The sequence below is a fragment of the Bradyrhizobium sp. 604_D8_N2_3 genome, from assembly GCF_051810765.1.
GTDB classification, from domain to species: Bacteria; Pseudomonadota; Alphaproteobacteria; order Rhizobiales; family Xanthobacteraceae; genus Bradyrhizobium; species Bradyrhizobium barranii.
Genome location: NZ_JBPWPM010000001.1, coordinates 7,220,322 through 7,334,878, shown reverse-complemented (window position 1 = coordinate 7,334,878; position 114,557 = coordinate 7,220,322). Strand labels below are relative to the sequence as shown.

The 114,557-nt window shown below is 65.5% G+C and carries 97 protein-coding genes and 1 other RNA gene (2 of these 98 cut by a window edge); 60 read left to right on the top strand and 38 right to left on the bottom strand.

Features of this window, described 5'->3' with window-relative positions; genetic code table 11:
- The 5 genes from AB7245_RS35155 to AB7245_RS35135 all read left to right on the top strand — a co-directional run.
- Positions 1-155, top strand: the 3' portion of a protein-coding gene (locus AB7245_RS35155; RefSeq protein WP_085399265.1) for an HlyD family secretion protein. It extends 1,156 nt beyond the left edge of the window; the window shows 155 of its 1,311 coding nt (coding positions 1,157-1,311); its start codon lies beyond the left edge, outside the window; it ends in the stop codon at positions 153-155.
- A 29-nt stretch (positions 156-184) separates the two neighbouring features.
- Entirely contained in the window at positions 185-1,768 is a 1,584-nt protein-coding gene (locus AB7245_RS35150) for a DHA2 family efflux MFS transporter permease subunit (protein WP_085399266.1), read from the top strand.
- 496 nt (positions 1,769-2,264) lie between these two features.
- Positions 2,265-4,064, top strand: a complete 1,800-nt coding sequence (locus AB7245_RS35145; RefSeq protein ID WP_085399267.1) for an ABC transporter ATP-binding protein — start codon at positions 2,265-2,267, stop codon at positions 4,062-4,064.
- A gap of 57 nt (positions 4,065-4,121) precedes the next feature.
- Positions 4,122-5,528: an MATE family efflux transporter gene (locus AB7245_RS35140; protein ID WP_085399268.1), complete on the top strand. Its 1,407-nt coding sequence runs from the start codon at positions 4,122-4,124 to the stop codon at positions 5,526-5,528.
- Between the two features lie 90 nt (positions 5,529-5,618).
- Positions 5,619-6,899 (top strand): O-antigen ligase family protein, encoded by a 1,281-nt coding sequence (locus tag AB7245_RS35135; protein ID WP_085399269.1) that lies wholly within the window; start codon positions 5,619-5,621, stop codon positions 6,897-6,899.
- Here AB7245_RS35135 and AB7245_RS35130 read toward each other — a convergent pair.
- Positions 6,896-7,639 (bottom strand): sulfite exporter TauE/SafE family protein, encoded by a 744-nt coding sequence (locus AB7245_RS35130; protein ID WP_071910378.1) that lies wholly within the window; start codon positions 7,637-7,639, stop codon positions 6,896-6,898. The two genes, AB7245_RS35135 and AB7245_RS35130, sit on opposite strands and share 4 nt — an antisense overlap.
- A gap of 231 nt (positions 7,640-7,870) precedes the next feature.
- Between AB7245_RS35130 and AB7245_RS35125 the strand changes: the two genes are divergently transcribed.
- Complete coding sequence (locus AB7245_RS35125; protein WP_085399270.1) at positions 7,871-8,131, top strand: hypothetical protein; 261 nt, start codon at positions 7,871-7,873, stop codon at positions 8,129-8,131.
- Positions 8,132-8,138: 7 nt separating this feature from the next.
- Here AB7245_RS35125 and AB7245_RS35120 read toward each other — a convergent pair whose 3' ends face one another.
- Positions 8,139-9,509 carry a PLP-dependent aminotransferase family protein gene (locus AB7245_RS35120; RefSeq protein WP_167767958.1) on the bottom strand — a complete coding sequence of 457 codons (1,371 nt, stop codon included), beginning with the start codon at positions 9,507-9,509 and terminating at the stop codon, positions 8,139-8,141.
- Between the two features lie 49 nt (positions 9,510-9,558).
- Here AB7245_RS35120 and AB7245_RS35115 point away from each other — a divergent pair, with 49 nt between their 5' ends.
- Positions 9,559-10,017, top strand: coding sequence for a DUF983 domain-containing protein (locus AB7245_RS35115; protein ID WP_071910384.1), 459 nt, complete (start codon positions 9,559-9,561; stop codon positions 10,015-10,017).
- 72 nt (positions 10,018-10,089) lie between these two features.
- Entirely contained in the window at positions 10,090-10,803 is a 714-nt protein-coding gene (locus AB7245_RS35110; protein ID WP_085399286.1) for an alpha/beta fold hydrolase, read from the top strand.
- 167 nt (positions 10,804-10,970) lie between these two features.
- Here the strand turns inward: AB7245_RS35110 and rnpB are convergent.
- Positions 10,971-11,450: RNase P RNA component class A (gene rnpB / locus AB7245_RS35105), an RNA gene on the bottom strand.
- Positions 11,451-11,599: 149 nt separating this feature from the next.
- On the opposite strand from rnpB, the gene AB7245_RS35100 reads away from it, so the two are divergent.
- The 3 genes from AB7245_RS35100 to AB7245_RS35090 all read left to right on the top strand — a co-directional run bounded on the left by AB7245_RS35100 (position 11,600) and on the right by AB7245_RS35090 (position 13,633).
- Positions 11,600-11,950 (top strand): YciI family protein, encoded by a 351-nt coding sequence (locus tag AB7245_RS35100; RefSeq protein WP_063981532.1) that lies wholly within the window; start codon positions 11,600-11,602, stop codon positions 11,948-11,950.
- A gap of 100 nt (positions 11,951-12,050) precedes the next feature.
- A complete protein-coding gene (locus AB7245_RS35095; RefSeq protein WP_063981533.1) occupies positions 12,051-12,401 on the top strand; it encodes a YciI family protein in 351 nt (116 codons plus the stop codon).
- Entirely contained in the window at positions 12,398-13,633 is a 1,236-nt protein-coding gene (locus AB7245_RS35090) for an RNA polymerase sigma factor (protein ID WP_135214110.1), read from the top strand. The genes AB7245_RS35095 and AB7245_RS35090 overlap by 4 nt, the downstream gene beginning before the upstream one ends.
- Before the next feature lie 119 nt (positions 13,634-13,752).
- On the opposite strand, the gene AB7245_RS35085 is transcribed toward AB7245_RS35090, so the two are convergent.
- Entirely contained in the window at positions 13,753-14,616 is an 864-nt protein-coding gene (locus AB7245_RS35085) for an N-acetylmuramoyl-L-alanine amidase (protein WP_193560871.1), read from the bottom strand.
- A 430-nt stretch (positions 14,617-15,046) separates the two neighbouring features.
- Here AB7245_RS35085 and rsmH point away from each other — a divergent pair, with 430 nt between their 5' ends.
- The 20 genes from rsmH (at position 15,047) to ligA (ending at position 41,210) form a co-directional block, all read left to right on the top strand.
- A complete protein-coding gene (gene rsmH / locus AB7245_RS35080) occupies positions 15,047-16,036 on the top strand; it encodes a 16S rRNA (cytosine(1402)-N(4))-methyltransferase RsmH (RefSeq protein WP_085399272.1) in 990 nt (329 codons plus the stop codon).
- Between the two features lie 3 nt (positions 16,037-16,039).
- On the top strand, positions 16,040-16,432 hold the full coding sequence (ftsL, locus tag AB7245_RS35075) for a cell division protein FtsL (protein ID WP_014492951.1): 393 nt from the start codon (positions 16,040-16,042) through the stop codon (positions 16,430-16,432).
- A complete protein-coding gene (locus AB7245_RS35070) occupies positions 16,429-18,183 on the top strand; it encodes a peptidoglycan D,D-transpeptidase FtsI family protein (RefSeq protein WP_071910386.1) in 1,755 nt (584 codons plus the stop codon). The genes ftsL and AB7245_RS35070 overlap by 4 nt, the downstream gene beginning before the upstream one ends.
- An 84-nt stretch (positions 18,184-18,267) precedes the next feature.
- On the top strand, positions 18,268-19,740 hold the full coding sequence (locus AB7245_RS35065) for a UDP-N-acetylmuramoyl-L-alanyl-D-glutamate--2,6-diaminopimelate ligase (RefSeq protein ID WP_085399273.1): 1,473 nt from the start codon (positions 18,268-18,270) through the stop codon (positions 19,738-19,740).
- Entirely contained in the window at positions 19,737-21,116 is a 1,380-nt protein-coding gene (locus AB7245_RS35060) for a UDP-N-acetylmuramoyl-tripeptide--D-alanyl-D-alanine ligase (protein ID WP_085399274.1), read from the top strand. The genes AB7245_RS35065 and AB7245_RS35060 overlap by 4 nt, the downstream gene beginning before the upstream one ends.
- Positions 21,117-21,276: 160 nt before the next feature.
- Positions 21,277-22,380 (top strand): phospho-N-acetylmuramoyl-pentapeptide-transferase, encoded by a 1,104-nt coding sequence (gene mraY / locus AB7245_RS35055; RefSeq protein ID WP_014492955.1) that lies wholly within the window; start codon positions 21,277-21,279, stop codon positions 22,378-22,380.
- A gap of 7 nt (positions 22,381-22,387) precedes the next feature.
- Entirely contained in the window at positions 22,388-23,788 is a 1,401-nt protein-coding gene (murD, locus tag AB7245_RS35050) for a UDP-N-acetylmuramoyl-L-alanine--D-glutamate ligase (protein ID WP_085399275.1), read from the top strand.
- A 236-nt stretch (positions 23,789-24,024) separates the two neighbouring features.
- Complete coding sequence (gene ftsW / locus AB7245_RS35045) at positions 24,025-25,176, top strand: putative lipid II flippase FtsW (protein ID WP_063981538.1); 1,152 nt, start codon at positions 24,025-24,027, stop codon at positions 25,174-25,176.
- A 177-nt stretch (positions 25,177-25,353) separates the two neighbouring features.
- The gene (murG, locus tag AB7245_RS35040) at positions 25,354-26,454 is read left to right on the top strand and encodes an undecaprenyldiphospho-muramoylpentapeptide beta-N-acetylglucosaminyltransferase (RefSeq protein WP_085399277.1); all 1,101 of its coding nucleotides are present in this window, start codon (positions 25,354-25,356) and stop codon (positions 26,452-26,454) included.
- A 120-nt stretch (positions 26,455-26,574) separates the two neighbouring features.
- On the top strand, positions 26,575-27,978 hold the full coding sequence (murC, locus tag AB7245_RS35035; RefSeq protein ID WP_085399289.1) for a UDP-N-acetylmuramate--L-alanine ligase: 1,404 nt from the start codon (positions 26,575-26,577) through the stop codon (positions 27,976-27,978).
- Entirely contained in the window at positions 27,975-28,229 is a 255-nt protein-coding gene (locus tag AB7245_RS35030) for a hypothetical protein (RefSeq protein ID WP_135214113.1), read from the top strand. The genes murC and AB7245_RS35030 overlap by 4 nt, the downstream gene beginning before the upstream one ends.
- The gene (gene murB, locus AB7245_RS35025; protein WP_085399278.1) at positions 28,226-29,146 is read left to right on the top strand and encodes a UDP-N-acetylmuramate dehydrogenase; all 921 of its coding nucleotides are present in this window, start codon (positions 28,226-28,228) and stop codon (positions 29,144-29,146) included. Before AB7245_RS35030 ends, murB begins: the two co-directional genes overlap by 4 nt.
- Positions 29,147-29,168: 22 nt before the next feature.
- Positions 29,169-30,155, top strand: a complete 987-nt coding sequence (locus AB7245_RS35020; RefSeq protein WP_085399279.1) for a D-alanine--D-alanine ligase family protein — start codon at positions 29,169-29,171, stop codon at positions 30,153-30,155.
- A 350-nt stretch (positions 30,156-30,505) separates the two neighbouring features.
- Positions 30,506-31,534 (top strand): cell division protein FtsQ/DivIB, encoded by a 1,029-nt coding sequence (locus tag AB7245_RS35015; RefSeq protein WP_085399280.1) that lies wholly within the window; start codon positions 30,506-30,508, stop codon positions 31,532-31,534.
- Positions 31,531-32,853, top strand: a complete 1,323-nt coding sequence (gene ftsA, locus AB7245_RS35010) for a cell division protein FtsA (protein ID WP_071910400.1) — start codon at positions 31,531-31,533, stop codon at positions 32,851-32,853. The genes AB7245_RS35015 and ftsA overlap by 4 nt, the downstream gene beginning before the upstream one ends.
- Positions 32,854-32,940: 87 nt before the next feature.
- Positions 32,941-34,734: a cell division protein FtsZ gene (gene ftsZ, locus AB7245_RS35005; RefSeq protein WP_085399281.1), complete on the top strand. Its 1,794-nt coding sequence runs from the start codon at positions 32,941-32,943 to the stop codon at positions 34,732-34,734.
- A gap of 364 nt (positions 34,735-35,098) precedes the next feature.
- The gene (gene lpxC / locus AB7245_RS35000) at positions 35,099-36,061 is read left to right on the top strand and encodes a UDP-3-O-acyl-N-acetylglucosamine deacetylase (RefSeq protein WP_085399282.1); all 963 of its coding nucleotides are present in this window, start codon (positions 35,099-35,101) and stop codon (positions 36,059-36,061) included.
- Between the two features lie 259 nt (positions 36,062-36,320).
- Positions 36,321-37,208, top strand: coding sequence for an outer membrane protein assembly factor BamD (locus tag AB7245_RS34995; RefSeq protein ID WP_085399283.1), 888 nt, complete (start codon positions 36,321-36,323; stop codon positions 37,206-37,208).
- 23 nt (positions 37,209-37,231) lie between these two features.
- On the top strand, positions 37,232-38,902 hold the full coding sequence (gene recN, locus AB7245_RS34990) for a DNA repair protein RecN (protein WP_085399284.1): 1,671 nt from the start codon (positions 37,232-37,234) through the stop codon (positions 38,900-38,902).
- Between the two features lie 154 nt (positions 38,903-39,056).
- On the top strand, positions 39,057-41,210 hold the full coding sequence (gene ligA / locus AB7245_RS34985) for an NAD-dependent DNA ligase LigA (protein WP_085399285.1): 2,154 nt from the start codon (positions 39,057-39,059) through the stop codon (positions 41,208-41,210).
- A gap of 227 nt (positions 41,211-41,437) precedes the next feature.
- Here ligA and AB7245_RS34980 read toward each other — a convergent pair whose 3' ends face one another.
- On the bottom strand, positions 41,438-42,718 hold the full coding sequence (locus AB7245_RS34980; protein ID WP_085399521.1) for a multidrug effflux MFS transporter: 1,281 nt from the start codon (positions 42,716-42,718) through the stop codon (positions 41,438-41,440).
- A gap of 321 nt (positions 42,719-43,039) precedes the next feature.
- The gene (locus AB7245_RS34975) at positions 43,040-44,866 is read right to left on the bottom strand and encodes an aminopeptidase P family protein (protein WP_085399520.1); all 1,827 of its coding nucleotides are present in this window, start codon (positions 44,864-44,866) and stop codon (positions 43,040-43,042) included.
- 185 nt (positions 44,867-45,051) lie between these two features.
- Here AB7245_RS34975 and AB7245_RS34970 point away from each other — a divergent pair, with 185 nt between their 5' ends.
- Positions 45,052-45,231 carry a hypothetical protein gene (locus AB7245_RS34970; protein WP_028147633.1) on the top strand — a complete coding sequence of 60 codons (180 nt, stop codon included), beginning with the start codon at positions 45,052-45,054 and terminating at the stop codon, positions 45,229-45,231.
- Between the two features lie 73 nt (positions 45,232-45,304).
- Here the strand turns inward: AB7245_RS34970 and AB7245_RS34965 are convergent, their stop codons facing one another.
- Positions 45,305-46,192: a 50S ribosomal protein L11 methyltransferase gene (locus AB7245_RS34965; protein ID WP_085399519.1), complete on the bottom strand. Its 888-nt coding sequence runs from the start codon at positions 46,190-46,192 to the stop codon at positions 45,305-45,307.
- A gap of 163 nt (positions 46,193-46,355) precedes the next feature.
- On the opposite strand from AB7245_RS34965, the gene AB7245_RS34960 reads away from it, so the two are divergent.
- Positions 46,356-46,511 (top strand): Flp family type IVb pilin, encoded by a 156-nt coding sequence (locus AB7245_RS34960; RefSeq protein WP_094183922.1) that lies wholly within the window; start codon positions 46,356-46,358, stop codon positions 46,509-46,511.
- A gap of 288 nt (positions 46,512-46,799) precedes the next feature.
- Here the strand turns inward: AB7245_RS34960 and AB7245_RS34955 are convergent, their stop codons facing one another.
- Positions 46,800-48,410, bottom strand: a complete 1,611-nt coding sequence (locus AB7245_RS34955) for a phytoene desaturase family protein (RefSeq protein WP_085399518.1) — start codon at positions 48,408-48,410, stop codon at positions 46,800-46,802.
- Between the two features lie 178 nt (positions 48,411-48,588).
- On the opposite strand from AB7245_RS34955, the gene AB7245_RS34950 reads away from it, so the two are divergent.
- On the top strand, positions 48,589-50,868 hold the full coding sequence (locus AB7245_RS34950; RefSeq protein ID WP_085399517.1) for a spermidine synthase: 2,280 nt from the start codon (positions 48,589-48,591) through the stop codon (positions 50,866-50,868).
- Between the two features lie 134 nt (positions 50,869-51,002).
- Here AB7245_RS34950 and AB7245_RS34945 read toward each other — a convergent pair whose 3' ends face one another.
- The gene (locus AB7245_RS34945) at positions 51,003-51,986 is read right to left on the bottom strand and encodes a glycerophosphodiester phosphodiesterase (protein ID WP_085399529.1); all 984 of its coding nucleotides are present in this window, start codon (positions 51,984-51,986) and stop codon (positions 51,003-51,005) included.
- Positions 51,987-52,118: 132 nt separating this feature from the next.
- On the opposite strand from AB7245_RS34945, the gene AB7245_RS34940 reads away from it, so the two are divergent.
- Positions 52,119-53,381, top strand: a complete 1,263-nt coding sequence (locus tag AB7245_RS34940; RefSeq protein ID WP_085399516.1) for a hypothetical protein — start codon at positions 52,119-52,121, stop codon at positions 53,379-53,381.
- A gap of 2 nt (positions 53,382-53,383) precedes the next feature.
- Here the strand turns inward: AB7245_RS34940 and AB7245_RS34935 are convergent, their stop codons facing one another.
- The gene (locus AB7245_RS34935; RefSeq protein WP_085399528.1) at positions 53,384-54,163 is read right to left on the bottom strand and encodes a L,D-transpeptidase; all 780 of its coding nucleotides are present in this window, start codon (positions 54,161-54,163) and stop codon (positions 53,384-53,386) included.
- Between the two features lie 327 nt (positions 54,164-54,490).
- Here AB7245_RS34935 and AB7245_RS34930 point away from each other — a divergent pair, with 327 nt between their 5' ends.
- Positions 54,491-54,814, top strand: a complete 324-nt coding sequence (locus tag AB7245_RS34930) for a hypothetical protein (RefSeq protein WP_085399515.1) — start codon at positions 54,491-54,493, stop codon at positions 54,812-54,814.
- A gap of 108 nt (positions 54,815-54,922) precedes the next feature.
- Here the strand turns inward: AB7245_RS34930 and AB7245_RS34925 are convergent, their stop codons facing one another.
- Together AB7245_RS34925 and AB7245_RS34920 are read right to left on the bottom strand one after the other, a co-directional pair.
- Entirely contained in the window at positions 54,923-55,684 is a 762-nt protein-coding gene (locus AB7245_RS34925) for an ABC transporter permease (protein WP_028147642.1), read from the bottom strand.
- Positions 55,681-56,604, bottom strand: coding sequence for an ABC transporter ATP-binding protein (locus AB7245_RS34920; RefSeq protein WP_028147643.1), 924 nt, complete (start codon positions 56,602-56,604; stop codon positions 55,681-55,683). The genes AB7245_RS34925 and AB7245_RS34920 overlap by 4 nt, the downstream gene beginning before the upstream one ends.
- A gap of 288 nt (positions 56,605-56,892) precedes the next feature.
- Between AB7245_RS34920 and AB7245_RS34915 the strand changes: the two genes are divergently transcribed.
- Positions 56,893-57,621, top strand: a complete 729-nt coding sequence (locus AB7245_RS34915) for a hypothetical protein (RefSeq protein WP_085399514.1) — start codon at positions 56,893-56,895, stop codon at positions 57,619-57,621.
- Between the two features lie 35 nt (positions 57,622-57,656).
- Here AB7245_RS34915 and AB7245_RS34910 read toward each other — a convergent pair whose 3' ends face one another.
- Positions 57,657-58,835 carry a cytochrome P450 gene (locus tag AB7245_RS34910; RefSeq protein WP_085399513.1) on the bottom strand — a complete coding sequence of 393 codons (1,179 nt, stop codon included), beginning with the start codon at positions 58,833-58,835 and terminating at the stop codon, positions 57,657-57,659.
- Between the two features lie 16 nt (positions 58,836-58,851).
- Positions 58,852-60,060, bottom strand: coding sequence for an ABC transporter substrate-binding protein (locus AB7245_RS34905; protein ID WP_085399512.1), 1,209 nt, complete (start codon positions 60,058-60,060; stop codon positions 58,852-58,854).
- A 104-nt stretch (positions 60,061-60,164) separates the two neighbouring features.
- Here AB7245_RS34905 and AB7245_RS34900 point away from each other — a divergent pair, with 104 nt between their 5' ends.
- Positions 60,165-60,644: a MarR family winged helix-turn-helix transcriptional regulator gene (locus AB7245_RS34900; protein ID WP_085399511.1), complete on the top strand. Its 480-nt coding sequence runs from the start codon at positions 60,165-60,167 to the stop codon at positions 60,642-60,644.
- Positions 60,645-60,653: 9 nt separating this feature from the next.
- Here AB7245_RS34900 and AB7245_RS34895 read toward each other — a convergent pair whose 3' ends face one another.
- On the bottom strand, positions 60,654-61,325 hold the full coding sequence (locus AB7245_RS34895; protein WP_085399510.1) for a TetR/AcrR family transcriptional regulator: 672 nt from the start codon (positions 61,323-61,325) through the stop codon (positions 60,654-60,656).
- Positions 61,326-61,503: 178 nt separating this feature from the next.
- On the opposite strand from AB7245_RS34895, the gene AB7245_RS34890 reads away from it, so the two are divergent.
- The 3 genes from AB7245_RS34890 to AB7245_RS34880 all read left to right on the top strand — a co-directional run bounded on the left by AB7245_RS34890 (position 61,504) and on the right by AB7245_RS34880 (position 64,217).
- On the top strand, positions 61,504-62,367 hold the full coding sequence (locus AB7245_RS34890) for a DUF3313 domain-containing protein (RefSeq protein WP_439035776.1): 864 nt from the start codon (positions 61,504-61,506) through the stop codon (positions 62,365-62,367).
- Positions 62,368-62,429: 62 nt separating this feature from the next.
- Positions 62,430-62,684, top strand: coding sequence for a hypothetical protein (locus AB7245_RS34885; RefSeq protein ID WP_085399508.1), 255 nt, complete (start codon positions 62,430-62,432; stop codon positions 62,682-62,684).
- A 585-nt stretch (positions 62,685-63,269) separates the two neighbouring features.
- Positions 63,270-64,217 (top strand): LysM peptidoglycan-binding domain-containing protein, encoded by a 948-nt coding sequence (locus tag AB7245_RS34880; RefSeq protein ID WP_085399507.1) that lies wholly within the window; start codon positions 63,270-63,272, stop codon positions 64,215-64,217.
- Between the two features lie 55 nt (positions 64,218-64,272).
- Here the strand turns inward: AB7245_RS34880 and AB7245_RS34875 are convergent, their stop codons facing one another.
- Entirely contained in the window at positions 64,273-65,346 is a 1,074-nt protein-coding gene (locus tag AB7245_RS34875; RefSeq protein ID WP_085399506.1) for a tartrate dehydrogenase, read from the bottom strand.
- Positions 65,347-65,367: 21 nt separating this feature from the next.
- Positions 65,368-66,666 (bottom strand): MFS transporter, encoded by a 1,299-nt coding sequence (locus AB7245_RS34870; RefSeq protein ID WP_085399526.1) that lies wholly within the window; start codon positions 66,664-66,666, stop codon positions 65,368-65,370.
- A gap of 156 nt (positions 66,667-66,822) precedes the next feature.
- On the opposite strand from AB7245_RS34870, the gene AB7245_RS34865 reads away from it, so the two are divergent.
- Both AB7245_RS34865 and AB7245_RS34860 read left to right on the top strand, forming a co-directional pair.
- Positions 66,823-67,740 (top strand): LysR family transcriptional regulator, encoded by a 918-nt coding sequence (locus AB7245_RS34865; protein WP_085399505.1) that lies wholly within the window; start codon positions 66,823-66,825, stop codon positions 67,738-67,740.
- A 38-nt stretch (positions 67,741-67,778) separates the two neighbouring features.
- Positions 67,779-68,603, top strand: coding sequence for an aspartate dehydrogenase (locus AB7245_RS34860; RefSeq protein WP_085399504.1), 825 nt, complete (start codon positions 67,779-67,781; stop codon positions 68,601-68,603).
- Positions 68,604-68,606: 3 nt separating this feature from the next.
- Here AB7245_RS34860 and AB7245_RS34855 read toward each other — a convergent pair whose 3' ends face one another.
- Complete coding sequence (locus AB7245_RS34855) at positions 68,607-69,911, bottom strand: PQQ-dependent sugar dehydrogenase (protein ID WP_085399503.1); 1,305 nt, start codon at positions 69,909-69,911, stop codon at positions 68,607-68,609.
- A 478-nt stretch (positions 69,912-70,389) separates the two neighbouring features.
- Here AB7245_RS34855 and AB7245_RS34850 point away from each other — a divergent pair, with 478 nt between their 5' ends.
- From AB7245_RS34850 to AB7245_RS34840, 3 genes are all read left to right on the top strand, one after another.
- The gene (locus AB7245_RS34850; protein WP_244623074.1) at positions 70,390-70,824 is read left to right on the top strand and encodes a hypothetical protein; all 435 of its coding nucleotides are present in this window, start codon (positions 70,390-70,392) and stop codon (positions 70,822-70,824) included.
- Positions 70,825-71,147: 323 nt separating this feature from the next.
- Complete coding sequence (locus tag AB7245_RS34845; RefSeq protein ID WP_028147657.1) at positions 71,148-71,354, top strand: hypothetical protein; 207 nt, start codon at positions 71,148-71,150, stop codon at positions 71,352-71,354.
- A gap of 293 nt (positions 71,355-71,647) precedes the next feature.
- A complete protein-coding gene (locus tag AB7245_RS34840; protein ID WP_135214115.1) occupies positions 71,648-71,854 on the top strand; it encodes a DUF2934 domain-containing protein in 207 nt (68 codons plus the stop codon).
- A 524-nt stretch (positions 71,855-72,378) separates the two neighbouring features.
- Here AB7245_RS34840 and AB7245_RS34835 read toward each other — a convergent pair.
- From AB7245_RS34835 to AB7245_RS34800, 8 genes are all read right to left on the bottom strand, one after another.
- On the bottom strand, positions 72,379-72,756 hold the full coding sequence (locus AB7245_RS34835; RefSeq protein ID WP_085399501.1) for a hypothetical protein: 378 nt from the start codon (positions 72,754-72,756) through the stop codon (positions 72,379-72,381).
- A gap of 234 nt (positions 72,757-72,990) precedes the next feature.
- Positions 72,991-73,617, bottom strand: a complete 627-nt coding sequence (locus AB7245_RS34830; protein WP_063981571.1) for a methyltransferase family protein — start codon at positions 73,615-73,617, stop codon at positions 72,991-72,993.
- Positions 73,618-73,645: 28 nt separating this feature from the next.
- A complete protein-coding gene (locus tag AB7245_RS34825) occupies positions 73,646-74,677 on the bottom strand; it encodes an NAD-dependent epimerase/dehydratase family protein (protein WP_085399500.1) in 1,032 nt (343 codons plus the stop codon).
- Between the two features lie 29 nt (positions 74,678-74,706).
- Entirely contained in the window at positions 74,707-75,243 is a 537-nt protein-coding gene (locus tag AB7245_RS34820) for an Mpo1 family 2-hydroxy fatty acid dioxygenase (protein ID WP_085399499.1), read from the bottom strand.
- A gap of 151 nt (positions 75,244-75,394) precedes the next feature.
- Positions 75,395-76,063 carry an OmpA family protein gene (locus tag AB7245_RS34815; RefSeq protein WP_085399498.1) on the bottom strand — a complete coding sequence of 223 codons (669 nt, stop codon included), beginning with the start codon at positions 76,061-76,063 and terminating at the stop codon, positions 75,395-75,397.
- Positions 76,063-76,479: a hypothetical protein gene (locus AB7245_RS34810; protein WP_085399497.1), complete on the bottom strand. Its 417-nt coding sequence runs from the start codon at positions 76,477-76,479 to the stop codon at positions 76,063-76,065. The genes AB7245_RS34815 and AB7245_RS34810 overlap by 1 nt, the downstream gene beginning before the upstream one ends.
- A gap of 88 nt (positions 76,480-76,567) precedes the next feature.
- Positions 76,568-76,855, bottom strand: coding sequence for a type II toxin-antitoxin system HicB family antitoxin (locus AB7245_RS34805; RefSeq protein ID WP_085399496.1), 288 nt, complete (start codon positions 76,853-76,855; stop codon positions 76,568-76,570).
- A gap of 8 nt (positions 76,856-76,863) precedes the next feature.
- Positions 76,864-79,476, bottom strand: a complete 2,613-nt coding sequence (locus AB7245_RS34800) for an ATP-dependent helicase (RefSeq protein ID WP_085399495.1) — start codon at positions 79,474-79,476, stop codon at positions 76,864-76,866.
- 237 nt (positions 79,477-79,713) lie between these two features.
- Between AB7245_RS34800 and AB7245_RS34795 the strand changes: the two genes are divergently transcribed.
- Positions 79,714-79,887, top strand: coding sequence for a DUF1328 domain-containing protein (locus tag AB7245_RS34795; protein ID WP_008556598.1), 174 nt, complete (start codon positions 79,714-79,716; stop codon positions 79,885-79,887).
- A 61-nt stretch (positions 79,888-79,948) separates the two neighbouring features.
- Here the strand turns inward: AB7245_RS34795 and AB7245_RS34790 are convergent, their stop codons facing one another.
- A complete protein-coding gene (locus AB7245_RS34790) occupies positions 79,949-80,443 on the bottom strand; it encodes a thioesterase family protein (protein WP_028147665.1) in 495 nt (164 codons plus the stop codon).
- An 84-nt stretch (positions 80,444-80,527) separates the two neighbouring features.
- Here AB7245_RS34790 and AB7245_RS34785 point away from each other — a divergent pair, with 84 nt between their 5' ends.
- The 3 genes from AB7245_RS34785 to AB7245_RS34775 all read left to right on the top strand — a co-directional run bounded on the left by AB7245_RS34785 (position 80,528) and on the right by AB7245_RS34775 (position 83,866).
- Complete coding sequence (locus AB7245_RS34785) at positions 80,528-81,952, top strand: FAD-binding oxidoreductase (protein ID WP_085399524.1); 1,425 nt, start codon at positions 80,528-80,530, stop codon at positions 81,950-81,952.
- 104 nt (positions 81,953-82,056) lie between these two features.
- A complete protein-coding gene (locus AB7245_RS34780) occupies positions 82,057-83,388 on the top strand; it encodes a Spy/CpxP family protein refolding chaperone (RefSeq protein ID WP_085399494.1) in 1,332 nt (443 codons plus the stop codon).
- 118 nt (positions 83,389-83,506) lie between these two features.
- Positions 83,507-83,866, top strand: coding sequence for a hypothetical protein (locus AB7245_RS34775; protein ID WP_085399523.1), 360 nt, complete (start codon positions 83,507-83,509; stop codon positions 83,864-83,866).
- 128 nt (positions 83,867-83,994) lie between these two features.
- Here the strand turns inward: AB7245_RS34775 and AB7245_RS34770 are convergent, their stop codons facing one another.
- From AB7245_RS34770 to AB7245_RS34755, 4 genes are all read right to left on the bottom strand, one after another.
- Positions 83,995-85,086, bottom strand: a complete 1,092-nt coding sequence (locus tag AB7245_RS34770) for an ABC transporter ATP-binding protein (RefSeq protein ID WP_063981580.1) — start codon at positions 85,084-85,086, stop codon at positions 83,995-83,997.
- A gap of 51 nt (positions 85,087-85,137) precedes the next feature.
- On the bottom strand, positions 85,138-85,989 hold the full coding sequence (locus tag AB7245_RS34765; RefSeq protein WP_085399493.1) for a carbohydrate ABC transporter permease: 852 nt from the start codon (positions 85,987-85,989) through the stop codon (positions 85,138-85,140).
- Between the two features lie 3 nt (positions 85,990-85,992).
- Positions 85,993-86,922: a carbohydrate ABC transporter permease gene (locus tag AB7245_RS34760; RefSeq protein WP_063981581.1), complete on the bottom strand. Its 930-nt coding sequence runs from the start codon at positions 86,920-86,922 to the stop codon at positions 85,993-85,995.
- A 149-nt stretch (positions 86,923-87,071) separates the two neighbouring features.
- Entirely contained in the window at positions 87,072-88,385 is a 1,314-nt protein-coding gene (locus AB7245_RS34755; RefSeq protein WP_063981582.1) for an ABC transporter substrate-binding protein, read from the bottom strand.
- A 120-nt stretch (positions 88,386-88,505) separates the two neighbouring features.
- Here AB7245_RS34755 and AB7245_RS34750 point away from each other — a divergent pair, with 120 nt between their 5' ends.
- Positions 88,506-88,679 carry a hypothetical protein gene (locus AB7245_RS34750; protein ID WP_161495774.1) on the top strand — a complete coding sequence of 58 codons (174 nt, stop codon included), beginning with the start codon at positions 88,506-88,508 and terminating at the stop codon, positions 88,677-88,679.
- Between the two features lie 234 nt (positions 88,680-88,913).
- Here AB7245_RS34750 and AB7245_RS34745 read toward each other — a convergent pair whose 3' ends face one another.
- Entirely contained in the window at positions 88,914-90,581 is a 1,668-nt protein-coding gene (locus AB7245_RS34745) for a SulP family inorganic anion transporter (protein WP_085399492.1), read from the bottom strand.
- 323 nt (positions 90,582-90,904) lie between these two features.
- A complete protein-coding gene (locus AB7245_RS34740) occupies positions 90,905-92,395 on the bottom strand; it encodes a caspase family protein (protein WP_085399491.1) in 1,491 nt (496 codons plus the stop codon).
- A gap of 427 nt (positions 92,396-92,822) precedes the next feature.
- On the opposite strand from AB7245_RS34740, the gene AB7245_RS34735 reads away from it, so the two are divergent.
- Genes AB7245_RS34735 through AB7245_RS34725 form a run of 3 tightly spaced genes read left to right on the top strand, consistent with a single transcriptional unit; the run spans position 92,823 to position 96,720 of the window.
- Positions 92,823-93,854, top strand: coding sequence for a TRAP transporter substrate-binding protein (locus tag AB7245_RS34735; protein ID WP_439035486.1), 1,032 nt, complete (start codon positions 92,823-92,825; stop codon positions 93,852-93,854).
- Between the two features lies 1 nt (position 93,855).
- Entirely contained in the window at positions 93,856-95,730 is a 1,875-nt protein-coding gene (locus AB7245_RS34730) for a TRAP transporter large permease (RefSeq protein ID WP_439035485.1), read from the top strand.
- A 12-nt stretch (positions 95,731-95,742) separates the two neighbouring features.
- Positions 95,743-96,720, top strand: a complete 978-nt coding sequence (locus tag AB7245_RS34725) for a hydroxyacid dehydrogenase (protein ID WP_085399490.1) — start codon at positions 95,743-95,745, stop codon at positions 96,718-96,720.
- Between the two features lie 214 nt (positions 96,721-96,934).
- Here the strand turns inward: AB7245_RS34725 and AB7245_RS34720 are convergent, their stop codons facing one another.
- Positions 96,935-98,101, bottom strand: coding sequence for an ABC transporter substrate-binding protein (locus tag AB7245_RS34720; protein WP_085399751.1), 1,167 nt, complete (start codon positions 98,099-98,101; stop codon positions 96,935-96,937).
- 324 nt (positions 98,102-98,425) lie between these two features.
- On the opposite strand from AB7245_RS34720, the gene AB7245_RS34715 reads away from it, so the two are divergent.
- From AB7245_RS34715 to AB7245_RS34700, 4 genes are all read left to right on the top strand, one after another.
- Positions 98,426-100,816 (top strand): bifunctional diguanylate cyclase/phosphodiesterase, encoded by a 2,391-nt coding sequence (locus AB7245_RS34715; protein WP_085399750.1) that lies wholly within the window; start codon positions 98,426-98,428, stop codon positions 100,814-100,816.
- 93 nt (positions 100,817-100,909) lie between these two features.
- Positions 100,910-102,211, top strand: a complete 1,302-nt coding sequence (locus AB7245_RS34710; RefSeq protein WP_085399749.1) for an MFS transporter — start codon at positions 100,910-100,912, stop codon at positions 102,209-102,211.
- Positions 102,212-102,366: 155 nt separating this feature from the next.
- Entirely contained in the window at positions 102,367-104,952 is a 2,586-nt protein-coding gene (locus AB7245_RS34705) for an EAL domain-containing protein (protein WP_085399753.1), read from the top strand.
- A 286-nt stretch (positions 104,953-105,238) separates the two neighbouring features.
- Complete coding sequence (locus tag AB7245_RS34700; RefSeq protein WP_085399748.1) at positions 105,239-105,796, top strand: hypothetical protein; 558 nt, start codon at positions 105,239-105,241, stop codon at positions 105,794-105,796.
- Between the two features lie 93 nt (positions 105,797-105,889).
- Here the strand turns inward: AB7245_RS34700 and AB7245_RS34695 are convergent, their stop codons facing one another.
- The 4 genes from AB7245_RS34695 to AB7245_RS34680 form a co-directional block, all read right to left on the bottom strand.
- Positions 105,890-106,807, bottom strand: coding sequence for an MBL fold metallo-hydrolase (locus tag AB7245_RS34695; RefSeq protein ID WP_439035484.1), 918 nt, complete (start codon positions 106,805-106,807; stop codon positions 105,890-105,892).
- Positions 106,808-106,899: 92 nt separating this feature from the next.
- Complete coding sequence (locus AB7245_RS34690; RefSeq protein ID WP_135214118.1) at positions 106,900-108,105, bottom strand: NAD(P)/FAD-dependent oxidoreductase; 1,206 nt, start codon at positions 108,103-108,105, stop codon at positions 106,900-106,902.
- Between the two features lie 129 nt (positions 108,106-108,234).
- Complete coding sequence (locus AB7245_RS34685) at positions 108,235-108,525, bottom strand: hypothetical protein (protein WP_071910478.1); 291 nt, start codon at positions 108,523-108,525, stop codon at positions 108,235-108,237.
- A 311-nt stretch (positions 108,526-108,836) separates the two neighbouring features.
- The gene (locus AB7245_RS34680) at positions 108,837-109,448 is read right to left on the bottom strand and encodes a TetR/AcrR family transcriptional regulator (protein ID WP_085399746.1); all 612 of its coding nucleotides are present in this window, start codon (positions 109,446-109,448) and stop codon (positions 108,837-108,839) included.
- Positions 109,449-109,578: 130 nt separating this feature from the next.
- Here AB7245_RS34680 and AB7245_RS34675 point away from each other — a divergent pair, with 130 nt between their 5' ends.
- The gene (locus AB7245_RS34675) at positions 109,579-110,808 is read left to right on the top strand and encodes a cytochrome P450 (protein WP_085399745.1); all 1,230 of its coding nucleotides are present in this window, start codon (positions 109,579-109,581) and stop codon (positions 110,806-110,808) included.
- A gap of 132 nt (positions 110,809-110,940) precedes the next feature.
- Positions 110,941-114,557, top strand: partial view of an AsmA family protein gene (locus AB7245_RS34670; RefSeq protein ID WP_135214119.1) — the 5' portion only. The gene runs 28 nt beyond the window's last position; 3,617 of the gene's 3,645 nt are visible here — the first part of the coding sequence; the start codon lies at positions 110,941-110,943; its stop codon lies beyond the right edge, outside the window.

Genomic DNA, 114,557 nt, shown 5'->3' with positions numbered 1-114,557 from the left:
TGCCGGTCCGCATCCGCGTGCCGAAGTCGGTGGCGAAGCAGAACCTGCTCCGCGCCGGCATGTCGGTCTATGCGACCGTCGATACCAACAAGGGCGCCGCCGACGCCGACAGCGAGATCGATCTCGACGATCCCACCGCGATCCACCCGCAGTAGCCACAAATCGAGCGCTGCGAGGTCAGACCATGGCCAACGCCACCACCGCCTCACCCGCCATGATGGCGAACCCCGACTCGGAGCGCATCGCGCCGAAGCGGCTGTTCGCCTTCATCATCATGGTGTTCGGGATGTTCATGTCGATCCTGGACATCCAGATCGTCTCGGCGTCCCTCAGTGAAATCCAGGCAGGCCTGTCGGCAAGCTCCAGCGAGGTCGCCTGGGTCCAGACCGCCTATCTGATCGCCGAGGTGATCGCGATCCCGCTGTCGGGCTTTTTGTCGCGCGCTTTCGGCACGCGGCTGCTGTTCGCGATCTCGGCCGCGGGCTTCACCGCCTCGAGCCTGCTCTGCGGCTTCGCCACCACGATCGAGGAGATGATCCTCTGGCGTGCCCTTCAGGGCTTTTTGGGCGCCGGCATGATCCCGACCGTGTTCGCCTCGGCCTATACTGTATTCCCGCGCTCCAAATTCCACATCGTCGGTCCCATCATCGGGCTTGTTGCGACCCTGGCTCCCACGATCGGCCCGACGGTCGGCGGCTACATCACCGATCTGATGTCGTGGAACTGGCTGTTCTTCATCAACGTCGTGCCCGGCATCGGCATTACGCTGGGCGTGCTGGCGCTGGTCGATTTCGACGAGCCGCATTTCGAGCTGCTCGACCGCTTCGACTGGTGGGGCCTGCTCTTCATGGCCGGCTTCCTCGGCACGCTGGAATATGTGCTGGAGGAAGGTCCGCAACATGAGTGGATGCAGGACACGTCCGTCGCGATCTGCGCCTGGATCTGCGCGGTCTCGGCGATCGCCTTCTTCTGGCGCGTGTTCACCGCGGCCGAGCCGATCGTCAATTTGCGCACCTTCTCCAACCGCAATTTCGCGGTCGGCTGCGTCCTGCAGTTCTGCATCGGTATCGGGCTCTACGGCCTGACCTACATCTATCCGCGCTACCTCGCCGAAGTGCGCGGCTACAGCGCGCTGATGATCGGCGAGACCATGTTCGTCTCGGGCATCACCATGTTCCTGGTCGCGCCGCTGGTTGGCCGTCTCATGGTGAAGGTCGACATGCGCTACATGATCGCGTTCGGCCTCATCGTGTTCGCGATCGGCTCCTACCAGATGACCTGGATCACGCGCGACTACGATTTCTACGAGCTGCTGGTGCCGCAGATCCTGCGCGGCATCGGCATGATGTTCGCGATGGTGCCGACCAACAACATCGCGCTCGGAACGCTGGCGCCCGACAGGGTGAAGAACGCCTCCGGCCTGTTCAACCTGATGCGCAATCTCGGCGGCGCGGTCGGCCTTGCCGTCATCAACACCGTGCTCAACAACCGCACCGATTTGCACATCACCCGCCTTCAGGAGCGGGTGACCTGGGGCAATGCGACCGCGACCGAAACCCTGACCATGTTCATGCAGAAATTCCAGGGGCTCGGCGATTCCACGCTGATGGCGATGAAGCAGCTCAGCCAGATCGTGCACCGCCAGGCCGTGGTGATGAGCTTTGGCGACGCCTTCTTCGCGCTGACGCTGTTCTATCTCGGCCTCAGCCTGCTGGTCACGCTGCTGAGCAAACCGGCCTCGATGACCGGTGGCGGCGACGCGCATTAGGCAAGCGGCTTACGAGGTGTCATCGCCCGCGGAGGCGGGCGATCCAGTACTCCGCAGCGGAAGTTGTGTGAGCTAACTATCGCCGCGGAGTACTGGATGCCCCGGTCAAGCCGGGGCATGACAGCGGAGATTGAGGCGGCGGCGATGCCGGACCAAGGCGCCACGCACCAAATTGCAACACTCGTCCATGAATTCGCGGGGGCCCCGTTGCAAACCGGAAACGATACATCTATAAAGCGCACCTCATTCAATCGAGCCAGGGAGAGATTTGCATGATTTCGTCGCACTCGCAGATCGTACGCCCGCGTTCGATGTTCTGGTTCGGTATGTCGGCGGCCTGTTAGAGGCCTCTTCCGCCAGATTCGATCGGGTCACGAGTCCCGATCTCTCCACTTCCCAAGTCAAAATCAGTTGTGAGTGACGCCGGTCAGCCCTCCGTGGCGGACTTGCGTCCGTCGATGGAGCCGGCCTGCGCCGAAAGCGGCCGGATAATGTCATGACCTCTCTGTCAAAAAGGCCCGCGGCCATACGCGTGGTGCTGCCCTTCGTATTCCGGCACTGGCTGAAGCAGCCCGGACGCGGCCTGATCGTGGCCGGCGGCCTGCTGGGCGCAACCATCGCCGACCTGTTCATGCCGGTATTCTCCGGACATCTGGTCGATGCGCTGACGCGCGGCTCGTCCGATCCCGACGCGCGCCGCGCGGCGCTGGTTGCGTTCGGCGCCATCGTGGCGCTCGGAGCGGCGTCCGTGGTGCTGAGGTTGATCGGTCTCCAGGCGATCGTCCCGTTCACGCTCAAGATCATGTCGGATGTCGCCCAGGAGGCCTTCACGCGCGTGCAGCGCTTCTCGACCGACTGGCACGCCAACTCCTTTGCCGGCTCCACGGTGCGCAAGGTCACCCGCGGCATGTGGGCGCTCGACCTGCTCAACGACACCATCCTGATGGCGTTGGCGCCGTCTCTGCTGGTGTTGATCGGCTCCATGGTCCTGATCGGCCTGCACTGGACGTCGCTCGGCGCGGTGATCGCGGTGGGCGCGCTTTTCTACGTCGCCATCACCGTGCTGTTCTCGACGCGCTACATCGCGCCGGCCGCGCGCGTCTCCAACGCCTGGGACACCAAGGTCGGCGGTACGCTGGCGGACGCGCTGACCTGCAACGCCGTAGTGAAATCCTTCGGCGCCGAAGCGCGCGAGGATACGCGGCTCGCCCGCGTCATCAACCGCTGGCGCGTGCGCGTGCGGCGGACCTGGTTTCGCTACAACTACACGGCCATGGCGCAGCTCTCGCTGCTGCTATGCCTGCGTGCGTCCGTGATCGGCGGCGCGGTGCTGCTGTGGATGTCCGGGCACGCGTCGCCCGGTGACGTCACCTATGTGCTGACGAGCTACTACGTCATCCACGCCTATCTGCGCGACGTCGGCATGCACATCAACAACCTCCAGCGCTCGGTCAACGACATGGACGAATTGGTGGCGATCCATGGCGAGCCGATCGGGATTGCCGATGCGGCCAGTGCGCGACCGATCGCGATCGAGGCCGGCGAGATCGTATTCGACGACGTCACGTTCCACTATGGCGGCCATCGCGCGCCACTGTATGACGGACTGTCGGTCACGATCCGCGCCGGCGAGCGCGTCGGCCTGGTCGGCCGCTCCGGCTCCGGCAAGACGACCTTCGTCAAGCTGGTGCAGCGGCTGTACGACGTCTCCGGTGGTCGCGTGCTGATCGACGGGCAGGACATCGCGCTCGCTACGCAGCAATCGCTGCGCAGCCAGATCGCGATCGTGCAGCAGGAGCCGATCCTGTTCCACCGCACGCTTGCGGAGAACATCGCCTATGGCCGGCCCGGTGCCAGCCTGGAGGCGATCGAGCACGCGGCGCGGCTGGCGAACGCGCACGACTTCATCCTGCGCCTGCCGAAGGGCTACGGCACGTTGGTTGGCGAGCGTGGCGTGAAGCTGTCGGGCGGCGAGCGGCAGCGCGTGGCGCTGGCGCGCGCCTTCCTGGCGGATGCGCCGGTGCTGATCCTGGACGAGGCGACCTCGAGCCTCGATTCGGAATCGGAGGCGCTGATCCAGCAGGCGATGGAGCGGCTGATGAAGGGCCGGACCTCGATCGTGATCGCGCACCGGCTGTCGACGGTGCGCAGCCTCGATCGGATCCTGGTGTTCGACCGCGGCGAGATCGTCGAGCAAGGCACCCATGCCATGCTCGCGAGCAAGCCCGGCGGCATCTATCGCGGTCTGTTCGAGCGCCAGGTGGTGGAGCTCGGGCGCATCGCGGCGGCGGAATGAGAGGCGCGCGGCAGCGGGACGAAAGTCCCGCGGTCACGCCGTTAAGGATGGAATGAGATGAAGGACCTGACGCGCGGCTCCATCGTGAGCCACATCCTGAGCATGGCGCCTCCGATCGTGGTCGGCATGATCACGATCATGATCTGTCAGCTCGTCGATCTGTATTTCGTCTCGGGTCTGGGCGAGGCGGCGATCGCCGGCGTCGCGGCGGCCGGTAATGCGGGCTTTCTGGTCAACGCGCTGATGCAGGTGCTCGGCGTCGGCACGGTTGCGCTGATGGCGCACGCCGTGGGGCGGAAGGACCGCGACGACGCCAATCTGGTCTTCAACCAGTCGGTCGTCCTGTCGGTGCTGTTCGGGATCCTGACATTGGTCGCGGGCCTCGCGCTGTCGCGCCCCTACATGCGCGCGGTTGCAGCCGACGAAGCTACGGTCGAAGCCGGTACCGTTTATCTGCTCTGGTTTATGCCGGCGCTGGCGCTGCAATTCGCCACGCAAGTGATGGCTTCCGCATTGCGGGCGACCGGCATCGTGCGGCCGAGCATGCTGGTGCAGGCGCTGGCCGTGGTCATCAACATCGCGCTGGCGCCGGTCCTGATCACGGGCTGGGGCACCGGACATGCGCTCGGTGTCGCCGGTGCCGGCCTTGCCAGCTCGATCGCCGTCTTCGTCGGCGTGCTGATGCTGTTCGGCTATTTCCTCAAGCTGGAGCGCTACGTCGCGTTTCACCCCGAGCAGTGGCGGCCGCAGCTGCGGCAGTGGAAGAGAATCCTCAATGTCGGCCTGCCCGCAGGCGGGGAATTTGCGATGATCTTCATCATCATGGCCGTGGGCTATTACGTGCTGAGCATTTTTGGCCCGGCGGCGCAGGCGGGGTTTGGCATCGGGACGCGTCTCCTCGGGCTGATCCAGATGCCGGCGCTCGCCATCGCCCTCGCTGCAGGGCCCATCGCCGGCCAGAATTTCGGCGCCGGCAATGGAGCACGTGTGCGGGAGACCTTTGTCAAGGCGTCGCTTATCGCGACCGCCGTGATGATTGTCTTCATGATACTCGCGCAGTTCGCGCCCGGTCTGTTGCTTGCCGGCTTCTCCAGGGATCAGGAGACGATGGCGGTTGCGTCGCTGTTTCTGCGCCTCGTCTCGCTCAACATGGTGGCGCAGGGGCTGATCTTTACTTGCTCCAGCATGTTTCAGGGGCTTGGCAACACCAAGCCGGTGTTGTGGACCTCGGCGACGCGGGTTCTCACCTATTCCCTGCCGTCGATCTGGCTCTCGACGTGGCCGGGCTTCCGGATGGAGCATGTCTGGTATTTGTCGATCGCGACGACCACGCTACAGGCCGCCCTGAGCGTGTGGCTGTTGCTCCGGGAGTTCAGAAAGCGCCTTGCGCTGCCGGCACAGGAGAAGGTCGCGAAGCCGGCAAATCCCGAGCCGGTTGTGCCTCCAATGCGCGAGCCCGCGTAGCAGATTGAACGGACGCGCGCTTGTCGCCCACCCACGGCTCCGGCTAGTTTGCCGCGCCGTGGGTGGGCCGCGAATCTGCAAGGGACAGCAATGACCGAGGTGTTGAACGAGCAAGGACGAGCGTCCTGGCTCTCCGCGATCTGGGCGGCGCGCTACCGCACACCGGCCCGCTTCGTCGCGCTGGTCGCGTTGCTGCTGCCCTGGAGCACCACCGGCGTGACTTTTGCGCTCGTGCCCTGGCTGATCGCCTTTGCTTTCATCGACCTTCGCGAACTCCCGCGCTCGCTGCTGCGCCCGATCTGCCTGCTGCCGATCGCGCTGTTCGTGCTGGCACTCGTCGGCACGCTCTGGTCGGTTGCGCCCTGGGCCGAGCGGCTGCACGCGCTCGGGCCGCCGGCAAAACTGCTGGTGATCCCGCTGCTGATCTACCAGTTCGAGCGCTGGCCCTACGGCAAATGGGTTTTTGCGGCGTTCCTGGTCTCCTGCACGCTGCTCATGCTGTACTCCTTCACTGTCGCGATCGATCCCAGGCTCTCGCTGAAGCTCTATCTGTCGCGCGGGCCCTACCAGGTCGAGAGCGGGATCGCCGTGCGCAATTATATCGACCAGAGCCAGGAATTCGCGCTCTGTGCGATCGCGCTGGTGTACCCGATCGTGACGCTGGTCCAGCAGGGCCGCGTTCGGATCGCGGCGTTGTTCGCCGTATTGGCGCTCGGCTTCCTCGCCAACATGATGTTCGTCGTGGTCTCGCGCACGGCGCTGGTGACGCTGCCGGTCCTGCTCGTGGTGTTTGCACTGCTGCATCTGCGCTGGCGGGTGGCGCTCGTTGCCGGCGCTGCGACGGCGTTGATCGCCGTAGCGCTCTGGGCCGTCTCGCCGCATCTGCGCGCGACCGTCGGCAAGTTCCAGAGCGATTATGAAAGGAGCCTGGAGGCCGACAACAATTCGATTAGCGGCATGGGCTCGCGTCTCGAATACTGGCGGAAGTCCCTTGGGTTCATCGCCGACGCGCCGCTGATCGGCCACGGCACCGGCTCGATCCGCGGTCTGTTCGCCGGCGTGGCCGCCAATCCGCACGACGACCCGCTGCGCGGCGAGATCGTCAGCAACCCGCACAATCAGCCCCTGAGCAATGCCGTGCAGTGGGGGATGGTCGGCGTGCTGGTCCTCTACGCGCTGTGGATCGCGCACCTCTTGATGTTTCGCGGCGAGGGGCTAGCCTGCTGGATCGGTATGCTGGTCGTGGTGCAGAACATGCTGTCCTCACTGCTCAACACGCATCTGTTCGATTTCACCTCGGGCTGGATCTACGTGCTCGGTGTCGGCGTCGCCGGCGGCATGGCGCTCGCGGCGAAGAGGACGCGCACCTAAAGCGCGGCAATACTGTTCCAGACGAGGGTGAGGCCCGACAGGAACAACAGGCCGAGCACGACGTCGCCAAAATGCTTGTCGTTCAGTGCGTGATAGACGCGGGCGCCGGCCCAGGCGCCGATCAGCGTGCCCGGGAAGGCGACCAGCGCGAGCCAGACCACCTTGAATTCGACGAGACCCGACGCCGTCTGCAACACCAGCGCGGTCGCGAGCACGGTGAAATTGAAGAGCTGGAAGATGCCGCGCCGCTCGTGCTTGTTCCAGCCGCGGATATTGGCCCAGAGGATCGGCAGCGGCCCGGACAATCCGGCGAGGCCGCCGAGAATGCCGCCGGCAAAGCCGATCGCGCCGTCGGCAATGCGGCCACCGAACGTCACGGCGAGGGGCCTCTTGTTGAGATAGAGAGCGGTCGAAAAGATCAGGATCAGCACGCCGACGCTCAGCTTGAATACTTTTGGATCGGCGGAGGCGATCAGCATGGTGCCGAGCGGCACGCCGATCAGGCCCCCGATCAGGAACGGCCAGACCAGCGACAGGTCGAAACTCTTCCACATCGACGGCAGCGTCGAGGTCTGCGCGATCACCGAGCAGATCAGCACCAGGGGCACCGCGAGCGAGGGCGGCAGGACGTAGAGCCAGATGCCGAGCGCCATCAGCGCGGTCCCGAAGCCGGCCAGTCCCGAGACGAAGCCGCCGGCCAGCGCGCCGAACAGCAGCAGCGCATAAGTGAGCGTTTCCAACAGATTGTCCTTGTCGCAATGGGCGATCCCGAACTGTTGATCGCCAACGCCCGCATAGCACGGCTGCGGCCGTGCAGGTCAATTCCAAAACCGCACGCAAGCGTGATCCCCAACCGCGGGCTTTCGCCAAAGGCAGGCCTACATGATGACCATACTTCAATCCGGGGGCCTGCCCGACGCCATGATGCGCTCTCATTGGCCTTTCCCCGAACGAGATGATGGAGAACGACCATGACCCGCACGAAGATTGCCGTTGCAGCCGCGCTGCTGTCTGCGGCGGCCCTGATGCCGACGATGGCGCAGGCGCAGTTCTCCGAACCCGCGGCCTATCAGGCCGCCCATCCCGACCGCGATGTGCTGAACGGCGGCCAGCTCACGCCTGCGGCGCGCGCGGCTCGTGGCGAGACAGTGGCACCGAGCGAGGCCTATGCGGCTTATTCGTCAGGCGTGACGCCGGTCGTTCGCCCGCGCCACCGCCGTCACCACCGATAAGAAGAGCCTAGACGATCTGCCTCGTGTCGGCCGGCCTGTGCAGCGCGCCGACCAGGATGCGCAGCGCTTCCGTCAGCTCCGATCGATTGCGCGCGGCGCCGAGCGAGACGCGCGCGGCATGCGGCGGTGTTCCGTCCACGGTGAAAGCGTCGCCGGCGACGACTGCAAGTCCATTCCGCAACAGATGCGCGGCGACGTCGGGGCGGCCCTCCGGCAGCCGCAGCCAGAGATGATGGGCGGCGGGCTTGGCCAGGAATTGAATGCCTTTCAGCGCGCGCTGCGCAAGCTGCTGGCGGCCGATCGCCTCGTTGCGGATGGCGGTGATGATGCGATCGGCGATGCCGTTCTCGATCCAATGCGTCACCAGCGCGACCATCAGCGGCGCCGGCATCTGCACGGTGGCCTGCAGGCCGGCACGCATGTCGCGCTGCGCGGCGTCGTCGGGCGTCAAGAGATAGGCGACGCGCAGCGCCGGCGCGATGCATTTCGACAGCGTGGTCGCGAGATAGGTCCGCTCCGGAATGAGGTTTGCGATCGGCGATGCCGAACGGTCGAGCAGCCCATAGGCATCGTCCTCGATCAGCGCCGTATCGGCATCGCTGATGATCTTTGCGATGGCGTTGCGCCGCTCGGCGGAAAGCGTCGCGGTGGTCGGATTGTGCAGCGTCGGAATGAGATAGACGGCCTTCGGCCTGTGCGCGCGACAGGTCTTCGCCAGCGCATCGGGCAGGATGCCGCCATCATCCATGGCGACACCGACGAGCTTGACGCCGAGCCGCGCCGCGGCGGCCTTGATGCCGGGGAAGGTGAGGGCTTCCGTCAGCACGACGTCGCCGGGCCGCGCGAGCTGAGCGAGCAGGTTGAACAGGATCGTCTGCGTACCGGGAAAGATCACGAGCCTGTCGGCGTGTGCGTGCGAAACGCGTGCACGCATCCAGCGGGCCGCGACCTCGCGCTCATGCGCGCTGCCGCCGGGCGGCTGATAGTTGAGATGCGCCGTCAGGCCCGATTGCGCGCGGATGGCTTCCATCCCGGCAATGATCCGCTCATCGAGTTGCGCTTCGAGCGGATGCGGCGGCACGTTCATCGAGAGGTCGATCGCGACCGGGTGCGGCATGTCGACCGCGCGGCGCGCGCTGGTCTCGGATACGAATGAGCCTTGTCCGACCCGGGCTTCCATGATGCCGCGGCGCCGCGCCTCGGTGTAGGCACGCGTCACCGTGGTGAGGTCGATGCCGAGGGCCTTCGCCAGCGCGCGCTGCGTCGGCAGCTGCTGGCCGCGCACCAGCCGGCCCGCGGCGATGTCGGCCTCCATGGCCTCGACGATGCGCTGGTAGCGCGGCCCGCTCAGCTCCGAGATTGTAGGGGTCCAATCCATGCAATTTAGGCCCATATCCTTTGAATGTATGGATACAAGATATTATTGTATGGATCAGCGAAAAGGAAGAGGTGCTGTCATGGCAACCGGTTCAGTCTCTCTCACGAAGGCGATGTGGCGCGGCTTCTTGGGCAAGTGCCCGAACTGCGGCGAAGGACATATGTTCGGGCGCTTCCTGAAAGTGGCCGACAGCTGCGACCATTGCGGCGAGGAGCTGTTTCACCAGCGCGCCGATGACTTCCCGGCTTATCTGGTGATGGTCGTAGTCGGCCATCTCGTGGTGCCGGCGATCCTCGCGGTCGAGACGGCCTACGCGCCGGCGGTCTGGCTGCAACTGGCCGTGTGGTTGCCGGTAACGCTGTTCGCTTCGCTCGCGCTGCTGCAACCGACCAAGGGCGCCATCGTCGGCCTGCAATGGCAGATCGGCATGCATGGTTTTGAGGCGGGCAAGCTGCGCCGCGAGGCCGTCGCGCCCGTCCTCGTGAAGGTGAACACCCGCGCGGCCTGAGGGGCCGCAGCGTTTACATCGCGCGCGCGGCGGCTACACTCCATCGTAGAAACAAGAACGATGGAAATGCCGATGGCCGCACGCGCGAAGACTTTTCTGCTCTGTCATGGCGCATGGTCCGGCGGATGGGCCTGGAAGAAGATGCATCCGCTGATGGCGCAGGCCGGCCACCGCCTGGTGGCGCCGACCTTCACCGGGCTTGGCGAGCGCGCGCATCTGGCCAGTCCCGCGATCGATCTGGATACGCACATCCAGGACATCCTCAACGTCATCAAGTTCGAGGACCTCGACGACATCGTGCTGCTCGGCCACAGCTATGGCGGCATGGTCGCGACCGGTGTTGCCGACCGCGCGCGCGAGCGCGTCACGCAACTGATCTATCTCGACGCCTTCGTGCCGCGTGACGGCCAGTCGCTGTTCGATCTCAACGAGGGCGGCCGCGAGCCGATGCGCAAGGCGACTGCCGCGGGCGACGGCTACCGCATCCCGCCGAATCCACCGCCGCCGGATACGCCGCAGGCCGATCTCGACTGGCTCAATGCGCGCCGCATCAACATGCCGATCAAATGTTTCGAGACGAGGCTCAAGCTCGAGCATGGCGAGCCGGCGATGCCGCGCAGCTACATCTATTGCAGGCGCATTCCGCCGGGCGATGTGTTCGGGCAGTTCGCGAAGCGCACGAAGAACGAGGAGGGCTGGCGCTATTTCGAGCTCGATGCGAGTCATGCGCCGAACGTGACGGCGCCCGAGGCTTTGATGGGCGTGTTGAACGAGATTGTCGCTTAGTTCGCAGCCGTCATTCCGGGGCTCGCGAAGCGAGAGCCCGGAATCCATCAGGCGGCAGAGTCGGTGGATGAATGGATTCCGGGCTCGTGCTGCGCACGCCCCGGAATGACAGCCGGGTCAAAATGGTGAGGGGCTCGATGCGGTCAGCATCGAACCCCTCGTTGCAAGATATCAGCCGGCCTGTAAGCCGGGTTCTGTAAGGCACCGTCCGCTTGCGCGAACGATACGTGACGGCCATTCCTCTGGGACCATGTTTGCACATGGCCTCGAGCAACCTACCCGGACGGCGGGCCTGACATCGCCCCGCGGCGTTATCGCTTGCGCGAACAGCCCGCTACGCCGTCCCTATTCGGTTTTGCTCCCGGTGGGGTTTACCATGCCGGCTCCGTTGCCGGAGCCGCGGTGCGCTCTTACCGCACCTTTTCACCCTTACCTGCCTACGCAGCTTGCGCTGCTACGGCACGGCAGGCCCGAGGGCTTGCCGCGCCAGAGCCCCGAAGGGGCGTCGGCGGGCGGTTCGTTCTCTGTGGCACTTTCCCTGGGGTTGCCCCCGCCGGACGTTATCCGGCACCGTATGTCAAGGGAGCCCGGACTTTCCTCCCCGGCGGCCTTTCGGCACCTGCCGGAGCGGCCGTCCGGCCGACTGACCGGCTACGCATGGGGCATTTGTGACGGTTCCGTCAAGCAGAGATCGCCGCGCACGCCGGCTGCGAATAATTTATCCTGAACATGTCGTTGGGCGTGGGCCCGGTTCGACTGGATGCCGGCAATCCAGCCGAGCAACAGGAGTTAAGCGATGCAGTATTTGCTGCTGATCTACCGGAACGAAGCTCAACAGAGCAAGATGGACCCCGCAGATTACCAGAAGCTGTTGGCGGAGTATTCCGCCTACACCCAGTCCATCGTCCAGAGCGGCAACTTCAAGGCCGGCGACGGGCTCCAGCCGACCTCGACTGCGACCACCGTTCGCGTTCGCGACGGCAAGGTACTCGCGACCGATGGTCCGTTCGCCGAGACCCGCGAGCAACTCGGCGGCTATTATCTCGTCGAGGCGAGAGACCTCGACGCAGCGATCGCGATGGCCGCGCGGATTCCCGGAGCCAGGGACGGCTCGATCGAAGTCAGGCCCGTGATGATCTACAAATGATCTCGTCCCCTGATATCGAATAATTATCCCGAGGATGTCGTTTGATGTTGGCCCCGTTCGACTGGATGTCGGCAATCAGGCCGAACAACAGGAGTAAGCCATGCAGTACCTACTGCTGATCTACCGGAACGAAGCGAAAATGATCAACATGTCCCCCGCGGACCGTCAGGCGCTGTCGGCGGAGTACGGCACTTACACGCAGTCCATCGTCCAGAGCGGCCATTTCAAGGCCGGCGACGGGCTTCAGCCGACCACGACGGCGACCACCGTGCGCGTGCGCGAGGGCAAGACCCTGACGACCGACGGTCCCTTCGCGGAGACTCGCGAGCAACTCGCCGGCTACTATCTGGTCGAGGCCAAGGATCTGGACACCGCCGTCGGACTGGCTGCTCGGATTCCCGAGGCCAAAGAGGGATCCATCGAAGTCAGGCCGGTCATGATCTACAAGTGATCTGTCCTGCCGACATCGCTCGGATTTTTCGCGACGAGGCGGGGCGGGTGCTTGCCACGCTGATCCGCCTCGTCGGCGATTTCGATCTCGCCGAGGACGCGCTCCAGGATGCCTTCGCGGTCGCGCTGGAGCGCTGGTCGGCGGGCGAGGTGCCCGATAATCCGCGCGCCTGGCTGGTCAATGTCGGTCGCAACAAGGCGATCGATCGCATCCGGCGGCAGGCCGTGTTCCGCGGCAAGCAGCGGGCGCTCGTGCATGAGCTCGAGTTCAACGCGCAGGCGCGCGACGAGCCGCCAGCAACGCTCGATGACGATATGCTGCGGCTGATCTTCACGTGCTGCCATCCAGCCTTCGCCATCGAGGTCCAGGTCGCGCTGACGCTGCGCACCGTCTGCGGGCTGTCCATGGCGCAGGTCGCGCGCGCCTTTCTCGTCGGCGAGGATGCGATGGCGCAGCGCCTCGTCCGCGCCAAGCAGAAGATCAGGCTCGCCGGCATTCCTTATGAAGTGCCCGAGCACGCCGCGCTTGCGCCGCGGCTCAACGGCGTGCTCGCCGTGATCTATCTCGTCTTCACCGAAGGCTATGTTGCGACCTCGGGCGCGGATTTGATGCGGCCCGATCTCGCGGTCGAAGCGATCAGGCTCGGCCGGTTGCTCGACCGGCTGATGCCGGATCGCGCCGGGATCAAAGGCCTGCTCGCCTTGATGTTACTGCACGATGCGCGCCGTGCCGGGCGCGAGACCACAGCCGGCGACGTCGTTCTGCTGGAAGAGCAGGATCGTTCGCTCTGGAATTGTGTGCAGATCGAGGAAGGTCTGCGTCTCGTGGACGACGCGCTCCGCGTGCCTGGCCGCCCGCAGCCCTATGCTGTGCAGGCCGCGATCGCCGCGCTGCATGCCCGTGCGCCGAGCTACGAGCAGACCGACTGGCCGCAGATCGCTGGCCTCTACGAAGTGCTCTTGCGCATCAATCCGTCGCCGGTGATCGAGCTTAACCACGCCGCCGCAGTCTCGATGGTCGACGGCCCGGCGCGCGCGCTCGATCTCGTCGACGCGATCACCGCGCGCGGCGGGCTTGGCGGCTACGAGCTGTTGCCTGCGGTGCGCGCGGATCTGTTGCGACGGCTTGGGCGCAAGGACGAAGCGCGCGAGGCGTATGTCGCCGCGACGGCGGCGACGCAGCTGGAGCCGTTGCGGCGGCTCTATGCGCGACGGATGCGGGAGATGGAGTAGTCGCCACGCATTCCGTCATTGCGAGGAGCGAAGCGACGAAGCAATCCAGACTCTTTCCGCGGAGGCAGTCTGGATTGCTTCGCTGCGCTCGCAATGACCGGAGTGTGTGGCTTGCGCCGTTACTTCGCCGCGACTGCCGTCGCATCCGTCGGCAGGCTTGCGAGCAACGCCTGCAATGTCGACAGCGTCGAGTGATCCGCGACACCATCGAGCCGCGCCGGGCGGAAATGGCGCTGGAAGGCGGTGACGACTTCCATCGTCGCGGCGTCGTATTTGCCGGTGAGCGGCACGCCGTAGCCGTATCGGGCGAGCGCCTGCTGCAGGCTCAGCACCTCGTCGCTGATGGTGCCGAGCATCAGGCTCTCGCCGCGCACGACCGGCGCGGGCGTCACCCAGTGTCCGACGCCGGAATTGGCCAGCGAATGCCACGGAAATTTCTCGCCGGGATCCTTCTTGCGCGCCGGCGCGACGTCGGAATGGCCGAGCACCCGGTGCGCGGCGACGTTGCGGCGAAGCATGATGCCGCGGCACAACGTGATCACGGCGGCGATCTGGCGCGACGGATATTCCGGATAGCCCCAGTCATGGCCGCGATTGATGATCTCGATGCCGATCGAGCAGGAGTTGATGTCGTCCTCGCCGGCCCAGGACGAGACGCCCGCGTGCCAGGCGCGCTTGGCCTCGGGCACGCATTGCACGATGCGGCCGTCCTCCAGCACGACGTAATGCGCCGACACTTCGGTGCCCGCCGTGCACAGCCGCGCCAGCGCGCCCTCGACGTCGGGCATGCCGGTGTAGTGCAGCAGGATCATATCCGGCTGCCGTCCCTTGTTGCGGTCGCCATGGTTCGGCGAAGGGATGATGTCGGAGACGATCGAGGAATCCGGCTCGAACGTCCGCGTGTTCGCCGCGGCCTTGGGAACCGGGAGAACGCGTTGACGTTTCGAATCAGATCCAGACGGCGTGGAAGGACCGGACGACATAGACAGCTCAAGTCGGACAGAGAGTGGGCCAAGCCCTTCTCTTTACTATTCCTTTACCCTCCGCCGCGCGCAATCGCGCGGCGCGGTTAATGGATGCATTTTGGCGCATGTGTGTGGATGGAGCATCACCGACGCGTCACCTTTTCGACTTGTAACAAGCCGATCAACGCTTTCTTAACGCTAAGGGCCGTTACTGAGGATTGAAGAGCCGACCCGCGTCCGGAGGCGGCCAAAGCGTATTTTGGCTCGAAATCCCATGGCTGCCCGACAAATTCCACTGGGAACACTGGGTTTGCGGCCCGGGATGACCGGGCTCGGTAACCATGCTGGACGAGGGTTGGGTCGTGGAACCGCCGCGACGCGGAATTATTCGAGGCGTAATGGACTCGCTCGTCCCAGATCTCGCAAGGACGCTCTGCGGGTGTGGCGCATGAGTTCGGTTCCGCACATCCCCGTTCTTGGCCGCGAGGCGGTCGATCATCTCGCGCCGCGCGCGGGCGGGATCTATGTCGACGCCACCTTCGGCGCCGGCGGCTACAGCCGCGCCATCCTCGACGTGCCGGGAACCCGGCTGATTGCGATCGATCGCGACCGCACGGCGATCGCCGGCGGGGCTGAGTTGGTCGAACGCTCCGCGGGCCGGCTGACGCTGGTCGAGGACCGCTTCTCCAATCTCGCCGAGGTCTGTGCGGCGCAGGGCGTCGATGCCGTCGACGGCGTCGTGATGGATGTCGGGGTCTCCTCGATGCAGCTCGACCAGGCCGGCCGCGGCTTCTCCTTCCGTCTCGACGGTCCGCTCGACATGCGGATGGGGCAGGCGGGGCCGACGGCGGCCGACATCGTCGCGCGCGCCTCGGAAAGCGATCTCGCCGACATCATCTATCTCTTTGGTGAGGAGCGGCAGTCGCGCCGCATCGCCCGCGCCATCGTCGCCGACCGGCAGGAGACGCCGTTCACGACAACGCGCGCGCTCGCCGATCTCGTCGGCAGGGTCGTGCGCTCGAAACCCGGCGATATTCATCCGGCGACGCGAACGTTCCAGGCCCTGCGCATCTTCGTCAACGAAGAGCTCGAGGAACTCCAGACCGCGCTCGCTGCGGCCGAGCGCGTGCTCAGGCCGGACGGCCGCCTCGTGGTGGTCTCGTTCCATTCGCTGGAAGACCGCATCGTCAAGAATTTCCTCTCCGAGCGTAGCAAGACAGGCGGCGGTTCGCGGCATCTGCCGGAAGTGGCGCAAACCGCGCCGAGCTTCCAGCTGCTGACCCGGCGGCCGGTGATCGCGGGTGAGGAGGAAGTCGCGCATAATCCGCGCGCGCGTTCCGCAAAGCTGCGCGCCGCTGAACGTACCGATGCGCCCGCGCACGACGACGGCGAGACCTCGTCCTGGCCAAAGCTCTCCGACGTGATGAGGGGCGGCTAGCGCATGCGCTTCATCCACCTCCTCGTCATCGGCGCGCTGATCTTCGCGGCGGCCTACGTCTACCGGATCAAGATGGACTCCACGGCGCGCACCGAAAAGGTGCTGCGGCTGCATGCGGAGATCCGCGAGCAGCGCGATGCGATCGCGGCGCTGCGCTCCGAATGGGCCAAGCTCGATGCGCCCTTGCGCCTGCAGGGCCTGTCCGACCGGCATCTGCCGCTCAAGCCGGTCAACGGTACGCAATATGACTCGCTGAAGAACCTGCCGGAGCGTCCGCCGCGGATGTTCAGGCCGGGCGAGCCGGATCCGATCGGGGCCATGCTCAACACCATCGAAGCCGCGAGCGATCCGGATACGGTGACGGGCTCCGTGCCTCAACCCGAGGACAAGCAATGAGCGCTGTGACCCCGGCCAAGCCAACTCAAAAGCCGCCCGAGCCCTGGCGGCAGCGGCTGATCCGCAGCCTGCTCTACGGGCGCAACGTTGACCGCGCCGCGAAGGCGCGCGCGCGCGTTGGCCTCGCGATGATCGCCTTTACCTCGGTCTACGTCCTGATCGGCGGCCGGCTCGTGATGTTCGCGATCGGTGCCGACGCCCACAGCGCGCGCCGTGCTGCCGCGCAAGAGGTGGTCGCGACCGCGCGGCCCGACATCGTCGACCGCAACGGCGCGATCCTCGCGACCGACGTCAAGGCCGCGAGCCTGTTCGGCGAGCCGCGCCGCATCATCGACAAGGACGAGGCGATCGAGCTTCTCACCGCCACCGTGCCCGACCTCGACGAGGCCGAGGTGCGCGAGCGCTTGTCGGCGCGAAAGGGTTTTGTCTGGCTCAAGCGCGAGATCACGCCGAAGCAGCAGCAGGACATCCACAAGCTCGGCATTCCCGGCATCGGCTTCCTGCGCGAGAACAAGCGCGTCTATCCGACCGGCAACGAGGTCGCCCACCTCATCGGTCTCGTCAACATCGACAACCAGGGCATCGCCGGCATGGAGAAGTGGCTCGACAATCAAGGGCTCGCCGATCTCCACCGCGCAGGCTTTGCTACCGACCGGCTGCAAAAGCCGATCGAGCTGTCGGTCGATCTGCGCGTCGAGCACGCGCTGCGCGACGAGCTCTTGAAGGCCAAGGAGAAGTACCACACCAAGGCCGCCTCCGGCATCGTCTCGAATGTCAAGACTGGCGAGATCGTGGCGATGGTCTCGCTTCCGGATTTCGATCCCAACAATCCGAAGGAAGCGCACGACCCCGACCGCATCAACCGCCTGACCACGGGCGTCTACGAGATGGGCTCGACCTTCAAGGCGTTCACGCTGGCAATGGCGCTCGATTCCGGAAAGATCAATTTGAACTCGTCGTGGGATGCACGCGGAAACCTGCACTACGGCAAGTTCACCATCCACGACAGTCATTCGCTCGGACGTTTCATCAACACCAAGGAAGTGTTCTATTACTCCTCCAACATCGGCGCTGCGCGGATCGCGCTCGGCCAGGGCGTCGAGGCGCACAAGGCGTTCCTTGCCAAGATGGGCCAGTTGACGCGGCTGCGCACCGAGCTGCCCGAGAGCGCGGCTCCGCTGGTGCCGCGCCGCTGGAGTGAGCTGAACACGGTCACCATCGCGTTCGGCCAGGGTCTGTCGGTGGCGCCGCTCCAGGCGGTGATGGGCATCAACGCGCTGATGAACGGTGGCTATTTGATTCCGCCGACCTTCATGAAGCGAAGCGAAGCTGAAGCGGCGGCGATGGCCAAGCGCGTGATCAAGCAAGAGACCAGCGACAAGATGCGGTATCTGATGCGGCTCAATGCGGAGGTCGGGTCGGCGAGACAGGCAGACGTCAAGGGCTATTATGTCGGCGGCAAGACCGGTACGTCCGAGAAAGTCATCAATGGCCGCTACGCCAAGAAGCGGGTGCTCAACTCCTTCACGGCGATCATGCCCTCCGACAATCCAAAGTATCAGATCCTGATCATGCTGGACGAGCCGCAGGCGCTGCCCGAAACGCATGGTTTCATCACCTCGGGCTGGAACGCGGTGCCGACCGGCGGCAAGGTGATCGAGCGGATCGCGCCGCTTCTGGGCATCGAGCCACGGTTTGACCTACCGCCGTCCGACCGCCTTATTCTTGCAGCATCCAGGACAACCCAGTAATCAACGGGGGTGGGCCGTCGCCGCTGCTGAGTCGGGGCTTTTCCGAAGATCCGGCTTTCCGGACGGCATGTCGACTGGAAGACCATGAAGCTGCGCGACCTCCTAGGTCAGGACGTTCCAGGCAATGATGCCGCAATCGAGCCCGCTGTCGCGGCGCTCGATGTGACCGGCGTTGCGCTCGACAGCCGTATGGTCAAGTCAGGTGATCTCTTCTTCGCGCTCGCGGGCAGCAAGACCGACGGCGCGCGCTTCGTCGATGCCGCGATTGCAGCAGGCGCGGTGGCGATCGTCGGCGACCATGCACCTGATGGCAGCAAGGTGCCGTTCGTCACGGTGGCCAATCCGCGCCGCGCGCTGGCGCTGGCCGCGGCCAAATTCTTCCCCGCACAGCCGGCGACCATCGCGGCGGTGACCGGCACCAGCGGCAAGACCTCGGTCGCCGCGTTCACGCGCCAGATCTGGGAACGGCTGGGGCATGCCTCCGCCAGCATCGGCACCATCGGTCTCGTCTCGCCCAGGCGCACCGTCTACGGTTCGCTGACGACGCCGGATCCGATCGCGCTGCACCGGCAGCTCGATGAGATCGCGCGCGAAGGCGTGACGCATCTCGCCTTCGAGGCGTCCTCGCACGGGCTCGACCAGTACCGCCTCGACGGCGTGCGTGTCTCCGCCGGCGGCTTCACCAATCTCTCGCGCGACCACATGGATTACCATCCAACCGTCGCGCATTATCTCGCAGCAAAACTCCGCCTGTTCCGCGAACTGGTCCCGGCGGATGGCGCGGCGGTGATCTCCGCCGACCATGATTGCTCGGCGGAAGCAATCAATGCTGCCAGGTCGCACGGCCTGCGCGTGATGGCGGTCGGCCGCAACGGCGACGGGGCAGGCGCGGGCATTCGTCTCGCCGCGGCCGAGGTCGAAGGTTTTTCGCAAGTCCTTGCCGTCGAACATCGCGGCAAGCGTTATGCGGTCCGGCTGCCGCTGGCCGGCGAATTCCAGATCGAGAACGCACTGGTGTCGGCCGGTCTGGCGATCGGCACCGGCAGCGATCCGGCCAACGTGTTTGCGAGCCTCGAACATCTCGAAGGCGCCAAGGGTCGGCTCGAGCGCGTCGGCGAGCGCAACGGTGCGCCGATCTTCGTCGACTACGCCCACAAGCCCGACGCGTTGGAGAAGGCGTTGCAGGCTTTGCGGCCTTACGCAAAACGCCGGCTGGTCGTCGTGTTCGGCGCGGGCGGCGATCGCGATGCCGGCAAGCGCCCGATCATGGGCGAGATCGCGGCCGAGAACGCCGACCGCGTCATCATCACCGACGACAATCCGCGCAGCGAGAAGCCGGAAGCCATTCGCGCCGAAATCCTCGCGACTGCAAAAGGTGCCCGCGAAATCGGCGACCGTGCCGCGGCGATCCGCACCGCGATCGAGGAGTTGGAAGACGGCGATGCGCTGCTCGTCGCCGGCAAGGGCCACGAGACCGGACAGATCGTCGGCGGCGAGGTGCTGCCCTTCAGTGATCACGAGGCGGTCGCCGCCGCATTAGCGTCGAGGGATGCATGAGCGCGCCAATATGGACGGTTGCCGAAGTGGCGCGTGCGCTGGGCGCTGCGGGATCATTTCCGGACACGCCGATCGACTTCGTCACCCAGGACAGCCGCCTGGTGAAGCCGGGCTGCCTGTTCGTCGCGCTCAGCGGTACGCCGAGCGGCGGCTTTATCTCGGCCTTCGCCAGCGCGCGCGACGGCTGGGAGTTCGCCGACAAGGCGGAAGCATCGGGCGCGGTCGCGATGATCGTGCCGCATGAGATCGCCGGCATCCGCATTCCCCAGATCGTCGTCAAGGACACGCTGATCGATGGTCTCTGGGGCCTCGCACGCGCCGCACGCGCCCGTTTCAACGGACCGGTGATCGGACTCACCGGCAGCGCGGGCAAGACCAGCACCAAGGAATTCCTTGCAGCCTACCCCGGCGCCTATGCCAGCCCATCGAGCTTCAACAATTTCTGGGGCGTGCCGCTGACGCTGTGCAATGCGAGGCCTGACGCCAGCCTCTGGGTCGTCGAGATGGGCATGAACCAGACCGGCGAGATCGCGCGGCTCAGCGAGCTGACGCGGCCGACCGTCGCGCTCGTCGTCAACGTTCAGCCGGTGCATCTGGAAAAGCTCGGCTCGCTCGAAGCCATCAGGCGCGAGAAGGTGTCGATCGCGCTCGGCCTGCCCGAGGATGGCGTGCTGGTGCTGCCTGCCGGGATCAAGGCGCCGGACTGGAAGGGCAAGGTCGTACGGTTCGGCGAGAAAACCGAGGTGCACGAGGTCGCGCACGCGCCGCATGGCGAGAGCTGGCAGGTCGTGGCCGCGCTCGGCAAGAAGGAGATCGCCTTCAGCCTGACGCCGGGCGCACCGCACCGCGTGCAGAATGCGCTTGCGGCGCTCGCTTCGATCCGCGCCGCGAACCTCGATGCGGCGACGCTCGCGATCAAGCTCGACCGGGTCGGCATCATGACCGGCCGCGGCGTCGAGCAGGCGATTGGCGGCGTCACCGTGATCGACGACAGTTTCAACGGCAATCCGGCCAGCGTGGCTGCTGCACTGCAAAGCCTCCAGGCGCGCAACGTGACCGGCGGCCGTCGCATTGCGGTGCTCGGCGACATGCTGGAACTGGGCGATGACGCACCAAGCTACCATACGGCCCTCGCCAAGCATCTCGACGGCATCGACGGCGTTTACTGCGTAGGTCCCTTGATGCGCCATCTCTACGAGGTGTTGCCGGCGGGCAAGGGCCTGGGCTGGCACGACGACCCCGTCACGCTGAAGCCGGGCGAGGTCGCAAATCTGCTGAGGGCAGGCGATGTCGTGGTTGTCAAGGGCAGCAAGAAGATGTTCTGGGTCAACAAGTTTGTGCCGGGCCTAGTGGCCGCCTTGCAGGCAAAGGCGTAAACTGCTTGGAAGGCGCTGTTCCCGAATCCCACCCTTTGCGGCGCGAAGCCGTCCGTTTTCCCAGAGGTCGCCCGACCCATGAAGAAGACCCGCGAATGCGCGTGAGGCAAGTCAAGGCCAACACCAAGGCCGCGTGCAAAGGCGCCATAGGACCGTCTGAATGTTTTACTGGCTGATCGAGCTCTCCAACACATTTCCCGGCTTCGGTGCCGTTCGCACCTTCCTGAACGTCTTCCGCTACATCACCTTCCGCACCGGCGGCGCCGTCGTCACCGGCGCGCTGTTCGTGTTCCTGTTCGGGCCCTGGATCATCGACCATCTGCGCATCCGTCAGGGCAAGGGCCAGCCGATCCGGACCGACGGCCCGCAATCGCATCTCGCCAAGAAAGGCACGCCCACCATGGGCGGGCTGATGATCCTGTCCGGCCTCACGGTCGGCACCGTGCTGTGGGCCAATCCGCTCAACCCCTATGTCTGGATCGTGCTGGCGGTGACGCTCGGCTTCGGCTTCGTCGGTTTCTATGACGATTACCTCAAGGTGACCAAGCAGACCACGACGGGCTTCGGCAGCAAGCTGCGCCTGCTGATCGAGGCAGCCATCGCGCTGGTCGCCTGCTATGCGCTGGTGCGGTTGAACCGCGATCCCGCGTCGACCGCGCTGACGATTCCCTTCCTCAAGGACACCGTGCTGCATTTCGGCTGGTTCTTCGTCGTGTTCGGCGCCTTCGTCATCGTCGGCGCCGGCAACGCGGTGAACCTCACCGACGGTCTCGACGGTCTTGCCATCGTTCCCGTGATGATCGCGACCGCGAGCTTTGCGATGATCGCCTATCTCGCCGGCAACGCGGTGTTCGCCGACTATCTCCAGATCAAATATGTCGCGGGAACCGGCGAACTCGCGGTGCTCTGCGGCGCGCTGCTGGGCGCCGGTCTCGGGTTCCTCTGGTTCAACGCGCCGCCGGCCTCGATCTTCATGGGCGACACCGGCTCGCTCGCGCTCGGCGGCATGCTCGGCGCAATCGCGGTCGCGGTGAAGCACGAGATCGTGCTCGCGGTGATCGGCGGCCTGTTCGTGCTGGAAGCGGTTTCCGTCATCGTGCAGGTGGTGTCGTTCAAGCTCACCGGCAAACGCATCTTCCGGATGGCGCCGATCCATCACCATTTCGAGCAGCTCGGCTGGACCGAACCGCAGATCGTGATCCGGTTCTGGATCATCTCGGTGATGCTGGCGCTCGCCGGCTTGTCGACGCTGAAGCTGCGGTGATCGATCGATGATCCCGGTCACATCCTTCGCCGGCAAGACGGTCGCGGTGTTCGGCCTCGGCGGCTCGGGGCTTGCGTCCTGTCACGCGTTGAAAGCGGGCGGCGCTGAGGTGATTGCCGCCGACGACAGTGCCGAGAACGTCGCCAAGGCCGCGCAAGCGGGTTTCGTCACCGCCGATTTGCGCAACGTCTCCTGGGCGAATTTCGCAGCCCTCGTGCTCGCGCCCGGCGTGCCGCTGACGCATCCGGTGCCGCACTGGAGCGTGCTGAAGGCGCGCGAGGCCGGCTGCGAGGTGATCGGCGATATCGAGCTGTTCTGCCGCGAGCGGCGGCGGCACGCGCCGAACGCGCCATTCGTCGCGATCACCGGCACCAACGGCAAGTCGACCACGACGGCGCTGATTGCGCATCTCACAAAGGTCGCCGGCTACGACACCCAGATGGGCGGCAATATCGGCACCGCGATCCTGTCGCTGGAGCCGCCGCGCACGGGCCGCGTCCATGTCATCGAGATGTCGTCCTACCAGATCGACCTCACGCCCTCGCTCGATCCCTCCGTCGGCATCCTGCTCAATGTCAGCGAGGACCACATCGACCGTCACGGCACCCTCGCGCATTACGCTGCGGTGAAGGAGCGTCTCGTCGCCGGCGTGCAGGCGGGTGGCACCTCGATCGTCGGCGTCGACGATGGCTTCTGCCGCGACATCGCCGACCGGCTCGACCGTGCCGGCAAGAACGTGGTGCGGATCTCCGTCAAGAACCCGCTGGCCTCCGGCATCCATGTCGAGCACGGCACCATCGTGCGCACCGCGGGCGGCGCGCGGAGCGAGGTCGCAAAGCTCGGCGGCATCGGCTCGCTGCGCGGCCAGCACAACGCGCAGAACGCGGCCTGCGCCGCCGCCGCCGCGCTCGCGATGGGCATCAGCCTCGATGTGCTGCAGAACGGCCTGCGCAGCTTTCCCGGCCTCGCGCATCGCATGGAGCAGGTCGGCCGCCGCGGCAACGTGCTGTTCGTCAACGACTCCAAGGGCACCAATGCGGATGCCACGGCGCATGCTCTGTCGTCCTTTTCGGAAATCTTCTGGATCGCCGGCGGCAAGCCCAAGGCGGGTGGCATCACTGGCCTGACCGGCTTCTTCCCACGCATCCGCAAGGCCTATCTGATCGGCGAGGCCGCGCAGGAGTTTTCGGGAACGCTGGGCACGCAGGTGGCGCACGAGATCAGCCAGACGCTGGACATCGCCGTCGAGCACGCCGCGCGCGATGCCGAAGCCTCGGGCCTCGCGGATGCAGTGGTGCTGCTGTCACCCGCCTGCGCGTCCTTCGACCAGTACCGCAATTTCGAGATCCGCGGCACCAAGTTCCGCGAGCTGGTACAGGCGCTGCCGGGTGTGAAGCCGGTGGTGTAGGGCGCGGCTACTCCTTGCTCCGCTGTCGTCGCCCGGCTTGACCGGGCGACCCAGTATCCCAGAGGCGGTGCTTGAGCCGGGAGGCCACGGCGTACTGGATGCCCCGGTCAAGCCGGGGCATGACGAGCATGTGAGGTCGGCGCTCGCTCCTATCTCCAAACATCCGCGTTTCCTTAACCCCCCGGTAACCAACCTCGGCGACCAATGGACCGACCTCTGTCCGAAAGCGGCCGCCCATGCTCTCCCGTGAAGAACGCACCCCCTTTTCCGAGTGGTGGTGGACCGTCGACAAGCCGCTGATGGGCGCCATCCTGGCGCTGATGCTCACCGGCGTGATCCTGTCGCTGGCGGCGAGCCCGCCGGTCGCGACCCGCATCGGGCTCGATCCGTTCCACTTCTTCAGCCGGCACGTGATGTTCCTGGCGCCGTCCTGCCTGGTGCTGCTCGGGGTGTCCTTCCTGACGCCGCGCGCGATCCGCCGCTCGGCCCTGATCATCTTCGCGGCCAGCATCATCCTGATCGTGCTGACGCTCGCGATCGGCCCCGAAGTGAAGGGATCGCGGCGCTGGATCACGCTGCTCGGCGTCAACATCCAGGCCTCCGAAGTTGCAAAGCCGTCGTTCGTCGTCATCGCCGCCTGGCTGTTCGCGGAATCGACCAGGCGGCCGGAGATGCCGGCGACCTCGATGGCGCTGGTGCTGCTCTTGATGCTGGTCTCGCTGCTGGTGATGGAGCCCGATTTCGGTCAGACCATGCTGATCCTGATGGTGTGGGGCTCGCTGTTCTTCATCGCGGGCATGCGCATGATCTGGGTGTTCGGCCTGGCGGGCGCCGCCGCTGCCGGTCTGTTCAGCGCTTATCTGTTCGTCCCGCACGTCGCCGGCCGCATCAAGCGTTTCATGAATCCGGCTTCCGGCGACACCTTCCAGGTCGATACCGCCATGGAAGCTTTCTACAACGGCGGATGGTTCGGGCTCGGGCCGGGCGAGGGCATCGCCAAGCGCAGCCTGCCGGACAGTCATACCGACTTCGTGTTCGCGGTTGCCGCCGAGGAATTCGGCATCATCCTGTGCCTCGCGATGCTGGCGCTGTTCGCTTTCGTCGTGATCCGCACGCTGTCGCGCGCCTACGCCAATGAGGACATGTTCTCGCGCTTTGCGGCGTCCGGCCTTGCGATCCTGTTCGGCGTGCAGGCCGCGATCAACATGTCGGTCAACCTCCAGCTCATCCCCGCCAAGGGCATGACGCTGCCCTTCATCTCCTATGGTGGCTCCTCGATCGTGTCGCTGGCCTATGGTGTCGGCATGATGCTGGCGCTGACGCGGCTGCGCCCGCGGACTGAAGTTGAGGCGAGCGGCCACGCCGAGGCGATGCGCAGTTACGCGTGACCCTCTCGTGTCCCGGACAAGCGTAGCGAAGCGGAGCGCAGAGCCGGGACCCAGAATGCCGCACCCATGGGCCCCGGTTCAGCAGCGCACCACGCCGCGAAGTGCGGCGCGCTGCGCTGCGCCCGGGGCACGAGCACGGCTCGCAATAGGCGCTTTTTCCCTGTAAATACCGCTACCATGGACACTTCCCCCCTGATTCTTCTCGCCGCGGGCGGCACCGGCGGCCATTTGTTTCCGGCCGAGGCGCTCGGTGTCGAGCTGATCCGGCGCGGCTTTCGCGTCCGCCTCGTCACAGACGAGCGGGCCCTGCGCTATAGCGGGCTGTTCAGCAAGGACATGATCGACGTCGTCTCGAGCGAGACCGCGCGTGGCCGCAATCCATTGCAGCTCGCCTATGCCGGCCTCACGCTCGCCGCAGGCACGCTGTCCGCCTACGGCCTGATCAGGCGATTGAAGCCCGTCGCCGTCGTCGGCTTCGGCGGCTATCCGACGCTGCCGCCGCTGGTCGCCGCGAAATTTGCGGGCGTGCCTAGCATCATCCACGACGCCAATGCGGTGCTCGGCCGCGCCAACCGGTTCCTGTCGAGCCGCGTCCGCGCCATCGCGACGTCCTTGCCCGGCGTGCTCGACCGCGATCCGGCGCTGGCAGGCAAGACCACAACCGTGGGCACGCCGATGCGTCCGGCGATCCTCGCCGCAGCCGCCGTGCCCTATGTCGCGCCTGAAGCGAACGGACCGCTGCGCCTGCTCGTCGTCGGCGGCAGCCAGGGCGCGCGCATCATGGCCGACATCGTCCCGGGTGCGATCGAGCGCCTTGAGCCTGCGCTGTGGAGCCGGCTCGTCCTCACCCAGCAGGTGCGCGACGAGGACATGGCGCGCGTGCGCGCGGTCTACGACAAGCTCAAGATCAATGCCGGGCTCGCGCCGTTCTTCACCGATCTGCCGGCGCGGCTCGCCTCCAACCATCTGGTGGTGTCGCGCTCCGGCGCCGGCACGGTCGCCGAACTCGCCGCGATCGGACGGCCCTCGATCCTGGTGCCGCTGCCCGGCTCGATCGACCAGGACCAGTTCGCCAATGCCGGCGTGCTGGCCAAGGTCGACGGCGCGATCCGTATCCCGCAGACCGAGTTCACCTCCGACCGGCTCGCCGCCGAGATCTCCGCCTTCGCCGCCGAGCCCGCGCGTCTTGCCTCCATGGCCGCAGCCGCGAAGGGGGCGGGGCGGCTCGATGCGGCCGAACGGTTGGCCGATCTGGTGGTCAAAGTCGCGGGAATCTGACGCGAAAAAGCCCTTGTCTTGGCCTTCCAAAGCGGGGCATCCAGTAACAACGGCGCGGCTGATTTGGCCGTGACCTTCGCCAGATGCCGCCTTTCCGGCGGCGAGGTCAGGGAACAGAGCATGAGACTGCCGCGCGAGATCGGACCCATCCACTTCGTCGGGATCGGCGGGATCGGCATGAGCGGCATCGCCGAGGTGCTGGTCAATCTCGGCTATGTCGTGCAGGGCTCGGACGCCTCCGACAATTACAATCTCGACCGTCTGCGCAAGGCGGGCGCGAAGGTCTCGGTCGGCCACAAGGCCGAGAATGTCGACGGCGCTGCGGTCGTCGTCGTGTCCACCGCGATCAAGCGCGACAATCCGGAATTGATGGCGGCGCGCGAACGGCGCATTCCCGTGGTGCGCCGCGCCGAGATGCTGGCCGAGCTGATGCGGCTGAAGAGCTGCGTCGCCATCGCCGGCACCCATGGCAAGACCACCACGACCACGATGGTCGCAACGCTGCTCGATGCCGGCGGCCTCGATCCCACCGTGATCAATGGCGGCATCATCAATGCCTATGGCTCGAATGCGCGCCTCGGTGCCGGCGACTGGATGGTGGTCGAAGCGGACGAGAGCGATGGCACGTTCCTGAAGCTGCCGACCGATGTCGCGATCGTCACCAATGTCGACCCTGAGCATCTCGATCACTTCAAGACCTTCGAGGCGGTGCAGGACGCGTTCCGGCATTTCGTCGAGAACCTGCCGTTCTACGGCTTCGCGGTGATGTGCATCGACCATCCCGTCGTGCAGAGCCTCGTCGGCAAGATCGAGGATCGCCGCATCATCACCTATGGCGAGAATCCGCAGGCCGATGTGCGGCTCGTCGATCTCACCCCGATGGGCGGTGGCTCCAAGTTCAAGGTCGCGTTTCGTGATCGCAAGACCGGCGCCGTGCACGAGATCGCCGATCTCATGTTGCCGATGCCGGGACGCCACAACGCCTCGAACGCGACGGCCGCGATTGCGGTCGCGCGCGAACTCGGCGTGTCGGACGAGGCGATTCGCAAGGCGATCGCAGGCTTCGGCGGCGTCAAGCGCCGCTTCACCAAGACCGGCGAGTGGAACGGCGTCACGGTGATCGACGATTACGGTCATCACCCCGTCGAGATCGCGGCAGTGCTGAAGGCGGCGCGGGAATCCACCAACGGCAAGATCGTCGCCGTGGTGCAGCCGCATCGCTACACCCGCCTGCAATCGCTTTTCGAGGAATTCTGCACCTGCTTCAACGATGCGGATGCGGTTGTTGTCGCCGATGTCTATGCCGCCGGCGAGGCGCCGATCGACGGCATCGACCGCGATCATTTCGTAGCCGGCCTGCGCGCCCATGGCCACCGCGAGGTGATCCCGCTGCCGGCAGCGCCGGAGCTTGCAGGTATCGTCAAGGGCCTGGCGAAGTCGGGCGATCTCGTCGTGTGTCTTGGTGCCGGCAACATCACGCAATGGGCGTATGCGCTGCCGGACCAGTTGAAGGCGCTCGGATGAGAGTACTCTGGCTGCAGCTAAGAGATGTTCCCGGTGGCTTCGGTATCACCGCTCGGGATTGGCAAGATGCGATGTATCTTCTAGCCGAAGCAAGGCAGGTTCTGAAGGGACGACCGATAGAAGAGCCGATGATCGAGAGCTGGACGGACGTGCGAAGCATTGATGAACTTGATCAAGACCATGTTGTTCCAAACATGGGCACGATGCTTCATCGTGGTGTCTGGTTTCCAAACCTTCCGTACGTCCAATGAGCTTTCCCGACATCACACCCGAGCTCAAAGCCGCAATGCCGCAACTTCGCGGACGACTGCTCGCCAACCAGTCGCTCGCCGAGCTCACCTGGTTTCGCGTCGGTGGTCCCGCGCAGGTGCTGTTCACGCCGGCGGATGAGGACGATCTCGCTTACTTCCTCGCGCATCTTGCGTCCGACATTCCCGTCTATGTCGTCGGCGTCGGCTCCAACCTGATCGTGCGCGACGGTGGCATTGCGGGCGTGGTGATTCGGCTGGCGCCGCGCGCCTTTGGCGAGGCGAGCGCGAGCGGCGATGTCGTCACCGCTGGAACTGCCGCGCTCGACAAGCGCGTGGCGGAAGTGGCGGCCTCCGCCAATATCGGCGGGCTCGAATTCTATTTCGGTATTCCCGGCACCATCGGCGGTGCGTTGCGCATGAATGCGGGCGCCAATGGCGGCGAGACCAAGGACGTGTTGATCGAGGCGACCGGCGTTGCAAGGGACGGCAGCAAGCACGTGTTCTCGAACGCCGACATGAAGTTCGTCTACCGCAACAGCGGCGTCGACCCCTCCATCATCTTCACCTCCGCGCGCTTTCGCGGCGAGATCAGGGATACTGATGCGATCCGCGCGCGCATGGCGGAGGTGCAGAACCACCGCGAGACCGCGCAGCCGATCCGCGAAAAGACCGGCGGCTCGACCTTCAAGAACCCGCCCGGCCATTCCGCCTGGGAGCTGGTCGACGCCGCCGGCTGCCGCGGCCTGCGCGTCGGCGGCGCGCAGGTCTCGGAGATGCACTGCAATTTCCTGATCAACACGGGCGATGCCACCGCGCACGACATCGAGACGCTGGGCGAGACCGTGCGCGAACGGGTGAAGGCAAACTCCGGAATTGGGCTACATTGGGAAATCAAGCGGATTGGAATTCCCGGCTAACCTGGACAGGCGACGAGAGAACATGCGCATCACCATCCTCTTCGGCGGCTCCAACCGGGAGCGTCTGGTTTCGGTCGCCTCAGCCCAGGCGTTACATCAGGCGCTGCCCGAGGCCGATCTCTGGTGGTGGGACGTCGAGGACAAGGTGCATGTCGTGCAGTCGAAGCAACTGCTCGAACACGCCCGTCCATTCGAGGACGAGTTCAAGCCCGGCACATCGGGCATTCCGCTGGGGCAGGCGCTCGACCAGGCCAAGACGGAAGGCCGCGTGCTGGTGCTCGGCCTGCATGGCGGGCGCGCGGAGAACGGCGAATTGCAGGTGATGTGCGAGGCGCGCGGCGTGCCCTTCACCGGCTCGGGCTCGGCCTCCTCGCATCTCGCCTTCGACAAGATCGCGGCCAAGCATTTTGCCGCGCTCGGCGGCGTGACGCCGCCGGAAAACGTTGCGCTTGAGAACATCGACGAGGCCTTCGCCGAATACGGCCGGCTGATCGCCAAGCCCGCGCGCGACGGCTCGAGCTACGGCCTGATCTTCGTCAATGCGAAGCAGGATCTCGTCGCGGTCCGCAATGCCGCGAAGCACGAAGACTATGTGATCGAGCCCTACATCGCAGGCGTCGAGGCGACCTGCGGCGTGCTGGAGCGCCCCGACGGCTCGATCATCTCGCTGCCGCCGATCGAAATCATTCCGGGCGAGGGCAATTTCGACTACGCCGCAAAATATCTCCTGAAGTCGACCCAGGAGATCTGCCCCGGGCGTTTTTCGCCCGAGATCACCGCTGCGCTGAAGGAGCAGGCGATGCTGGCGCATCGCGCGATGTCCTGCACCGGCTATTCCCGCTCGGACTTCATCGTCTCCGACAGGGGCCTGATCTATCTCGAGACCAACACGCTGCCCGGGTTGACCAAGTCCTCGCTCTACCCAAAGGCGCTGAAAGCCGAAGGCATCGCGTTCGTCGACTTCCTGCGCGGCCTGGTCGAGCTCGCCGGGCGGGGCGTAAGAAAATAATTAGGACTGGTTAACGGCCGAACCGGCGAAATGGCCGATTTTGGAAGCCAAAACCGGTAAAATGCCGGACATCGCGGCATAAATGCCTCACACGCCTGGGCAAAACGCATCCCGCGTTAACGAAGTTTACCTTTTGTTTACCAGGACGTCCGAAGGTTAACGCTGGCGGCGCATATGACGCTTTGGCTGCCGGCGCGTGGGCTGTTGCGGGTGATGTCACCTCCAGCGAACGCTTTGAAGGGGAGAGGTTTTCTTCTTCTGAAGACCAGCACCCGGCCCGGCAAGTCCGAGACGTCATGTTCGCCAGGACCCGCGCGATGTCGCGGGCTAACTGTTGACGAGCTCGTGCAATGGATGGTGCAGGAAGCCTCACTCGGTCGTTTCTGAGATCGCTGAGGCCCCAAGCTGACCTGAAGGCGGCCGCTATCGGAGCGGTCATGCTTCTGCGCGAGTGGGTGCAGGACAAGCGCGACGAGAAGCGCGCTGCCGCCCAGAACAAGATCAGGTCCAAGACCAAAGCCAAGCCCGTCGTCGAGCGCGAGCCGCCGCCGCGCGTGGTCGCGCTGGTCGAGCGCTATGCGCCGCGCCGGATCGGGATCACCATGACCGTTCTGCTGCTGGTCGGAAGCTGCGGCTTCGGCATCGTCAGGGGCGGCCACCTCCAGGATTTCATCGCGGCAGTCAGCGACACCCGCAACGCGCTGGCCAATTCCGCGGGCTTCCGCATTACCTCTGTCGTGATCAACGGCCGCAAGCAGCTCAGCCAGGACGAGATCCTCGCGGTCGGCGGGGTCAGCGGCCGCTCCTCGCTGCTGTTCCTCGACGCCGACGTCGTGCGCGACAAGCTCAAGGCCAATCCCTGGATCGCGGATGCGACCGTGCTGAAGCTCTATCCGGGCCGGCTCATGATCGACATCACCGAGCGCCAGGCGTTCGCGCTGTGGCAAGAGGCCGGCCGGCTCTCCGTCATCGCCGATGACGGCGCGGTGCTCGAGCCTTACGTCTCGCGCCGGTTCCTGTCGCTGCCGCTCGTGGTCGGCAAGGGCGCCGACACCCAGGCGCGCGATTTCCTGGCGCTGCTGGCGCGCTATCCGCAGATCAATTCGGTGACCAAGGCCGCGATCTATGTCGGCGAGCGGCGCTGGAACCTGAGGCTCAAGGATGGCCTCGACATCCGTCTGCCCGAGCAGGACGTCGGCAACGCCCTCGCGACGCTGTCCAGGCTCGACAAGGAGGACAAGCTGTTCTCCCGAGACATCGTCGCCGTCGACATGCGCCTGCCCGATCGCCTGGTGGTGCAGCTGTCCGACGACGCCGCCAAGGCGCGCGAGGACCTGTTCAAGGACAAGAAGAAAAAGAAGGCCGGGGACGCCGCATGACCGGTCTTGATCGCACCCAGACCCCGAAGACGCGCCCGATGCCGCACAAGCGCGGCGGCATCGTCGCCTGCCTCGATATCGGCACCAGCAAGATCGCCTGCATGATTGCGCGGCTGAGGCCGTCGGCGCCGAGCGAAGCCCTGCGCGACCGTACCCACGCGGTGGAGCTGATCGGTTACAGCCAGATCCAGTCGCGCGGCATGAAGGCCGGCGCGGTGATCGATCTTGCCGAATGCGAGCAGGCGGTACGCCAGGCCGTCGGGCTGGCGGAGAAGATGGCCAAGGTGCGGGTCGAGTCCGTGCTGCTGTCGGTCTCCGGCGGCCGGCTCTCCGGCCAGCTGGTCGAAGCTGCGGCCGACATCCGCGGCGGCGCGGTGACGCCCGCCGATGTCAGCCGCGTCACCTCGACCGGCATGCGCCACGCCACCGGCGAGGGCCGCACCGTGCTGCACGCGCTGCCGGTCGGCTATACGCTCGACGGCGTCAAGGGCATCCGCGATCCGCGTGGCATGGTCGCGCATCAGTTCGGCGTCGACATGAACGTCGTCACCTGCGAGGCCACCGTTGCCCGTAACCTGATGCTGGCGGTGGAGCGTTGCCACATCAATGTCGAAGCCATGGCGGCGAGCCCCTATGTGGCCGGCCTGTCGGTGCTGACCGACGACGAAGCCGACCTCGGCGCCGCCGTCGTCGAGATGGGCGCGGGCACCACCACCATCGCGGTCTATTCCGGCGGCCGCTTCGTGCATGCGGCGGGCTTTGCGGTCGGCGGGCAACACATCACGATGGATCTCGCGCGCGGACTCTCCGCGACCATTGCCGATGCCGAGCGAATCAAGACGTTATATGGGACCGTCATCACCGGCGGATCGGACTCGCGTGAGCTGATGTCTGTACCGACAGCCGGTGACGAGCAGGATCTGCCGCAGATCGTCTCCCGCGCCACCATCGCCAACATCGTCAAGCACCGTGCCGAGGAAGTCTTCGAAATGGTTCGGGACAAGCTGAAGGATTCGCCCTTCGCCTCAGAGCCCAACGGCCGCGTCGTGCTCTCCGGCGGCGCCTCGCAGCTGACCGGCCTCGTCGAACTCGGCACACAGATTCTCGGCCGGCCCGTGCGGGTCGGACGTCCGCTCGGTTTCGGCCGGCTGCCCAACGAGGCGAAGAACGCCGCGTTCGCGGTGCCGGCCGGGCTCCTCGTCTACCCGCAATATGTTCATCACGAGCATGTCGAACCGCGGCATACGCGGCAGCAGGTCAAGACAGGGACGGGCGGTTATTTTGGAAAGGTCGGACGATGGCTACGCGAGGGCTTCTGATGAACCGGTTCCGCAACCTTCGCATTTCACCAACTCCCGCGGCCGCCGGCCGGGGCGAACCCACGCGCGCGTGATCGAGAGGCAAACATGACCATCAGCATCAATGTTCCTGATATTCACGAATTGAAGCCCCGGATCACCGTGTTCGGCGTCGGTGGCGCCGGTGGCAACGCCGTCAACAACATGATCACGGCGGGCCTCCAGGGCGTCGACTTCGTGGTCGCCAACACCGACGCGCAGGCGCTGACGATGTCGAAGGCGCAGCGCATCGTGCAGATGGGCACGGCGGTCACGCAAGGCCTCGGCGCGGGTTCGCAGCCGAACGTCGGCGCGGCGGCGGCGGAAGAGGTGATCGATGAACTGCGCGACCATCTCTCGGGCGCCAACATGGTGTTCGTCACCGCCGGCATGGGCGGCGGCACCGGCACCGGTGCTGCTCCCGTCATCGCCAAGACCGCGCGCGACATGGGCATCCTCACCGTCGGCGTCGTGACCAAGCCGTTCCACTTCGAGGGCGGCCGCCGCATGCGCACCGCCGAGGCCGGCATCAACGAGCTACACAAGGTCGTCGACACGCTCCTGATCATCCCGAACCAGAACCTGTTCCGGGTCGCCAACGAGAAGACCACTTTCGCCGACGCCTTCGCGATGGCCGACCAGGTGCTTTACTCCGGCGTTGCCTGCATCACCGACCTGATGGTCAAGGAAGGTCTGATCAACCTCGACTTCGCCGACGTTCGCGCCGTCATGCGCGAGATGGGCAAGGCGATGATGGGTACCGGCGAAGCTTCGGGTGACAAGCGCGCGCTGACCGCCGCTGAAGCCGCGATCGCCAACCCGCTGATCGACGATAGCTCGATGAAGGGTGCCAAGGGCCTCCTCATCTCGATCACCGGCGGCAAGGACCTCACCTTGTTCGAGGTTGACGAAGCCGCGACCCGCATCCGCGAGGAAGTCGATCAGGACGCCAACATCATCGTCGGCGCGACCTTCGACGAAGCGCTCGACGGCCTGATCCGCGTCTCGGTCGTCGCCACCGGCATCGAGCAGGCAACGATCGCCCGCAACACCCAGGCCACCAGCGCCCCGGTCGCGAACGCGGCGCCGCAGCAGATCCAGCAGGTGCAGCAGGCTCCCGCTGCTCCGGCCGCTGCCGAGAGCCGTCTCGCCGACCTGACCGCGCGTCTGCGCGCCGACAATCAGCGCATGGCCGAGCGCGCCCAGAAGCTGGAAGCCCAGATCCCGGCCGCCGCCCCGACCGCGCCGCGTCCGAATGTCGAGCGCGCCGCGCTGGCCGCCATCGCGGCTGCCGTTGCCGAGGTCCCGCAGGCGCCCGCGCCGATGCAGACCTATGGCGACGTCACGGTACGCCCGATCGCGCAGAAGCCGACGCTGTTTCCGGAGCCTGACATGGCCCCGGTCGCGATGCAGGAGCCGATGACGCCGGAAACCTTCATCCCGCCGCAGGCCGAGCGTGGGCCGGTCCGTGCACCGCGGATGCCGCGTATCGACGAACTGCCGATGCCGGCCCAGGCCGAGCTTCGCCAGGCCCGCGGCGAGGTTGAAGAAGAGACCCCGCAGAAGACCCGCCTGTCGTTGCTCCAGCGCCTCGCCAATGTCGGCCTCGGCCGCCGCGACGAGGAGAGTGAGGCGCCGGTCGCAGCCCGCACCGCCGGTCCCGCGATGCCGCCGCTGCCCGATCGCCGGCCCCAGAAGAGCGTGGCGCAGCAGATCGCGGCGAGCGAGCCGGTATCGGAGTATGCCCGCCGTCCTGCGCCTCAGGGCCTGGACATGCATGGCCGCCCGGCGCCTGTTGCGCCGGCGCCACAGGGTGACGACCATCTTGATATCCCGGCCTTCCTGAGGCGTCAGGCGACCTGAGGATTGTTACAATAGGGCTGACGAAAAAAGGTCCCGGCGGGAAGCTTGCCGGGACCTTTCCTTTGGTCCCGTGCATGCCCGGATTGCGGCATCAAACAACTGATTTTAAATCATTAATTACGCATTTGGTGGTTCAGTAAAACTGCCGATAACGGTCCCAAACTCCGGCGCAATTTGGTTAAGCCTTGGCGCGAATACGGCAGGTTTGGGGTAACAATCGGTAAAAAAGCGTGAGTTGGCGCTGTTTGAGGCTGTGACTATGGTTTGCCGTGACTTGGGGATACGGAGATTCGCAACCGTCGGCACTGGCCGGCCAAGCGGGCCTAGTATAAGTCGCAGTGGGTCGTAGTGGGGCGGATTCCTGATGAAATTTAGCCGGCAAACAACGCTTCGTGCGCAAGCCACAGTGGCCGGCGTTGGCGTTCATTCCGGGCTTCCCGTCACTCTCACGCTTGGGCCTGCGCCCGTCGATGCGGGGTTTGTTTTTGTCCGCACCGGCCTCGAGGGAAGTGACCGTGAGATTCAGGCGACCGCCGACCAGGTGATCGCGACCGACTTCGCCACCGTCCTCGGCGATCGTGACGGCCCGTTGGTTTCGACCGCCGAGCACGTGCTTGCGGCGCTGCGGGGCATGGGCGTCGACAACGCCACCATCGAGATCGACGGACCGGAAGTGCCGATCATGGACGGCAGCGCCGCGGCCTTCATTGCCGCGATCGACCAGGCCGGCATCGTCAGCCAGCCGGCACAGCGCCGCTTCATTCAGGTTTTGAAGCCGATCTCGGCCAAGGTCGGTGACTCCTTCGGCGAGATCCGGCCCTACGCCAACGGGTTCCGCGTTGATATCGAGATCGACTTCACCAATCCCGTCATCGGCCAGCAGAGCTACGGCTTCGACCTGAGCCCGGAGCGCTTCCGCCGCGAAGTCGGTCGCGCCCGGACTTTCGGCCTGATGTGCGACGTTGCCCGGCTCTGGAGCGCGGGTTACGCACTCGGCGCCTCCTTCGACAATACCGTCGTGTTCGACGACGAGCGGCTGCTCAACACCGAGGGCCTGCGCTACGCCGATGAATGCGCCCGCCACAAGGTGCTGGACGTGATCGGTGATCTCGCGCTGGCCGGCCTGCCGCTGCTTGGCGCCTACCGCTCGGTGCGTGGCGGTCACAAGCTCAACCACGCTGTCCTGACCGCGCTGCTCGCCGACCGTACCGCCTGGCGGGTGGTCGAGGGCGAGGCGGTCCGCCGCGCCACGCGTCCCGTGGGCGAAGTCGGTCGCGGCATCGTCGGCGGGCGGATCGCCGCAGCCTACGGGCCGGACGTGTCCTGAAGAGACCTGTCGCCACTGGCGTTCTGTTGCCGCCGGCGTTTGGCGGCGGCTCCCGGGAAACTCCTGGTAACGATGATCGGCTAGGATTGCGGCGCGTTCGCCTTAATCCGGGCGAAATGCCTGCCTATCCGGTTGGTTCGAGATCGTTTTTCGGTTACACGGCGTGGTCGCATGGCAGGCGCCACGGCTACATTTCGCGCCCATGACGGGGTTCATGGGCTGGCGGACACCGCATCACAGGGCGTCAGGGCTTAAATTCATGTCGGCACAGCGTATGACGCGCGGATATCTCTCGGTCTCGCCTGGAGTCCGCGGGCTGCTTCAAGCCGCCACCTTCTTGGTGCTCGCGCTGCCGCTGGCCGGCTGCGGCACCGGCGCGCTCTGGGACAAGTTCACCGCCAAGGACGACACCTTCACCGAGGAGCCCGCCGACAAGATCTATAATGAGGGCCTGTACCTCATGAACGAGAAGAAGGACATGAAGGGGGCGAACAAGAAGTTCGAAGAGGTCGACCGCCAGCATCCTTATTCCGACTGGGCCCGCAAATCGCTGTTGATGTCGGCCTATGCCTCCTACCAGGGCGGCGACTATGACGGCTGCATCGGCGCCGCGACCCGCTACGTCACGCTGCATCCCGGCAGCCCGGACGCGGCCTATGCGCAATACCTGATCGCCGCCTCCCATTACGATCAGATCCCGGACATCAGCCGCGACCAGGCCCGCACCGAGAAGGCGATCGCCGCGCTGGAAGAGGTGAACCGCAAATATCCGAACTCGGAATATGCGACCTCGGCCAAGGCCAAGATCGAGGGTGCGCGCGACCAGCTCGCCGGCAAGGAGATGAATGTCGGCCGCTATTACATGCAGAAGCGCGACTACACGGCCGCGATCAACCGCTACAAGGCCGTCGTCACGCAGTACCAGACCACCCGCCATGTCGAGGAGGCTCTGTTCCGGCTCACCGAGGCCTATATGACGATCGGCATCGTCGCCGAGGCGCAGACCGCAGCCGCGGTGCTTGGCCACAATTTTCCTGACAGCCGCTGGTACAAGGACGCCTATAATCTTGTAAAATCCGGGGGTCTCGAGCCGAGCGAGAATCAGGGTTCCTGGATGAGCAGGGCCTTCAAGAAGATAGGCCTATAGTCTCGGCTAGGAAATTTGATTCCATGCTGGCGCGTCTGTCGATCCGTGACATCGTCCTGATCGAGCGGCTCGATATCGAATTCGCCACCGGACTTGCGGTTTTGACCGGTGAGACCGGTGCGGGCAAATCCATCCTGCTCGATGCCTTTGCACTGGCGCTTGGCGGCCGCGGCGACGCCGGGCTCGTGCGCCATGGCGCGGAGCAGGGGCAAGTCACCGCCGTCTTCGATATCCCCAAAAATCACCCCGCGACGAGGATTCTGGCCGAGAACGGCCTGGATGATACCGGCGAGATGATTCTCCGCCGGGTGCAACTCGCCGACGGCCGCACCCGTGCCTTCATCAACGACCAGTCGATCAGCGTGCAGACGCTGAAGGCGGTCGGTGGTGCCCTGGTCGAGATCCATGGCCAGCATGACGAGCGCGCGCTGGTCGATGCCGCCACCCACCGCCGCCTGCTCGACGCCTTTGCCGGGCTCGAAAAGGACGTCACCGCGGTCGAAGCGCTCTGGGACGCGCGCCGCACGGCCAGCGCCGCGCTGGAAGAGCACCGCGCCGCCATGGAGCGCGCCGCGCGCGAGGCCGACTATCTGCGCCACGCCTCCGACGAGCTGAAGCAGCTCGCGCCCAAGGAAGGCGAGGAGACCTCGCTCGCCGGTCGCCGCACAACCATGATGCAGGGCGAGAAGATCGCCTCCGATTTGCGGGAGGCGCAGGAAGCCGTCGGCGGCAATCATTCGCCGGTCGCCTCCCTGTCGGCCGCGGTGCGCCGGCTGGAGCGGCGCGGTGTCAACTCGCCGGCGCTGGTCGAGCCCGCCGTGAAGGCGATCGACACCGCGATCAACGCGCTGGAGGAAGCCGACCAGCATCTCCTGGCCGCGCTCGCCGCGACCGACTTCGATCCGGGTGAGCTCGAGCGCATCGAGGAGCGGCTGTTCGCGCTACGCGCCGCCTCGCGCAAATATTCGACGCCGGTCGATGGCCTCGCCGCGCTTGCCGCCAAATACGCCGCCGATGTCGTCCTGATCGATGCCGGTGCTTCGCGGTTGAAGAAGCTGGAGCAGGCGGCAATCGAGGCCGACGCGCGCTATGCCGCTGCCGCCAAGAAACTGTCGATGGCGCGGCAGAAGTCGGCGGACAAGCTCAACAAGGCGGTCAACGCCGAGCTCGCGCCGCTCAAGCTCGAACGCGCCAAGTTCATGACGCAGGTCGAGACCGATGAGGCCGCGCCGGGCCCGCAAGGTTTCGACCGCGTCGAGTTCTGGGTGCAGACCAATCCCGGCACCAAGCCGGGTCCGATGATGAAGGTCGCTTCCGGCGGCGAGCTCTCGCGCTTCCTGCTGGCGCTCAAGGTCGTGCTGTCCGACCGCGGCTCGGCGCCGACGCTGGTGTTCGACGAAATCGACACCGGGGTCGGCGGTGCGGTCGCAGACGCCATCGGTGGACGGCTGGCGCGGCTTGCCGGCAAGGTGCAGGTGATGGCCGTGACCCACGCCCCGCAGGTCGCCGCCCGTGCCGGCCAGCATCTGCTGATCTCCAAGGACGCCCTCGACAAGGGCAAGCGCGTCGCCACCCGCGTCAATGCGCTGGCCGCCGACCACCGCCGCGAGGAGATCGCCCGCATGCTCGCCGGCGCCGAGATCACGGCCGAGGCGAGGGCGGCCGCCGATCGGCTGCTCAAGGCGGCGAGTTAGACTTTGTGTCCCGGATGCGCGTAGCGCGAGCCGGGACACGGAATGCCGCCACACAGGCCCCGGCTCTGCAGCGCACGGCTCCGCGCTGCGCAGCGTCCGGGGCACGAGACCAACCGCCTTTACCCTCCCGCCCGCTCCGTCGTATCCAAGCACCATGGCAAGAGCAGCAAAATCCAAAGCAAGGCCGCTTCGCGACGTCGCCGACCTCACCAAGGCGCAGGCCAAGGTCGAGCACATGCGGCTCGCACTCGAACTCGAAGAGCACGACAGGCGCTATTATCAAGACGACGCGCCCACCGTGACCGACGCCGAGTACGACGCGTTGCGCCAGCGCTTCAACGCGATCGAAAAGCGCTTTCCGGATTTCGTCAGCGCGGAGTCGCCGTCCCAGAAAGTCGGCGCGGCACCGTCGGGTCGCTTCAGGAAAGTCCGGCATTCCGTTCCGATGCTGTCGCTCGACAACGCGTTTGCCGAAGAGGACGTCCGCGACTTCGTCGGCCGCATCGTGCGCTTCCTGAAGCTCGACGACGACAAGGTCGATTTCTCGGCCGAGCCGAAGATCGACGGCCTCTCGATGTCGCTGCGCTACGAGGGCGGCGAGCTCGTCACCGCGGCGACCCGCGGTGATGGCGCCGAAGGCGAGGACGTCACCGCCAACATCCGCACCCTCGAAGACGTGCCGCAGAAGCTGAAAGGCCGCAACGTCCCTGACATCTGCGAGGTGCGCGGCGAGGTCTACATGACCAAGAGGGCCTTCCTGACACTCAACAAGAAGCAGGTCGAGGCCGGCGAGGCGCCGTTCGCCAATCCGCGCAATTCGGCCGCAGGCTCGCTCCGGCAGAAGGACCCGACCATCACCGCCTCGCGCCCCCTGGGCTTCTTCGCCTATGCCTGGGGCGAGATGAGCGCGATGCCGGAGGGTACGCAGAGCGGCATGATCGGCTGGTTCGAGCGCTGCGGCTTCAAGACCAATCCGTTGACCAGGCTCTGTCATTCCGTCGAGGAGTTGCTCGCGTTCCATCAGTCGATCGAGGAGCAGCGCGCAAAGCTCGATTACGACATCGACGGCGTCGTCTACAAGGTCGACCGCATCGACTGGCAGGAACGGCTCGGCTTCGTCTCACGCACGCCGCGCTGGGGCATCGCGCACAAATTCCCGGCCGAGCGCGCCGTGACGGTGCTGCGCGACATCGAGATCCAGGTCGGCCGCACCGGCTCGTTCACGCCGGTCGGCAAGCTCGAACCGGTCGGCGTCGGCGGCGTGATCGTGCAGAACGTCACCCTGCACAACGAGGACTACATCAAGGGCATCGGCAACAAGGGCGAGGTGCTGCGCGAGGGGCGCGATATCAGGATCGGCGACACCGTCGTGATCCAGCGTGCCGGCGACGTCATCCCGCAGGTGGTCGACGTCGTCCTCGACAAGCGGCCGAAGAGCGCAAAGGAATTCCACTTCCCGACGAAGTGCCCGTGCCCGCTGCACACCGACGTCACGCGCGAGGAGACGGCGGCCGGCGAAGAGGGCTCGCGCGCCCGCTGCACGGGCGAATTCGCCTGTCCCTATCAGAAGATCGAGCACCTCAAGCTGTTCGTGTCGCGGCGCGCCTTCGACATCGACGGTCTTGGCGAGAAGCAGCTCCAGTATTTCTTCGACGAGGGATGGGTGAAGGAGCCCGCCGACATCTTCACGCTGGAGAAGCGCAATGCGAAGCTGAAGCTCGAGGAGATCGAGGGCTACGGCGCAACGTCGGTGCGCAACCTGTTCGGCGCCATCGAAAGCCGGCGCAGAATCGCGCTGGAGCGCTTCGTCTATGCGCTCGGGATGCGTCATGTCGGCGAGACCACGGCGCTGGCGCTCGCACGCGGCTATGGCTCGTGGGACGCCTTCCACGACGCCTGTCTCAAGGTCGCCAAGGGCGACGAGGAGGCGATGGCCGAGATGGACGCGCTGGATCAGATTGGCGACACCGTGATCAAGAGCATCGCCGACTATTTCGGCGAGAGCCACAATCGCGGCATCGTCGAGCGGCTGACCAAGGAAGTCGAGATCATCGACGCCGAGAAGCCGAAGAGCAACTCCGCCGTCGCCGGCAAGACGGTGGTGTTCACGGGATCGCTGGAGAAGATGACGCGCGACGAGGCCAAGGCGACCGCGGAGCGTCTCGGGGCGAAGGTGTCGGGCTCGGTGTCGAAGAAGACCGACCTCGTCGTCGCCGGCCCGGGCGCGGGCTCCAAGCTCGCGGAAGCCAACAAGCACGGCGTCAAGGTGTTGACTGAGGACGAGTGGCTGACGCTGATCGGGGAGTGAGAGGGGCGCGCTCGCGCCACTCACTCCGCTGTCGTCGCCCGGCTTGACCGGGCGATCCAGTACTCCGAGACGGCTGTGATAGAACCGATGGGCCGCGGCGTACTGGATTCCCCGCTTGCCGCCTACGCTAAAGCTTCGGCGGCCCTGGACCTCAGCCCCGGCGAAGCCTTGGCGTAGCCGGGTCGCGGGGAATGACACCGAGATTGGCGCGAGGCCAATCGCTCCCCTCACATCATCCCCGTCTCTTCCTCCTCCGCCTGCTCGATCAACTCCTCGCTCACCACTACCTCGCGGCGAGGAACGACGAAGATCATCATGCAGGCGCAGAGCAGCGAGATCGCCAGCACCGCCGAGGTCAGCGGCCGCGTCGTTGCGGAATGGCCACCGAGATAGGCGCCGAATTGCGACATCAGCGCGCCGATGCCCTGCTGGAGGAAGCCCATCGCGCCTGATGCGGTGCCGGCGGCTTCAGGGCGGATGCTGATGGCGCCGGCGGCGGAGTTCGCCATCACGAAGGCATTGCCGACCATCACGATCATCTGCGTGCCGAATAGCCAGCTCGGAGCCTCGTTCCAGCCGGTGAAGCTCCAGAGCAGGTTCAACAGGCTGCCGCAGAGTTGCAGGCCGAGCCCGAACCAGATCAGTCTTTCCAGCGAGTGTCGCGGCGCGAAGCGCACGCAGAGCAGATTGCCGACGAGATATGCAAAGCCTGTTGTCGCGAACCAGGCGCCATATTCGGCGCTGGTCCGGCCCATCTGCGTCACCACGATGTAGGGGCCGCCGCCGGCGAAGGTGAAGATAATCTGGGACGCCAGCACCTGGCACATCACATAGCCGATGAAGGCGCGGCTCTTGATCAGGGTGCCGACGTCGCTGCGAAACCCGCCGCTGCCGACCGCGCGATCGCGGCGGGTTTCGGGCAGCGCGATCGCGATGCCGATTGCGACCGCGATCGCACCGATCGTGACGGCGTAGAAGATTGCCCGCCAGCCGAATGCGGTCTCGATCAGGCCGCCGGTGAGCGGTGAGACCATCTGGCCGATCATGAGCGCTGCGACCACGAGGCTGATCATGGAGGCGACGCGGTCGCGCTCGTAGATATCGCGGATGATGGCGCGGCTCACCACCATGCCGGAGGCGCCGCCGAGCGCCTGGAAGAAGCGCGCTGCGATCAGTTGCGGCAGGGTTTCGGCGAAGATGCAGGCGACGCTCGCCGCGACCATCAGCGCGAGGCCGCCAAGCAGCACCGGACGCCGGCCGAACCTGTCCGACAGCGGTCCCATGATGAGCTGCGACAGCGCGATGCCGACCATGTACAGCGACACCGTCATCTGCGCGATCGAGATGTCGCGGCCGAACGTCGTCGCCAGCACTGGCAGCGCCGGAACCAGGATGTAGAGCGAGATCGGCGCGATCCCGGTCATGACGACCAGCAGCAGCAACACCACGCGCGAGGTCGCGATGTTTTTCGTCGCCGCGTCCGGCGGCCTGCTGATCATGCCGTGCATAGTCGTCCGTCTTTCGAAGTCGAATCGACTGTAGCGTGCTCGCGCAAGACGGATATCGGCGTTTCGGAATGCGGCTATTCGGATTTCGGGACGGTTACGATGAGGGCACGATGGCGACCGATTGGGCGCGTTGCTCGTGCCTTAAGGGCGGTGTCATCGCCCGCGAAGGCGGGTGATCCAGTACGCCGCGGCCTTTCCGCATGCGTTTGCTGTCTCTGGAATACTGGATTCCCCGCTTTCGCGGGGAATGACAGCGATGGGTGGGGAAACAGCGTTGCGCAAATCGCGTAGAGCTATGCATCGTGCCCCGCAGGCCGAGCTCTACGTCAGTTCCGCCGTGGCCTGATCGAGCCAGGCCTTCGTCGCCTCGTCCAGTGCCGGCCGCACCTCGGCGCGGACGCGCGCGTGGTAGGCATTGAGCCAGTCGAGCTCGTCCTTGCCCAGCATCGCGACATCGACCAGGCGCCGGTCGATCGGCGCCAGGGTCAGCGTCTCGAACGCGTTCATCGGCTTCTCGGCACCCTCGATGTCGGCGGCGACCACCAGCTCGAGGTTCTCGATGCGGATGCCGAAGCCGTCGGTCTTGTAATAACCGGGCTCGTTGGAGAGGATCATGCCGCGTTTCAGCGGCGTCGTGCCGAGCTTCGAGATCCGCGCCGGTCCTTCGTGCACACTGAGATAGCTGCCGACGCCGTGGCCGGTGCCGTGCTCGAAATCGACGCCGGCGGCCCAGAGATATTGCCGCGCCAGCGTGTCGAGCTGCGCGCCGGTCGTGCCGTCGGGAAACACCGCGCGCGCGATCGCGATGTGGCCGCGCAGTACCCGGGTGAAGCGGTCGCGCATCTCCTCCGTCGGCTCGCCCACGGCCATGGTACGGGTGACGTCGGTGGTGCCGTCTTCATATTGCGCACCGGAATCGATCAGCAGCAGGTCGCCCGGCGCGATGCGCCGGTTGCTCTTGCGGGTGACGCGGTAGTGCACGATGGCGCCGTTCGGGCCGGTGCCTGATATGGTCGGGAACGAGACGTCCTTCAGCGCGCCGGTGTCGCGGCGGAACGTCTCAAGCGCTTCGACCGCGTCGATCTCGGTCAGCTTGCCGCTTGATGCCTCGCGGTCGACGAAGGCGAGGAAGCGCGCCAGCGCCACGGCGTCGCGGCGATGCGCCGTCCGTGTGCCCTTGATCTCGGTCGCGTTCTTGACGGCCTTGAGCAGCGCAATCGGATCGCTGCCGCGCACCGGCTTGCCGCCGGCGCTTGCGATCAGCCGGCTGAGCGCGTCGGCCGCGGTGGCATTGTCGAGTGCGATCGCGGCGCCGCTCTTGGCGAGCGCCATCAGCGTCGGTGCCATCGCATCGGGCTCGCGCACGTCGGCGGACTGTTCCAGATGGTCGCGGGTCAAATTGGAGAGTTTTCGGTGGTCGATGAACACGGTCGGCCGGCCGTCCTTCGGCACCAGCGCGTAGGACAGCGGCAGTGGCGTATGGGCGACGTCGGCGCCGCGGATGTTGAAGGTCCAGGCCACGGCGTGGCTGTCGGAGAGCACCAGCGCGTCGACGCCGAGCTTGGCGATCTCGCTTTTGATTTGCGTGATCTTCTCGGCCTCGGCGACCCCGGCATTTTGCAGGCTGTGCACGGCGACAGGGGCCAGCGGCGGCTGCGGCCGGTCCTGCCAGATCGCGTCGACCGGGTTGCTGTCGACGGCGATCAGCTCGGCGCCGGCCTTGGCGCAGGCGGCGGCGAGGCGCTCGGCTGCCGAAGAAGTGTGCAGCCACGGATCAAATCCGAGGCGGTCGCCGGCCTTCAGGTGCGTCGATACCCAGCTCTCCGGCGGCGGATCGATCAGCGATTCCACCGCCCAGGCCTTTGCGTCGACCTGCTTGGCCGCCTGGATCGTGTAGCGGCCGTCGACGAAGACCGCGGCCTCATGCGTCAGCACCACCGCCAATCCTGCGGAACCGGTAAAGCCGGTCAGCCAGGCCAGCCGCTCTTCCGAGGGGGGCACATACTCGTTCTGCTGCTGATCGGCGCGCGGAACGACGAAGCCGGTCAGCTTGCGGCGGGCGAGTTCTTCACGGAGCGCGGCCAGGCGCGCCGTCAATGCGACGCCGGCCTCGGGCTCCTCGAATGTCTGGAAGTGTGCTTCGAACATGGCTCAGTTTAGGATCATGAGGATCAGTCCGCAATGTAGACGCATTTGGGGTCGCATCTGGCACGGACCGTGCTTGAAAATGGTCCATTCGAATTGAGTGGAGTACAGGATGCAGCAGTTGCGCTTCGTCCGGATAACAGGGAAATTCGAGCGGGTGGTTCATCTCAACGGCGAGGGGACACACGATGCCAGCGTTCATGTTTGAGAAGATTTCGCCGCCGGCCCACCGCGCCCCGGCCGCAACGACACCGAAGAAGCCGCGCGGCCTCATCAGCCAGATGATCGACCGTTTCGCCGAGCGCCGCGCCAGGCGCGCCTTGCAGGGCAAGCGCGCGACGCGCCGGGACGAGAAGCCGGCGGAGTAGTGGTGTTCCGCCGTCGCTCTTCGAGCTATGGCGGACAAGTCGCTTTGCCCACCCGACGGCACCTACGCTGGCCTTACCCCATCTTCCTCAGCAACAAGCTGCTCCACCCCTCGATCCGCAGGTGCCGCAGCGGCACGAGGCCGCGTGCGCGGTAGGCGGCGATCACGGCGGGGGCCTGGTGGGTCAAGAGGCCCGAAAGGATGACGCGCGCGCCGGGCGCGAGGTGCCGCGCCATCGGGCCGGCCAATTGCCTTAACGGATTGGCAAGGATGTTGGCCAGGACCAGGTCGAACGGGCCGCATCTGGCAAAGTCCGGTGCGGCAAATCCGGTTGCGCGGATCACCCGCACCTGGTTGCCGACGTGGTTCAGTGTCGCGTTCTCTGCCGCCACCCGCACCGACGGCGGGTCGATGTCGGAGGCGAGCACCGCGCGATGCAGCGCCTTCGCTGCGGCGATGCCCAGCACGCCGGTGCCGGTGCCGAGGTCGAGCAGGCTCCTCGGCCGGGAACTCTTCAGGACGTGGTCAAGCAACAGTAAACAGCCGCGTGTGGTGCCGTGGTGGCCGGTGCCGAAGGCGAGCGCTGCCTCGATCTCGATGGCAAGCTTGTTCGGCGCGACGCGGTCGCGGTCGTGGCTGCCGTGCACGACGAAGCGCCCGGCCGGCACCGGGACGAGATCTTCGAGGCTCGCCTTGACCCAGTCCTTGGCCTCGACAATGTCGAAGATGAGCGTGTCCGCGATCTCGTTTCCTGCCGAAGTTACAATGAGTTCCCGCAGCCATGCCTGATCGGGCGCCTCGGCGAAATGGAGCGTGACGTCCCACTGTCCGTCCGGCCGTTCGAAGGCGGCGACCGCCGCATCGCCGTCGAAAAAGACCTCCGTGAGCACGTCGACGACGCGCTTGGCCGCGGCCTCGGTGCCGATCGAAAAGCAGGCGCGATGAGTGGGAGAAAGCTGCATTCTAGGGTTCCGTCAGTTCAATTTTTGGAACTTTTGTTCCCAATTTTCCGCATAACTTGCAGGTTCCGATTTAACCTGACTGCAGGTTGTATCCCGTAGATTTCCGGGTGTTGGATCCAGCCAACGCACCTTGGAATTGAAACGGAGGCGAGTCTTGAAGAGCATGGTTTTGAAGTTCTGGTCGGACGAATCCGGTGCAACCGCGATCGAATACGGCCTGATCGCAGCGGGCATCGCGCTGGCGATCATCACCGTGGTGAACAGCCTGGGCACCAGCTTGAACGACAAGTTCGGTTCGATTAGCAGTTCCTTGAAGTAATTTCCGCCTCCCATTTCCTGGCGGGGGCTGTTTTTCTTTAGAGGCTGTTACCTGACGATCGCCCGCACGGGGAGTTGCCCCCGGCGGGCGAGGTCGTTTTGGGGGGCGGCCCGGAAATGCCCACAGGCCTTCCACTCGTTTCCCCCAAGTTGTCCACGGCTTTATCCCGCCACTCGTCCCCAGCTTTTCCACCGCCTTGTACGGGGCGCGCCGGGCCTGCCGCGCGCAGGCGACCCACTGCTTTCTCACAGCCCTGCCAACAGCCTGTCCACAGCCCTTTCCACAGACCTATCCACGGCTTCCGAACAGCGAGCGGTGATCCCTCAAAATCGCCTGTGCGGCGTTGTGGCCGGGCGCGCCGGTGACGCCGCCGCCGGGGTGGGCGCCGGAGCCGCAATGATAGAGGCCCTTCAGGGGCCCGCGATAGTCGGCATGGCCCAGCATCGGCCGCGCCGAGAACAGCTGGTTCAGCGTCAGCGCGCCGTGGAAGATGTCGCCTCCCAGCAGGCCGAATTGCCGTTCGAGGTCGAGCGGGGAGAGGATCTGGCGGCCAAGCACGCTTGCCGCAAAGCCAGGTGCGTATTTGTCCACCGTCGCGATCATGAGATCGGCGACCTCCTCGCGATGGTCGTCCCAGGACTTTCCGTCGGGCAGTTCGGGCGCGACGTGTTGGCAGAACAGGCTCGCGACGTGTTTGTCCGCCGGTGCGAGCGTGTCGTCGAGCGTGGAGGGGATCAGCATTTCGACGACAGGCTCCCGGCTCCAGCCCAGCGCGCGCGCGTCGAGATAGGCGCGGTCCAGGTAGCCGAGGCTTGGCGCGAGGATGATGCCGGAGGTGAGGTGATCGCCGTCGCCCGGGAGCGCGGTGAAGGAGGGCAGGCGGTCCAGCGCCACATTCATGCGGAAGGTGCCGGAGCCGTTCTTCCAGTGCCGGATGCGCGCGAGGAAGTCCGGGGGCAGCGCGTCGGCCGCGATCAGCCGCGTGTAGAGCAGCTTTGGATTGACGTTGGCCGCGACATATTTCGCGCGGATGGAGGTGCCGTTGTCCAGCACTACGCCCACCGCGCGGTCGCGCTCGACGATGATCTCGCGCACACCCGCATCCGTGTCGATCGTGACGCCGCGGCCCTGCGCGACGCGCGCCATCGCCTGCGTGATCGCCCCCATGCCGCCGATGGCGTGGCCCCAGACGCCCTTCTTGCCATTCACCTCGCCGAAGGCGTGGTGCAGCATCACATAGGCCGAGCCCGCCGCGTACGGACTGGCATAATTGCCGACGATGGCATCGAAGCCGAACAGCGCCTTGACCAGATCGTGCTCGAAGCGCTCGTCCAGTATCTCGCCGGCCGAGCGGGTGAAGAGATCGAGCAGGCTGCGGCTTTGCTCCAGCGTCAACCCACGCAGGATGTTGGCGCTCTGCAACGCGTTCACCGCTTCGCGGATCGCGTTCGTGCCAAAACCGTCAAGCAGGTTCGGCGGCGCACGCAGCACGAATTGCCGCAGCACGTCGGCGATGTCTTCCAGCTCGCGCGAGAACCCGTCCAGCGCGCTTGCGTCGTGCGTGCTCAGCCGCGCGACGGATTCCTTCGTCCGCCCCTCGCCGGTGAGCAGATAGCTGCCGTCGGGCGCGGGCAGGAAATTCTGGGCGCGCCGCTCGACGATCCGCAGGCCCTGTTCAGTGAGCCCCAAGTCGCGGATCACCTGCGGATTGAGCAGGCTCACCGTGTAGGCCGCGACCGAGTTGCGGAATCCGGGGTGAAACTCCTCCGTGACCGCGGCCCCGCCGACCACCTTGCGGCGCTCGACGACGCGCACGCGCAGGCCCGCCATCGCGAGATAGGCCGCGCAGGTGAGGCCGTTATGGCCAGCGCCGATGATGATGACGTCGGTTTCGCTCATGAAGGATTCAAAATGTTCCGCGGTCTTTCCGGGATGGTCCGAAAGACCAGACCCGGAATGACATCTGTATATCAAGCAATCGTCGCTGCAACATCACGAGACCCTTTATTGCCCGTTCATGCGCCTTGTGCTCCATTGCGCGCGTCCGGCGCCCGCCGGGGTTTAAGCCGGAGCTTCCATGGATTCGATCGTGCAACCCGCCGCCACGGAGCAGCCCTCCTCGTCGCGCAACCGGCTGCTGCTGACGGTCTATACTGCCGCGATCTTCGTCAGTGCGCTCTTGCTGTTCTCGGTGCAGCCGCTGTTCGCCAAAATGGTGCTGCCGCGGCTCGGCGGCTCGCCGGCAGTGTGGTCGGTGGCGATGGTGTTCTTCCAGTCGCTGCTGCTGGCGGGCTATGCCTATGCGCATCTCTTGATGCAGATCAGGAGCCGGATCGTTCCCGTGGTGGTGCATCTCGTGTTGCTGGCGCTGGCCTTCGCCACGCTGCCGCTCGGCATCGCCACCGCCTATGGCGAGCCACCGGCGTCGGGCTATGCGTTCTGGCTGCTCGGCCTGTTCGTGGTCTCGATCGGCCTGCCGTTCTTCGCGCTCGCCGCCAACAATCCGCTGCTGCAGGCCTGGTTCGTCCGCACCGGCCATCCTGCCGGACACGATCCCTATTTCCTCTATGCATCCTCCAACATCGGCAGCTTCCTCGCGCTGTTGTCCTATCCGTTCCTGCTGGAGCCGATTTTCACGCTGCACACGCAGAACCGGTTCTGGACCCTTGGCTATGGCCTCCTGATCCTCCTGATCGCCGCCTGCGGCGTGCTGCTGCTGCGTTCGCCGAAGCTGGCCGTGGTCGACGCAAAAACCGAGGACATCAATGCGCCGGCGCCAGGCTTCGTGACGCGGCTGCGCTGGATCTTCCTCGCCGCGGTGCCGTCCGGGCTGCTGATCGCCGTCACGGCGCACATCTCGACCGACGTCGCGGCGGCGCCGTTGCTCTGGGTGCTGCCGCTGTCGCTGTATCTACTCACTTGGGTGGTGGTGTTCCAGTCGCGGCCGCTGCTGCCGCACAAATGGATGCTGATGCTCCAGCCGGTCGCGATCGCGGGCGTCATCGTCCTGCTGGCGTTCGGCGGCGAACAGAATCTGCTGCTGACCCTCGGCGGCCACCAATTGTGCTTCTTCGTCATCGCCATGGCCTGCCATGGCGAGCTGGCGCGGACACGCCCGGCCGCCAAATATCTCACGGGCTTCTATGTCGCGCTGTCGTTCGGCGGCATGGTCGGTGGACTCTTTGCCGGCCTCGTTGCTCCATTCACCTTCTCCTGGATCGCCGAATACCCGATCCTGGTCGCGCTCGCCGCGCTGTGCCGGCCGCCGGCGAACGAGCGGCTGGCGGGTATCGTCAGATGGTACTGGCTGGCACTCGCCGTGCTTGCGGTGGCGCTGGTCGCGCCGTCTTACATGACCGGCGATCTCTCGACCTGGTTCGAGGATCATCGCGTCTGGGTCGCGGGGGCCGTCGGCGTGCTCGCAGCACTTCTGGCGCTCGCGCTCAACGCCAGCCGCTGGAAGATCTTCGCCACCGCCGCGCTCGCGCTGGCGTTGATCCGCGTCTATCCGGCGGACGAAGGCCGCGTCACGACGGTGCGCAGCTTCTTCGGCGTGCACAAGATCGTGGTGACGCCCGGCGGCTATTTCCATGTGCTGATGCACGGCACCACGATCCACGGCGCCGAGCGCTTCCGCAACAATGACGGCACGCCGGTCGTCGGCCGGCCCGAGCCGATCACCTACTATCACAAGGACGGCGGGATCGGTCAGGCCATCACCGCGCTCCGCGAGCGCAAGGGCGCGCCGCTGAAGGTCGCTGCAATCGGCGTCGGATCGGGCACGCTCGCCTGTGCCGCCGAGCCCGGCGAAAGCTGGACCTTCTTCGAGATCGACCAGTCCATGGTCGACGCGGCGAGCGACCCGAAGAACTTTCGCTACATATCGAGCTGCATGCCGGGCCTGAAGCCGGTGATCGGCGATGCTCGCCTCACCTTCGCGAAAGAGCCCGACGGCGCTTATGACCTGATCATCGTCGACGCCTATTCGTCGGATGCGATCCCGATTCATCTCGCCACCGAAGAGGCGATGAATATCTACAAGGACAAGCTGGCGCCGCACGGTGCCGTGGTGATGCACGTCTCCAACCGGCACCTCGATCTCGAGACCGTCGTGGTCGGCATCGCCGATGCCAACGATCTGAAGAGCTGGGTCTTCAACGAGGATTCCGGACGCGACGGGGACTACATCTTCTCGACCGACGTCGTCATCTCCGCGCGCGAGGAGGCCGACGTCGGCCGGCTCGCCTCCTCCAAGTCATGGGAGCAGACCGAAGCCGACGACCGGGTGCGGGTCTGGACGGATGATTATTCCAATATTTTGGGCGCGCTGTACCGGCGTCTGCGGGATGGGGAGTAGGGACGCCAAAGGTACGGCGCGCAGATTTACGAGAGGTCGTCATGCCCGGGCTTGTCCCGGGCATCCACGTTCTTCCGACGATGCCGCAACACGTGGATGGCCGGGACAAGCCCGGCCATGACGGCGGATAGACTTCACGGCACGACCGGCGTTCCCGCCGGCAATGCAATTCCCTTCTCGCCCGCGACTTGCCGCAGCAGGTCCGGCCTGTCCGAGATGATGCCGTCGACGCCGAGCTCGATCATGCGCGCCATGTCCTCGCGCTTGTTGACGGTCCAGACCACGATGCGCAGTCCGAGCGTGTGTGCCTCCGAGACGACCGCCTCGGTTACATCGCCGAAATAGGGCGACCAGACCGCGCCGCCCGCAGCCTTGATCGTCCGCGGCAGCGAGCCGCCGTGATCGGCCGGGCTGAAACCCGCCGTCCAGTTCGTCGCCTTGTCCAACGCCACCGTCTGGCCCGAGCCGCGCTGGAGCGTCAGGTAGACCGTCGGAATGTTGGGCGCCTGTTGCTGGACGAGCAGCAGGGTCCGCCAGTCGAACGACTGGATCATGACGCGATCGGACAATCTCTCGGCCTCGATCAGCCCGAGCAGCTTTGCGACAAAGCCTTGCGGATCGAGCGACTCGTCCGGATGGTTTGGATCGATCTTGGTCTCGATATTGAAACGCACGCGCGTGTTGCCGGCCTTGCGTACCAGCGCGAACAGCTCGCCCAGGGTGGGAACGCGTGTCCCCGGCACGGCCCGCTGGTCGGGGAATTGCTTCGCGTAGGAACTGTCGGGGCGGATCTGGCCGACGTCATAGGCCCTGACCTCTTCGAGCCGCAGCTTCACGAACGGTGTGCCGGGCGCGGCGACATAGGCGCCGCCTGCATCGCGCGCGAGGTCGGGATTGAGCCCGCGTTCATGCGAGATGATGACCTCGCCATCCGCGGTCACGCCGACGTCGAGCTCCAGCGTGTCCACGCCCATCGACAGCGCGTTGGCGAAGGCCGGCAGGGTGTTTTCCGGCAACAGCGCGCGCCCGCCGCGATGCGCTTCGAGATCAAAGGCCATGGCTCGTCCCGCAATGAGAACCGAGAGCACGATCAGGATTGTCGCGGCGCGTGACGGCATCAAGGTTCGCAGCCCAAGTGAAAAGAGGAGCTTATGAAATCTTCGCCCGGTTCGTCCAGCTTCGTGGTCGACAGGTGCTTGACGGCGGCCGGGGAAGGCGGAAACTGGCTCTCAAAAAAGGGAGCCATTCATATGCGGCTTATCTTCATCGCAACGATGGCGATTCTCATGGTCGGACAGGCGCTAGCCAAGGATGTGCTCTCGGGTGCGAGCCTCTACGAAGATGTGGCGCGCTATGCGTCCTTCGGTCTGCACCGCTTCAGCTCGGCGGGCGATCGCGCGACGGCCGACTGGATCGCCGGCGAGATGAAGCAGGCGGGTTTCGAAATCAGCTTCCAGCCCGTCGTGCTCGGGCGGCAATATGTCGTCGAGCGGGCCAGCGCCGAAGCCGCCGGCATCTCTGTCGAGGCGACGCCATTCTGGTGGCCGCCGGAGGACAAGGCCAGCTTCCATCTCGCCGCGCCGCTCGCGCGCGACGGCGATGTTACCGGCAGGATCCTTCTGCTCGATCTGCCGTTCGATCGGGGCGCCTATCTGGGGCCGACCCATCGTGCGGCGATCGAGGAAGCCGCGGCAAGGAAGCCGGCGGCCATCCTGCTGATGATCGGCAATCCCGCCGACGACCGCTTCGCCTATAACGTCACGCAGGAGGATGCACCCTGGCCCGTGCCGGTGATCGTGGTCGGCGCGGCGTCGCGAGCGGTGTTCGAGCGCGCGCTCGCCTCAGGTGCGCCTGTGACCTTTGACGTCAAGGGCCATTACGAGCGCGATGTTGTTGGCCGCAACGTCATCGCCGAGATCGGGGCCGGCCGTGGGCCGGTCATCGTCGTCTCCACGCCGATGACCGGCTGGTACTCGTGCGTCTGCGAGCGCGGCCCCGGCATCGCCAATTTTCTCGCGCTGGCGCGCACCGTCGCCGCCGAGAAATGGCCGGCGCATCTTGTGTTCATCGCCACCGCCGGCCACGAGATCGGCCATGGCGGCATGGAGCTGTTTTTGAAGCACGGAGCGCCGGCACCGAAGGACACGCTGGCGTGGATTCATTTCGGTTCGTCGAACGCCTGCTATGCCTTCGCGGAAGGCGCGCGCACCGATCGGCCCGAGCAAGAGCGTTATCTCGTGCTGAGCAAATCCGCCGTCGCGCTGACCGACGAGGCTTTTGCAAAAGTCGAGGCCAAGCGTCTGGTGACGGAGAAGCAGGCGGTCGGTGAGCTGCGCGACGTGCATGCGGCGGGCTACGCCAATTTCCTCGGCATGGCCGGGCGCCATCGGACGTTTCATACGCCGTCGGATGATCTCGCCGCGACCGGGCCCGAGATCCTCGAGCCGGTCGCGCGCGCCTTCGTCGATGCTGCGCGAAAGATCGTCGAACGCGGCAACGCCGCGTTCCGGTAGCGTCAGTTCTGATAGTAACCGCGCGGCTGATAGTATTGCCGGGGCTGTGGCTGATAGTAGCCCTGCTGGCCGTAGCCTTGATTGTAGTACTGCTGCGGCTGCTGCTGTTGGTAGACCTGTGCGTCATAGAGCGGACGGCTGGCCGAGCGCGGCGCGGGATAGCGCGTGCCGGTGTCGCTGCCGTCGGCCGGGTAGATGTAATTGTCGTCCTGCGGCATGTAGCGGCGGGCGGGCTGCGCCGGCGGTGCGAGATTCACGGGATCGCCTGAAGTGGCGTACTGCTCTTCGGCCGGCTGCGGCGCGCGGGCCACTGCTGTGGGGTTGCGGCCGCGCGGGTTGCGGGCCAGAGCCACCTGGGCCGAGCCGGTCAGCGTCACCGTGGTGTTGAGCACGCCCTGCTGCTGCACCAGCGCATAGAGCGTCGAGGCATTCTGGCGCGACAGTCGCACGCAGCCGTGCGACGCCGGCGAGCCGAGGCGGCCGACCGAGTCGGTGCCGTGGATGGCGTGCCCGACCTTGGTGAAGAAGATCGCGTGCGGCATCGGCGCGTCGTCGAATTCCTTGGAGTAGTGATCCTCTTCCATGCGGAAGGCGCGGAAGGCGCCGCCCGGCGTTTCGCGCGAGGGGATGCCGGTCGACACCGGCCAGTGATAGCGCGCGACGCCGTCGACGGCGACGGTCATCTGCTGATTGTCCTTGTCGACGGTGATCTCGACCTTGGCCTGCGCGGTGCCCGCGCTCAAAAACATCAATGAGGAAAAAGCGATGAAAAAAGAACGCATCTGGAAACGCATTTGAGTTCTGGCCTCCGGCCTGTTCACGCTAGGCGCCGCGGCTCTCCGTCCCCCGGCGTGCAATATGCCTGCAATCCGGCTTTCGTTCCAGCGGGCTGCCCCTCCATCGTTAACGCGATGCCGGGCGTAAGCAAGGCCGCTTTGTGCCGCGTGGCTGGCGGTGGCGCTGACATTTTCGCGAGCGTGCCAAGCAGTCACAACGCCGACAATTCGTCACAAAGGCGCAACCATTCGGCCGCTTCAGGCGTTGATTGTGGCTGCCCTCGACGGGCGGCTTCCGCTGCCCTCTCCCCTTTAATTCCCTTGGGACCGAAGATGAACAAAGCCCGTATCGCCGCCGCGCAATTGCCGGCCGGTTTGCCCGTCCGCCTGCTGTTCGCAGCCACCGCCATCCTGCTCGCGCTGTTGTCGCTGCCGCAAGCCGGCCACGCCCAGGGCATCGTGCGCGGCGCCCAGGAGGGCTCCTATGAAGGCAACCGGATTGCCGGGCCTGTCGGTGGCGTCGTTGGCGGCGCGGTCGGCGCCGGTGTTGGAGGGGCCGTGGGTGCGGTGGAGGGCGTGTTCGGCATTCCGCATCACCGCCATTACCGCTGCCGCGGCTACTATGACGGCTACCATCGCTTCCACTGCTACAGGTGAGGTAGCGCCGTAGCCCGGATGGAGCGAAGCGCAATCCGGGGCCGCTGGTGCGTGAGGTGACGCTCGTCCCGGATTTCGCTGCGCTCCATCCGGGCTACGGATCTGCGGTCAGTTCTTCAGCCGGTAGCCCGTGCGGAAAATCCACCAGATCACGGCGAGGCAGATCACCAGGAACGCCGTCGTCATGCAGATGCTGACGGACACGCTGACATCCGCAATCTCGTAGAAGCTCCAGCGGAAGCCCGAGATCAGATAGACGACCGGGTTCAGCAGCGCCACGGTGCGCCAGCCTGCCGGCAGCATGTCGATGGAATAGAAGCTGCCGCCGAGGAAGGTCAGCGGCGTCACCACCAGCATCGGGATCATCTGGAGCTTTTCGAAGCCGTCGGCCCAGATGCCGATGATGAAGCCGAACAGGCTGAACGTCACTGCCGTCAGCACCAGGAAGGTCAGCATCCAGACCGGATGATGGATGTGCAGCGGCACGAACAGGCCGGCAGTGGCGAGAATGATCAGGCCGAGAATGATCGACTTCGTCGCGGCGGCGCCGACATAGCCGAGCACGATCTCGCCATAGGAAATTGGCGCTGACAGGATTTCGTAGATCGTGCCGGTGAATTTCGGAAAGTAGATGCCGAAGGAAGCGTTGGCGATGCTCTGTGTCAGCACCGAGAGCATGATCAGGCCCGGCACGATGAAGGTGCCGTAGCTGACGCCCTCGACCTGGCTGATGCGCGAGCCGATCGCGGCACCGAACACCACGAAATAGAGCGAGGTCGAGACGACAGGCGAGACGATGCTTTGCAGCAGCGTACGCCAGGTGCGCGCCATTTCGAACAGATAGATGGCGCGGATGGCGCGATGATTCATGACGTCCTCACGAGGTCGACGAAGATGTCCTCGAGCGACGATTGCGTCGTGTCGAGATCGTTGAAGCGGATGCCGGCGTTGCGGAGGTCGCTGAGCAGGCTGGTGATGCCGGTGCGCTCGCCCTTGGTGTCGTAGTCGTAGACGAGCGTCGCGCCGCCGTCGCAGACGTCGAGTTCGTAATGGCTGAGGCTGTCCGGCAGCGTCGTGACCTTGCCCTGCAGATGCAGCGTCAACCGCTTCTTGCCGAGCTTCTCCATCAACGTCGCCTTGTCCTCGACCAGCACGATCTCGCCCTTGTTGATGACGCCGATGCGGTCGGCCATCTCCTCGGCTTCCTCGATGTAATGCGTGGTCAGGATGATGGTGACGCCGGATTGCTGCAGGGTGCGCACCACCTCCCACATGCCCTTGCGCAGCTCGACGTCGACGCCGGCGGTCGGCTCGTCCAGGAACAGGATCTGCGGCTCGTGCGACAGCGCCTTCGCGATCATCACGCGGCGCTTCATGCCGCCGGAGAGCGTGATGATCTTGTTGTCCTTCTTGTCCCAGAGCGAGAGGTCCTTCAGCACCTTCTCGATATGGGCGGGGTTCTTCGGCTTGCCGAACAGGCCGCGGGAGAAGCTCACCGTCGCCCACACGCTCTCGAAGGCGTCGGTGTGCAATTCCTGGGGCACGAGGCCGATCAGCGAGCGGGCCTTGCGGTACGAGGTCTGGATGTTCTCGCCGCCGACGAGGACCGTGCCTTCGCTTGGGTTGGCGATGCCGCAGATGATCGAGATCAGCGTGGTCTTGCCGGCGCCGTTGGGGCCGAGCAGCGCGAAAATCTCGCCGCGCTTGATGTCGAGATTGACGTTCTTGAGCGCCTTGAAGCCGGACCCATAGGTCTTCGACAAATTGGCGACGGAAATGATGGAGGACATGATGGCCGCAGGGCTGAAAGGTAAAGACTGGGGAGGGGAGGCTGGAACCGTCCGGGAGGAGGTCAGCGGAGCCCTGAAATAGGAATGCACTTGCCCGGCCGCAATTGGCCGGAGAAAAATGGTCTCAAAACAGTCCCTTCGGTGGCAGGTTCCGGGCAAGTGTTGCGCGAGGGTCACGGCTTGTGGCTAAGATTGCCGCTCACGCGCCTCTTTGTTGCGTCTGCGAGCAGGCCGTGGCTACGATTCCGGCCAATCGCAAAGCGTATCGTCCCCAGGGAAAACATCGAGATGAGACCGAACGGCCGTCACACCGCCGGCGCCAGCCAGTTGCCCGCCCTCCGTGTGTGGGCGATCTGCCTGCTCCTGCTGTCAGCTGTTGCCATTAGCCCGTCCACCGCCAGGGCGGCGCCGAGCCAGTCCGCGGCCGCGACCACCCATGTCTACCTGCTCCGCGGCGTGCTCAACATCTTCTCGCTCGGGCTCGATACGATCGGCTCCCGCCTCCAGGCGCAGGGCGTCCAGGTGACCGTCGCGAACTTCGTGTCCTGGTCCTCGCTCGCTGATGAGGCCGCGGCCAACTACAGGGCCGGTCGGGTCAAGACCATTGTCCTGGTCGGCCATTCCTCCGGCGCGACCGCGCTGCCCGACATGATCGCCAAGCTCAACCAGCTCGGCGTGCCCGTGAAGCTAGCGATCGGCCTCGATTCCGTATTCAAGACCAGGCTGTCGACCGGCGCCGAACGCTACATCAACATCTATATCGGCGACGGTCCCGGCGAGCCTGTGCGCGCTGCGGCTGGTCTCCGCGGCAAGCTCGACAATGTCGACGTCCGCGGCACCGGCGTCGGCCACATCTCGATCGACAAGAACGAGGCGATCCAGCGCCGCGTCATCGGCGAGATCGACGCCGCCATCTTGCGCTCGCGCGCCCCGGCAGGTCCGGTCGCCGAACCCGGCGCACCCAGGGCCCCGCGGCAGGCACGCTCCGCGGCGGCAACGGCGCCGGCCAGGAACTGAGGGCGCGTCGCGCCCGCAGCACCGCGTGATGCCGCCTAAGCGGCGGTCACGCGGACCGGGATGCTCTCCAGTCCGCGCAGGGAATTGTTGAGCCTGCGTTTCGGCTCTGCCGTGAGCTCGATGGTCTTCACGCGCCTTGCAAGCTCGCCGAAGATCAATTCGCCTTCCAGACGTGCAATCATCTGGCCGACACAGGCGTGAATGCCGGCGCCGAAGCCGACATGTCCGGTCGCACTCCGTTCGACATCGAAGCGGTCGGGTTTGTCCCAGCGCGCCGGATCGCGGTTGGCGGAGGCCATGAACAGCAGCACCTTGCGGTGCGCGGGGATCACGCCGTCGCCGATCTCGACGTCGCGCGAGGTGGTGCGAAAGAACGTCTGCACCGGTGAGTCGTAGCGTAACCCCTCCTCGAAGGCGTTGCGCGCCAGTTCCGGCTTGTGGTGCAGCTTGCGATATTCATCCGGATGCGTGGCGAGTGCCAGCAGGGTATTCCCGATGCCATTGACGGTGGTGTCGATCCCGGCGGTGAGGAACGGCCGCACCAGGTGCGTTGCTTCGTGCTCGGTGATCTCGCCGTCGTCGGCCGCCTGGTAGATCATCATGCCCAGCCCGTCGGGCTGCAACGCGTCCCGGGCGCAGCATTCCATGATCCAGCTCTGAGCGGCGAGGCCCGCCTTGCGCGATGCGGCCAGCATTACGTTCTCCGGGCCAAAGCTGTCGAACACGAACGTGCTCCAGGCCAGCAGCTTCTCGCGGCCGTCAGGCCGGATGCCGATCGCATCCGGAAACACTTTCATGGGATAGGCCTCCGCAAGATCGGCCACGGCATCGAAGGTGCCCTTGTCGATCAGCTCCGAGACCTTCTTCTCCGCTTCTAGCTGAAACGTCTCGCGCAGCTTCCTTGCGACGCCCGGTGACAGGGTGCGGCCGAGGACGCGGCGGCCCTTGTCATGATCGGGAGGATCGATCTGGAGTGTCAGCGGTTTCGGCAGGGCAGGATTCATCCCGTGAAGCCCGACACCCTCGCCGCTGATGAACGTCTTCCAGTCCTTCAGGGCCGGCTCGACTTCGGCATAGCCTGCCATGGCCCACACGCCATACCGCTCCAGCGCGAACGCAGGCCCGAGCGCGCGCAGCGCTTCATAGGCGGGATAGGGGTCCATCAGGAAGTCAGGCGCGAACGGGTCGATCGGACTGGATGCAATGCCGCTCATGGTCAGCTCCCGGCCGTTATTGCGTGGTCAGCGGACACTTGCCTTCGCTCTCCGCGCGGAATGCGTCCTCGCCCTTGATCGTGGCGACGACCTTCAGCAGGTCCCAGGCCGAATTCGACTCCTCGGGCGCCTTGACCTGGAGCAAATAGAGCGGGTGGATCTTGCGTCCGTCCTTGCGGATGTAGCCCTTGCCGAACAGCGGATCGTCCGTCGGCATCTCCTTCATCGCGGTGACGACGGCCTTGCCGTCCTTGGCGCCGCCGACCTTGTCGACCGCCTTGAGGTAGTGAATGACCGAGGCATAGACGCCGGCCTGCATGTCGTTGGGATAAGCCTTCGAGGGAATGCGCTCGGCGAAGCGTTTGGCGAAAGCCCGCGTGCCGTCGTTCAGATCCCAGTAGAACGGGTTCATGATCTGCGCGCTCTGCGCAAACTTCAGTCCGAGTGAGGGAAGGCCGTTCATCCCCAGGATCAATCCGACCAGCTTGTGGTCCTTGGTCAGCCCGAACTCGGCGGCCTGCTTCATCGAGGTGATGGTATCGTCGCCGGCATTGGCGAAGCCGACGACGTTCGCGCCCGAAGCCTGGGCCTGGAGCAGGAAGGAGGCGTAGTCAGCCGTTCCCAGCGGATGCCGCACGCTGCCGAGCACCTCGCCGCCGGACGCTTTCACGGCCTCCGCGGCCTGCTTCTCCAGATCGTGACCGAACGCGTAGTCGGCGGTGATGAAGAACCACTTCTTGCCGCCCTGCTGCACGATCGCCTTGCCGAGGCCGCGCCCGTAGGCATAGGTGTCGTAGGTCCAGTGCACGGTGTTGGGCGTGCATTTTTCGCCGGTCAACAGAACCGTGCCAGCGCCCGATCCGACGAAGACCTTGTTCTTCTCGGCGCTCATGCCGGCGACAGCGAGCGCGATCGACGAGTTGGGGATGTCGAAGATCGCGTCGACGCCGTCATTCTCGTACCAGCGTCTGGCGATGCCGATCCCGATGTCGGTCTTGTTCTGATGGTCGGCCGCGACGACCTCGACAGGCTTGCCGGCGGCCTTGCCGCCATAATCCTCGACCGCCATTTTTGCGGCGACGACCGAGCCGATCCCCTGATAGCTCGCGAACGGACCGGATTGGTCGTTCAGGATGCCGATCTTCACGGCATCCTGGGCAAAGCCCGGCGCGGCAACCAGCATCGAGGCCAAAATGCACAATTTGTGCAGGAATTTGCTGTTCATTGTGTCCCTCCCATGCGCGGTCTTGGTGCCGCTAAATAATAGTTATATTTTATAGCTATTTTTGAGAGTGTCAATTCGGCTTTGGCCGCCGCGGATTGAGGATCATGAGTTCGAAAACCGTAAGACCCGGGTTGAAGTCCGATCAGCAGCCGGAGAAATCGCTGGACCTGCGCGCGCTCCGGCGGACGCCCGGCTTCATGCTGCGCCTCGCGCAGTTGAAGTTTTTCGAAGGCTTTTACGAGGAGTTCGCCGCGTTGGGCCTGACGCCGGCGACCTATGCGATCTTCGCCGTCATTCGTGACAATCCCGGCGTGCCGCCGAGCAGCCTCGCCAGCCTGCTTCGGCTGCGCCTGCCGAACCTGATCAAGATCCTGAACGAGCTCGAATCGTCCGGCTTCATCAAGCGCAACCGCTCGAAGGCGGATCGTCGCGCCGTCGAGCTGATGCTGACGCCGAAGGGCGCAAAGCTCATTGCCGAGGGGGCAAGGCTGACAGAGCCCTATAACGAAAAGATGCTGGTCCCGCTCAGCGCGGCCGAGCAGCGCACGCTGCTGGAATTGCTGAACCGGCTCCTGCCGCTCTAGGGTCGGGCTCTATCGCTTCCTGACCAGCTTCAGGGGACGACCGGTCTTCTGAATGCGGGGCTTGATCGCAGCGCTCTGTGCGTCGGGCGGGTTCAGGAAGCGCGCGAGCATCGTTCTCAGATGCTCTACGCTCTGCTTGATATCCAGCTTCGGATTGCGGATCGGCATGGCGCGGGATCCGTCGACGAGGGCGATCAGGATGTTTGCCGTCGCGTCCGGATCTAACCCAGGATCCACCCGTCCCTGCTGCTGCGCGCGGCGCAGGAAGTCGCTCCACATGCGGCGGACCGCCGCGGTGTGGCGTTCGATGATCGCAGCGAATTCAGGATTGCGGGCGGCCTCCGCGAGACCATCCAGATTGAGGATCTGGGCGGGACGAAACCGCAGGCTGGTTTCCTCGATATCGACGAGCAGTGCCTCGATCACGTCGGTGGCCGCGAGAATCTTTTCAAACCGCTCGGCCGACCGCGCGAGACCGAGGTCGATCATCGCCTCGATGATCGCCTCCTTGCTCGCGAAGTAGTGATAGAGGTGGCCCGGACTGATGCCGGCTTCGGTACAGATATCTGTCGTGCTGGCGCCGCGGAAGCCGTCCCGGATGAAGCAGCGGATCGCCGCGCCGAGGATTTCCCCGCGCTTCTGCTCATGCTTAACGGGGTCGACTTTCCTCAAACCGGACATCTCCACTCACACTCGCCCCGTTTAGCACGACGGTTCGCCACGAGAAAATCAAAATTAGAGAGTTCCATCTATTTATGTTGACGGATGTTGCGAGGCGTGAGAAGTGATTATTAGAGCGATCTCTCTAATAAACTGCCGATGCGGGAATGGGACCATGCGCTTTCCACGGACGGCCCTGATGGGTGCCGCGCTTGCGCTCGGAGGGTGTGCGACCGCGCCGCTCGAACAGGCCGGCTCGCTCAGGAGCTACGACCGGATGTCGGAAGCGAACGGGCTGGTGACGCGATCGAAAATCCGCGTGAACAAGCAGGATGTCCTGGCGGCGAAGACGATCCGGATCGCATCGACCGTCTTTCCCGCGCGCACGGATGTCGTCTTGAACGAAAAGGAACGTCGCCTGGTTGCGAACGCCATCAGCCGCGAGCTGTGTCTCCGCTTGAGCGAGCGCTTCCGTATCGTCTCATCCGATGACGATGCCGATCTCACGGTGCAGGCGACCGTGACACATGCCGCGCCGACCAGCCCGACCGCCTCCGGCGCATCGAAGGCCCTGTCGATTGCCAAGACCGTTGCGCTGCCCGGCGTGCCTGTACCGGTGCCGAGGCTTCCGGTCGGGCTCGGCAGCCTGTCGGTCGAGGCGGAGGCGCGCGATTTTGCAGGATTTCAGAAGGCGGCCATGGTCTGGGCGCGCGGCGCCAACTCGATTACCAACTCTCCGCGGGTCGCCAATGAGGGCGATGCCTACGATCTCGCCGCCGATTTCGGCACGGACTTCGCAAAACTGGTTACGACCGGAGAATCGCCGTTCGGCGGCATCCCTGCGCTGCCGCCGATGGACAGCATTCCCGTGCGCCTCGGCGGTGCACCCAAATACGTCGCCTGCGAAGCGTTCGGACGGTTTCCCTGCATCACCGGCATCGCGGGGCAGGGGCTCGGCCTGCCGCCGGCCTGGACCGATTCCGGCGCCAAGGAGAGCCCGGCCAACAATCCGGCCCCGCCGCCTGTGCCCGGAGCGAATTCAGATCAGGCGCTGACACAGTGATGCGGCCGCGCGCCCCGCAACATCCGAGCCCGACATATTGGTAGCCGATCAGAGTCAATGACATGCTGACATCCGGAATAACTCGCCTTTCCCAACGCGCTTTGCGCCAAAGCGCAGCACGCGACGATGCGCGCGCGAGCAGCGTTCCCCTGTTCACGGCCGATGAGGCGTGGAGCCGGACGAATGCAGATCGGCGTGCAGTCGACGAGAGGGATGACCAGGACTCGATGCTCGAGCCCGGCTTCTGGATGACGGCCCTGGTCGCGTTCCTGCCCACGGTCGCCGGCTGCCTCTATCTCGTCCTGACCCAGGGATGAGGCGCGCAGCGAGCGCGGCACTGGGGACAAGCGATGCATTCACGATATGAGTTGGCGTGCGGCCAGCGAAGGTCCGTCTTCGGCCGCCGCAGTTCTCTGGCGGCCTTGTCCGCCATCTTGACGCTGCTGCTGGCGGGATGCGCGTCGAGCGGGAATTTGCCTCCTGTCTATCATCCTCCGCGTCCGCCTGGTGCCAAGGCGGTGCAGGAGGGCGTCAGGAAGGCAGCCGCCGAAGTCAAGCTGACCGGGGGACTCGAGACATCCGCCGTCCGCCCTACTGACCACGGGCCGGGGGCGTATTTCGTCTGCCTGAGGCAGGGCGCTGGTCCGTCTGACAGACACCCCGCCTATTCGGTCTTTTTCGACGATGACGCCTACAAGGGAGTCCAGAGCTCGGTGATCCTTGATACCTGCGAAGCCCAGCCATGGATTCCCTTCAATTGATGCCGGGGATGTAAGGGGCAGGATGAGAACCTCGACCGACGGGCGTCACGGGCCCGGTTCCGTGCCCCAAAATCCACCCAATCGGTGGTCACTAAGCCCGCGGAGGAGGCCTTTGCCTCCCATGGTGGGACTGCTGGACGGATGATCGATTTGAGGCGGCTAGTCGTGCTGGCAGCGGTTGCGCTGCTCGCCCTAGGCACCGGCATGGCCGCTGCCTCACCTGCGAAGCCGAAGCGCCCCGCGGTCACGACCGCTGCGCCGCCGCCTCCCGCTCCGCCGGTCGAGCCGCTGCCGCCGCCAAAGATCTACCTGTTCCGCGGCGCCATGGGGCCGATCTTCTCGACCGGCATGGACCGGCTCAGCGAAAAGCTGACGAAGGCCGGCTTCTCGGCCGACGTCTATGAATTCACCATCTGCCGATGGATCGGCGATCGTGTCATCTCCAGCTACAAGGAGAGCCCGGCGCCGATCGTGCTGATCGGCCACTCCATGGGCGGGCTGTGCTCGGTCGTGATCTCCGAGATGGCGGCCAAGGAGAACATCCGGATCAGCCTCGTCATCGCCATCGATTCCGCGCATGCGACCGGCGACGTGCCGCTCAATGTCGAGCGCTTCATCAACATCTTCCTCTCCGACAGCGTGCTCGGCGGCGGCGACGTCGTGGCCGTGCCCGGCTATCGGGGCCATTACGCGAGCTACGACCTCAAGGAGAACAGCCGCGTCTCGCACATCAACATCGAGAAGTCGGACGACATCCATCGCCAGATCATCGAGATGGTGACGCAGCTGCCACGCATCCCCGCGCAGAGCCAGGCCGATGCGGTACCGTTGCGCTATCTCGTGCCGCCGAACACGCCGGTGGAATTGTGGGACAGCGGCGTGCGGGTGCCGGTGCGCGCGGGCGACACCATGGAGAGCATCGCCGCCGCCCGCCGCGTGCCGCTGTGGACGCTGGCGCAGAGCAATTCGCTGGCGGAGAACGCGACCCTCACCCCCGGCCAGTCCATCATCGTCCCGCGCCATCTGACGCCGCCCGAGCCTGTGGCCGCGATGGCGGCGCCGGCGCCTCCGCCGCAAGGGCGGAAGTAGTTGATCCACAACTCGTCATGGCCGGGACAAGCCCGGCCATGACGTCGGGTAGCGATTACACGTTCGTCCCGTGGATCGCGTCGATAACGGCGTCCGTGACTTCCTTCGTCGTCGCCTTGCCGCCGACATCGGGCGTCAGCACGCCGGCCGCGCAGACGCGCTCGACCGCCGACATCAGCCGTATTGCCGCGTCCTTCTCGCCGAGATGCTCCAGCATCTGGGCACCGGTCCAGAAGGTCGCGACCGGGTTGGCGATGCCCTTGCCGGTGATGTCGAACGCAGAGCCGTGGATCGGCTCGAACATCGAGGGGAAGCGGCGCTGCGGGTCGATGTTGCCGGTCGGCGCGACGCCGAGGCTGCCGGCGAGTGCGCCGGCAAGATCGGAGAGGATGTCGGCGTGGAGGTTGGTCGCAACGATCGTGTCGAGGCTCTTCGGATGCAGCGTCATGCGCACCGTCATGGCGTCGACCAGCATCTTGTCCCAGGTCACATCGGGGAATTCGGTCGCGACTTCGGCTGCGATCTCGTCCCACATCACCATGCCATGGCGCTGCGCGTTCGACTTGGTCACCACGGTCAGGAATTTGCGCGGCCGCGACTGCGCGAGCTGGAAGGCGTAGCGCATGATGCGGGTGACGCCGACGCGGGTGAACACCGCGACCTCGGTGCCGACCTCTTCCGGCAGGCCCTTGTGGGCACGGCCGCCCATGCCGGCATATTCGCCTTCCGAGTTCTCGCGCACGATCACCCAGTCGAGATCGCCAATGCCGACATTGCGCAACGGCGAGGCGACGCCGGGCAGGATCTTGGTCGGCCGCACATTGGCGTATTGATCAAAGCCCTGGCAGATCGGCAGGCGCAGGCCCCACAGCGTGATGTGATCGGGCACGTCGGGCGCACCGACTGCGCCGAAATAGATCGCGTCGAACTTCTTCAATTCGGTGAGCCCGTCGGCCGGCATCATCACGCCGTGCTTCTTGTAATAGTCCGAGCCCCAGTCGAACGTCTTGACGTTGAAGGCGAGGTCGCCGCTGCGTTTTGCCAGAGCCTCCAGCACGCGGACGCCGGCCGAGATGACCTCGGGGCCGATGCCGTCGGCCGGAATTGCTGCGATCGAATGAGTGCGCATGAAGATGCTCCGTTTGAGATGTCAGTGGGATTGCGGGACGGGTTCGACGGGCGCGGTCTGCGCGCGCGACAATAGCAGGGTCAGGACCGCCGAGAGAACGAGCAGGCCGCTGACGAAATAGAGTCCGCCGACAAAACTGCCGGTCTGGTCCTTGATCCAGCCGATCATGGCCGGACCAACGAAGCCGCCGAGATTGCCGATCGAGTTGATGGTGGCGATCCCGGCCGCGGCCGCGGGGCCGGACAGGAACAGCGTCGGCATGCTCCACAGTGGCGGCTTGGCCGAAGAGATGCCGATGTTCACCAGCGTCAGCGCGACCAGCACAGCGACGACGCCGGTCGCAAGGCCGGCATAGGCGAGCCCCACGGCCGCGAGCAGGCAGGCGAGCACGACGTGCCAGGTGCGCTCGCCGGTGCGGTCCGAATGCCGCGCCCACAGCACCATGGCGACGACGGCGGCGGTTGCCGGCAGTGCATTGAGGAAGCCGACCTGGAGCGTGGACAGGCCGAACTGCTTGATGATCTGCGGCGCCCAGACGCCGAGCGTGTAGAGGCCTGCCGAGGTGCCGAAATAGATGAGCGCGAGCGCCAGCACGCGCGGATCGGCGAGCCCGCGCCAGATGCTGTGGCTCGCGGTCGCGGCCTTGCTCGTGGTTTCCGCATTCATGACGTCGACCAGCCATCGCCGCTCGTCGTCCGCGAGCCATTTTGCCTTTTCCGGGCGGTCGGTGAGGAATGCCAGCACAACGAAGCCAAGCAGCACGGCCGGCAGTGCCTCCAGCACGAACAGCCATTGCCAGCCCTTGAAGCCGAACAGGCCATCCATTTCCAGCAGCGCGCCGGAGACGGGCGATCCGAGTACGGTCGACAGCGGCGCCGCCGCCATGAACAGCGCGGTCACCGCGGCGCGCTGGCGCGCCGGGAACCAGTAGGAGAGATAGAGGATGATGCCGGGGAAGAAGCCGGCTTCGGCGACGCCGAGCAGGAAGCGCAGCACATAGAAGCTGGTCGGGCCCTGCACGAACGCCATCGCGGCCGACACGAGGCCCCAGGTGATCATCACCCGCGCGATCCAGATCCGCGCGCCGACCTTGTGCAGGATGATGTTGGAGGGCACCTCGAACAGGAAATAGCCCCAGAAGAAGATGCCGGCGCCGAAACCGTAGACGGTGGGCGACAGGCCGATGTCCTTGTTCATCGTCAGCGAGGCAAAGCCGATATTGACGCGGTCGATGAAGGCCACGAAGTACAGCAGCATGATGAAGGGAACGATGCGCCAAGTGATCTTGCGCAGCACGCGCGTCTGAATCTCGCTCGCCACCCTGGCCTCCTCGAGTTCCGGCTTGTTGTTGTATCGGCGGACCCTGAGGTCCACGCCGGCAACGAGCCTAGGCGGGGGAAGGAGGCATACTCAATTGGCGCTGGTTTATACAAAAAAATGATATAATCCTCGCCTGGCGAGACGAGAGGACCTTGGATGGAATTGCATCAGTTGCGATGCTTCGTGGCGGCGGCCGAGCAGCTGCATTTCGGCCATGCGGCGCAGCAGCTCCAGATGCTGCCCTCCGCGCTCGGCCGGCAGATCAGGCTGCTGGAAGAAGATCTGGGAACGCGGCTGTTCGCACGGACCACGCGCGCGGTGTCGCTGACGGAAGACGGTTCGACGCTGCTGCGCGATGCCCGCGCCATCCTCGCCAAGGTCGAGGCGGTCGAGAATAATCTGCGCAACCGCTCGCGCGCGGGCGCCGCGCGGCGGCTGCGGGTCGGCGCCATCGACAGCGCGGCGGCGGGATTGCTGCCGCCGCTCTTGCGCGATTTCCGCGACAAGCATCCCGAGATCGCGGTGCAGCTGCTCGAAGACAAGACCGTCCGGCTGCTGCCGAAGATTTTGACCGGTGCGCTCGATCTCGCCTTCGTCCGCCCGCCCGACAGTGCGGACAAGCGGCTCGAATTCCGCGATCTGCTCCAGGAGACCGCGATCGTCGCGTTTCCGCAGCGCCACCCGCTCGCCGAGCGCAAGTCGATCACGCTGGCGCAGATCGCCGACGAGGCGATGCTGGTGCCGGACCGCCGCTCGCGGCCGCACAGCCATGACCTCACCATCAAGCTGTTCGAGCAGGCCGGGCTGACGCCGCGCATCGTGCAGGTCGCCGACGAGAAGCAGACCATCATCCATCTGGTGGCAACGAAGCTCGGTGTTGCGATCGTGCCGCGCTGGACCACGCGGATGGCGGTGACGGGCGTGCGCTTCGTGCCGCTGCGGCCGAAGCAGAGCGGCCCCATCGGCCGGCTGCCGCTTGCCGCCGCATGGCTGCGCGGTTCGCGCGACCCGGCCCGCGATGCCATGCTGGCGGTGCTGGAGGCGCGCCTGCGCAGCTATGCGCGGGAGGCGTGAGCGGCTATGACATGGGCCTGGCGAGAAGGCGGGATGCGATGACTGGACAGAAAGCTTCGAACGAATTGCGGGTTGCCATCGCAGGCCTGGGCTCGATCGGCACCAAGATCGCGTCGGCGCTCGATCAGGGTATCGAGGGGCTGACGCTGTCCGCTGTCGCCGTGCGTGATCCCGCCAAGCATCAGGCGTTTCTGGGCGGCCTGCGTCGTGCGCCATCCGTGCTGCCGATCGATCAGCTCGGTGACGCCGCGGATATCGTGGTCGAATGCGCGCCGAGCAGCCAGTTGCGCGCGATCGTCGAGCCCGCGGTGAAGCGCGGCAGGGCCGCGGTCGTCGTCAGCGTCGGCGGGCTGCTCGACAATTTCGATCTCGTCGATCTTGCCCGCGCCAATGGCGGCCGCATCATCGTGCCGACCGGCGCGCTGATCGGGCTGGACGCCGTCAACGCCGCCGCAATCGGCACCATTCATTCGGTGAAGATGGTGACGCGCAAGCCGATCGACGGTCTGAAGGGCGCGCCCTTCATCGTCGACAACAACATCGATATCGACAATCTGCGCGAGCCGCTCAAACTGTTCGAGGGCACCGCGCGCGAGGCCGCAAAGGGCTTTCCGGCCAATCTCAATGTCGCGGTCGCGCTGTCGCTCGCGGGCGTCGGACCCGACCGCACCTCCGTGCAGATCTGGGCCGATCCGACCGTGACGCGCAACGTTCACCGCATCGAGGTCGAGGCGGATTCGGCGCGCTTCTCGATGTCGATCGAGAACATCCCGTCGGAGAATCCCAAGACGGGCCTGATCACGGCGCTCTCCGTGATCGCGCTGCTACGCAAGCAGCGCGCCACGCTCTGTGTCGGGACGTAACCTCTACGCGCCCGTGACGCGCCAGATCACGTTGCCGACGTCGTCGGCCATCAGCAGCGACTTCTTGTCGGGTCCGATCACGACGCCAACCGGACGGCCGTAGGATTCCTTCTCGTCCGGGGACAGGAAGCCCGACAGGATGTCGCGACCGGGGCCGGAGGGCTTGCCGTTCTCGAACGGGATGAACACCAGTTTGTAGCCCGAGAGAGTGCTGCGATTCCACGAGCCGTGCTGGCCGATCACCATGCCGTCGGGGAAGCCGGGCAGGGTCCCTGCGGGCATCCAGCACAGGCCGAGCGAAGCGGTGTGGCCGCCGAGTGCGTAGTCCGGTTGAAGCGCCTTGGCGACCATCGCGGGATCCTGCGGCACGCGATCGTCGACCGTCTTGCCCCAGTAGCAATAGGGCCAGCCGTAGAAGCCGCCGTCGCGCACCGAGGTGAGATAATCCGGCGGCGTCTCGTCGCCGAGCCCGTCGCGCTCGTTGACGACGGTCCAGAGCACGTTCGTATTGGGCTCCCAGGCAAGACCAACAGGATTGCGCAGGCCCGCACCAAAAATGCGATGCGTGCCGGCGGCGAGATCGAGCTCATAGACCGCGGCGCGGCCTTCCTCGACCTCCATGCCCATCTCGGCGATGTTACTGAGCGAGCCGACACCGGCATAGAGCTTCTTGCCGTCGGGACTTGCAAGCAGGCTGCGCGTCCAGTGGCCGCTCGGCTTGAACGTCGTGAGCCGCTTGCCCGGTGCGGTGATGCGGTCGGCATTGGCGACATAGGGGAAGGCCATCACGCCGTCGGTGTTGCCGACATAGAATGTGTTGCCGACCAGCGCCATGCCGAAGGGCTGGCTGAGGTTCTCCATGAAGGCGCCGCGCACTTCGGCGACGCCGTCGCCGTCCTTGTCGCGCAGCAGCGTGATGCGGTTGGCGCTGACGCCGAGCGCTGCGGCGCGCCGCATCGTCGCCTGCATCGCATAGTGAAACACCGACCTCGGCGCGCCCGCGATCTGCGTCGCCTCCGCGATCAGCACGTCACCATTCGGCAGCACCTCGATCCAGCGCGGATGGTCGAGCCCGGCCGCGAACGCATTGACCTTGAGCCCGGGGGCGACCGTCGGCTTGTGGCCCTCGCTCCAGCCCCTGGCCGTCGGCATCTTCAAGGTCGGCAGCGCCCCCTGCGGCTTCGCTTCGGGGATCGCCGGCGCCTGGCCCCAGGCCGGCGCGGGCGCGGTCCCCGACAGCCGCCGCCATTGCAGCGCGGCACCGCCGATCAGCGCGACGAACTGCGCGAAGATGCTGGAAAAGGTCATGGAAATCCCCTGTTGAACGTACGGCACAGTCCAACGACGGATCGCCCAAAGCCCCGCGCGGGCTCAGACCTTATCGTCGACCTCTCCAGATCCACGATGGGATGTCGTCGTGCCTTTTTGCGCGCGCATCCAACTGGGTAGCGGCAAAAAGGTCAACCGTTACGGAACTCGATCAGCGCCTATTCCCGAGGAATGGCAGCCGACCAAATTTGCATGGAGAGGAAAGTCAGCGGCCGATGTGCCGGTCCAGCCGCCGGCGCGAGCCTCTGCTGCTACGCTAGGCACGCCCAAAGAACTGACTGATTTTCGGTGCCATTGCCCGCCGCGCGCCGTTACGACATCTCCAGGCATGCAACTGTTTAACCATCCGTTAACCATAGCTATTCATGATACTGCCCGTGTATGTGTGTTCGCGACGAGCTTGAACTGCATGGCGCAGCGTAGTTCCAGAGCGCCAGTTGGAGGGGATGAGGGCATCTTGAGCTTTCCCTCACCGCTGGCACCAGACAAGGGAGCAACAGCTCTCGATCTGGTATATCAAGCGGCCGATGTCTTCCGCGATATGGAGAAGCACGCCCGCGAGACCGAAGCCCGTGCCCAATCACTTTGCACGAGCGCCATAGAAAGATTGCGGCTGGCCGAAGGGCGAGCGGAGGCCGCCGAGCGGGCACAGCGTGAACTCACCGTAACCACCGAACGTAAGCTGCAAGATGCTTGCCGAGCGCTGGAGCTGGCCCAGTGCTGCATTGAAGCTCAGAAGGATAAGTTGACGGCCGTAGAGCTTCGCGCCGAAGTTGCGGAAGCCGAAGCGCGACAAGCCAAGGAAGCGCTCGCGCTCGTTGAAGAGGCCATTCGCAAGCGTCTGCTTTGCGCAAATCCGCATGCCGATGGCAGGTTGGCAGCGGTAGCCTGATCAATTGCGACTGCAATGGCTCACTGGGGGCTACCGCGCGGACCGGCGCGGCACGGGCGAACTACCCCTGCTGCGAGCCTGGCGGTAGCCACCTCCTTTAGCATTTGAAATCGGGTGGGATTGGGTTCGACCCAAACAGGGGCTGGTGCAGCCTGAGAGGCTCATTTGACTTGCGGGACAAGACGCCGCGTGACCCGCGCGCCAATCCAAATGACAGAGCCAAACGATAACGAACTATTAACCATGTTGAGCTATCTGGAGAATTGGGCATTCGGGGCGCGTGTGCTGGCTTGCGGGCCAGCCGGTAGCGTAGGCGTGGACCCATGGCCCTTGACCCGGAAGAACTCGTCACCCTGACAGATCACGGCTCGATGAAACTGCGCGCGGCAGTATCGCGCGCGATGACGTTGCCACCCAAGGAACGCAAGCGGACGACAATCGTCCGCGAGGGTGAGCCGGCGATCCTGCATTTCGAGCAGATCAAAAACCTTGCGGCGCGGTGGAACGAACGGCTCGCGCCAATCGACTGACTAGTTTCGCTGCGCTGGTGTCAATCGGGCCACGAGCCCCCAAAGAGGCGGCCCGTGCACGGCCTCGTCGACCCTCGGTAAGCATGAGTTTGATGCCGGTCGCCGCATGCGGATTACCGTTCGTTGCGACCTGCGTCCGCGAGCGCTGCCGAGATCTCTCGCAATGAGCGCCGACCGCCCTTTAGCGGCACCCGCGCGACGCTTGGCTTCCGCTGCCCCGTTAAGATTTCATTAACCCTACGAGAGCAAGTCTTTTGGCTGGGGCCGGGCGGATCATTCGCAAGGAAAATCCCATGCCAAATCTGGAAGAGGCAATTCGCGAGCGCGCCTACCACCTCTGGGTCGCCGATGGGCAACCCGACGGAAAGGCGGAAGTCCATTGGAAGCATGCTCAATACGAAATTCTCGAAGCGTCAGTCGCAAACCCTGCTGTGGCTGACATCGCATTGACAAAACCCGCCAGAAGGGTGCGATCCCCGAAAAAGCAAAACTCGCGCTGACGGGTCCAGCGCGAGGACGTGCGCCATTCGCAATTCGGTCGGCGGGCTGCCGGTCGTCGTTAGAAATGACATCCAACGATGCGGGAATTGGCAGCCTCGCTAACCCAAATTTCTTCGAGAGGAACAGACAACAACACCTAGACTATTCGTCGGGTCGGCAGTTCAATTGGCATTGGTTGATCGAGTCGGTTTCTCGCACCATCCAGCGCCGAGAGCGACGAGCGCCGACGTGACCAGAGCCGATGGCAACCAGTGTCCGACGGGACCAGCGTCCATAAGGCCAGCGTCAAGGAGGCCAGGGTCCAGAAGGCCAGCGTAGAGCGAGCATCAACCCTGCAAGCAGCCCGCCAAGTCTGCTCGCAGCCCAACTTGGCAAGACACGGCAAGGCCTTTGCCAGCGAAGAGCCTTTGAGGCTTTTGGGACCATCGGTTACTCCGATGGTCCCTTTTCATTGTGGTGCCATTGGCGCGAGACATCGGGCGGCTGTTGCTTCCGCGTTCACCATGCAATCGAGCGAGGAACGCTATTTGATCGTCGCGTGCACAGTGATTACCGACGTGCCAGAAGCTGTCGGTCCCTGACCCGTCGCTTTGATGGCAAAGGTATCGCTACCCTTATATTTGGCCTTCGCCTTGTATTCGAACGTAGACAGGTTGAGCCTTTTCAGCTTGCCGTGTGACGGCTTTTGAGAGATGTCCGAGCCACTCACCGTGCCGCGTATCTTGATTGGAAATTGGCAACTTCCTCCGGACGTGAGGTCAATGTCGGCCGTCGAGTTCTCGCCCCAATCCGCTAGTGTGCCTGAGATTGAGCATTCAGAAACGGCCGCCGCCCGAGATACAGACAGTAGGCTTGGACAGCTAGCGATGAGCGCCAACGCGGCGACCTTTGACAACTGCATAATCGGCTTCTCCGTAGCGTTGTCAGTTTACGGACATCACTCCTCTGGCACCCCGGCTAGGGCTAGGCGCATGCCCTCGCAGACCCGCTCTCGTCCTGCGAGATATTTCGTATCGTCGCTTGCTTGGCTGACAAGCAAGCGACTGATGGTAAAGCTTGGATCGAGCGCAAGTCCGACACTAGCAGTAACTTCGTGCAGAGAAAGCGGAACGCAGCGACCGCGCCTTCAGGACGCTCACCGCGGCGATAGGAACGGAATGATCATCGGCACGCGGCGGCAATAAGCGCCGTAGGCGTCTTCGCCGAGTTCCTTGGACAGAAACACCTCTTCCATCCGGCCCTTCTGCCACATGCCGAGCGAGATCAGGATGGCGCCGAGGATCGTCGTTACGAGGCCGATCGCGATGCCGGTGACGAGCATGCCTGCAATCAGTCCCGTGTAGATCGGGTGACGCACGATGCCGTAGGGGCCAGTGTCGATAACGCGGTGGTCCTCCTTGTGGGTGATGGTGTTGGACCAGAATTTTCCGAGATGCAGCCGGCCCCACCAGGCGAAGGCGATGCCGGCGGCCGAGAGGACCGCGGCGATGTAGATGCCGGTGTTGCCGAGCACCCAGAGCGGCTTCCAGCCCAGGACCTGTGCAACCCACGGCGTGTACAGGATTCCGCCGACCAGGATCGGCAGGCGATAGCGCTGCGACTCCAGCGTCATGACCTGCTTCTGGGTGCGGCCCTGCCAGAACGAGGCGCCGACCCAGCTGGCGAGAAAGGCGAGCCAGATCAAGGCCAGGAGTTCGGTCGGCCAGGTCGTGGTCCAGCCACCCCAGGCCACGGAGAGAAGCTTGCTGAAATCGAAGGACATGAAGGTTCTTTGCGTTTGGGCGGAGGCCTTAGCTCGCGCGCGAGGAAAGCGCGTGATGCTCGATGGCGCCGGAGGGCCGCTGGCCGTTGCGGGCGAGCAGATGGGTGATGGTTTCGCGCAAGACCGGTTCGATCGGGCGCGGCGCGTAGCCGAGCTCGGTGCGCGCCTTGCCGATCGAGAGGTCGCTCGCGGCAAGCGCGATGCGCACGCCCTCGGCGGTGCCGTTGGGCGGCCGGCGCGTGATGCGATCGGAGATGGATTCGAGCATGATCGCGGAGAGCTCGGCGATCTTGCCGGGCACGACGACCGGGAACTGCCGGCGGCCGCTCATCGCCGACATCATCCGCAGGATGTTGCCGAGCGGGACGCAGTCGCCGCCGAGGATGTAGCGCTGGCCGATGCGGCCGCGCTCCATGGTCAGCACAAGGCCCATCGCGACGTCGCGGACATCGACGAGATTGACCAGGAAGTTGAGATGCGGCTGCACCTTCTTCTGGAGGAAGTACCACAGCATTGCGGTCGGCGGCGTCAGGTTGTGGTCGGCGGCGCCGATCGGCATGGTCGGCGTGCCGATCACGAGCGGAAAGCCCGCGGCCGCCGCCTTCGCGGCGTGGTGCTCGGCGAGCGACTTCGACCGCGTATAGGCGCCGGGCATCGCATCGGCCGGCTGCAGCGCCTCTTCGGCGGCAACGCCGTTGAGGTCGGAATAGGGGAACAGGATCGATTCCGTCGAACAGTGCAGGAAGCGCGACACGCCGCGCTTCATCGCCGCGGCAAGCACGATTTCGGTGCCGCGGCAATTGACGTCGTGGAAGTCCTGCTTGTTGGCGACCCACATGCCGGGCAGGCCGGCGAGGTGATAGACCTGATCGACACCGGCGATCGCCGCGTCCACCGCGGTACCGTCCAGCACCGAGCCGTGGATGTGTTCAACGTCCGCGTTCGCCGCGGCCGGCGCACGGACATCGAGAACGCGTACCCGCTGCCCACGGGCGCGGAGCGCTTCTACGAGATGATGTCCGATGAAGCCGCTGCCACCGGTAACCAGTACGAGAGCCATGCAGAAGGTTTACTGTTTCGCTTCTAGAGCTATCGGGTTGAAAGGGAATTGGTCGGAACAGGCGCCAAAATCGCGGCAAGGTCGCGACGGAAGCCCAGTGCAATGAATAATTTCGCCATGACAAACATCGGTCCAAGCAGGAAATGCGCGGGGTGGTCGACCATCGACGGCTGCCGTTCCTCGAAAACCCTGTGGCCCACGATCTGCGCTGCGACGCCAGATCCGATCAGCAGCGCAAAAATCGACCACATCATGACGATCGAGGCCTGATTGCCGATTGCGGTTGCGACCGAAAGCAGCACGATCATCGCGGCGAGGATGCCGAGCCCAATCCCGGCGTCCAGCATCAGCCAGTAAACCAGCACCGGCAGGGCCGCAACCACGGCCAAGCTCACCTCGATCCCGAAGATGGGAAAACGCACGAGAGTGAGCGGCAGCACGGCGCCGGTGAAGAGCAGGAGGATTCCGACCACGTGCATCGCGCAGTTCCAGGGATCGCGATGATATTCGACGTAATCGGCCAGTTGGCGTTGAAAATAACCAGCCATCTCGGTCTCGTGCAGCATGGGGTCTGGGAAGGGCGAGAACAGGCTATAGCACCTGATAGGGCAGTGCACAAACCGGCTCGCGTGTCGCGCAAAGCATGGCTGTTGCGCTTTCGACAGGCCGCAAAACGGTCGGAACTTCAAAGAGTTCCGTCAGGGGAGGTGATCTCGTTCAGCGCTTCTTGGCGGGCTTTTTCGCCGCAGGCCCAGGCGCCGCAGCTGGATGCGCAGGCGCCTCCTCCGGCACCTTGGCATAGGTCAGGATTTGCAACTGACCGTTGGCGGCCGAGGTCGGCTTGGCCCGGTCGAGAAACTGCTCCTCGCCGAGGCCGATCGGATGCAGCCGCTTGGTCGAGATCTTGAAGGTGTTCACCAGGACGTCACGGATCGCATCGGCGCGTCGCTGGCTCAGGATCGCATTGGCCTCGCGCGTCTTCGCATTGGATTCGACATGGCCGACGATCAGGAACGTGTACGGCAGCAGCGAGGAGTTAACCAGCGCGTCCGCGATGCGGCCGACGGTCTGGTAGGAGGTCGGCTGGATGATCGGCGTGTCGGCGTCGAACTGGATCTGCGCGTTGAAGGCGGGCAGGTTGGCGAGATCAGGCGCGATCAGCGGCCGGTTCACCGGACCCGGATCGTTCTTGATCCTGGCCTTGGCGCGCTCCATCACCTGCTGCTTCAGCGCGGGAAGGTCGACCTCGGCGGCCTGTTCGAAATGGTTCAGCTTGCCGACGATGTCGTCACGCGTCGGCGCCGCCGTCTGCGCGCTTGCTGCGCCCGCGAGCAGGGCCAGGACCTGGACCACGACCAGCGTGATGGCGATTCCGTTCGCGCGCATCACCGATACCCCGCGTCGTCGACGGCCTTCAGGCAGTTGTTGCTGATGCCCTTGGGCGTCGTGACCAGGCAGGGGATCGACTTGCTGGTCTCCTTGGTCGAGCCGCCGCAGACCTTGACGATCTCGCGCTGGCAGGCGTTCGCCACCGTGACGCGCGCGGCGACGCGCTTCTGGATGGCATCGAAGGCGCCGAGATAGTCGCTCTGGCATTGCTGGGAGAGCACGTCGCGGTTGCGGGACAGGCACTCTTTCAGCCGGGTCGAGTCCGGGTTGACGCCGCGGCAATTGGCGACGATTTCCGCGCCGCAGCTCTTGGCCAGGAGCCCGATCGAATCGCCAAAGCTCATGGTCTCCGCCGCCGCAAGCGACGGCATAACCAATGCCAGCAAGATCAGTGTGATGGAGCCCCGGACCATGGGCGCATCTGATACGGGGAAGTTCGCGGTGGTCAAGGGGCGTTCGGGTGAGAACTGTCGAACGTCCGGCCAGTGCGGCGAACAGTCCTCACTCGGCCTCAGGGAGGGGCGGCCATTCGATCAGGGCGACCGTGTGTTTCCTGAGGTCGTCGGCCACAGCAGGGTCGGCCTTGAGCTCGTCCAATGTCCGCGGCGGGGGAAGCTGGCGGCCGTCCGCGCTCAGCTCCTGCGCATAAAATGCGAGCGCCTCGGGCGCACTCTCCAGGGCCTCGTCGACGTCGTCGCCGCCGGAAATGCAGCCCGGCAGGTCGGGAAACCACAAGCCGACGGCGTCGTCCGGGCCTGCGTCCTCGATGATGGCGACGTACTGAGGCATATCAGGCCTCACGCCCGCTGCACAAAACTGTCCACGACCTTCTTCTCGCCGGCCTTGTCGAAGGCGATGGTGAGCTTGTTGCCGTCGATCTTGGTGACGCGGCCGTAGCCGAATTTCTGGTGGAAGACGCGGTCGGAGAGGGAAAATTCCGAGGTGGTGCCGGTGGATTTGGCGACCAGCTCGCCCTCGATCGTCATCGGCCCGCGGCGGCGTGAGGAGAAGCTGCCGAAATCCGGGCCGGATGAGGAGGAGAACGACGAGGCCTGTTCCTCGAAGCCGCCTTGGCCGCCGCCACTGCGGCCGCCGCCCCGGTTGCGGTTGGCCTGGGCGCGCTGCCAGCCCGGGGTCGAATAGGTGGAACCGAACGCCTCCATGTCGTCGAAACGCGAGGCGCCGTAGCCGCCGGTGCCGCCCCAGGCCGAGCCGCCCTTGGATTCCGTGATCTCGACATTGGCGGACGGCAATTCGTCGAGGAAGCGCGACGGGATCGTGGTCGACCAGGTGCCATGGATCCGTCGGTTGGTCGCAAAGTAGATCTTTGCGCGGCGCCTCGCGCGGGTCAGGCCGACATGGCCGAGCCGGCGCTCTTCCTCGAGGCCGGCGCGGCCCTGCTCGTCCAGCGTGCGCTGGCTCGGGAACAGGCCTTCCTCCCAGCCGGGCAGGAACACGTTGTCGAATTCGAGGCCCTTGGCCGAATGCAGCGTCATCAGCGACACCGCGTCCTCGTCGGCGCCGCTGTCGCGGTCCATCACCAGCGAGATGTGCTCGAGGAACCCTTGCAGGTTCTCGAACTCCTCCATCGAGCGCACCAGCTCTTTCAGGTTCTCCAGCCGGCCCGCGGCGTCTGCCGAACGGTCCTTCTGCCACATCTCGGTGTAGCCGCTCTCGTCGAGCACGATCTGGGCGAGATCGGTGTGCGCGGTGACCTCGCGCTGGGCGCGCCAGCGGTCGAACTGGGCGACGACGTCGCGCAAGCTTCCGCGCGCCTTCGGCTTCAGCTCGTCGGTCTCGACCACCGCGCGCGCCGCCTCGAACAGCGGGATGCGGCGCTTGCGGGCGTGGTCGTGGAGCATCTGCACGGTGGCGTCGCCGAGGCCGCGCTTGGGCACATTGACGATGCGCTCGAAGGCGAGGTCGTCGGCCGGTGAGTTGATGACCCGCAGATAAGCCAGCGCGTCGCGGATTTCGGCGCGCTCGTAGAAGCGCGGGCCGCCGATCACGCGGTAGGGCAGGCCAAGCGTGACGAAACGATCTTCGAACTCGCGCATCTGGTAGGAGGCACGCACCAGGATCGCGATCTCGTTGAGCTTGTCGCCCTGGCGCTGGATCTGCTCGATCTCCTCGCCGATGCCGCGGGCTTCCTCTTCCGAATCCCACGAGCCGGTGACGGTGACCTTCTCGCCGTCATGGTCCTCGGTGCGCAACGTCTTGCCGAGCCGGCCTTCGTTGTGCGCGATCAGATGCGAGGCGGCGGCGAGGATGTGGCCGGTCGAGCGGTAATTGCGCTCGAGGCGAATGACCTTGGCGCCGGGGAAATCGTGGTCGAAGCGCAGGATGTTGTCGACCTCGGCGCCGCGCCAGCCATAGATCGACTGGTCGTCGTCGCCGACGCAGCAGATGTTTTTGACGTGGGGCGTCTGCTCCCTCGCCCCGCTTGCGGGGTCGCGACGAGCTTCGCTCGCGCTGAGAGCGTCGGGGTGAGGGGCTGTCTCCACGAGTTCAGTCTGCGGAGAGTCCCCCTCACCCGCATCGCTTTGCGATGCGACCTCTCCCCGCACGCGGGGAGAGGTGAAGGAGGGAGACGTCGGCGCCTGCGACAGCAGCCGCAGCCACAGATATTGCGCGACGTTGGTGTCCTGATATTCGTCGACCAGGATGAATTTGAAGCGCTGCTGGTATTGCCGCAGGATGTCCGGATGCTCGCGGAAGATCCGGATGTCCTCGAGCAGCAGATCGCCGAAATCGGCGGCGTTCAGGATCTTCAGCCGCTCCTGGTAGCTCGCATAGAGCTTGCCGCCCTTGCCGTTGGCGAACACGGCGGCTTCGCCTGACGGCACCTGCGACGGCGTCAGGCCGCGGTTCTTCCAGCCGTCGATCAGGCCGGCCAGCATGCGTGCCGGCCAGCGCTTGTCGTCGATATTGTCGGCCTGGAGCAGCTGCTTGAGCAGCCGCACCTGGTCATCGGTGTCGAGCACGGTGAAGTTCGACTTGAGCTGCGCCAGCTCGGCATGGGTGCGCAGGATGCGGCCGCCGATGGAGTGGAAGGTGCCGAGCCACGGCATGCCCTCGACCGCATGGCCGAGCATCTGGCCGAGCCGATGCTTCATCTCGCGCGCGGCCTTGTTGGTGAAGGTCACCGACAGGATCTCGGCGGGGCGGGCGCGGCCCTGGCTGAGGATGTGGGCGATGCGCGTGGTCAGCACGCGCGTCTTGCCGGTGCCGGCGCCGGCCAGCACCAGAACCGGGCCGTCCAGCGTCTCCACGGCGTCGCGCTGCTCGGGATTGAGCCCGGACAGATATTTCGGGCCCACGGAGGCGCGCGCACGCGCGGCGATGCCGCCGGCTGCGGGCTGGTGGTCGGGTACGCTGGTGATCTTGCTCGGCTCGGTCATGCGAATCATTGGCCCCACGATGGCACCGCGGGGTGGTGGAAGGGAGCCTTCTTAACAGGGATTGCTGCCTATATGGGGCGCCGGGGCGAGGTTTTCCACGTGCGCGGCGGGCTGATTTGTTCCATCGGCGAGGGCGAATTTCCAGCTTGCGTGGGCCGGAACCATCGTTCCCGCGTCGAGATTGTCTGGACAGGTGGCGCGGCCAGCCGCGCCGACGCAGACAGACATCAAGACGAGGGTTTGACCATGCTAGGCTGGGTTGTGACGTTTCTGGTTATCGCACTGATCGCCGGCATCCTGGGCTTCGGCGGCATCGCCGGCGCCTCGATCGAGATCGCCAAGATCATCTTCTTCATCGCGGTCGTGCTGTTCCTGGTCTCGGCCGTGGTGGGACTTGCCCGCGGCCGCAACAGGATATAGCGCGGTCTGATGGGTGCATGATCTTACCGGAAAACCGCTTCACACTTTTCCGGATCATGCACTACCGCTTCGAGGGCATCGCCACGTTCCGGCCGATGCCCTCGGGCCGCGGCACGGCGCCGTGGGCGCCCACGACGGCTGCGATGCGCTGCCGGATATCGGGCGGAAAGGCCGCCACCTTTCGCGAGCCCATGTCGATGTGGAGCGACATGTTTTCGGAGGTCGCCGACAGCCAGCCTTCGGTCGCGTGCCGCAACTCCTGGAACGTATGCAGCCGCTTGTCGTCGGCTTCGAGCAGCCAGACCGACACCTGCACGGGATCGCCGAGGTGGATTTCGCGCAGATACCGCACATGGCATTCGGCAGTGAAGGTCGAGCCGCCTCGCTCCTTCATGTAGCCCGGCCCGATCCCGAGCTGTAACCACATCTGGTCGATCGCGCGGTCGAACATCACGTTGTAATAGGCCATGTTGAGATGGCCGTTATAGTCGATCCATTGCGGCTCGATCTGCATGATCGACGAGCGGAACGGCTCGGCAGCGGCGGTCTCCGGCATGTGTCTTTCCTGCTATGCGCGCGGTCGCTTGACTTGACCGGTCAGATGTCCTTTGCCACGGTTCTTCTGTCGGGAGGAATGTCCGTGGGTACGACCATCACCAATAATCCGCCGCGGGTCGAGCCGAAAGCCCTCGCAAGCGCGCTGGAGCAGCTTGCCGCACGGTTCGGCAACCGCCTCATCACCTCGCAGGCCGTTCGCGAGCAGCACGGCCATACCACCACGTGGATCGTCAACCAGCCGCCGGACGGCGTGGTGATGGCGCAGGAGACCGCCGACATCCAGGACGTGGTGCGGATCTGCGCCAGGAACCGCGTGCCCGTCATCGCCTTCGGCACCGGCACCTCGCTCGAGGGCCAGGTCAACGCGCCCGCCGGCGGCATCTCGATCGACCTGCGCGACATGAACAAGGTGCTCGCGGTGCATGCCGAGGATCTCGACTGCGTGATCCAGCCCGGCGTCACCCGCAAGGCGCTGAACGAGCATCTGCGCGACCAGGGCCTGTTCTTCCCCATCGACCCCGGCGCGGATGCTTCGCTCGGCGGCATGGCCTCGACCCGCGCCTCCGGCACCAACGCGGTGCGCTACGGCACCATGCGCGACAGCGTGCTCGCTTTGAAGGTCGTGCGCGGCGACGGCGAGATCATCACCACAGGCACGCGCGCCAAGAAATCATCCGCCGGCTACGACCTGACGCATCTGTTCGTCGGCGCCGAAGGCACGCTCGGCATCATCTCCGAGCTGACCATTCGCCTGCGCGGAATCCCTGACACGATCGCGGCCGGTGCGGTGTCGTTCGAGACCGTGCACGGGGCATGTCAGGCGGTGATCCTGGCGATCCAGACCGGCATTCCCGTGGCGCGCATCGAGCTGCTCAACGCCGCGCAGGTGAAGGCCTGCAACGCCTATTCGAAGCTGACGCTGCCGGAAACGCCGCTGCTTCTGATGGAATTCCACGGCAGCGAGGTCGAGGTCGGCGAGCAGTCCAAGGCCTTCGGCGAGATCGCAAAGGATTGCGGAGGCGGCGATTTCTCCTGGACCACCAAGCCGGAGGATCGCACCAAGCTGTGGCAGGCGCGGCACGACGCCTATTGGTCGGTGAAGGCGCTGCGGCCCGGCGACAGCATCGGCGTGGTTGCGACCGACGTCTGCGTGCCGATCTCGCGGCTTGCCGATTGCGTCGGCGAGACCGAGGAAGACCTCAAGCGCCTCAACCTGCTGTCGCCGATCGTCGGCCATGTCGGCGACGGCAATTTCCACTGCTCGCTGGTCTGTGACACCAACGATGCCGACGAGATGGCGCGCGGCGAGGAGTTCATGCATCGCCTGGTCGAGCGCGCGCAGGCGATGGACGGCACCTGCACCGGTGAGCACGGCATCGGCCAGGGCAAGCAGAAATATCTCAAGGCGGAACTCGGCCCCGAAGCGCTCGACGCGATGCGGGCGCTGAAAAAGGCGCTCGATCCGCTGAATATCTTCAATCCCGGCAAGATCGTGCCGGAGGCATAGCGCGCGGGCGGCTGCGTCGCGGTCGCGGAACTTTCGGCAGTCAGGCCGGTTCCAATCCCGTCAATTTCCGATGCCTCGATGGCGCGGCTCTGCGGGAGGATGCGATGTTGCGACCTGTCATTGGAATTGCCGTGATGGCGCTTGCCTGCATGCTGGCGGGCACGGCTCTGGGCAAGGGCGGGCACGGTGGCGGCCATGGTGGTGGGCACGGAGGCGGGCATGGCGGCGGCCATCACGGCGGCGGTCATGGTGGTGGTCATCATGGTGGCGGCCATTTTGGCGGTCATGGCTTCGGACACGTGCATGGCGGCGGGCATCATGGCGGGCCCCGCTTCGCAACGGGCGCGCGACATCGCGGCCCGAACTTCGGCCAGATCCGCAATGCGGCCGTCCGTCCTGCGAATTTTCGCAACGCCCTCAACGTGCATTCCAGCGCCTTCCGCAACGGCCGTCTGATCAGCAATCCGGCCGCGCGAGCCCAGATCGCGGCGGCGGCCGCACTCGCCGGCTGGCACGGCGCCAGCAGCGGGTGGTGGCAACATGCGGGCGGCGGTTATGGCTGGGTCGGACCGCTGTTCTGGCCGTTCGCCTACAACGATCTCTACGACTACACGATCTGGGGCGACGGTCTCGGCTTCTGGGGCTACGGCTATCCGGACATCTATGCCGGCATCTTCGGGCCCTATGGCTATAACGGTCTCTCGGCCTATCTGCCGCAGCGGCCGCAGGGACGGCGCCAGGCGCGCGGCGTCCCGCTGGATCGGCTCTGCGGCAGCGACCGCCGCGAAATCGTCGGTCTGCCGATCGACCAGATCGCCGCCGCGGTGCAGCCGACCGAGGCGCAAGGCGCAAGCCTCGACGAACTCGGCAACGCATCGATCCAGGCGTCCGAGATGATCCGCGCGTCCTGCCCGTCGCAGGTCGCGGCGACAGCGCCAGGTCGGCTGACGGCGATGCAGCAGCGCATCGAGGCGATGGAGAAAGCCGTCGATCTCGTTCAGCCCGCCCTCGATCGATTCTACGGCTCGCTCACCGACGAGCAGAAGGCGCGCTTCAATGCGCTGGCCGAGGATCAGCGTCGTGCGACGGCTTCCAACAACACCGGCGGATCGCTGGTCCAGAATTGCGCGACGCCTGCTGCGCTCGATTGGCCCAGCACTGACATCGAGGCGAGGCTTCATCCCAACGACACCCAGCGCGCTGCGCTACAGGTGCTCCAGGATACCAGCGCCAAAGTCAGCGCATCGCTCAAGGCGGCCTGCGAGCCCAGCGACGTGATGACGCCGCCGGCGCGAATGGCGGCGGTTCGCAAGCGGCTCGACACGATGCTCGACGGCGTCAAGTCGGTTCGCGCGGCGCTGGAGGATTTCTACGCCACGCTGAACGACGAGCAGAAGGCGCAGTTCGAGGCCATCGGACCACGTCGGACGCCCTGACTGCATATCGATAATACGTGGCGGAAAAATCGCCTCGCCGATCTCGATCGGCCTCTCTATGCTGGGCGAGGCGGGAGCGCGGAACTACGGCGGCTGGAAGACCATTGGTGACGGGGCGATGAAGTGGTTCGCAAAGCAGAAGCCGGCGGACATCTGGGACGAGACGATCGAAGGACCGCTCGGCGACATCGAGGCCGCCGAGCGCATCCGCGCGATCTGTGACGCCGCGGCCGCGAGCGCGGCCGGTTCGGCGCGCAACGACACGCGCGAAGGTGAGCGCTATGAACGCGCGGCCCAGGTCGCGATGGAAATCGCGATGAAGATCTCCGACGGGCTGATGCGCGATGACGCAGTCCATCGCATCGTCGATCTCTGCATGACAGCGAACGACCTCAAGACCGCGCAAATCCTGTTTCGCGCGATCCATGCCAGCTGGATCCGGGAGACGGTGCAGCGGGATCATCCGACCCTGGCCTAGAGGCGTGTACTCGTAAATCCGGTGTGCCCGGCAACGAGCCAAGTGCCATCGCGCTCTCCGGGCGTCATCGAAGCTGGTGACAAGAAGGCGAATTCCCGCTCACCGGTGGAATTGATCCTCTGCCGGGGTTAGATGGCCGCCTCGGTCTGCGCGTCGAAAACATGAAGCCTGGAAGGCCGCATGGCAACGCGCAGCCTGTCGCCCACCCTCACCCTCGCGGTCGGCTCGACGCTCGCCACCATGATACTCTCGCCGACCTTCATATCGAGCAGGATTTCCGAGCCGAGTTGCTCGACCACCTCAATCACAGCATCGAAGCATGAGTGGCCGAGATCAGCGCTACCCGCCACGGTAAGGTCCTCCGGCCGCACGCCGAGCATGACCTCGCGTCCGATATGGCCGCGCAGCCGCTGCGCGGTCTCGTCCGGCAGCTTGATGCGCAGGCCGGAGTTCTCGGCAATCAGCGATCCGTTCGCCTCGGTCACCGTAACGGCGGCGAAATTCATGGCCGGGGAGCCGATGAAGCCGGCGACGAACTTGTTGGCGGGCTGATTGTACAGTTCGAGCGGCTCCCCCACTTGCTGGACCACGCCGTCTTTCATGACGACGACCCGGTCACCCAGCGTCATGGCCTCGACCTGATCGTGGGTAACGTAAATGGCGGTGGTGCCGAGACGGAGATGCAGTTTCTTGAGCTCAACGCGCATCTGTACCCGCAGCTTGGCATCGAGGTTCGACAGCGGCTCGTCGAACAGGAACACGCGGGGGTGACGCACAATGGCACGACCCAACGCCACGCGCTGGCGCTGGCCGCCGGACAGCTGGCGCGGCTTGCGCGTTAGCAATTCACCGATGCCGAGGATGTCGGCCGCCTCCCGCACGCGCTTGTCAATCTCGGGCTTTTCGAATTTGCGCATCTTCAGGCCAAACGCCATGTTGTCGTGCACGCTCATGTGCGGGTACAGGGCGTAGTTCTGGAACACCATGGCGATGTCGCGGTCCATCGGCGCCAATTCATTGACCACGTTTCCGTCGATGGAAATGTCGCCGGAACTGATCGCTTCAAGCCCGGCGATCATTCTCAGCGTCGTGGTCTTGCCGCAGCCGGACGGTCCGACGAACACCACGAACTCCTTGTCGCGGATCTGCAGATTGACGTCTTTGACAGCGTGCACGCTGTCGTAGAACTTGTTGATCCCCTTGAGGACGACCTGGCCCATTCGCTCCACCCGCCTTCCGCATGCCCACTTTCCTGATGATCCGGGGTGCTGTCAGCCCTTCACCGATCCAGTCAGTCCTGCGACGTAGTGCTCGACGAAAAACGAATAGGCGATAGCAACCGGGATCGATCCGAGCAGGGCGCCAGCCATCAGCGGTCCCCAGAAGAATACATCGCCGCGGATCAGTTCCGATGTGACGCCGACCGGCACGGTCTTCTGTCCAGGCGAGGACAGGAAGACAAGTGCGTAGATGAACTCGTTCCACGACAGGGTGAAAGCGAAGATGCCGGCCGAGAGGATGCCCGGGATCGCCACCGGGATGACGATGTAGAGCATGGCCTGCCAGCGCGAGGCGCCGTCAATGCGCGCGCATTCCTCGAGCTCCTTGGGCACCGCCTTGAAGTAGCCCATCATGAGCCAGGTGCAGAACGGAATGAGAAAGGTCGGATAGGTCAGGATCAATGACCAGGGCGTGTCACCCAGCCGATAGTTGCGGATGATCTCTGCCAGCGGAATGAAGAGCAGCGTTTGAGGCACCAGATAGGTGATGAAGATGCCGGTGCCCAGGCTGCCTGCAAATGGAAAGTTCAGCCGCGAGAGAGCATAGCCGGCGAACACGCCGCACACGAGCGAGATGGCGGTTGACGCGAGCGCGATGAACGTCGTGTTCCACAGCCACGATGCAAACAGCGTCTCCTCGAACAGGTACCTGACATGGTCCCAGGTCGGGTTCCAGGTCCAGAACGGATTGTAGTTGATCGAATTCCAGGGTCGGTAAAGCTCGCCGTCCGGCCGCACCGAAGTGATCACCATCCAGTAGAACGGGAACAGCAGGAAAAGCAGGAACATCGCCATGGGGACGTAGAAGAACGCCCACTTTCGCCACCTTGCGCCCTCGATCATGGCTCAGCGGACCTCCACGCGGCGGATGTAGAGAAGTTGGATGATAACGACCAGAAACAGGACCGGAAACATGGCGAGCGAGATGGCAGCGCCCTCGCTTAGGAGGCCGGTGCCGATGCCGATCTGATAGGCGTAGGTGGCGAACAGGTGCGTTGCATTGGCTGGTCCGCCGCCTGTCATCACATAGACGATCTGGAAGTCGGCGAACGTCTGAATCACCGAGAACAGCACCACGACCATGGTCACGGGCAGCAGCAGGGGCCAGGTGATGTGCCAGAACCGCTGCCACGGCCTGGCACCGTCTATGGCGGCGGCCTCGCTAAGTTCGGGACTGATGGTCTGCAGGCCGGCGAGCAGGCTGATGGCGAAGAATGGCACTCCGCGCCAGATGTTGACGATGATGATCGAGATCATGGCGAGGTCTGGATCGCCAAGCCAATTGATCCGACCGCTGATCAAACCGAGATGGTAGAGGAGCCAATTGAGGACGCTAAATGTCGGGTCGAACATCCACTTCCAGGCGAAAGTCGAGAGCACGGTCGGGATGATGAAGGGCAGCAGGATGAAAGCACGGGTGAAAGCCTTGCCGCGGAAATTCCGGTTGAGCAGCATGGCCAGCCACAGCCCGAGCGCCAGCTTGAAGACGGTGGTTACGCCCGTATAAAGAAACGTGTTGTAGACGGAGGTGCGAAAGATCCCGTCATTGAAGATCTTGTAGAAGTTGGCGAGGCCGACGAACTCGCCTGGAACGCCGACGCGCGAGTTGGTCACCGACAACAAGATGCCGCGCAAGAACGGATAGGCGATGAACGTACCGAGCAGCGCCAGGGTCGGCACCAGCAGCACGAATGCGAGCCAACGCTCGTCCTCAAGCAGCCGGATTCTGGGCCGCGGCGCCTGCGGCATGTAGACTTGGGTCTCGGCGATCGCCATCTCGCTTCACCTCTAAGCGCACGCCAACAGACGCGTCATGCGAAACTTTGATCGCGCCGCCTCACAGAGAGACGGCGCACCGTACAAGTCCGAGACGCGGGGCGCGCGGCAGCCACTTCGCAGCCGTGCGACGTGCTGCGCACGTACTTTCAAGAATAGACCTTCTTGAGTTCGACTTCCGCCCATTTCACGGAATCCTCCGCCGGAGCGCCCTGGATCGCTTTGGCGTACATATCTGTGATGATGTATTTGGTGAGCACTTCGGCAGCCTTCTTGCCTGATGAGGGCAGAGGGTACCCGGGCGTCTGACCCAGGAGGCCGGCGATCTTGAAGGGCGCCATGACCTTGTCCTCTTCCCACAACTTGTGTTTCTCCCATTCGTGGGTCGGCGGTGTCGCGAAACCTTTCTGGGAGACGAACCACGGCTCGTAGTTCGCCTTGGTATGGACCCACTTCAACAACGCCTTCGCACCGTCCTGATTCTTCGAATAGTTCGGAATGACGTGAGAGAAATAGGTGTGCATGGCGAATTGGCCGGCCGGGCCTTTGGGCAACGGCGAGTGCTGGATGTCGGTCTTCAGCTGTGCGCCTTTTTCAGTAATATATTTGTCGGGGTTGCGCAGCGATTCGATGTAGATCGAAGCGCCGTTGAGGGTGGCGCAGATGGTTTGCGACAGGAACGCACGGTTGTTGTTGGTGTCATCCCAGGCAAGCCCGCCCTCGTCGTGGGCTTCCTTCCAGAAAGCCGTCATGAACTTGACGGACTCGATGACCTCTTTCTTGTTGATGTTGACAGTCTTGCCGTCCTTCTCGACCTCAGTGCCGCCCCACGACCACATGTACGGGTAACTGAACGTCGGCGCGTCACCGAACGTGTGGCCGAGCGTCTGACCGATCGGCCGGCCCTGGGCCTTGAGCTTCTTGCCAACCTCGCGATACTTCTCCCAAGTGTCCGGGAAGGTCGATGAGCCGATCTCATCGAACCAGGATTTTCGGTAGGCGATCATGGCGCCGACGATGGTCCACGGCAAAGAGATCCATTTTTGGCCGTCGGCGGAGTTGGACTTGCACAGATCATAATAGCCATCTTCGGCCTCGCTCACACGACCTGCGATGTCGGACAGGTCGATGACGCTCTCCGAATAGATCTGCGGGTGGTTATTGAAGAGCATGATGATGTCGGGACCTGAGCCCGACTGGATCGCCGAGGTGATGCGCGGCTGCAGGTCATTGCCATTCACAGTCTCAAGATTGATCTTGATTCCCAGCGCCTTCTCGGCAGCAGGCAGCAGCTCCTTGCGCAATAGCTGATCGGAAGCTGGCACGAAGTCATTCCAACGCAGCCAGTGTACCGTGGTGCCCTGTGCAAAAACGGGAGCCCTGCCAGTGGCCAGGATGCCGGCCATGCCGCCCACAAGCGCCGTGCCGCCCTTGAGGATGTTACGTCGGGTTACCGTCGTCATGCATTCCTCCCTCGGTGTGTCTGAGCTAATATCCTTTGGCCAGTCTAACGCCGGCCTGGAGTGCCTTTCAGTCTATCGCGCCTCCGTGGCTCAACGCATGCGCCCGCGACAACGTGCGCATTGCATTGGCTCGATGATCCTTTGGTGGCCTTCCACTTGCAGCGCCGGGGTGGCGAGTTCGCCGCGAACCAGGGGGCGTTCTTCGCGGAGCAGCGGCGCGATTGCATCGCACCCAATCGTAACGGCGATACGATCGGCGGCCTGGATCATGTCGGCGCTGCAGCCAGCGCTTGAACCCTACCGTCATAACGATCCCTCCCGCGCAGCGACGGTATAGCCGCGGCCAAGCGGGTTTTCCCCGTCTTATATGAAGTTCGGTACCGGAAGCTGGCGCGACATCATTGTCGCCCGTCGCGGCAGGAAATCAAGTGCTAGCTTTGACGCGGCGGCCATGGGCTCACTCCGCGAACTGGCCGGCGACCAAAAGTATCGCTCCCTTTGGGGCGGCGGACCGAGTGAAGGCGGTGGTTATTTTGCCAGCTTGCGCACGGCCTCATCGACGCTGTGGAAGACGTGTTCGCGGGGCAGGGCGTCGAACAGTCTGAAACGTTCGAACGCGTTCTGCGCGCGCACCGATTCCAGCCGCGCCAGCGCGACGGTGACGCCCTGTTCGCTGCACGCCTTGAAGACGTCGAGCAGGATCTGCGCGGCGGTGAAGTCGATCTCGACCATGCCGCTCGCCTCCAGCACCAGCAGTTGCGGCGTCGAGGTGCCGAGCACCTTGGCCACGTCGCTGCGAAAACCCGGCGCGTTGAGGAAGGACAGCGGCGCCTGGAGCCCAATCACGGCGACGCCGGCGACGCGCTCGCCGGTGATGTGCGGATGCGCCGGCCACCAGATCGTGGTGCCCGGCACGCGCTCGAACTCGACGAGCCGCGCGCGCGTCGTGCTCCAGATGCCGTGCAGCAGCGACAGCACGATGCCGAGGAAGGCGCCCTGCTGGATCGGCAGCACGATGATCAGCGCGGCAGTGGCGACGATCAGCAGGAACTCGCTGAACGATTGCCGGTAGATCATGGCGATCTGCTTCACCCGGATGATCCGCAGCGCCACGAACAGCAGGATGCCGCCGAGCGCGGCGTCCGGAACGTGCTGCAGCAGCCCCGTCCCGAACGCGAGCAGCGCCAGCACGATTGCCCCGGCCGCAAGGCCCGCGAGCTGCGATTGTCCGCCGGTCTCGACAACGATCCCGGTTCGCGGCGGGCTGGCATTGACCGGAAACGCGCCGAACAGGCCGGACAGCACGCTGCCGGCGCCCGCACCGAGGAAGTCGCGGTCGACATCGGCAGGCTTGTCGGGATCGGACGGGAACGACCGCGTCGTCGCCGCGGTCTGCACCATCACCACGACCGTGATGACGAAGGCGAGCGGCACCAGGCGCACCCATAGCTCCGGTGCCAGGTCAGGCAAGGTCGGCCGCGGCAGCGTGCCCGGCACCGCGCCGACGACGCTGACGCCCTTGCTTTCGAGGCCGAGCGCGATTGTGGCCAGCGTCGCGGCGACGAGCCCGATCAGCGCGCCCGGAATTTTCGCGCTGACCCTCTCGGCGATGAAGACCACGGCGAGCACACCAAGCCCGATGCAGAGCGTGAAGGGGTTCGTGCGGCCGAGTTCGGTCGCGAGCACGCCGATGCGTTCGAGTGTCGGCCCGCTTGGTGATGGAAGCCCGAGCACGCCCGGCAGTTGCGAGACGATGATGTGGACGGAGATGCCGGCGAGGAAGCCGACCATCACCGGCACGGACAGAAGATTGGCGATGCCGCCGAGGCGGAAAGCGCCGCTGGCCAGCATCATCGCGCCGACCATCAGCGCCAGCGCGATCGCAAGCCCCTGATACTCAGGCGAGCCGGTGGCAGCGAGCGCGGCAAGTCCGCCGGCGAAGATCGGCGTGATCGTGGAATCCGCGCCGCAGGACAGGAAGCGGTTGCCGCCGAGCAGCGCGAAACCGAGCGAGCCCGCCATGAACGCGAAGAAGCCGATCTGCGGCGCAAAACCGCCGAGCCGCGCCGTGGCCATCTGCTCGGGGATCGCAATCGCCGCCAGCGTCAGGCCCGCCATGAGGTCGCCGGGCAGGGCATAGGACGCGAGTGACCGGAACAGCGGCCATGAGCTCTTGGCGGGCGCGTCGTGCGGCATCGATATGGAATCCCCGGAAAGGCTGGCGTCAGCAGATCAGCCTACAGTACTTCCGGAAGGCCACAGAAGGCGAAATATCCGCAACTCTCGTGTCCCGGACGCGCTGCAACGCCCAGCGTTGCTGCGCAGAGCCGGGACCCATCGCGCCGCACAGTTCGCTGGTACATGGGCCCCGGCTCTGCAGCGCACCGCACCGGACGATGCGTCGCATCGCCGGGAGCGCTGCGCTCCGTCCGGGGCATGAGAGTTGCTGGCCGCTCACCATCAACAGAAATGTCCGCAGGCAGGGCCTGCGGACATCCATTCGCTTGGTGAACTGGGGCTCAATACCTGCCGCGGTTGTAGTCGCCGCGTCCGTAGCCGCCTCCGCCACGGCCGCCCATACCCATGCCGAGACCAATCCCGACGCCAATTCCGACGCCCACGGCTTCAGGTGGCGGGCCAGGTGGCGGCGCGCGCTCGTAGATCACTTCGTCGGGCGGCGGCCGGCGCGGCTTCGGCGGCGTCTCGACCACCTTTCGCTTCGGCGGCGTGTCGTCGACGCGCTTCTTGATGACGGGCGCCACCGCCGGATTGACCGGCGTTGCCGGTGTCGACGGCGCCGAGCACGGGCAGGTTGGGGCCATTGCGACCGCGACCGGAGCAGGGGCCGCTGCGGCCGCGACCGGCAAGGCATAGTTGCGGTTCTGCACGCGGAGCAGCAGCCGGCGCGCGGTTGCGGCGAGGTCGCTGTTGTCCCAATTCGCCAGATAGGCCTCGAACGAAGCGCGCGTGTTGATGGCGGTGGCGCGCTCCCAGGCCAGCATCTGGCGCCGGCGCTCCAGGATCGTGCGCAGGCGCGGCGTGTAGGAGGCCTGTGCGTAGAGCTCGACATAGGCCTGATACGCCTCGACGGTGTCGTCGGCGATCACCAGCTCATAGGCAGCCTTCGGCTCCTTGCCCTGCAAATCCTTGCGCCAGTCCGCGACGCTGCGCGTGCCGCTGGCGAGTGCCATGGCGGATGCGCCCGGGAGAGCAGGCTGTCCGCCGCTGCTCTCGCCGCCGAAGAACTTGAAGTCGGTCGTCAGCGACGAGCTTTCCCAGGGGATCTGCCGCCCGTCGGTCGATTGCGCCACGGCGATGCGGATGCGCTTGAACACTTCCTCGATCGGCAGGTTGGGCTGCTTGGCGACGGTCAGCGCGGCCGTGGTGTAGGGGCTGTCGACGCCGGAGCCGTCCTCTGCTTCCGCGCCGGGCGAGGTCGAATAGGAGATGAAGGAGCCGGGTGCACCGGCCTTGGTGTCGACGATCGCGAGCCCGTGGCCGGCGCCGCTGAGCGCCGGGAACGGATTGTTGCGGCAGGCGTCGAGCATGAAGATGCGTGCCCGCGTCGGCAGCGCGCCGAGCGTGTTGAGCAGATCGTTCAGCCGTACGCCCTGGAGCGGAATATCGGCCTCGCGCTTGGGATCGAGATCGACCGGCACCAGATAGTTCTCGCCGTCGATCTGGAGGCCGTGGCCGGCATAGAACACCAGTGCGACGGTGTCGGCGCCGCTGGCGCTGACCTTGCCGGCGAAATCGGAGATCGCAGCGCGCATCTCGTTCTGCGCCAAATTGGCCGCCGTGGTGACGGTGAAGCCGGCATTGCCGAGCAGCTCCGTCATGCCCCTGGCGTCGTTGGCTGCGTTGGGCAGCTCCGGCACGGTGCGATAGGCCGATTGACCGATCACGAGTGCGAGCCGCGCCTCGGCGTCGGCGTCCGTCGGTGTCATCAATTGCGCGAGCGCGACAAGGCTGGAGGCAAGAAACAAATTGCGAAGGACTGGACGGCGCATAGTGTCACCTCCATCGGCAATGCGCGCGATGATGTCACCTTTTCTAGGTCGCGGCCACGCGTCTGTCTGTGCACTGGATCACGCAGCAAGCTGCGGCAAAATGGGGCAGGGCGTCTGCCGGAGCCGCCGGGTATCGCTCCGGCGGCATCCATGTGAATTGCGCATTGATCCATGCACCAATTGGATTGATCCCCGCTGTTGCGCGAAGCGTCCTGTCGCACATCGGCCACCAGGCCGATCCGATCGAGAATCCCGGACAAACATGGTTGTTTTGACGGCGCCGATGCCGTCGATGCTCGCGACACGCCGCTTTGCGACGGCCGGCTGCAACCCTTGCCTGCCCCGTCGCTTTGGCCATACAGTCCGCGCAACAGGCCGCGGCAGCGATCTCGGCCGTAAACAAGAATATTCGGGGAGAGACCGCGCCATGACCATCGTGCCCGTGAGCCGTCGCACGTTCATCAAGTCGTCGACGGCGGTTACCGCCGGCCTCGTTCTCTCTCCCGCCATCATCGGTCGCGCCGAAGCGGCGACGCTGAAGCTGAAATGCTCCTCCTCGCTGCCGAACGATCCGAAATACGCCAACGGCCGCGTCTACTACGACAACCTCGTCAAGAACCTGAAGGGCAACGGGCTCGGCGAGCAGGTCGAGGTCGCCTCCTTTCCCGACAACCAGCTCGGGCAGGAGATCGACGTCATCAATTCGGTGAAGCTCGGCGTCATCGACCTCATGGTATCGGGTTCGTCGATCTCCGCCAACCTGGTGCCGCTGGTCGGCACCTTCGATCTCGGCTTTCTGTTCTCGAGCTTCCCGCAGCAGACCAAGGCGTTCGATTCCGGCGCCGCCAAGCCGATCGAGGACGCGCTGCTCAAGAGTGGCAACATCCGCATCATCGCCTGGGCCTATAATTTCGGCTCACGCAGCGTGCTCGCGAGGAAGCCGGTGAAGACGCCGGAGGATCTCGCCGGCCTCAAGATCAGGACGCTGCCGAATCCGGTGATCACGGAATGCCTGCGCCTGATGGGCGCCGCCGCGACGCCCCTGGCCTTCGGCGAGATCTACACGGCGCTCCAGGCCGGCGTGCTCGACGGGCTGGAGCACGATCCGCCGACGATCCTGGCCAGCAAGTTCTTCGAAACGGCAAAATTCTACTCGCTGACGCAGCACAATTTCTCGCCGCTCGCGATCTACTTCAGCGACGTGACCTACAACCGCATGGATCCGAAGCTGCGCGAGGGTTTCCTCGATGCCGCCAAGAAGGCCGCGGCCGACACGCGTGCCCATGGGCTTGCGGTCGAGAAGGAGGCGCTGACGGCTTTGACCGAGAAGGGCGTGACGGTGGCCGAATGCGACCGCGAAGCCTTCAAGAAGCGCGTCGCGCCGCAGCACGAGAACTTCATCAAGGCGCGGCCGGAGTCCAAGCCGGTCATCGACATCATCCGCGCGACGCAAGCTTGAGATGACCAAGTCTGAGATGGCGTTGACAGCCGCCGTGCCCCTCTCGGGCGGCCGCCACGGGAGCATTACGCTGCTGCTTCGCCTCAGCGACGCGATTGCGGCCATCCTCCTGGCCGCCGATCTCGTGGTCGTCTGCGCGTCGGTGCTGCTGCGCTTCTGCTTCAATGCGCCGGTCGAATGGTCTGACGACGTCGCGCGCGGCCTGATGGTCGGCTCGGCCTTCTTCGGCGCAGCGAGCGCGCTCGCGCGTGGCGAGAATGTCGGCGTGTCCTTCTTCCGCGATCTGCTGCCGGTGCGGCTGCGCACGCTGGTCGATGCCGCGAGTGCGCTTCTGGTCGTGCTGATCTCCGGCTATGTCGCCTACAACGCCATCAAGCTGGGATCGTTGACTTCAGGCCAGACCACCGGGTCCGGCCTGCCGCTGGAGCTGACCTTCTACCCGATGGGCATCGGCGCGCTGTTCATGACGGTGTTCGCGATCGACCAGCTCTGCGCGCGGCCGCTGCCCGACATCGTCAGGGGCCTCGTTGCCGTCGTCATCGTCAGCGGCCTCTATCTCGCCTGGGATTATCTGTCGCCGTCCACGGTGCCGTCGGCGGGCACGCTGATGTTTATCGGCTTCTTCGCAACCCTGTTCGGCGGATTGCCGATCGGCTTTGCGCTGGCGCTGGCCGCGCTGATCTTCATCTGGGTCGAAGGCGCGCTGCCCGGCGTGATCTTCGCCCAGCAGATGGCGCGCGGCATCGACAATTTCGTGCTGCTCGCGATTCCCTTCTTCATCCTCGTCGGCTACCTCATGGAAGCCAACGGCATGTCGGTGCGGCTGATCGAGTTGCTACAGCGCTGCGTCGGCCGTATGCGCGGCGGCCTGAATGTCGTGATGGTGGCCTCGATGGTGCTGTTCTCCGGCATCTCGGGCTCGAAGATGGCGGATGTCGCCGCGGTCGGCTCGGTGCTGATCCCGGCGGCGCGACGCTCGAAGCAGAACCCGGGCGGCGCGGTGGCGCTGCTTGCCGCATCCGCGGTGATGGCGGAGACCATTCCGCCCTGCATCAACCTGATCATCCTGGGTTTCGTCGCGAACCTGTCGATCGGCGGCCTGTTCGTCGCGGGGCTGTTGCCGGCGGCGCTGATGGCGCTGGTCCTGATCGCGGTGTCCATCATCTTCGGCAAGCGGCCGGCGGATACCGAGGACGTTGCGCCGCAGATGCCGGTGTCGGGCCTGTGGAGCGGCGCCATCGCCTCGTTCGGCCTGATCTTCATGATCTTCTTCGGCTTCAAGAGCGGATTTGCGACGGCGACGGAGATCTCCGCGTTTGCCGTGGCCTATGCGCTCGTCGTCGGCAGCGTCGTGTTCCGCGAGCTCACCTTTAGGTCGGCCGCACACAGCTTCGTGCAGGGCGCGACGCGCGCGGGGCTCGTGCTGTTCATCGTCGCCGCGGCGCAGTCGCTGGCGTTCACGCTGACCTTGCAGCAGGTGCCGCATGCGGTCGGCGATTTCATGCTGGGACTGTCCAAGACCTCAGGCGTCTGGCTGTTCATCCTGCTCGCGATCGCGGTGCTGATCGTGATGGGCTCGGTGTTGGAAGGCGCGGCCGCGTTGATCATCTTCGGGCCGCTGCTGCTGCCGGTGGCCGTGCAGCTCGGTGTCGATCCCCTGCATTTCGGCGTCGTGCTGGTCATCGCGATGGGCATCGGCCTGTTCGCGCCGCCGCTCGGGCTCGGACTCTACGGCGCCTGCCTGATCGGCAACGTGCCGATCGAGCAGACGGTGAAGCCGATCATGGGCTATCTCGGCCTGTTGTTCCTCTGCCTGCTCGTCATAGCCTTCGTGCCATGGCTCTCGACCGCGCTGCCGCGGGCATTCGGCTATTAAGGGAGTCTCGTCTTGAAAGTGTTGCTCGCCCATACGCCGGAGATGCGTCGCAATTACTACGGCGACCGCAGCCTGAACGGCCTGCGGGCAGCCGCCGAGGTGATCCTGCACGAGAGCGACGATACGCTGGACGCGGTTACCCTCGTGCGTGCGGCGAAAGATGCCGACATTATCGTCGCCGACCGCATGACGGAAGGGCGCGGCGAGATCTTTGCGCAACTGCCGCGCCTGCGTGCCTTCGTCCGCTGTGCCGTCGACATCCGCAACGTCAATGTCGATGCGGCCTCGCAAGCCGGCGTGCTCGTGACGCGGGCCGGTCCCGGCTTCGTGCAGGCGGTGGCCGAGCTTGCGATCGGCTACATGGTCGATCTCTCCCGCGGCGTCTCGCGGGCGACGGCGGATTACCAGGCCGGCCGCGAGGTCGAGGCGCGGATGGGCCGCCAGCTCGCCGGCAGCCGGATCGGCATCATCGGCTATGGCAGCATCGGGCGCTATCTCGCCGAAATCGCCAAGGTGATGCGCATGGAGGTGCTGGTCTCCGATCCCTTCGCTGATGTCAGCGACAGCGCGATCCGACAGGTCAGTCTCGACGAGCTTCTTGGGGCCTCCGACTATGTCGTCTGCCTCGCCATCGCCAACGAGAAGACCGAGAATTTGATCGGCGAGGCGGCGCTGGCGCGCATGCAGAAGTATGCCGTGTTCATCAATCTCTCGCGCGGCAATCTCGTCGACGAGGCTGCGCTGGCACGCGCGCTGCGCGAAAACCGCATCGCCGGCGCGGCGATGGATGTCGGCCGCGCGCCCGACCAGATGCCGAGCCCGGAGCTGGCGAGGCTTCCCAACGTTATCGCGACGCCACATGTCGGCGGGCTGACGCCACAGGCGATCGAATACCAGTCGCTGGAAACGGTGCGGCAGGTCGAAGCGATCGTCAAAGGCGAGGTCCCGCAAGGCGCCGTCAACGCCGACCGCTGGACGCGGCGGCCTTGAAGACTTACTAGCCGACAGCACAGCTCTCTCCGTTCCCTCTCCCCCTTGCGGGGGAGGGGCAGGGAGAGGGGTGCCGCACGGGGATTCTTTCCGTCGCGCACCGAGCGGTGCATCGTCGGCAACAAGCACCTTTTCCTGGGCTGCCCCTCTCCCCAACCCTCCCCCGCAAGGGGGGAGGGAGCGCACCTTTTTCGTGGCGCTAGTCGGGGCTAGCCTACAGCCGGTCCACCGCCCTGAACGTCCCGTCCTTCTGGATCACGGTCAAGAACACCTTCAGCGGCGCGTCGGTCATGCGCGCGCCGACGGTGACGATGCTGCCGCTGATGTCGAAGCGGCCGACGTCGTTGATGGCGCGCAGGAGGCTCGCGCGGGTCGGCTGCGGCCCGGCCTTCTCCAGCGCCGCGGCCGCGAGGCGGCCGGAGAGATAGCCTTCGAGCGAGACGAAGTCCGGTGTCAGCGTCGGGTCGAACGCGTTCTGCGCCGCCTGGTAGTCGGCGACGAGCTTTTGCGAGCGATCCCAGGGAAACGGCACGACCTGCGAGACGATGACGCCTTCGCCGTCGGGGCCGAGCTCTCGGGCGAGCGCATTGGCGCCGACGAAGGAGATGTTGACGAAGGTCGGATGGAAGCCGCTGCGATGCGCGAGCTTGATGAACTCCGCGCAAGGGCCGTAGGTCCCGACCATGACGACGGCTTCGGGCTCGGCGCGCTTGATCATGCGCCAGGCCGCGCCGACCGCGCGGGTGTTGCGCTCGAAGGTGCCTTCGGCGGCGAGCTCGAGGCCGCGCCTGGCGAGTGCGCGCTTCACGCCGGCGAGACCGTCGCGTCCGAAGGAATCGTCCTGATAGAAGATGCCGATGCGGGTGAAGTGGCGATCCTCGGTGAGGTGCTTGACCCAGGCCTCCGCTTCAGCGCCATAGCTTGCGCGAATGTTGACGACGTTCGCAAGCTCGAGGTCGCGCAGGAATTCAGCGCCGGTGAAGGGGCCGATGAAGGGGATGTTCCTGGTGCTGGTGATCGGTATCGTCGCCATCGCGGTCGGCGTGCCCACGGCGCCGATCAGCGCGAACACCTTGTCGTCCTCGATCAGCCGCAGCGTCTGCGCCACCGAGCGGTCGGGATCGTAGCCGTCGTCGCGGCTGATGAGCTGGAGCCTGCGGCCGTGGACGCCGCCCTTTTCGTTGATCTCGGTGAATGCCGCGACGATGCCTTGCCGCATCCGCTGTCCGAGCGCGGAGGAGGGGCCTTCGAGCGCGGCGGCCTGGCCGAACAGGATTGTATCGTCGCTGACGCCGACCTCGTCGCCTTTCGCTGCAGGATTGGCCGCGGCGAGTAGCGCGACGGCCAAAGCGACGCAGGCCGCTGATCGCGATCGTGTCATGAGGATGCTTGCCGGATAAGGGAATACCTGCCGGAAACGATAGTCCCGTCGTCCTGAACAGCTCGCTAACCCCTGATGTAACGGTGCTCCGTAGGACTCCGGGGAAAAGCGGCAAATTGCTCGCACAATGGGCCCTGCTTGCAGGCCAATCGTTAACTAAGCCACGCAATGCGCGACGACCCGGTTTCGAAATTGTGCGGTTCTTAACCGCGATCCTGGTCCGATAGCAGTTCCGGCAGCTCAACCAGAAGTGGGTTGCCGCGACGAGGGGACTTGCGGATCAAGATGGGCGGTCGGGGGCGGAACGATCAGGATAGAGAACGTATGACCGGATGGTGGCGCGCCGCGCCGCTGCTCGGACTCTATCGCCCTGCGCTCGTCGCAATCGGCGTCGGTCTTCTGTTTTCGCTCGTCGGCGCCGCCGCCGTGGCGCGATGGGAAAATCGCGTCAACAAGATCGAGTTCGAGAACGCCGCTGAAACCGAAGCCATCGTCATGCAGAACGGCATGAGCGAGTACATCTCCAGGCTCGTCGCGCTGCGTACGCTGTTCGAATCGACCAACGAGGAAATCACCCGCAGCGAATTCGAGACCTTCAGCTCCCGGCTGTTCGAACGTCATCCCGGCATGCTACGCATCTCCTGGCTGCCGCGCGTCAACCGCAAAGAGCGCGCCGAATACGAGGCCGCCGCGGCCACGGACGGCGTGTCCGGCTATCGCATCAAGTCGCTCCAGGGCGAGACCTTCGCGACCGCGCCGCAAGCCGATGAATATTTCCCGGTGTTCTACTCGACCCAGCCGAAGACGTCGTCGGTCTACGGCATGGATTACGCGACCGTTCCAGAGCGCCGCGCAGCCCTCGAGCGCGCGCGCGACAACGACCGCGTCGCCGCCATTCGCACGCGCCTCTACGAACCGAAGGAGGGCGGCCGGCAGCCCGACGTGCTCGTTGCCATTCCCGTCTACGCCAAGGGAACCTCGCGCGAGGCGGTGGCGGACCGGCGCCGCAATCTGGCGGGCTTCGTCGTCGGCGTCTTCGACCTGCCGCTGCTGATCCAGTCCATTCGCGTGACCACGGGAGCAAGCCCCGCGGTCAGCGTGAACGTCTATCCGCCCTTCACGGGACAGATCGTCAGCCTGGAACAGACCCTGCCGGACTATTCGTCGGCCGCCACGTCGCCGCAGTCGATGCGGGACGTCGCCCGGGCGCTGCACTGGTCGGGCAGCCTCAAGATCGGGGATACCGACTGGCAGGTGCGCGCCATGCCGACGGCCGGCGGTTCGCTGGAGACGGCCTACGACCGCGCGGTTGCGGTCATCGTCGTCGGCATGCTGCTGACGCTGTCGCTCGCGACCTATCTGATGCTCGCAAGCCGCAACTCGCGGCGGCTCTCGCTGGCGAACCGGCGGGTGCTGGAACTCGCCCAGACCGACATCCTGACCGGGCTGCCGAACCGCGCCTTCTTCCTGACCCGGCTCGACATGATGAACAGCCAGTTGAGCGTGCGGGGCCTGCCGTTCGCGATCCTGATGCTCGATCTCGACCGCTTCAAGAACGTCAACGACTCGCTCGGCCACGGTGCGGGCGATGTGCTGCTGCGCCAGGTGGCGCTGCGGCTGAGATCTGCGCTGCGCGCCACCGACGTGCTGGCGCGGCTCGGCGGCGACGAGTTCGCCATCATCCAGGAGGCTTGCGACGATCAGCGGACTTGCGCGACCGAGCTCGCCGCGCGGATCGCGAAGCTGGTCGCCGAACCGTTCCTGCTGCCCGGCCATCGCGTCGAGATCGGCACCAGCATCGGCATCGCGATCGCACCGGACCACGGCAGCGACCAGGAGCAGCTGCTGAAGAAGGCGGACCTCGCGCTCTACCGCTCGAAATCGGCCGGCCGCAACTGCTTCACCATCTACGACGAGGCGATGTCGGCCGAGCTCGAGGCTCGCAATACGCTGGAAGGCGATTTGCGCGATGCCATCGCGCAGTGCCAGCTCGAAGTGCACTATCAGCCCTTTATGGACGTCGCCAGCGGTTGCCGTCGCGGCTTTGAGGCGCTGGTGCGCTGGCGGCATCCGAGCCGCGGCCTGATCCCGCCGGACCAGTTCATCGGGCTTGCCGAGGAAACCGGGCTGATCGTGCCGCTCGGCGAATTCGTGCTTCGGCGCGCCTGTGCGGACGCCGCCGCCTGGCCGTGCGATCTCATGGTTGCCGTGAATCTGTCGCCGATCCAGTTCAAGGAAGCCGAGCTGTTCGAGACGATCTGCGCGGCGCTGGCAGATTCCGGCCTGGCGCCGCAGCGGCTGGAGATCGAGATCACCGAATCCGTGCTGCTGGAACGCGGCGTCGAGAACCTTGCCTTCATGGAGCGGCTAAAGCACATCGGCATCGAGCTCGCGCTCGACGATTTCGGCACCGGCTATTCGTCGCTGAGCTATCTGACCACGTTCCCGTTCGACAAGATCAAGATCGACAAGTCCTTCATCCGCAACCTCACGCATCAGCCGCGCAGCTCCGCGATCATCGCCTCGATCGTGACGCTCGCACGCGGCCTCGACATGTCGGTCACCGCCGAAGGCGTCGAGACAGCTGAGGAGTTCGAGCGGCTGACGGCGCTCGGCGTCAATTTTGCGCAAGGCTATCTGTTCGGACGCCCGCAGCCGGTCGACCAGATCGCATTCGACGAGACCGCTCAGCCTTCGCAGCGCAACGCGGCCTGAGCGCGCGGCCCAAAGGGGCATCTCGTGAAAATCGCTTGACCCAGACGGCCCTGGATGGTCGGTAGCACCATCTAGGGATGAAATAAGCACAACATGCGGCTTCCGTTCTTCTACGGCTGGGTCGTGGTCGCGGTGACCTTCGTGACCATGGCGATCGGCGTCAACGCACGCACCGCGTTTTCGCTGTTCTTTCCTCCCATCATCTCCGAATTCGGCTGGGAACGCGGCGTCACTGCCGGCGCGTTCTCCTTCGGCTTCGTCGTGTCGGGCATCGTCAGCCCGCTGATCGGCCGCCTGATGGATCGCGCCGGCCCGCGCGCGGTGATGGAACTCGGTGTCGTGCTGATGGGCGGCGGCCTGCTGCTCGCGCCACTCACCAGCACGCCCTGGCATCTCTACGTGACCATCGGCGTCATGGTCGGCGCCGGCTCGGTGTGTCTCGGCTATTCCGGCCAGTCGCTGTTCCTGCCGAACTGGTTCATCCGCAAGCGCGGCTTCGCCATCGGCATTGCCTTTGCCGGCGTCGGCATCGGCTCGGTGACGCTGCTGCCCTGGGTGCAGCACATGATCGAAGAGACCGGCTGGCGCACCGCCTGTACCGCGATGGGGCTGCTCATCCTCGTCGTGCTGGCGCCGATCAATCTGTTCCTGCACAAGCGGCCCGAAGACATCGGCCTCCAGCCGGACGGCGATGCCACGCCGGCGGCGGGCGCGGCGACACCGGTGTCCAACATCGTCGATCCCGTCTGGGTCGGCACCGACTGGACGCTCAAGCGCGCGGTTGCGACCGCGCGCTTCTGGTGGATCGCGCTCGGCTATTTCAGCGGCCTGTACATCTGGTACGCGGTGCAGGTGCACCAGACCAAATTCCTGCTCGACATCGGCTTCAGCCCCGGTGTCGCGGTGTGGGCGCTCGGCATCGTCAGCCTGCTCGGCATTCCCGGCCAGATCCTGCTCGGCCACGTCTCCGACCGGATCGGGCGGGAATGGGTGTGGGCGATCAGCTGCGCAGGCTTTGCGATCTGCTTCGCGGCGCTGATGGCGCTGAAATTCCAGCCGTCGCTGTGGCTGGTCTATGTCATGGTGTTCGCGCAAGGCGCGCTCGGCTACGGCCTCACCTCGATCATGGGCGCGGTGGTGTTCGAGATCTTCCAGGGCAGGCACCAGGGCAGCATTTTTGGAACGATCATGCTGGCGGCCCTGGCCGGCGGCGCGGCGGGTCCCTGGCTCACGGGTTTCCTCTATGATCGCACCGGCGACTACACGCTCGCCTTCGCCATCGCCATGGTCGTGAGCGGACTGTCTGCGCTCTCGGTCTGGCAGGCCGCTCCACGCAAGGTGCGGGCGGTGGCCGGCCGGTTGCACAAGCTCAAGCCCACAAGCGCGGCCGAATAGGTTCCGATGCATCGGATTGCCTTCGCAGCTTTCGCGAGCCGTTAAGCATGTCGCGTCTTGGCCGGACGCGACCCGGTTGCAAAAACGTCTTGGACACCATCGCGGCGCTAGCCTCGGCCCCCCTTGCCATCTTCCCGATGCATCCGGGTCCAACGATGTCTGCCGCCGATTGTCCCATGACAGAAATTCCGGACGTGCTGCTGGCTGCGCTCGAATGTGCCGACGGCGGTATCGTCATCGTCGACAGCGCGCGTCGCATCACGCATTTCAATGCCGGTGCAGAGCGGATCTGGAAACTCGCGCGCGCCGAGGTGCTCGGCTGCGACGCCGAACTTCTCACGCTCAAATGCCTTCGGGCCGATCCGGTCGCGGAGTTCCGCGACGAGATCAGCCTCGTGCGGCGCGACGGCACCCGGATCCGGGCGGCCATCTCGCTTTCATCCGTCACGCGTGGCGGCGCCACCCATCACGTCGTGTTCGCGCGTGACGTCACCGCGGAGGCCGAGCGCCGCGTCAGAATCGGGCTTCTCCACGCCGTCTCCGACCAGACCAACCGCGCGGTGCTCATCACCGACACGGACCAGAACATCGTCTACGTCAATTCCACCTTCGGGACGCTGTTTGGCTACACCAGCGAGGAGGCCGAGGGCCGCCGCGCCGGCGCGCTGATCGCCGGCCGCCACACCGATCGGAAGGCCGTCGCGAAGCTCGTCAAGCGCCTGATGACCGGCGGCCGCCGCGGCGAAATCGAGACGCTGGTCTACAACAAGGGCGGCGAGGAGATCTGGGTCTGCGCCCGTATCGACGTCTTCCGCGACAAGAAGGGCCGTGCCAGGCACATCTTCGCGCTGCTCGAGGACATCACCGAGACCAGGCAGCTGCGCTCGCTCCAGCAGCTCATCATGAGTGCGCTGGCCGACGAGGTTCCGATCACCGATATCGCCGACAGGCTGTGCCGAAGGGTCGAGGAGATCGCGCCTGACGTGGTTTGCTCGTTGCTTCACGTCGATGCCGCAGGCCTCGTCCATCCGCTCGGCGGGCCCAGCCTGCCCGAGGACTATTCGCGTGCGCTGGACGGCATCGCGATCGGTCCGAATGTCGGATCCTGCGGCACCGCGGCCTTCTACGGTGAACCGGTGCTGGCCGAAGATCTCGACACCGATCCGCGCTGGCAGCCCTACAAGACGCGTCCGCTCGAAGTGGGCCTGCGCGCCTGCTGGTCGACACCGATCAAGGCCAAGGACGGCCGGGTCATCGCCACCTTCGCCTTCTATTTCCGTGAAACGCGCGCGCCGAGCAACTGGCACCGCCGCATCGTCAACGCCTGCGTCGACCTCGGCGCCTTCGCGATCGAGCGCAAGGAAGCTCGCGCCGAGATCGCGCGGCTCGCCTATCACGACATTCTCACCGGGCTGCCGAACCGCGCGCAACTGCGGCACCTGATCACCACGGCCATCGATGCCTGCCCGACCGGCAGCCACGTCGCGCTGGCCTTCCTCGACGTCGATCATTTCAAGGACGTCAACGACACGTTCGGCCACGCTGCCGGCGATGAGCTGCTGATCCAGCTCGCGCAGCGCCTGCGCGAGCAGATCGGCCCTGAGGACATGCTGGGACGGCTCGGCGGCGACGAGTTCGTCATCCTGCTGCCGCAGCGCAATGCCGAGAGCGCCGAGCGCGTCGCGGCCGGGGTCGCGGAGGCGCTCGCCGCGCCGCTGCGGCTTGGCTCCAGGCAGCTGCAGATGTCGGCGAGCATCGGCATCAGCCTCTATCCCGACCATGCGACCGACATCGACACCTTGATGCAGCAGGCGGATGCGGCCATGTACATGGCCAAGCAGGCCGGCCGCTCCACCCATCGCATCTTCAGCGCCGAAATGAACGGGCTCACCGAGCAGCGCCTGGCGCTGATCGCCGCGCTGCGCCGCGCCATCGCCGAGGGCGCGCTGACCCTCAGCTACCAGCCGCAGATCCGCAGTTGCGACGGTGCCGTCCATGGCGTCGAGGCATTGGCGCGCTGGCATGATGCCGTGCTCGGCGACGTCTCGCCGGCGAAGTTCATCCCGCTCGCCGAGGAGTGCGGCCTGATCGAGCAGATCGGCCTGTGGTCGGTGCGTGAGGCCTGCCGGCAGATGGCGGACTGGCGCCGCGCCGGGCTCAACATTCCCAGCGTGTCGGTGAACCTGTCGCCGATCAATTTCCGCAACGTCACGCTGGCGGCGCGGCTCAAGGACACCCTCGCCGAATACGATCTGCCGCCGGATGCGCTGATGCTCGAGATCACCGAGGGCACGTTCATGCGGGACAGCGTCGCCGCGCTGGAGACGATGAACGCGATCCGCGCGCTCGGCGTCGGGCTTTCCGTGGACGATTTCGGCACCGGCTATTCCAGCCTCAGCCGGCTCGCGCATCTGCCGATCCGCGAGCTGAAGATCGACCGCAGTTTCATGCGCGACATCGAGAGAGACGCGGGCGCGCTCGCGGTTGCCACCGCCGTGGTGCGCGTCGGACAGGGCCTCGGCATGACCGTCGTCGCCGAAGGCGTCGAGACCGAAGGCCAGCGCAAGACGCTGGCCGAGCTCGGCTGCGACGTCGTCCAGGGCTTCCTCTACGCGCCCGCGCTGCCGCCGGTCGCATTCGAACGCTGGTTGATCGAGCACTGCGCCGAGCAGGCGAGGGCAATGCTGGGGCGGCTCGATGTTACGCCGGCCGGTCGCGACGTGGTGAAGCGGTCGGCATAGTCGGCTCCAGGGCGTTCGCGTACAATCCGGCAGTCATCCCTTTCAACGGGTAGCCCCAGCCCCAGCCCCAGCTGATGATCGGCTGGTCGGATTTTTGTTTCTGGATATTTCCAATTGCCGATCGGCAATATCGAGCAACCGGCGCGGCGCCCTGCCAAATGCTCCGCGCCAGCTCCCGTTCCTACCACCGCGCAACCGGGCAAATCCAACTGCCAGGGCGAACTCAGGACTGGATGGGACTCGGGGCAACGTCACCTCGGGTCCGCCAAAAGCACGGAAAGCCACCATGACCTCGATTTCTGCGCTCTCCTCCAATCACCACCGCTCATCACCGTTGCAACAATTACAAGACGAGCTGCAAGCGGAAGTCAGTTCCGGCACGATCGATGCGTCGGATCAGTCGGCGCTGTCGGCCGCGCTCAGCAGCATCGGCTCCGCGTTGCAGTCAACCGGTGCAAGCGATCAATCCGGCGGCGGGACATCTTCGCCCGACGCCTTCGCGTCGAAGATTAATGGCCTCATCCAGCAGCAAGTGTCGGCCGGCAAGTTGACGGACGAGCAGGCCACCGAGCTGCAAGGAATTTTCAAGGCGGCGCTCTCGCATGGACCGCACGGAGCGGGTGGACCGCCGCCGGACGGGCCACCGCCATCCGGTGAGCCTCCCTCGGTCAACGGCACGGACGACTCGTCAAGCGGCAATTCGACGGCGGAGCTGCTGCAACAGTTTCTCCAGCAGCTGAAAAGCTCGCTTGCGGACTCGACCTATAGCGCGACGAAAGCAGGCGATACGACCGATGCGAACGATCCGTCGTTGTCCGGCGTCCTGATCAACGATCGGATCTGATATCGGCAGCGCGCCGCGCTGACTCGATTCGCGCATCGAAACCAGGGCCCGCCATGAATGCGCGCCCTGGTCTCACGTTGGCTCAGCGAGCGATCAGTAGTCCCAGAAGACCGGCACCCAGCGGAAGGCGTCGCCGGCGACCGCCACATGGCCGACGGAGGGGAACGGCATGTGTGTTGCCACCAGCATCTCGCCGCTCGCGGCAATCTCTCGCAACAGACCGACCCGAACGCGCGCCGCCTCCTCGGGGTCGTGTTCGAAACCGTTGTGCCAGTCGGGTTGATCGAACCCGACGGCAAACACGGCGTCGCCGGCGAATGTCAGCCCGTCCCCGCCGGATGCCACGCGAACCACGCTGTGTCCGGGGGTGTGACCGCCGGTGCGACGAACGACGACGCCCGGCGCAACCTCGTGCTGCTCATCGAAATGCCGCAGCTGACTTCCGTACTCCTTGACGAACCGCTTAGCGGTCGCCCGAAGCGCGTCCGGGAAGCCCGGCGGCATGGCGGTGTGGGAGAAATCGGGCGCCTCCCAGAATTTGACCTCGGCGGCCGCCACGTGGATCCGCAGGTCTTTGCGCAGCCGCTCCTTCACCCCGTCGACGAGCAGTCCGCCAATGTGATCCATGTGCAAGTGGGTCAGCACCAGATCGGTCACGGACGAAAGATCGATGCCGGCGGCTTCCAGTCGCTTGATCAACTGGCCGGCGCGCGGCAAGTGCAGATCCGGGTCTGACCCCAGTCCAGCATCGATCAGGATGGTCTTGTCGCCGCTGCGGACCACGACCGCATTCAGCGCCCAGTCGAAAGCGTCCTGCGGGAGGAACATGTCGTGCAGCCAGGTCGCCCGGACGGCCGGGTCGGCATTGTGCGCCAGCATCGTGGTTGGCAGCGGCAGCACGCCGTCGCTGACCACCAGCACGTCGATTTCGCCGACCTTCAGCGCGTAGCGCGATGGAACGAGCTCTTCCGGCTTCGATGTCGCGGGGTATGAGGTGTTGTGCAGGTTCATGTTGGTCTCCTGTTTCAAGGTAGGGCTCCCGGCTGGTCTTGGTTGAGCAGGCCGCGCAGCCAGGGAGGTGCGGCCGTGATCGTTTCGTGCTTCTAGAGGCTCGTCACACGCTCCGGATCGGCCGACGCGAGCGCTGCGGCACGCTCGGCACGGGGCGGGTAGATCCAGACCGTGTTGATCTCCTGCTTGGTCTTCTTGGCGACGTCGCCGACCATCTCGACCTTGCGCTCCCAGCCGCGCGTGAACAGCGCGCCGGCTTCGCCGAGATCAAGGCACGTGACGTAGGCCTTCTGGTGATACGGCCTGGTCGGGACGCGCAGGAGTTCGGCGGCCGCGTTGTTGCCGGCAAAGGCGCCCATCCGCGTGGCGTGCTGGCACGACATCAGCGCGTAATTGCCCTCGTCGTCGCATGCGGCCCGCGCGGCATCGCCGGTGGCGAAGACGCCGGCGATGCCGGGCACGCGCAGATCGCGGTCCACCAGCAGCCGGCCGAAATTGTCGCGCTCGGCGGGAATCTGCGCTGTCAGGGGCGCGGCGCGAATGCCGGCTGCCCAGACCACCGTCTCGGTTTCGATGTGTTCGCCGGTCGACAGCGTCACGCCGGATTTGTCGAGCGAGGCAACGCCGGTGCCGAGCCTTGTCTCCACGCCGAGCTTGCGCAGCGCCTGCTCGATGACCGGGCGGGAGCCTTCGCCCATGTCGGGAGCGATTGCGCCGTTACGCTCGACGATGATCACGCGCGTCCTGGCGTTTTGTCCGAAGATGGCGCGCAGGCGTGCGGGCAGCTCGGTCGCCGCCTCGATGCCGGTGAAGCCGCCGCCGGCGACCACGACCGTGTCGCGTCCATTGACGGCCGGCCGGTCGGCGAGGCCATGCAGATGCTTGTCGAGAGCAACCGCGTCGTCGAGCGAGTCGACGCTGAAGCCGTGCTCGGCGAGGCCGGGAATGTTGGGTCGGAAGAGGCGGCTGCCGGTGGCGATCACCAGGCGGTCGTAGGACAGGGTCTTGCGGGTGCCTTTGGGAGTCGAGATCTGAACCGTCAGCGCCTCGGTGTTGACGGTCTCGGCGCTCCCCTGGATGTAGTCGACGTCGATCGCCTTGAGGACACCGAGCAGCGGCGCCGTCAGGGTTTCCGGCTTCGGCTCATAGAGCCGAGGGCGGACCACCAGCGTCGGCTCCGGTGCGATGAGCGCGATCTCGAGCTCTTCCGGTGAGACCCCCTGAATGTCGCGCAGGCGGGCGGCGGAGAGGGCGGCGTACATGCCGGCGAAGCCGGCGCCAATGATGAGCAGTCGCATGTGGTTCACTCCTGGATTTGGTTCTGGGGTTGTTGGTTCGAAACGCGCGCCATCGCCGCCGCTCGATGCGAGCAGAGCCTGTTGCGAGCGATGATGACGCGAAGAGGTGAGACGGAGACCGCCGGGCCTTTACGGCGCGGTGCAGTTCGGCAGCGAGGACAGCAGCGCAGGGCCTTCACATCCTGCGCGGCAGCTTCGCGGGCCCGATGGCCAGCCGCGCAGGGCGACCGGCAGCGCAGGTTTGTTGGTCCAGCCCCGATCGATCAGGATCGACGTCGAGACCTTGGCGTCTTGTGCGATCTGTGGCGGCGCCTCATCGGCCGTCGGCGAGGTGAAACGCACGGTCAGTGAAAGCCCGTACATGAGCGCCGTCGAGACGGCCTTCCGCCGTGGCGCGATTGCAAGCCGTTTCCTGTCCATCGTTTGTCTCCGTCCCCATGATGTGACGTTGCGATGTTTAGCCAATCGGATCGTCGGCTGCGCCAGAGCGATTGCCGTCCCTGTCGAGAGATTGCTGCTAACCCACGCGCCTGCGCCAATCGCTCGGCGCCTAGCCGGTTAGCGGCGCGGAGGCCCGGCGTATTTCCCGAAGCGGCAATGCCTTGTCCGATCCTGCTGCAATCAGGCGCACGTTTTCAAAAACGCACGATTGGGGCGGGCGGCGAGTTGTCGGAGAATTCAACGCCGGTCGGATGACGGTCCGGTCGTGGACCTGATATCGGCGATCCAGGCTAGTTCGACGACAATCCGGTCCTGCGCCTCAAATCCGTGATCGCGCGCAGAAAACTGTCGGCCGGCGTTGTCTCCGGATCGATCAGGCGGTGCAGGCGAAAGCCGTCTTCCAGCGCCAGCACGACGGAGGCCATCCACGGCGGATTCAGCGTGTCGTTCCTGCCGTTGCTCTTCAACGTGGCCTCGACGATGTCGGCGACCAGCTTGCGGCGCGCGCGCAGCCGCTTGGCAAGCTCCGGGCGGCGCTTCTCGGCGCGCGCGACGAACAGGATCATCTCCATGTGCAGAAGGGGCGAGCGGCCGAGCGGGTCTTGCCGGCTGCGATCCATCGTCTTCAGCGCCGCGATGAAATCGTCGAGATTGTCGTGCTGCGCGAGGATGTCGAGGTTGCGCCGGATCGACTGCTCGACGTGATCCTCGAGCATGGCGATGATCAATTCGTCCTTGCTCTTGAAGTTGGAATAGAACGCGCCGCGGGTGAAGCCCGCGGCGGCCGCGATCGCCTCGATGCTGGCGCCGCCGATGCCGTCCGCCTCGAACACGCGCGCGGCCGCCTCGAACAGTTTGTCGCGTGTGTGGTCCCTGGTCGGCCTGGTTCTCAGCCTTGACATCGGCGCAGGTTAGGGCAGAATGCAACTCGATACAACAATGTATCGAGTTTATAATCTTGGGGATGGTTACGCCGCGCGCGCAAGGGGCTGCCGGCGTATTCGTGTCATGCGGCAACCGATTGAGGTCACCATGAACGAGCAAGTGCAACCCGCAGGCGGACCGCTGTTCAACCCGCTGTCGCCGGACTTCATCCGCGATCCCTATCCGCACTATGACCGGCTGCGCACGATCGAGCCGATCCATGTGACGCCGTTCGGCCAGTTCGTCACCAGCCGCCACGCCGATGTCAGCCTCGTGATGCGCGACAAGCGCTTCGGCAAGGATTTTGTCGAGCGCTCCAAGCGCCGCTATAGCCCTGCCATCATGGACGAGCCGGTGTTCCGCAGCATGAGCCACTGGATGCTGCAATCCGATCCGCCCGACCACACCCGCCTGCGCGGCCTCGTCGTGAAGGCCTTCACCGCCCGTCGCGTCGAGGACATGCGGCCGCGGATCCAGGCGATCGTCGACCAGGCCATCGATGCGGTGATCGAGCGCGGCCACATGGACCTGATCGAGGATTTCGCCTTCCGCCTGCCGGTCACCATCATCTGCGACATGCTCGGAATCCCCGAGGATCATCGCGAGACCTTCTACAACAGCTCGCGCGATGGCGGGCGGCTGCTTGACCCCGTGCCCCTCACGCCGGAAGAGATCGCGAAGGGCAACGCCGGCAACATGATGGCGCAGATGTATTTCCAGCAGCTGTTCGAGCTGCGCCGCCGCAATCCCGGCGACGATCTCACCACCCAGCTGGTGCAGGCCGAGGAAGACGGCCACAAGCTCACCAACGAGGAATTGACCGCCAACATCATCCTGCTGTTCGGCGCCGGCCACGAGACCACCGTCAATCTGATCGGAAACGGCCTGCTCGCGCTGCACCGCAATCCGGATCAGCTCGCGCTCCTGAAGGCGCGGCCCGAGTTGATGGTCAACGCGATCGAGGAATTCTTGCGCTACGATTCCTCGGTGCAGATGACCGGACGCGTGGCGCTGGAGGACATCGCGGATCTCGGCGGCAAGAGCATCCCAAAGGGCGAGACCGTGCTGTGCCTGCTCGGCTCGGCCAACCGCGATCCGGCGGTCTACCCTGATCGCCCCGACAGGCTCGACGTCACCAGGCCCAACGTCAAGCCGCTGTCGTTCGGCGGCGGCATCCATTTCTGCCTGGGCGCCCAATTGGCGCGCATCGAGGCCGAAATCGCCATCGCGACGCTGTTGCGGCGGCTGCCGGATCTGCGCATCGACGACGTCGAGAACCCGGAATGGCGCCCGACGTTCGTGCTGCGCGGCCTGAAACGCCTGCCGGCGAGCTGGTGACGGCCGCCAGCGTTAACCTCCGCGCGCAACAGTCGCTGTGACTTCGCCACACTTCCCCTTATATAAGGGGCTGTTCCGGCGCGCCTGAGGCCCTCAGGTTCGGCCCGGGCCGATTTGGCCGAGGGGAGACCCGTGCAGACGACGCTGCTCGGATTGGCGATTGCCTTCATCATTGCGCTGCTGACCGCGCTGATCGGGCCTTACTTCATCGACTGGAACCAGTTCAGGCCCCAGTTCGAGGCGGAGGCGGGCACGATCATGGGCGTGCCGGTGCGGGTGGCGGGCGAGCTGGATGCACGGCTGCTGCCGGCGCCGACGCTGCGGCTGCGCTCGGTGACCTTCGGCGGCAACAACGATCTCGGCCGCCTGCGCGCCGACAAGCTCGACGTCGAGTTCAGCCTGAGCTCGCTGATGCGCGGCGAATGGCGCGCCACCGAGCTGACCGTCAACGGCATGGCGGTGGATCTCGGCCTGGATGCCAAGGGCCGGGTCGATTTGCCGTCCACCGCGAGCGGCACCTTCAATCTGGCCTCGCTTGCGATCGAACGGCTGAACCTCACCGGCCGCATCGCCCTGCACGATGCCGCCAGCCGCTCGACGCTGGAATTGAACGACATCACCTTTTCGGGCGACGTGCGCTCGCTGGCCGGCTCGGTCCGCGGCGACGGCAGTTTCACCGCCACCGGGGTGCGCTATCCGTTCCGCGTCTCCTCCGGCCCGAGCGCCGACGGCAGCGCCACCCGTCTCCACCTCAACATCGATCCCGGCGAGCGCGCGATCTTGGCCGATCTCGAAGGCGTGCTCGCCTTCGACAACCGCCTGCCGAAATTCGACGGCGCACTGACGCTCGCTGTGCCCCCTGTCAAGAAGGCGGGCACGGCGGGGCCGACACCCTGGAAGCTCACGGCAAAGCTCAAGGCCGATCCGGCCGGCGCCAAATTCGAGCAGATCGACGCGAGCTTCGGCGCCGAGGACAATGCGCTCAAGTTTGGTGGTGTCGGCGATGTCAGGTTCGGCGCCTCGCCGCTGCTGCGCGCGGTGCTGTCGGCGCGCCAGGTCGATGCCGACAAGCTGGCGGGCAAGGACGATGCCGAGCCGCAGCGCGTCCTGCCGGCCCTGCGCGCGGGCCTTGCGGCGATCCCGCAGGCGCCGATACCGGCGCAGATCGAGTTCAACTCCGACCAGATCATGCTGGGCGGGCGTCCGCTCCAGAACATCACGGCGGAGCTTCAGACCGACGGAAGGTCCTGGACTTTCCAGCGGCTCGAGCTGCGCGCGCCCGGCATGACGCAGCTCTCGCTCAACGGCGCAACGCCTGGCGCCGACAGCTTTAGCGGCCGGCTCAGCGTCGAGTCGTCCGACCCCGATACGCTGGTGGCCTGGCTCCAGGGCCGCAGCGAGATCAACCGTCGCAGCACGCGGCCGCTGCGCCTTGCCGGCGACGTGACCATCGCAGCCAACCATCTCGCCGTCGACAGGCTGAAGGCCGAGATCGAGGGCGGCGCGGTGGAGGGCCGCATCGCCTTCGTCCAGACCGGCGCGAGCAAGGGCTCGCGGATCGACGCCGAGCTCAAGGCCGACCGTCTCGACCTCGATGCCGCCGCAAGCTTCGTGCGCGCGCTCGCGGGGCCGCAGGGCGAATGGCCGGAGGAAGCCAGGCTCGCGCTCGATGTCGGCCGCGCGATGTCGGCCGGACAGGAGCTGCGACCGTTCACGGCGAAACTCGGCTACGGCCCCGCGGCGCTGTCGCTGGAGCAGTTGCGGTTTGGTCAGGCGAGCGGCGTGACCACCGAAGCGAGCGGCAGCTTCGACCGCGTTCATGCCACCGGCAAGCTCGCGCTGAAATCCTCGGCCAATTCGCTGCGCGAGCTCACCGCGCTGCTCGAGCCGATCGCGCCTTCGGTGCGCGCACGGTTCGACGCCATCCCGTCATTGCCCGGCGCGACGCGGCTGAAGCTCGACCTCAGCCTCGACAAGAACGCCGACCATGCCGATCGCAACGACGCGCGCGCCGTGCTCGATCTCGATGCGCCGCAGCTCAAGGCTACCGCGACGCTGGCCGGGCAGACGCCGGTCGCGGCGGTCAACGGCATCGACATCGACCGCTTGCGCAACAGCGACTTCACGCTGGACTCGAAAATTTCGACGCCGAAGGCCGGCGCATTGCTGGCGCTGCTGGGCCTCGATCGCGTCGCCGCCGTGGGCGAGGGCCCTTCGCAGTTCGAGGGCCGGTTGAGCGGCGCCTGGCGCCGGCCGTTGCAATTGAACGCAAAGCTCAGTGGCGGCGGGCTGGATGCGGATGCGCAAGGCAGCATCGAATTGTCGGACCCCAATTCGTTCCAGCCGAAGGCCAGCGTGAATTTGCGCGTGCGCAATGCCAATCTGGCGCCGCTGTTCGGGACCAGCCCGGCGGACAAGTCAGTGCAGAGCGTCAACCTGTCCTCGCGCGTCGGCCTCTCCGGCAACCGCCTGACCTTCGACGATCTCGACAGCAGTGCGGCCGGCTCGCATCTGCGCGGGCATCTCGCGGTGACGCTCGATCAGGAGAAGAGCGTCGATGGTGAAATCGGCCTCGACGCGCTCGATCTTGCGCCCGCGTTCGCAATGGCCATCGGCGCCGCCGGACATGATGCCGGTGATCCCCTGAGTGCGGGGCTGCTCGGCGGCTGGCGCGGCCGCATCGCCTTCCAGGCCTTGCGCGGCACGTTGCCTGACGGCATCGAGCTGCGCCCGGTCGGCGGCACGATCCGGAGCGATGGCCAGTCGCTCGCGCTCGACGCGCTCAAGGGCGGTGTCGGCGGCGGTGAGATGTCGGCGAGTTTCGACGCGCGCAATGGCGCCAATGGCGTTGCGCTGAATGCACGTATCGAGCTGCGCAATGTCGATGCGGCGGCGCTGCGCTACCGCGATCTCGCATTGCCCAAGGGACGCGCCTCGGTGCAGATGGCCCTGACCAGCCAGGGCCGCAGCGTTGCGGCGTTGACCGGTGCGCTCGCCGGCAATGGCACGGTGACGCTCGAGGCCGCGGAAATCAGCGGCCTCAATCCGCGCGCCTTCGAGATCGCCATCCGCGCCAGCGACGGCGGCCAGGTTGCCGACGACAACAGGCTGCGGCAGCTCGTCGAACCCGCGCTGTTGGCAGGTCCGATCGCGGTCGCCTCGGCGCAGATCCCGTTCACGATCCGCGACGGGCGCCTGCGCGTCGGCGCGACACCGCTGGAAGCCAAGAACGCGCGGGCCATCGTCTCCGGCGGCTACGATATTCCCGCCGACCAGGCCGACATCCGCGCCAGCCTGACGCCGATCATGACCGGACTTTCGGGCGCGCCGCCGGAGATCCAGTTGTTCGCGGCGGGTCCCCCCGACAGGCTCAACCGCACCGTCGATCTCGCGCCGCTGTCGTCCTGGCTCGCGGTGCGCACGATCGATCGCGAGACGCGCCGGCTGGACGCGATCGAGCGTGGCGAGCCGCCGCCGGCGACTGCGGCGCTGCCGACGCTGGTCTCGCCCGATCCGGTGCCCGAGCCGTCGCTGACCGACGTGCCGTTGCCCGGCCGCGATCCGCGCCGCGCGCCGCCGAAGCCAAAGGCCGCGCCGACGCCGAAGGCGCCGCTGGCCGCCCCTGCAGCGCCAAGTCCTCCACTCACAAGCCCGCCGCTCGCGAGCCAGCAGATCGCCCCGCTGCCACCGCCGATCGAGGTGAGGCCGGCGCCGGGCCCGCCGCCCGCAAAACCCAAGCCGAAGCCACC

What these genes read in the sequence shown, in the direction of transcription:
- AB7245_RS34995 (WP_085399283.1), top strand. Translation starts at nt 36,321, where the DNA reads ATGTCGGCACAGCGTATGACGCGCGGATATCTCTCGGTCTCGCCTGGA.
- AB7245_RS35120 (WP_167767958.1), bottom strand. Translation starts at nt 9,509, where the DNA reads ATGGATTGGACCCCTACAATCTCGGAGCTGAGCGGGCCGCGCTACCAG.
- AB7245_RS34730 (WP_439035485.1), top strand. Translation starts at nt 93,856, where the DNA reads ATGACCAAGTCTGAGATGGCGTTGACAGCCGCCGTGCCCCTCTCGGGC.
- AB7245_RS34780 (WP_085399494.1), top strand. Translation starts at nt 82,057, where the DNA reads ATGTTGCGACCTGTCATTGGAATTGCCGTGATGGCGCTTGCCTGCATG.
- AB7245_RS34905 (WP_085399512.1), bottom strand. Translation starts at nt 60,060, where the DNA reads ATGAACAGCAAATTCCTGCACAAATTGTGCATTTTGGCCTCGATGCTG.
- AB7245_RS34945 (WP_085399529.1), bottom strand. Translation starts at nt 51,986, where the DNA reads ATGCCGTCACGCGCCGCGACAATCCTGATCGTGCTCTCGGTTCTCATT.
- AB7245_RS34940 (WP_085399516.1), top strand. Translation starts at nt 52,119, where the DNA reads ATGCGGCTTATCTTCATCGCAACGATGGCGATTCTCATGGTCGGACAG.
- AB7245_RS35085 (WP_193560871.1), bottom strand. Translation starts at nt 14,616, where the DNA reads ATGTCGTCCGGTCCTTCCACGCCGTCTGGATCTGATTCGAAACGTCAA.
- AB7245_RS34680 (WP_085399746.1), bottom strand. Translation starts at nt 109,448, where the DNA reads ATGTCAAGGCTGAGAACCAGGCCGACCAGGGACCACACACGCGACAAA.
- murB (WP_085399278.1), top strand. Translation starts at nt 28,226, where the DNA reads ATGAGCTTTCCCGACATCACACCCGAGCTCAAAGCCGCAATGCCGCAA.
- AB7245_RS34895 (WP_085399510.1), bottom strand. Translation starts at nt 61,325, where the DNA reads ATGTCCGGTTTGAGGAAAGTCGACCCCGTTAAGCATGAGCAGAAGCGC.
- AB7245_RS34705 (WP_085399753.1), top strand. Translation starts at nt 102,367, where the DNA reads ATGTCTGCCGCCGATTGTCCCATGACAGAAATTCCGGACGTGCTGCTG.
- AB7245_RS35070 (WP_071910386.1), top strand. Translation starts at nt 16,429, where the DNA reads ATGAGCGCTGTGACCCCGGCCAAGCCAACTCAAAAGCCGCCCGAGCCC.
- AB7245_RS35015 (WP_085399280.1), top strand. Translation starts at nt 30,506, where the DNA reads ATGGATGGTGCAGGAAGCCTCACTCGGTCGTTTCTGAGATCGCTGAGG.
- AB7245_RS35115 (WP_071910384.1), top strand. Translation starts at nt 9,559, where the DNA reads ATGGATCAGCGAAAAGGAAGAGGTGCTGTCATGGCAACCGGTTCAGTC.
- AB7245_RS34845 (WP_028147657.1), top strand. Translation starts at nt 71,148, where the DNA reads ATGGCCCTTGACCCGGAAGAACTCGTCACCCTGACAGATCACGGCTCG.
- AB7245_RS34860 (WP_085399504.1), top strand. Translation starts at nt 67,779, where the DNA reads ATGACTGGACAGAAAGCTTCGAACGAATTGCGGGTTGCCATCGCAGGC.
- mraY (WP_014492955.1), top strand. Translation starts at nt 21,277, where the DNA reads ATGTTTTACTGGCTGATCGAGCTCTCCAACACATTTCCCGGCTTCGGT.
- AB7245_RS34830 (WP_063981571.1), bottom strand. Translation starts at nt 73,617, where the DNA reads ATGTCCTTCGATTTCAGCAAGCTTCTCTCCGTGGCCTGGGGTGGCTGG.
- AB7245_RS34835 (WP_085399501.1), bottom strand. Translation starts at nt 72,756, where the DNA reads ATGCAGTTGTCAAAGGTCGCCGCGTTGGCGCTCATCGCTAGCTGTCCA.
- AB7245_RS35140 (WP_085399268.1), top strand. Translation starts at nt 4,122, where the DNA reads ATGAAGGACCTGACGCGCGGCTCCATCGTGAGCCACATCCTGAGCATG.
- AB7245_RS35145 (WP_085399267.1), top strand. Translation starts at nt 2,265, where the DNA reads ATGACCTCTCTGTCAAAAAGGCCCGCGGCCATACGCGTGGTGCTGCCC.
- AB7245_RS34825 (WP_085399500.1), bottom strand. Translation starts at nt 74,677, where the DNA reads ATGGCTCTCGTACTGGTTACCGGTGGCAGCGGCTTCATCGGACATCAT.
- ftsL (WP_014492951.1), top strand. Translation starts at nt 16,040, where the DNA reads ATGCGCTTCATCCACCTCCTCGTCATCGGCGCGCTGATCTTCGCGGCG.
- recN (WP_085399284.1), top strand. Translation starts at nt 37,232, where the DNA reads ATGCTGGCGCGTCTGTCGATCCGTGACATCGTCCTGATCGAGCGGCTC.
- AB7245_RS34745 (WP_085399492.1), bottom strand. Translation starts at nt 90,581, where the DNA reads ATGCCGCACGACGCGCCCGCCAAGAGCTCATGGCCGCTGTTCCGGTCA.
- AB7245_RS34955 (WP_085399518.1), bottom strand. Translation starts at nt 48,410, where the DNA reads ATGAGCGAAACCGACGTCATCATCATCGGCGCTGGCCATAACGGCCTC.
- AB7245_RS34735 (WP_439035486.1), top strand. Translation starts at nt 92,823, where the DNA reads ATGACCATCGTGCCCGTGAGCCGTCGCACGTTCATCAAGTCGTCGACG.
- AB7245_RS35125 (WP_085399270.1), top strand. Translation starts at nt 7,871, where the DNA reads ATGACCCGCACGAAGATTGCCGTTGCAGCCGCGCTGCTGTCTGCGGCG.
- AB7245_RS34975 (WP_085399520.1), bottom strand. Translation starts at nt 44,866, where the DNA reads ATGTTCGAAGCACACTTCCAGACATTCGAGGAGCCCGAGGCCGGCGTC.
- AB7245_RS34980 (WP_085399521.1), bottom strand. Translation starts at nt 42,718, where the DNA reads ATGCACGGCATGATCAGCAGGCCGCCGGACGCGGCGACGAAAAACATC.
- AB7245_RS34790 (WP_028147665.1), bottom strand. Translation starts at nt 80,443, where the DNA reads ATGCCGGAGACCGCCGCTGCCGAGCCGTTCCGCTCGTCGATCATGCAG.
- AB7245_RS34855 (WP_085399503.1), bottom strand. Translation starts at nt 69,911, where the DNA reads ATGACCTTTTCCAGCATCTTCGCGCAGTTCGTCGCGCTGATCGGCGGT.
- AB7245_RS34950 (WP_085399517.1), top strand. Translation starts at nt 48,589, where the DNA reads ATGGATTCGATCGTGCAACCCGCCGCCACGGAGCAGCCCTCCTCGTCG.
- AB7245_RS34915 (WP_085399514.1), top strand. Translation starts at nt 56,893, where the DNA reads ATGAGACCGAACGGCCGTCACACCGCCGGCGCCAGCCAGTTGCCCGCC.
- AB7245_RS34795 (WP_008556598.1), top strand. Translation starts at nt 79,714, where the DNA reads ATGCTAGGCTGGGTTGTGACGTTTCTGGTTATCGCACTGATCGCCGGC.
- AB7245_RS34770 (WP_063981580.1), bottom strand. Translation starts at nt 85,086, where the DNA reads ATGGGCCAGGTCGTCCTCAAGGGGATCAACAAGTTCTACGACAGCGTG.
- AB7245_RS34880 (WP_085399507.1), top strand. Translation starts at nt 63,270, where the DNA reads ATGATCGATTTGAGGCGGCTAGTCGTGCTGGCAGCGGTTGCGCTGCTC.
- murD (WP_085399275.1), top strand. Translation starts at nt 22,388, where the DNA reads ATGATCCCGGTCACATCCTTCGCCGGCAAGACGGTCGCGGTGTTCGGC.
- AB7245_RS34695 (WP_439035484.1), bottom strand. Translation starts at nt 106,807, where the DNA reads ATGAACCTGCACAACACCTCATACCCCGCGACATCGAAGCCGGAAGAG.
- AB7245_RS34820 (WP_085399499.1), bottom strand. Translation starts at nt 75,243, where the DNA reads ATGCTGCACGAGACCGAGATGGCTGGTTATTTTCAACGCCAACTGGCC.
- AB7245_RS35135 (WP_085399269.1), top strand. Translation starts at nt 5,619, where the DNA reads ATGACCGAGGTGTTGAACGAGCAAGGACGAGCGTCCTGGCTCTCCGCG.
- murG (WP_085399277.1), top strand. Translation starts at nt 25,354, where the DNA reads ATGGACACTTCCCCCCTGATTCTTCTCGCCGCGGGCGGCACCGGCGGC.
- AB7245_RS35020 (WP_085399279.1), top strand. Translation starts at nt 29,169, where the DNA reads ATGCGCATCACCATCCTCTTCGGCGGCTCCAACCGGGAGCGTCTGGTT.
- AB7245_RS34970 (WP_028147633.1), top strand. Translation starts at nt 45,052, where the DNA reads ATGCCAGCGTTCATGTTTGAGAAGATTTCGCCGCCGGCCCACCGCGCC.
- AB7245_RS34930 (WP_085399515.1), top strand. Translation starts at nt 54,491, where the DNA reads ATGAACAAAGCCCGTATCGCCGCCGCGCAATTGCCGGCCGGTTTGCCC.
- AB7245_RS35060 (WP_085399274.1), top strand. Translation starts at nt 19,737, where the DNA reads ATGAGCGCGCCAATATGGACGGTTGCCGAAGTGGCGCGTGCGCTGGGC.
- AB7245_RS34700 (WP_085399748.1), top strand. Translation starts at nt 105,239, where the DNA reads ATGACCTCGATTTCTGCGCTCTCCTCCAATCACCACCGCTCATCACCG.
- AB7245_RS34865 (WP_085399505.1), top strand. Translation starts at nt 66,823, where the DNA reads ATGGAATTGCATCAGTTGCGATGCTTCGTGGCGGCGGCCGAGCAGCTG.
- rsmH (WP_085399272.1), top strand. Translation starts at nt 15,047, where the DNA reads ATGAGTTCGGTTCCGCACATCCCCGTTCTTGGCCGCGAGGCGGTCGAT.
- AB7245_RS34760 (WP_063981581.1), bottom strand. Translation starts at nt 86,922, where the DNA reads ATGGCGATCGCCGAGACCCAAGTCTACATGCCGCAGGCGCCGCGGCCC.
- AB7245_RS34810 (WP_085399497.1), bottom strand. Translation starts at nt 76,479, where the DNA reads ATGGTCCGGGGCTCCATCACACTGATCTTGCTGGCATTGGTTATGCCG.
- AB7245_RS35065 (WP_085399273.1), top strand. Translation starts at nt 18,268, where the DNA reads ATGAAGCTGCGCGACCTCCTAGGTCAGGACGTTCCAGGCAATGATGCC.
- AB7245_RS34775 (WP_085399523.1), top strand. Translation starts at nt 83,507, where the DNA reads ATGAAGTGGTTCGCAAAGCAGAAGCCGGCGGACATCTGGGACGAGACG.
- AB7245_RS34960 (WP_094183922.1), top strand. Translation starts at nt 46,356, where the DNA reads ATGGTTTTGAAGTTCTGGTCGGACGAATCCGGTGCAACCGCGATCGAA.
- lpxC (WP_085399282.1), top strand. Translation starts at nt 35,099, where the DNA reads ATGAAATTTAGCCGGCAAACAACGCTTCGTGCGCAAGCCACAGTGGCC.
- AB7245_RS34900 (WP_085399511.1), top strand. Translation starts at nt 60,165, where the DNA reads ATGAGTTCGAAAACCGTAAGACCCGGGTTGAAGTCCGATCAGCAGCCG.
- AB7245_RS34840 (WP_135214115.1), top strand. Translation starts at nt 71,648, where the DNA reads ATGCCAAATCTGGAAGAGGCAATTCGCGAGCGCGCCTACCACCTCTGG.
- AB7245_RS34890 (WP_439035776.1), top strand. Translation starts at nt 61,504, where the DNA reads ATGGGTGCCGCGCTTGCGCTCGGAGGGTGTGCGACCGCGCCGCTCGAA.
- AB7245_RS35150 (WP_085399266.1), top strand. Translation starts at nt 185, where the DNA reads ATGGCCAACGCCACCACCGCCTCACCCGCCATGATGGCGAACCCCGAC.
- AB7245_RS34935 (WP_085399528.1), bottom strand. Translation starts at nt 54,163, where the DNA reads ATGCGTTCTTTTTTCATCGCTTTTTCCTCATTGATGTTTTTGAGCGCG.
- ftsW (WP_063981538.1), top strand. Translation starts at nt 24,025, where the DNA reads ATGCTCTCCCGTGAAGAACGCACCCCCTTTTCCGAGTGGTGGTGGACC.
- AB7245_RS34875 (WP_085399506.1), bottom strand. Translation starts at nt 65,346, where the DNA reads ATGCGCACTCATTCGATCGCAGCAATTCCGGCCGACGGCATCGGCCCC.
- AB7245_RS34720 (WP_085399751.1), bottom strand. Translation starts at nt 98,101, where the DNA reads ATGACACGATCGCGATCAGCGGCCTGCGTCGCTTTGGCCGTCGCGCTA.
- AB7245_RS34920 (WP_028147643.1), bottom strand. Translation starts at nt 56,604, where the DNA reads ATGTCCTCCATCATTTCCGTCGCCAATTTGTCGAAGACCTATGGGTCC.
- AB7245_RS34715 (WP_085399750.1), top strand. Translation starts at nt 98,426, where the DNA reads ATGACCGGATGGTGGCGCGCCGCGCCGCTGCTCGGACTCTATCGCCCT.
- AB7245_RS34925 (WP_028147642.1), bottom strand. Translation starts at nt 55,684, where the DNA reads ATGAATCATCGCGCCATCCGCGCCATCTATCTGTTCGAAATGGCGCGC.
- AB7245_RS35100 (WP_063981532.1), top strand. Translation starts at nt 11,600, where the DNA reads ATGCAGTATTTGCTGCTGATCTACCGGAACGAAGCTCAACAGAGCAAG.
- ftsZ (WP_085399281.1), top strand. Translation starts at nt 32,941, where the DNA reads ATGACCATCAGCATCAATGTTCCTGATATTCACGAATTGAAGCCCCGG.
- AB7245_RS34800 (WP_085399495.1), bottom strand. Translation starts at nt 79,476, where the DNA reads ATGATTCGCATGACCGAGCCGAGCAAGATCACCAGCGTACCCGACCAC.
- AB7245_RS34675 (WP_085399745.1), top strand. Translation starts at nt 109,579, where the DNA reads ATGAACGAGCAAGTGCAACCCGCAGGCGGACCGCTGTTCAACCCGCTG.
- AB7245_RS34815 (WP_085399498.1), bottom strand. Translation starts at nt 76,063, where the DNA reads ATGCGCGCGAACGGAATCGCCATCACGCTGGTCGTGGTCCAGGTCCTG.
- AB7245_RS35095 (WP_063981533.1), top strand. Translation starts at nt 12,051, where the DNA reads ATGCAGTACCTACTGCTGATCTACCGGAACGAAGCGAAAATGATCAAC.
- ligA (WP_085399285.1), top strand. Translation starts at nt 39,057, where the DNA reads ATGGCAAGAGCAGCAAAATCCAAAGCAAGGCCGCTTCGCGACGTCGCC.
- ftsA (WP_071910400.1), top strand. Translation starts at nt 31,531, where the DNA reads ATGACCGGTCTTGATCGCACCCAGACCCCGAAGACGCGCCCGATGCCG.
- AB7245_RS34765 (WP_085399493.1), bottom strand. Translation starts at nt 85,989, where the DNA reads ATGATCGAGGGCGCAAGGTGGCGAAAGTGGGCGTTCTTCTACGTCCCC.
- AB7245_RS34690 (WP_135214118.1), bottom strand. Translation starts at nt 108,105, where the DNA reads ATGCGACTGCTCATCATTGGCGCCGGCTTCGCCGGCATGTACGCCGCC.
- AB7245_RS35030 (WP_135214113.1), top strand. Translation starts at nt 27,975, where the DNA reads ATGAGAGTACTCTGGCTGCAGCTAAGAGATGTTCCCGGTGGCTTCGGT.
- AB7245_RS34910 (WP_085399513.1), bottom strand. Translation starts at nt 58,835, where the DNA reads ATGAGCGGCATTGCATCCAGTCCGATCGACCCGTTCGCGCCTGACTTC.
- AB7245_RS34965 (WP_085399519.1), bottom strand. Translation starts at nt 46,192, where the DNA reads ATGCAGCTTTCTCCCACTCATCGCGCCTGCTTTTCGATCGGCACCGAG.
- AB7245_RS34710 (WP_085399749.1), top strand. Translation starts at nt 100,910, where the DNA reads ATGCGGCTTCCGTTCTTCTACGGCTGGGTCGTGGTCGCGGTGACCTTC.
- AB7245_RS34755 (WP_063981582.1), bottom strand. Translation starts at nt 88,385, where the DNA reads ATGACGACGGTAACCCGACGTAACATCCTCAAGGGCGGCACGGCGCTT.
- AB7245_RS35110 (WP_085399286.1), top strand. Translation starts at nt 10,090, where the DNA reads ATGGCCGCACGCGCGAAGACTTTTCTGCTCTGTCATGGCGCATGGTCC.
- AB7245_RS34805 (WP_085399496.1), bottom strand. Translation starts at nt 76,855, where the DNA reads ATGCCTCAGTACGTCGCCATCATCGAGGACGCAGGCCCGGACGACGCC.
- murC (WP_085399289.1), top strand. Translation starts at nt 26,575, where the DNA reads ATGAGACTGCCGCGCGAGATCGGACCCATCCACTTCGTCGGGATCGGC.
- AB7245_RS34885 (WP_085399508.1), top strand. Translation starts at nt 62,430, where the DNA reads ATGCTGACATCCGGAATAACTCGCCTTTCCCAACGCGCTTTGCGCCAA.
- AB7245_RS34685 (WP_071910478.1), bottom strand. Translation starts at nt 108,525, where the DNA reads ATGGACAGGAAACGGCTTGCAATCGCGCCACGGCGGAAGGCCGTCTCG.
- AB7245_RS34740 (WP_085399491.1), bottom strand. Translation starts at nt 92,395, where the DNA reads ATGCGCCGTCCAGTCCTTCGCAATTTGTTTCTTGCCTCCAGCCTTGTC.